This window comes from Paracoccus sp. TOH, from assembly GCF_030388245.1.
Taxonomy (GTDB): domain Bacteria; phylum Pseudomonadota; class Alphaproteobacteria; order Rhodobacterales; family Rhodobacteraceae; genus Paracoccus; species Paracoccus simplex.
This window is the reverse complement of record NZ_CP098361.1, coordinates 775,201-890,543: the sequence shown is the minus strand read 5'-3', so window position 1 is coordinate 890,543 and position 115,343 is coordinate 775,201. Positions and strand designations below refer to the sequence as shown.

Annotated in this window: 99 protein-coding genes, 4 tRNA genes and 2 pseudogenes (2 of these 105 only partly in view); 40 read left to right on the top strand and 65 right to left on the bottom strand. The window is 66.3% G+C overall.

From position 1 onward, the window contains the following. From NBE95_RS14980 to NBE95_RS14965, 4 genes are all read right to left on the bottom strand, one after another. Positions 1-991: the 5' portion of an anticodon nuclease gene (locus tag NBE95_RS14980; RefSeq protein WP_289895034.1), read on the bottom strand. The gene continues 137 nt to the left of window position 1, outside the view; the window shows 991 of its 1,128 coding nt (coding positions 1-991); its start codon is at positions 989-991; the stop codon falls past the left edge of the window. A 3-nt stretch (positions 992-994) separates the two neighbouring features. Continuing rightward, a complete protein-coding gene (locus NBE95_RS14975) occupies positions 995-2,287 on the bottom strand; it encodes a restriction endonuclease subunit S (protein WP_289895033.1) in 1,293 nt (430 codons plus the stop codon). Then, positions 2,274-5,240, bottom strand: a complete 2,967-nt coding sequence (locus NBE95_RS14970) for a type I restriction endonuclease subunit R (RefSeq protein ID WP_289895032.1) — start codon at positions 5,238-5,240, stop codon at positions 2,274-2,276. Before NBE95_RS14970 ends, NBE95_RS14975 begins: the two co-directional genes overlap by 14 nt. Before the next feature lie 572 nt (positions 5,241-5,812). Then, a complete protein-coding gene (locus NBE95_RS14965; protein WP_289895031.1) occupies positions 5,813-6,043 on the bottom strand; it encodes a helix-turn-helix transcriptional regulator in 231 nt (76 codons plus the stop codon). Positions 6,044-6,391: 348 nt separating this feature from the next. On the opposite strand from NBE95_RS14965, the gene NBE95_RS14960 reads away from it, so the two are divergent. The 6 genes from NBE95_RS14960 (at position 6,392) to NBE95_RS14935 (ending at position 9,466) form a co-directional block, all read left to right on the top strand. Further along, positions 6,392-6,691 (top strand): zinc ribbon domain-containing protein, encoded by a 300-nt coding sequence (locus NBE95_RS14960; RefSeq protein WP_232215667.1) that lies wholly within the window; start codon positions 6,392-6,394, stop codon positions 6,689-6,691. After that, the gene (locus tag NBE95_RS14955; RefSeq protein WP_289895030.1) at positions 6,688-6,870 is read left to right on the top strand and encodes a hypothetical protein; all 183 of its coding nucleotides are present in this window, start codon (positions 6,688-6,690) and stop codon (positions 6,868-6,870) included. Before NBE95_RS14960 ends, NBE95_RS14955 begins: the two co-directional genes overlap by 4 nt. Continuing rightward, complete coding sequence (locus NBE95_RS14950) at positions 6,867-7,376, top strand: hypothetical protein (RefSeq protein WP_289895029.1); 510 nt, start codon at positions 6,867-6,869, stop codon at positions 7,374-7,376. Before NBE95_RS14955 ends, NBE95_RS14950 begins: the two co-directional genes overlap by 4 nt. A gap of 71 nt (positions 7,377-7,447) precedes the next feature. Continuing rightward, a complete protein-coding gene (locus NBE95_RS14945; protein ID WP_289895028.1) occupies positions 7,448-7,651 on the top strand; it encodes a hypothetical protein in 204 nt (67 codons plus the stop codon). Positions 7,652-7,758: 107 nt separating this feature from the next. After that, positions 7,759-7,968, top strand: a complete 210-nt coding sequence (locus NBE95_RS14940) for a hypothetical protein (protein WP_011748680.1) — start codon at positions 7,759-7,761, stop codon at positions 7,966-7,968. Between the two features lie 325 nt (positions 7,969-8,293). Beyond that, complete coding sequence (locus tag NBE95_RS14935) at positions 8,294-9,466, top strand: ATP-binding protein (protein WP_289895027.1); 1,173 nt, start codon at positions 8,294-8,296, stop codon at positions 9,464-9,466. 225 nt (positions 9,467-9,691) lie between these two features. Here the strand turns inward: NBE95_RS14935 and NBE95_RS14930 are convergent, their stop codons facing one another. The 5 genes from NBE95_RS14930 to NBE95_RS14910 all read right to left on the bottom strand — a co-directional run bounded on the left by NBE95_RS14930 (position 9,692) and on the right by NBE95_RS14910 (position 12,956). After that, positions 9,692-9,988 carry a hypothetical protein gene (locus NBE95_RS14930; RefSeq protein ID WP_289895026.1) on the bottom strand — a complete coding sequence of 99 codons (297 nt, stop codon included), beginning with the start codon at positions 9,986-9,988 and terminating at the stop codon, positions 9,692-9,694. A 2-nt stretch (positions 9,989-9,990) separates the two neighbouring features. After that, positions 9,991-10,158, bottom strand: a complete 168-nt coding sequence (locus NBE95_RS14925; RefSeq protein WP_289895025.1) for a hypothetical protein — start codon at positions 10,156-10,158, stop codon at positions 9,991-9,993. Continuing rightward, positions 10,155-10,400 carry a type II toxin-antitoxin system ParD family antitoxin gene (locus tag NBE95_RS14920; protein ID WP_028712146.1) on the bottom strand — a complete coding sequence of 82 codons (246 nt, stop codon included), beginning with the start codon at positions 10,398-10,400 and terminating at the stop codon, positions 10,155-10,157. The genes NBE95_RS14925 and NBE95_RS14920 overlap by 4 nt, the downstream gene beginning before the upstream one ends. 104 nt (positions 10,401-10,504) lie before the next feature. Then, positions 10,505-11,866 carry a plasmid recombination protein gene (locus NBE95_RS14915; RefSeq protein ID WP_289895024.1) on the bottom strand — a complete coding sequence of 454 codons (1,362 nt, stop codon included), beginning with the start codon at positions 11,864-11,866 and terminating at the stop codon, positions 10,505-10,507. Next, positions 11,859-12,956 carry a helix-turn-helix domain-containing protein gene (locus NBE95_RS14910; RefSeq protein ID WP_289895023.1) on the bottom strand — a complete coding sequence of 366 codons (1,098 nt, stop codon included), beginning with the start codon at positions 12,954-12,956 and terminating at the stop codon, positions 11,859-11,861. Before NBE95_RS14910 ends, NBE95_RS14915 begins: the two co-directional genes overlap by 8 nt. Positions 12,957-13,412: 456 nt before the next feature. Here NBE95_RS14910 and NBE95_RS14905 point away from each other — a divergent pair. Further along, positions 13,413-13,487: transfer RNA gene (locus tag NBE95_RS14905), tRNA-Glu, on the top strand. A gap of 38 nt (positions 13,488-13,525) precedes the next feature. On the opposite strand, the gene NBE95_RS14900 is transcribed toward NBE95_RS14905, so the two are convergent. Further along, the gene (locus NBE95_RS14900; protein WP_289895022.1) at positions 13,526-14,740 is read right to left on the bottom strand and encodes a multidrug effflux MFS transporter; all 1,215 of its coding nucleotides are present in this window, start codon (positions 14,738-14,740) and stop codon (positions 13,526-13,528) included. Positions 14,741-14,841: 101 nt separating this feature from the next. On the opposite strand from NBE95_RS14900, the gene NBE95_RS14895 reads away from it, so the two are divergent. Next, positions 14,842-15,264, top strand: a complete 423-nt coding sequence (locus NBE95_RS14895) for a DUF1489 domain-containing protein (protein WP_289895021.1) — start codon at positions 14,842-14,844, stop codon at positions 15,262-15,264. Between the two features lie 42 nt (positions 15,265-15,306). Here the strand turns inward: NBE95_RS14895 and NBE95_RS14890 are convergent. Both NBE95_RS14890 and NBE95_RS14885 read right to left on the bottom strand, forming a co-directional pair. Beyond that, a tRNA-Gly gene (locus NBE95_RS14890) sits at positions 15,307-15,380 on the bottom strand. 101 nt (positions 15,381-15,481) lie between these two features. After that, positions 15,482-17,113, bottom strand: a complete 1,632-nt coding sequence (locus NBE95_RS14885) for an acyl-CoA synthetase (RefSeq protein WP_289895020.1) — start codon at positions 17,111-17,113, stop codon at positions 15,482-15,484. Between the two features lie 203 nt (positions 17,114-17,316). Between NBE95_RS14885 and NBE95_RS14880 the strand changes: the two genes are divergently transcribed. From NBE95_RS14880 to NBE95_RS14795, 18 genes are all read left to right on the top strand, one after another. Next, on the top strand, positions 17,317-18,657 hold the full coding sequence (locus NBE95_RS14880) for an efflux RND transporter periplasmic adaptor subunit (protein WP_289895019.1): 1,341 nt from the start codon (positions 17,317-17,319) through the stop codon (positions 18,655-18,657). A 36-nt stretch (positions 18,658-18,693) separates the two neighbouring features. Beyond that, a complete protein-coding gene (locus NBE95_RS14875; protein ID WP_289895018.1) occupies positions 18,694-21,816 on the top strand; it encodes an efflux RND transporter permease subunit in 3,123 nt (1,040 codons plus the stop codon). Between the two features lie 153 nt (positions 21,817-21,969). Next, the gene (locus NBE95_RS14870) at positions 21,970-23,373 is read left to right on the top strand and encodes a LapD/MoxY N-terminal periplasmic domain-containing protein (RefSeq protein ID WP_289895017.1); all 1,404 of its coding nucleotides are present in this window, start codon (positions 21,970-21,972) and stop codon (positions 23,371-23,373) included. Then, positions 23,370-23,699 carry a response regulator transcription factor gene (locus tag NBE95_RS14865; RefSeq protein WP_289895016.1) on the top strand — a complete coding sequence of 110 codons (330 nt, stop codon included), beginning with the start codon at positions 23,370-23,372 and terminating at the stop codon, positions 23,697-23,699. The genes NBE95_RS14870 and NBE95_RS14865 overlap by 4 nt, the downstream gene beginning before the upstream one ends. Positions 23,700-23,711: 12 nt before the next feature. Then, the gene (locus tag NBE95_RS14860) at positions 23,712-24,047 is read left to right on the top strand and encodes a response regulator transcription factor (protein WP_289895015.1); all 336 of its coding nucleotides are present in this window, start codon (positions 23,712-23,714) and stop codon (positions 24,045-24,047) included. Positions 24,048-24,050: 3 nt separating this feature from the next. Continuing rightward, positions 24,051-25,343 (top strand): helix-turn-helix transcriptional regulator, encoded by a 1,293-nt coding sequence (locus tag NBE95_RS14855; protein WP_289895014.1) that lies wholly within the window; start codon positions 24,051-24,053, stop codon positions 25,341-25,343. A 58-nt stretch (positions 25,344-25,401) separates the two neighbouring features. Continuing rightward, positions 25,402-25,758, top strand: coding sequence for a response regulator (locus NBE95_RS14850; RefSeq protein WP_289895013.1), 357 nt, complete (start codon positions 25,402-25,404; stop codon positions 25,756-25,758). Between the two features lie 5 nt (positions 25,759-25,763). Beyond that, entirely contained in the window at positions 25,764-26,009 is a 246-nt protein-coding gene (locus NBE95_RS14845; protein ID WP_289895012.1) for a hypothetical protein, read from the top strand. Then, positions 25,999-28,656 carry an ATP-binding protein gene (locus NBE95_RS14840; protein WP_289895011.1) on the top strand — a complete coding sequence of 886 codons (2,658 nt, stop codon included), beginning with the start codon at positions 25,999-26,001 and terminating at the stop codon, positions 28,654-28,656. The genes NBE95_RS14845 and NBE95_RS14840 overlap by 11 nt, the downstream gene beginning before the upstream one ends. Positions 28,657-28,715: 59 nt before the next feature. Next, positions 28,716-29,915, top strand: a complete 1,200-nt coding sequence (locus NBE95_RS14835; protein ID WP_289895010.1) for a FliM/FliN family flagellar motor C-terminal domain-containing protein — start codon at positions 28,716-28,718, stop codon at positions 29,913-29,915. Positions 29,916-30,111: 196 nt separating this feature from the next. After that, positions 30,112-30,330 (top strand): translation initiation factor IF-1, encoded by a 219-nt coding sequence (infA, locus tag NBE95_RS14830; RefSeq protein WP_010397442.1) that lies wholly within the window; start codon positions 30,112-30,114, stop codon positions 30,328-30,330. Between the two features lie 25 nt (positions 30,331-30,355). Beyond that, positions 30,356-30,982, top strand: a complete 627-nt coding sequence (locus tag NBE95_RS14825) for a nucleoside triphosphate pyrophosphatase (protein WP_289895009.1) — start codon at positions 30,356-30,358, stop codon at positions 30,980-30,982. Further along, complete coding sequence (locus NBE95_RS14820; protein WP_289895008.1) at positions 30,979-32,040, top strand: ribonuclease E/G; 1,062 nt, start codon at positions 30,979-30,981, stop codon at positions 32,038-32,040. Before NBE95_RS14825 ends, NBE95_RS14820 begins: the two co-directional genes overlap by 4 nt. Next, the gene (gene yacG, locus NBE95_RS14815) at positions 32,037-32,186 is read left to right on the top strand and encodes a DNA gyrase inhibitor YacG (RefSeq protein WP_289895007.1); all 150 of its coding nucleotides are present in this window, start codon (positions 32,037-32,039) and stop codon (positions 32,184-32,186) included. Before NBE95_RS14820 ends, yacG begins: the two co-directional genes overlap by 4 nt. Before the next feature lie 76 nt (positions 32,187-32,262). Next, a tRNA-Phe gene (locus NBE95_RS14810) sits at positions 32,263-32,338 on the top strand. A gap of 665 nt (positions 32,339-33,003) precedes the next feature. Next, positions 33,004-34,293, top strand: coding sequence for a crotonyl-CoA carboxylase/reductase (gene ccrA, locus NBE95_RS14805; protein WP_289895006.1), 1,290 nt, complete (start codon positions 33,004-33,006; stop codon positions 34,291-34,293). Between the two features lie 267 nt (positions 34,294-34,560). Next, entirely contained in the window at positions 34,561-35,922 is a 1,362-nt protein-coding gene (gene gdhA / locus NBE95_RS14800) for an NADP-specific glutamate dehydrogenase (protein ID WP_289895005.1), read from the top strand. 89 nt (positions 35,923-36,011) lie between these two features. Beyond that, a complete protein-coding gene (locus tag NBE95_RS14795) occupies positions 36,012-36,617 on the top strand; it encodes a gamma-glutamyl kinase (RefSeq protein WP_289895004.1) in 606 nt (201 codons plus the stop codon). Here the strand turns inward: NBE95_RS14795 and NBE95_RS14790 are convergent. Continuing rightward, complete coding sequence (locus tag NBE95_RS14790) at positions 36,605-37,057, bottom strand: type II toxin-antitoxin system RatA family toxin (RefSeq protein WP_019352157.1); 453 nt, start codon at positions 37,055-37,057, stop codon at positions 36,605-36,607. The two genes, NBE95_RS14795 and NBE95_RS14790, sit on opposite strands and share 13 nt — an antisense overlap. A 52-nt stretch (positions 37,058-37,109) precedes the next feature. Between NBE95_RS14790 and NBE95_RS14785 the strand changes: the two genes are divergently transcribed. Further along, positions 37,110-37,298: a hypothetical protein gene (locus NBE95_RS14785; protein WP_289895003.1), complete on the top strand. Its 189-nt coding sequence runs from the start codon at positions 37,110-37,112 to the stop codon at positions 37,296-37,298. 125 nt (positions 37,299-37,423) lie between these two features. Here the strand turns inward: NBE95_RS14785 and NBE95_RS14780 are convergent, their stop codons facing one another. After that, a complete protein-coding gene (locus NBE95_RS14780) occupies positions 37,424-38,275 on the bottom strand; it encodes a neutral zinc metallopeptidase (protein ID WP_289895944.1) in 852 nt (283 codons plus the stop codon). A gap of 139 nt (positions 38,276-38,414) precedes the next feature. Here NBE95_RS14780 and NBE95_RS14775 point away from each other — a divergent pair, with 139 nt between their 5' ends. The 4 genes from NBE95_RS14775 (at position 38,415) to NBE95_RS14760 (ending at position 43,523) form a co-directional block, all read left to right on the top strand. Then, positions 38,415-39,011, top strand: coding sequence for a DedA family protein (locus tag NBE95_RS14775; protein ID WP_289895002.1), 597 nt, complete (start codon positions 38,415-38,417; stop codon positions 39,009-39,011). A gap of 53 nt (positions 39,012-39,064) precedes the next feature. Further along, positions 39,065-39,559: a disulfide bond formation protein B gene (locus NBE95_RS14770; RefSeq protein WP_289895001.1), complete on the top strand. Its 495-nt coding sequence runs from the start codon at positions 39,065-39,067 to the stop codon at positions 39,557-39,559. A gap of 156 nt (positions 39,560-39,715) precedes the next feature. Further along, positions 39,716-42,397: a DNA gyrase subunit A gene (gene gyrA / locus NBE95_RS14765; protein WP_289895943.1), complete on the top strand. Its 2,682-nt coding sequence runs from the start codon at positions 39,716-39,718 to the stop codon at positions 42,395-42,397. Between the two features lie 55 nt (positions 42,398-42,452). Then, positions 42,453-43,523 (top strand): AI-2E family transporter, encoded by a 1,071-nt coding sequence (locus NBE95_RS14760; RefSeq protein ID WP_289895000.1) that lies wholly within the window; start codon positions 42,453-42,455, stop codon positions 43,521-43,523. Between the two features lie 12 nt (positions 43,524-43,535). On the opposite strand, the gene NBE95_RS14755 is transcribed toward NBE95_RS14760, so the two are convergent. Genes NBE95_RS14755 through NBE95_RS14745 form a run of 3 tightly spaced genes read right to left on the bottom strand, consistent with a single transcriptional unit; the run spans position 43,536 to position 48,224 of the window. After that, positions 43,536-46,022, bottom strand: a complete 2,487-nt coding sequence (locus NBE95_RS14755; protein ID WP_289894999.1) for a DUF3772 domain-containing protein — start codon at positions 46,020-46,022, stop codon at positions 43,536-43,538. 8 nt (positions 46,023-46,030) lie between these two features. Continuing rightward, a complete protein-coding gene (locus tag NBE95_RS14750; protein ID WP_289894998.1) occupies positions 46,031-47,062 on the bottom strand; it encodes a cysteine synthase A in 1,032 nt (343 codons plus the stop codon). Between the two features lie 34 nt (positions 47,063-47,096). Further along, positions 47,097-48,224 (bottom strand): NUDIX domain-containing protein, encoded by a 1,128-nt coding sequence (locus NBE95_RS14745; RefSeq protein ID WP_289894997.1) that lies wholly within the window; start codon positions 48,222-48,224, stop codon positions 47,097-47,099. A gap of 137 nt (positions 48,225-48,361) precedes the next feature. On the opposite strand from NBE95_RS14745, the gene NBE95_RS14740 reads away from it, so the two are divergent. Then, positions 48,362-48,451: transfer RNA gene (locus tag NBE95_RS14740), tRNA-Ser, on the top strand. A gap of 1,002 nt (positions 48,452-49,453) precedes the next feature. On the opposite strand, the pseudogene NBE95_RS14735 reads toward NBE95_RS14740, so the two are convergent. The 4 genes and pseudogenes from NBE95_RS14735 to NBE95_RS14720 all read right to left on the bottom strand — a co-directional run. Then, positions 49,454-49,534, bottom strand: a pseudogene (locus NBE95_RS14735) (IS5/IS1182 family transposase); the annotation flags it as partial. Positions 49,535-49,802: 268 nt separating this feature from the next. Beyond that, the gene (locus NBE95_RS14730; RefSeq protein ID WP_289894996.1) at positions 49,803-51,026 is read right to left on the bottom strand and encodes an MFS transporter; all 1,224 of its coding nucleotides are present in this window, start codon (positions 51,024-51,026) and stop codon (positions 49,803-49,805) included. A gap of 1 nt (position 51,027) precedes the next feature. Continuing rightward, the gene (locus tag NBE95_RS14725) at positions 51,028-51,996 is read right to left on the bottom strand and encodes a zinc-binding alcohol dehydrogenase family protein (protein ID WP_289894995.1); all 969 of its coding nucleotides are present in this window, start codon (positions 51,994-51,996) and stop codon (positions 51,028-51,030) included. Further along, positions 51,993-53,513 carry an FAD-dependent oxidoreductase gene (locus NBE95_RS14720; protein WP_289894994.1) on the bottom strand — a complete coding sequence of 507 codons (1,521 nt, stop codon included), beginning with the start codon at positions 53,511-53,513 and terminating at the stop codon, positions 51,993-51,995. Before NBE95_RS14720 ends, NBE95_RS14725 begins: the two co-directional genes overlap by 4 nt. Before the next feature lie 44 nt (positions 53,514-53,557). Between NBE95_RS14720 and NBE95_RS14715 the strand changes: the two genes are divergently transcribed. After that, positions 53,558-54,061, top strand: a complete 504-nt coding sequence (locus tag NBE95_RS14715) for a MarR family winged helix-turn-helix transcriptional regulator (protein WP_289894993.1) — start codon at positions 53,558-53,560, stop codon at positions 54,059-54,061. 424 nt (positions 54,062-54,485) lie between these two features. Here the strand turns inward: NBE95_RS14715 and NBE95_RS14710 are convergent, their stop codons facing one another. The 15 genes from NBE95_RS14710 to NBE95_RS14640 form a co-directional block, all read right to left on the bottom strand. Further along, the gene (locus tag NBE95_RS14710) at positions 54,486-55,457 is read right to left on the bottom strand and encodes a GTP-binding protein (RefSeq protein ID WP_289894992.1); all 972 of its coding nucleotides are present in this window, start codon (positions 55,455-55,457) and stop codon (positions 54,486-54,488) included. After that, positions 55,450-55,767 carry a hypothetical protein gene (locus NBE95_RS14705; protein WP_289894991.1) on the bottom strand — a complete coding sequence of 106 codons (318 nt, stop codon included), beginning with the start codon at positions 55,765-55,767 and terminating at the stop codon, positions 55,450-55,452. Before NBE95_RS14705 ends, NBE95_RS14710 begins: the two co-directional genes overlap by 8 nt. A 28-nt stretch (positions 55,768-55,795) precedes the next feature. Continuing rightward, positions 55,796-56,698: a polysaccharide deacetylase gene (locus NBE95_RS14700; protein ID WP_289894990.1), complete on the bottom strand. Its 903-nt coding sequence runs from the start codon at positions 56,696-56,698 to the stop codon at positions 55,796-55,798. A 71-nt stretch (positions 56,699-56,769) separates the two neighbouring features. Continuing rightward, positions 56,770-58,095: an amidase gene (locus NBE95_RS14695; protein WP_289894989.1), complete on the bottom strand. Its 1,326-nt coding sequence runs from the start codon at positions 58,093-58,095 to the stop codon at positions 56,770-56,772. Between the two features lie 32 nt (positions 58,096-58,127). Continuing rightward, the gene (locus NBE95_RS14690; protein WP_019351594.1) at positions 58,128-59,231 is read right to left on the bottom strand and encodes an ABC transporter ATP-binding protein; all 1,104 of its coding nucleotides are present in this window, start codon (positions 59,229-59,231) and stop codon (positions 58,128-58,130) included. Positions 59,232-59,303: 72 nt separating this feature from the next. After that, positions 59,304-60,527: an extracellular solute-binding protein gene (locus NBE95_RS14685; protein ID WP_289894988.1), complete on the bottom strand. Its 1,224-nt coding sequence runs from the start codon at positions 60,525-60,527 to the stop codon at positions 59,304-59,306. 51 nt (positions 60,528-60,578) lie between these two features. After that, positions 60,579-61,334, bottom strand: a complete 756-nt coding sequence (locus NBE95_RS14680) for an SDR family NAD(P)-dependent oxidoreductase (RefSeq protein WP_289894987.1) — start codon at positions 61,332-61,334, stop codon at positions 60,579-60,581. Next, positions 61,331-62,062, bottom strand: a complete 732-nt coding sequence (locus NBE95_RS14675; RefSeq protein ID WP_289894986.1) for an SDR family oxidoreductase — start codon at positions 62,060-62,062, stop codon at positions 61,331-61,333. Before NBE95_RS14675 ends, NBE95_RS14680 begins: the two co-directional genes overlap by 4 nt. Further along, on the bottom strand, positions 62,059-62,910 hold the full coding sequence (locus NBE95_RS14670) for an ABC transporter permease (protein WP_289894985.1): 852 nt from the start codon (positions 62,908-62,910) through the stop codon (positions 62,059-62,061). Before NBE95_RS14670 ends, NBE95_RS14675 begins: the two co-directional genes overlap by 4 nt. 3 nt (positions 62,911-62,913) lie before the next feature. Continuing rightward, entirely contained in the window at positions 62,914-63,747 is an 834-nt protein-coding gene (locus NBE95_RS14665) for an ABC transporter permease (RefSeq protein WP_289894984.1), read from the bottom strand. A 35-nt stretch (positions 63,748-63,782) separates the two neighbouring features. Further along, positions 63,783-64,949 (bottom strand): ABC transporter ATP-binding protein, encoded by a 1,167-nt coding sequence (locus NBE95_RS14660; RefSeq protein WP_289894983.1) that lies wholly within the window; start codon positions 64,947-64,949, stop codon positions 63,783-63,785. A 164-nt stretch (positions 64,950-65,113) separates the two neighbouring features. Next, complete coding sequence (locus NBE95_RS14655) at positions 65,114-66,097, bottom strand: GntR family transcriptional regulator (protein ID WP_019351368.1); 984 nt, start codon at positions 66,095-66,097, stop codon at positions 65,114-65,116. Next, a complete protein-coding gene (locus NBE95_RS14650; protein WP_289894982.1) occupies positions 66,094-67,248 on the bottom strand; it encodes a signal peptide prediction in 1,155 nt (384 codons plus the stop codon). Before NBE95_RS14650 ends, NBE95_RS14655 begins: the two co-directional genes overlap by 4 nt. A 141-nt stretch (positions 67,249-67,389) precedes the next feature. After that, the gene (locus NBE95_RS14645; RefSeq protein ID WP_289894981.1) at positions 67,390-67,545 is read right to left on the bottom strand and encodes a hypothetical protein; all 156 of its coding nucleotides are present in this window, start codon (positions 67,543-67,545) and stop codon (positions 67,390-67,392) included. A 204-nt stretch (positions 67,546-67,749) separates the two neighbouring features. Continuing rightward, on the bottom strand, positions 67,750-68,715 hold the full coding sequence (locus NBE95_RS14640; protein WP_289894980.1) for a LysR substrate-binding domain-containing protein: 966 nt from the start codon (positions 68,713-68,715) through the stop codon (positions 67,750-67,752). A 113-nt stretch (positions 68,716-68,828) separates the two neighbouring features. On the opposite strand from NBE95_RS14640, the gene NBE95_RS14635 reads away from it, so the two are divergent. Then, a complete protein-coding gene (locus NBE95_RS14635) occupies positions 68,829-70,802 on the top strand; it encodes an FAD-dependent oxidoreductase (RefSeq protein WP_289894979.1) in 1,974 nt (657 codons plus the stop codon). A 24-nt stretch (positions 70,803-70,826) separates the two neighbouring features. Here NBE95_RS14635 and NBE95_RS14630 read toward each other — a convergent pair whose 3' ends face one another. From NBE95_RS14630 to NBE95_RS14595, 8 genes are all read right to left on the bottom strand, one after another. Then, positions 70,827-72,287: an NAD-dependent succinate-semialdehyde dehydrogenase gene (locus NBE95_RS14630; RefSeq protein WP_289894978.1), complete on the bottom strand. Its 1,461-nt coding sequence runs from the start codon at positions 72,285-72,287 to the stop codon at positions 70,827-70,829. Beyond that, the gene (locus tag NBE95_RS14625) at positions 72,284-73,336 is read right to left on the bottom strand and encodes a tartrate dehydrogenase (protein WP_289894977.1); all 1,053 of its coding nucleotides are present in this window, start codon (positions 73,334-73,336) and stop codon (positions 72,284-72,286) included. Before NBE95_RS14625 ends, NBE95_RS14630 begins: the two co-directional genes overlap by 4 nt. Before the next feature lie 11 nt (positions 73,337-73,347). Then, positions 73,348-74,811 (bottom strand): aldehyde dehydrogenase family protein, encoded by a 1,464-nt coding sequence (locus NBE95_RS14620; RefSeq protein WP_289894976.1) that lies wholly within the window; start codon positions 74,809-74,811, stop codon positions 73,348-73,350. Positions 74,812-74,926: 115 nt separating this feature from the next. After that, complete coding sequence (locus NBE95_RS14615; protein WP_289894975.1) at positions 74,927-76,252, bottom strand: FAD/NAD(P)-binding oxidoreductase; 1,326 nt, start codon at positions 76,250-76,252, stop codon at positions 74,927-74,929. Beyond that, the gene (locus NBE95_RS14610; RefSeq protein WP_289894974.1) at positions 76,249-76,548 is read right to left on the bottom strand and encodes a (2Fe-2S)-binding protein; all 300 of its coding nucleotides are present in this window, start codon (positions 76,546-76,548) and stop codon (positions 76,249-76,251) included. The genes NBE95_RS14615 and NBE95_RS14610 overlap by 4 nt, the downstream gene beginning before the upstream one ends. Next, the gene (locus NBE95_RS14605) at positions 76,545-78,512 is read right to left on the bottom strand and encodes a hydantoinase B/oxoprolinase family protein (protein WP_289894973.1); all 1,968 of its coding nucleotides are present in this window, start codon (positions 78,510-78,512) and stop codon (positions 76,545-76,547) included. The genes NBE95_RS14610 and NBE95_RS14605 overlap by 4 nt, the downstream gene beginning before the upstream one ends. 7 nt (positions 78,513-78,519) lie before the next feature. Further along, positions 78,520-80,553 carry a hydantoinase/oxoprolinase family protein gene (locus NBE95_RS14600; protein ID WP_289894972.1) on the bottom strand — a complete coding sequence of 678 codons (2,034 nt, stop codon included), beginning with the start codon at positions 80,551-80,553 and terminating at the stop codon, positions 78,520-78,522. A 76-nt stretch (positions 80,554-80,629) separates the two neighbouring features. Continuing rightward, on the bottom strand, positions 80,630-81,511 hold the full coding sequence (locus NBE95_RS14595; protein WP_289894971.1) for a LysR family transcriptional regulator: 882 nt from the start codon (positions 81,509-81,511) through the stop codon (positions 80,630-80,632). Between the two features lie 100 nt (positions 81,512-81,611). On the opposite strand from NBE95_RS14595, the gene NBE95_RS14590 reads away from it, so the two are divergent. Beyond that, positions 81,612-82,706 carry an FAD-binding oxidoreductase gene (locus NBE95_RS14590; protein WP_289894970.1) on the top strand — a complete coding sequence of 365 codons (1,095 nt, stop codon included), beginning with the start codon at positions 81,612-81,614 and terminating at the stop codon, positions 82,704-82,706. 2 nt (positions 82,707-82,708) lie between these two features. Here the strand turns inward: NBE95_RS14590 and NBE95_RS14585 are convergent, their stop codons facing one another. Beyond that, positions 82,709-84,034, bottom strand: a complete 1,326-nt coding sequence (locus tag NBE95_RS14585; RefSeq protein ID WP_289894969.1) for an FAD-binding oxidoreductase — start codon at positions 84,032-84,034, stop codon at positions 82,709-82,711. Between the two features lie 155 nt (positions 84,035-84,189). Here NBE95_RS14585 and NBE95_RS14580 point away from each other — a divergent pair, with 155 nt between their 5' ends. Continuing rightward, on the top strand, positions 84,190-84,684 hold the full coding sequence (locus tag NBE95_RS14580) for an Lrp/AsnC family transcriptional regulator (RefSeq protein ID WP_197029447.1): 495 nt from the start codon (positions 84,190-84,192) through the stop codon (positions 84,682-84,684). 102 nt (positions 84,685-84,786) lie between these two features. Here NBE95_RS14580 and NBE95_RS14575 read toward each other — a convergent pair whose 3' ends face one another. From NBE95_RS14575 to NBE95_RS14530, 10 genes are all read right to left on the bottom strand, one after another. Next, complete coding sequence (locus NBE95_RS14575) at positions 84,787-86,442, bottom strand: ABC transporter ATP-binding protein (RefSeq protein ID WP_289894968.1); 1,656 nt, start codon at positions 86,440-86,442, stop codon at positions 84,787-84,789. Beyond that, positions 86,442-87,290, bottom strand: a complete 849-nt coding sequence (locus NBE95_RS14570) for an ABC transporter permease (protein WP_288951308.1) — start codon at positions 87,288-87,290, stop codon at positions 86,442-86,444. Before NBE95_RS14570 ends, NBE95_RS14575 begins: the two co-directional genes overlap by 1 nt. After that, complete coding sequence (locus NBE95_RS14565; RefSeq protein ID WP_289894967.1) at positions 87,290-88,249, bottom strand: ABC transporter permease; 960 nt, start codon at positions 88,247-88,249, stop codon at positions 87,290-87,292. Before NBE95_RS14565 ends, NBE95_RS14570 begins: the two co-directional genes overlap by 1 nt. Positions 88,250-88,312: 63 nt before the next feature. Further along, complete coding sequence (locus tag NBE95_RS14560) at positions 88,313-89,926, bottom strand: ABC transporter substrate-binding protein (RefSeq protein ID WP_289894966.1); 1,614 nt, start codon at positions 89,924-89,926, stop codon at positions 88,313-88,315. A 55-nt stretch (positions 89,927-89,981) separates the two neighbouring features. Continuing rightward, complete coding sequence (locus NBE95_RS14555; protein WP_289894965.1) at positions 89,982-90,713, bottom strand: HAD-IA family hydrolase; 732 nt, start codon at positions 90,711-90,713, stop codon at positions 89,982-89,984. 179 nt (positions 90,714-90,892) lie between these two features. Then, the gene (locus NBE95_RS14550; RefSeq protein WP_289894964.1) at positions 90,893-91,804 is read right to left on the bottom strand and encodes a glyoxylate/hydroxypyruvate reductase A; all 912 of its coding nucleotides are present in this window, start codon (positions 91,802-91,804) and stop codon (positions 90,893-90,895) included. After that, on the bottom strand, positions 91,804-93,177 hold the full coding sequence (locus tag NBE95_RS14545) for an aspartate aminotransferase family protein (RefSeq protein ID WP_289894963.1): 1,374 nt from the start codon (positions 93,175-93,177) through the stop codon (positions 91,804-91,806). Before NBE95_RS14545 ends, NBE95_RS14550 begins: the two co-directional genes overlap by 1 nt. A gap of 14 nt (positions 93,178-93,191) precedes the next feature. Next, positions 93,192-93,995, bottom strand: coding sequence for a GNAT family N-acetyltransferase (locus NBE95_RS14540; RefSeq protein WP_289894962.1), 804 nt, complete (start codon positions 93,993-93,995; stop codon positions 93,192-93,194). Positions 93,996-94,110: 115 nt separating this feature from the next. Beyond that, positions 94,111-95,217 carry an acetylornithine deacetylase gene (gene argE / locus NBE95_RS14535; RefSeq protein WP_289894961.1) on the bottom strand — a complete coding sequence of 369 codons (1,107 nt, stop codon included), beginning with the start codon at positions 95,215-95,217 and terminating at the stop codon, positions 94,111-94,113. Further along, entirely contained in the window at positions 95,201-95,563 is a 363-nt protein-coding gene (locus NBE95_RS14530; protein ID WP_289894959.1) for a cupin domain-containing protein, read from the bottom strand. The genes argE and NBE95_RS14530 overlap by 17 nt, the downstream gene beginning before the upstream one ends. A gap of 161 nt (positions 95,564-95,724) precedes the next feature. Here NBE95_RS14530 and NBE95_RS14525 point away from each other — a divergent pair, with 161 nt between their 5' ends. Next, positions 95,725-96,423: a haloacid dehalogenase type II gene (locus tag NBE95_RS14525; RefSeq protein WP_289894957.1), complete on the top strand. Its 699-nt coding sequence runs from the start codon at positions 95,725-95,727 to the stop codon at positions 96,421-96,423. Then, positions 96,420-97,703, top strand: coding sequence for an FAD-binding oxidoreductase (locus NBE95_RS14520; protein ID WP_289894956.1), 1,284 nt, complete (start codon positions 96,420-96,422; stop codon positions 97,701-97,703). Before NBE95_RS14525 ends, NBE95_RS14520 begins: the two co-directional genes overlap by 4 nt. 19 nt (positions 97,704-97,722) lie before the next feature. Here NBE95_RS14520 and NBE95_RS14515 read toward each other — a convergent pair whose 3' ends face one another. The 8 genes and pseudogenes from NBE95_RS14515 to NBE95_RS14480 all read right to left on the bottom strand — a co-directional run bounded on the left by NBE95_RS14515 (position 97,723) and on the right by NBE95_RS14480 (position 110,166). After that, positions 97,723-98,634: a GNAT family N-acetyltransferase gene (locus NBE95_RS14515; RefSeq protein WP_289894955.1), complete on the bottom strand. Its 912-nt coding sequence runs from the start codon at positions 98,632-98,634 to the stop codon at positions 97,723-97,725. Between the two features lie 278 nt (positions 98,635-98,912). Continuing rightward, positions 98,913-99,272: pseudogene (locus tag NBE95_RS14510) on the bottom strand (IS5 family transposase); the annotation flags it as partial. A 103-nt stretch (positions 99,273-99,375) separates the two neighbouring features. Beyond that, positions 99,376-102,426 (bottom strand): glycosyltransferase, encoded by a 3,051-nt coding sequence (locus NBE95_RS14505; RefSeq protein WP_289894954.1) that lies wholly within the window; start codon positions 102,424-102,426, stop codon positions 99,376-99,378. A 64-nt stretch (positions 102,427-102,490) separates the two neighbouring features. Further along, a complete protein-coding gene (locus NBE95_RS14500; protein WP_289894953.1) occupies positions 102,491-103,294 on the bottom strand; it encodes a Stf0 family sulfotransferase in 804 nt (267 codons plus the stop codon). Positions 103,295-103,323: 29 nt separating this feature from the next. Next, positions 103,324-106,014 carry a tetratricopeptide repeat protein gene (locus NBE95_RS14495; protein WP_289894952.1) on the bottom strand — a complete coding sequence of 897 codons (2,691 nt, stop codon included), beginning with the start codon at positions 106,012-106,014 and terminating at the stop codon, positions 103,324-103,326. A gap of 18 nt (positions 106,015-106,032) precedes the next feature. Next, entirely contained in the window at positions 106,033-108,564 is a 2,532-nt protein-coding gene (locus tag NBE95_RS14490; RefSeq protein ID WP_289894951.1) for a glycosyltransferase, read from the bottom strand. A gap of 82 nt (positions 108,565-108,646) precedes the next feature. Beyond that, positions 108,647-109,621, bottom strand: coding sequence for a Hint domain-containing protein (locus tag NBE95_RS14485; protein ID WP_289894950.1), 975 nt, complete (start codon positions 109,619-109,621; stop codon positions 108,647-108,649). Positions 109,622-109,665: 44 nt separating this feature from the next. Further along, positions 109,666-110,166, bottom strand: a complete 501-nt coding sequence (locus NBE95_RS14480; protein ID WP_289894949.1) for a toxin-activating lysine-acyltransferase — start codon at positions 110,164-110,166, stop codon at positions 109,666-109,668. A 660-nt stretch (positions 110,167-110,826) separates the two neighbouring features. Between NBE95_RS14480 and NBE95_RS14475 the strand changes: the two genes are divergently transcribed. Continuing rightward, on the top strand, positions 110,827-111,147 hold the full coding sequence (locus tag NBE95_RS14475; protein ID WP_289894948.1) for a hypothetical protein: 321 nt from the start codon (positions 110,827-110,829) through the stop codon (positions 111,145-111,147). A 284-nt stretch (positions 111,148-111,431) separates the two neighbouring features. Next, entirely contained in the window at positions 111,432-112,442 is a 1,011-nt protein-coding gene (locus NBE95_RS14470; RefSeq protein WP_019352176.1) for a helix-turn-helix domain-containing protein, read from the top strand. Positions 112,443-113,031: 589 nt separating this feature from the next. Here the strand turns inward: NBE95_RS14470 and NBE95_RS14465 are convergent. After that, entirely contained in the window at positions 113,032-114,489 is a 1,458-nt protein-coding gene (locus NBE95_RS14465; protein ID WP_289894947.1) for an aldehyde dehydrogenase family protein, read from the bottom strand. Further along, positions 114,486-115,343, bottom strand: the 3' portion of a protein-coding gene (locus NBE95_RS14460) for an FAD-dependent oxidoreductase (RefSeq protein WP_289894946.1). 549 nt of this gene lie beyond the right edge of the window; the window shows 858 of its 1,407 coding nt (coding positions 550-1,407); its start codon lies off the right edge, out of view — the gene reads right to left on this strand; the stop codon is at positions 114,486-114,488. Before NBE95_RS14460 ends, NBE95_RS14465 begins: the two co-directional genes overlap by 4 nt.

Here is a 115,343-nt window from a genome sequence, read left to right as displayed (position 1 = left end):
AACTGCCATGACTAAAAAGTTGGATATAGCGGAAGTGCAACGTGCCGTCCTCATCATCCGGGTCGCGCTTCATCACGTCGCCGAAATGGCTGAACCCGTGAAAAGTGGCCGTTTTCTCCATGATGCTGCGCAGGACGGTAAAGTGATAGGTGTAGAGCCTGCCGGAGAGCGCGGCCTCAGTGAGTTCCTTCATCATCGCGACGTGGTAGAAGCGCGGCGTCTGACCCGTGTTGCGCAACTGCCAACCGTTCCCGTCGCGGCTCAGGAAGAACTGCCACGGATTGCTCAGCTCATTGCACAGAACGTTGAAGAACAGCGTGTGATGAGAGGAGACAACCGCTTTGAGCCGATCCTGCGCTTTCAGCATCCGCGCTAGATGAGCGGCGACGGCGATGGCGTTGTTTTCGTCGAGCGAGGAAATCGGATCGTCGATGTAGAGGTATTTCACCCAGTCATAGGGTTCCTGACCGTCGATGGCGAGCTGCGCTACCGCTAGAAAGAAGCACCAGATGAAGATGTTTTCTTCGCCGCGCGAGATCTTGATAGGCAGGGGCACGTCCTCGCCGGCCGCATCCCTCGCGGTCTCGCGCCAGAACAAGACTGTACCCTCATCATAGTCGATCTGGAAATCGAAGGTGCAGTAGCGGCGCAGGACGGGGCGGATGCGGTTCTCCATCTCCAGCTCGGCAAGGCCGACGAAGAAGGCGGATGCTGTATTCATCCGCAACACGCGGTCGTGGTCGTTTTGCAGGTCGTTATCCCAGCTGAAGAGATCCTCGGTAAAGGCGTTGAAATAGAGCGTATCGCGGGCCGTGACCACGCCGGCTTCGTCGCGTGCCTTACCGAGCTCCTTGAACGCCATCGACAGCCGCGTTTTGCCGGTGCCGTTATGGGCAAAAACAAGGGTGCATTTCTTGTTCTTCCCCTCGATTTCTTGCCGCAGGTGGGCAGCAAGCGCCTCGATTGTGTCGAAGGACTGCGCATCCGCCATTGCTCAACCTGCCTCCTGCGGGAAAAGCTGCTGCATCAGGCCGCGCTTGTGGGCTTTCAGCGCCTTGATCTTCTTGTTCTGCGCGCGGATTAGCTCGTCGAGCGAGGTGAGGCAACCGGCAATCTTCTGTTGCTCCAACTTAGTAGGACAAGGGATCTCGAAGTCCCGAATATGATCAAGGTCTCCGCGGGGCATCTTTACGCCCTTCGCACCGTCCATGACGTGAGCAATGAAGCGATCCGACATCAACAGATGACCCAGAAATGTTCGGACGATACTGTCCCCGGGACGTGCGACCAAAACATCATTTGATGCTCCGCCTATCCGGTCAGCGATCCAGACCTTTCGCAAATAAGGGCGAATGTTCGACACCAGGATATCGCCTTCACGGTATGCAACGGCGCTTGCCAAAGGGGGGGGCTCGGGAGTTGCCGACAACCCCCCAAAATCGGGGAGCAGGTTCACGGTGCTGACGTAATGACCCAAGGGGATATGTTCGCGCCCAACGCGTTCCCGAATAAACTGCACTATGCCTTTATCTCCCAAGCGCGCCGCCTTCCACGCCCCCGCGTCGCGGAATTCCGAGAAGCGCAGGCGGGGGATAGTCTCGCCGGGGGCGGGGAAAAGGCGCTGCATCAAAGCCGTCTTGTAATCCTTCAGCGCCGCCAGCCGCTCACCTTCCGCCCGGATCAGTTCGTCGAGCGAGGACAGGCAATCAGCGATCTTTTGTTGTTCGCGCTCATCCTTCGGGTATGCCAGCTTTACTTCCGCAAGCTGCGACTTGGAGATGCCGAGAACTTTTGCACCCTGGGCGCGTTCCTGTATCTGGGTTCTGATCCCACTGGACGCGAACAGGTAAGCCCCAAACCCTGAGATCAACCTTCTCTCGATCTGTCTAGCCAATATCGTGTGCAGACCGGCAACCAGCTTTTCCCCATCGGTATCAATGATTTCAATCGCTCTACCGACGTCCACGATGTCCTCCGAAGCATCGGCGAACACGATATCACCCGGTTCGCAATAGGCATCTTCGGCACGTTTCACCGCAAGTTCGTCGTGGAGGAAGGGAACAGCCTCTTCGCCTAGGCGAAACGTGCTGTTAAGCCCTTTGTGGATATCGCCGTAATGGATGTTTCTGACACTGCCGGCCTCATAGTTGAGCCGATCCCTTGGCCAAGAGTTGGTGGGCTTAAACCGATAGACGTCCCCCAACCGCTTCACCTCCCACGGCCCGGCATCGTGGAATTCGGGGAAGCGCAGGCGGGGGGCAGGGCCTTTGGCTTCAGTACTCTTCATAAACTTCCAGCCCCGAAATCTCGCGCCCTTCGGCCTTGCGGCGCAGAAGGGGGATGACGTCATCCATCAGTGCAAGCTCAGCTCGCGCCCGCGCCTTCCAGCCAAGACCTCGGGGGCGGAACAGATCGGTCAAGGTGTCGGGATCAAAGATGTAGCGATCAAGAGTCAGATCGACGAAGCGCTGCAGTGCCTCGGCGGACAGGTCGTGCTTCCCGGCGATGCTGGCAAGCTCGGCCGCCTGACGCCCGGCCTTGAAGCGTTCGTAGCCCTTGCGGACTTCCTCCTCGCTCAGCCCCTCGCCCTCCTTCAGCGTGGCGACATAGGCCTCGAGGTCGTCTCGTTCCTCCATCAGGCGGGCGGAAGAGGCGAGCAGGCGCATGAGTTCTTCGCGAGTCATCCTCTGCCGCTTCGGCACGGCCTGGCTGAAACGGACGATGAGACACATGATGTAGTCGTAATCGATCAGCGCACTGTCAAAGAGCACGAACTCAAAATCGATTTGTTCGGCAGGATTTTCGGGGTCATCCCGCGTGCGGCTTTCCTGCTGCAGGCGCCTGGCCGTTTCCAAATACTGGGCAGAAAAGGCGCGCAGATCGTCGCGGGGGATCAAGGATTCGATCTGGGCCTTCTGCTCTGGGGTCTGGTCGGTGTACTGGTCAAGTTGGGTGGTGAGCCGCTTGATCTCTTTGAAGCGCTCGATAAAGCCCGCGCGCGCCTCATCGCCTTTGAGGTTGCTCACCTCCTCGGGGCGGGGTTGAAGCCCGTGCGCAGCCATGAAGTCCTTCAGCTTTCGCGTGGCATCCTCGAGCTTCCCGATCACCTTTGGCGCAGGATCGACCAGCCAGACTTCCTTGGCCCGGTCTGGCGCCTCGCCCGAAAAGAGCGCAATGGCCTCGTCCACCGCATCACGCTGAGCGCGGAAGTCAAGCACATTGCCGTAAGGCTTGGAATCGTTCAGCATCCGGTTGGTGCGCGAAAAGGCCTGGATGAGGCCGTGATATTTCAGGTTTTTGTCAACATAGAGCGTGTTGAGATAGGCCGAATCGAAGCCCGTCAGCAGCATGTCCACCACGATGGTGATGTCGATTTTCTTCGCGTGCGGCAGGTCTCTGTTGGGATATTTCTGGCCTTTGATTCGCTGCTGCACATCCTGATAATAGCTGTCGAAATTCGCCAGATCGTGATTGGTGCCATAGCGGGCGTTATAGTCGGCGACGATCTCTGCCAGCGCCGCTTTCTTGCGACCGGGCTCCTTCTTGTTATCCTCCAGCTCCTGAGGCAGGTCCTCCTGCAGTTGGGCAACGTCGCGGTCGCCTTCTGCCGGCGGCGAGAAGACGCAGGCAATATTGAGCGGCATGAAGTCCTCATCCTGCACGGCGCGCTCGGCCTGAGCCTCCCGAAAGAGGCGAAAGTAGTCAATGGCGTCGTCAATCGAGGCCGTCGCGAAGAGCGCGTTGAACTTGCGCTGGTTGGTGGCCAAGTCGTGCTTGGCCAGGATCGCATCGACCACGGCACGCCTTGCCAGCGTCTCGCCGGGTTTGATGGGAGCGCCGTCGGGCTTGAAGTAGTCCACATGGAAGCGCAGCACGTTGCCGTCGTCGATGGCGTGGGTGATGGTGTAGGCGTGGAGCTCCTTTTCAAAGACCTCCTTTGTCGTCATCAGACGCGCTTCCTGATCCTCGATCCGGACGGCGGTGGCATTCTGCTCGAAGATCGGCGTGCCGGTGAAGCCGAAGAGCTGAGCGTTCGGGAAGAATTCACGGATCGCCTTGTGGTTTTCGCCGAACTGGGAGCGGTGGCATTCATCGAAGATGAAAACGATGCGCTTGTCACGCAACGGCTCAAGGCGCTCACGATATTGCCGCTTATTCGTTCCGTCCAGCGCGAGACCCAGCTTCTGGATCGTGGTGACGATCACCTTGTTCCTATAGTCGTCGGACAGTAGCCGCTGCACCAGAGTTTCGGTGTTTGTGTTCTCCTCGACGCAACCGGGCTGGAAGCGGTTGAACTCGTCGCGCGTCTGTTTGTCGAGATCCTTCCGGTCGACCACGAAGAGGCATTTCTCGATGTCAGAATTGTCCTTGAGCAGAGTCGATGCCTTGAACGAGGTCAGCGTCTTCCCCGAGCCGGTGGTGTGCCAGATGTAGCCATTTCCTCGGTTCTCGTCGATACAGTCGATGATCGCCTTGACCGCATAGACCTGATAGGGGCGCATCATCATGAGCTTTCGCTCGTTCTGAATGAGCACCATGTAGCGATTGATCATCTCGGCCAAGGTGCACTTAGCCAAGAACTGGTCAGCAAATTCCGATAGATGCTCAACCTTCTTGTTGTCGCGAGTGGCCCAGCGATAGATCGGTAGGAACCGCTCCTCGACATTGAAGGAGAAATGCTCGTTGTTGTTGTTGGCAAAATACCAGGTCTGGCTGCGATTGCTGATGATGAATAGCTGCATGAAACACAGCAGGCTGTTCCCGTAGCCATTACCCGGATCGTTGCGATAATCGACAATCTGCTGCATCGCCTTGCGCGGCGAGACCTGCAGCGATTTTAGTTCGATCTGCACTAGCGGCAAGCCATTGAGGAGCAGGATCACATCGTACCGGTGATGGCTGCTCCGCGTGTTCATCCGCAGTTGACCAACGACCTCAAAGCTGTTCTTGCACCAGTCCTTCAGGTTTACGAGTTGGTAATGCAGTGGCGTGCCATCTTCGCGCTCGAAAGTATTCCAGTGCCGCAACCGCTCCGCAGTGGCGAACACGTCTGGCGTCACGATTTCTTCGAGCAGCCGCTCAAACTCGCTGTCGGTCAACCTGACCCGGTTCAGGGATTCGAATTTTTCGCGGAAGTTTCGCTCAAGCCCCTCTTGATCACGAATGTCATCGCGATGCGAATACTTAAGCTCTGCGAGCTTTCTAATGAACTCCTGCTCGATCTCTGTTTCTTTAGTCATTCATTCCGCCGGATCTTGCAGCCGCACTGTCACGCATGCGGCGGGGTAGGTCGTCCCTGAACTAGCCTCTGCTTCCAAACGTGTCGAGATACCAACGCCACCATTCGACCCGAAAAGCTACAGAAACCACCCCGTAGCAGATCGGCGACAGACCTCAGGAAGGCAGACAAAGCTTGCTGCTTCAATGCGATATTCTCAAGGTTTTTCGTTAGTTTGACCAGTTTCTGTCAGGAAAGGCAATGATGCACTGGGGCAGCGGCCAAGGTCGTCTGCGCCGTCACTCTGCGCCATGCGGCCGGATCCGTGCAGATCTGCCCGATCTCAACCGGCCGTCATATTGTCACCACCACCATACCCGTGCTGTTCCAGCAGCTCTCGCACGAGAACGGGGAATGCCTTGTCCTCTCGCTCCCCTTGATCATCAATCGCGTAAGATAGCTGAGCGGAGTTCTGACCTTCAGCGTGCAATCGACGTCATGTCCCGGGTGCGCTTCGAGGTGGTGGAGCCAAACTGTCAGGTTCCCCTGCCCCTCTGCCTTCGGAAGTTCATCCCCACGCATGTCGCAACTACCTCAGGGGAGTCCTCGTTTCTCCCGGAACAGTTCTGCGGCTGGCACCCCGAGCGCGTCGGCGATCCTGAGGATGGTCTTGAGGCCCGGATTGCGTTCTCCGCGTTCAATGCCTCCGATGTACGTTCGGTCAAGCTCCACGGTCAGCGCAAAGCCTTCTTGCGAGTGGCCCTGCGCCTTGCGCAGCTCCCGTACCCGCCTCCCGAAGTCCTCGACCGTAAACTTGCGCTCCATGCCCATGTAGCACAATAAAAGGGGTTTAATCGTCCACGGACTAATCGTATCATTCTGGCGACCGTCAGTTTTCTTTGAACCTTTAGCGATCTTCCAACACTTCGATGATCAAAGCGCACAGCACGTTCGATGAGCCGATCATGGTTCAACTTTTGTCAGATCTGGCTCCACTGCCGGCTGGGAGTGGCAGATGTAGCGCTGTTGCTCTGGTCCATGACCACGAACAAATGACGGCCAGTCGGGCCGAACACCCGGTTATCCATCCTCCATCCGCCGAGATCGGACCCGACCCAGTCCAGCATTCTAAACGTCCAGGAGCCCGCCATGCCCCACCAATGTCCGCATTGCATGACCGAGATTCACGCCGAAGCCTCCACCTGCCCCGCCTGCGGGGCGATCCGCGGTGTGTGGGGCCGCTCGGTCGAAAGCTGGCGCCAGGCATCGACCTTCATGCTCGGCGTGGCCGCATTCTTCGTCTTGGCCGGCATAGTCTTTGGTACCTGGGTTGCATCGGTCGATGACCAAACGACGGCATTCGACGGCCTGATCGCCTTCCTCTTCCTGTCGCCCTTCATGCTGTTCGCCGGCGGCGTCGGCCTGTTCCTGCGCTACGTGATCCCCCGCATGCAGGAGGGCTGGTATCGATGAAGGCCGCGAAGCGGAAACCGATCGCCGGCCCGAAGCGCACCTCGATCTGCCTCAGCGCCGAAGCGCACAAGTCCCTGCGGATCGAGGCGCTGCGGCGCGACATCACCATGAGCCAGTTGATCGCACAGGCGCTGGCCGATGCCGGCATCGACATTCCCCCGGAGGATCTGGAATCATGAAGCACCTGTTCACCGCCGCCCTGATCGCCCTCGCCAGCCCGGCCATCGCCGCCGGCTGGTTTTTCGAGGCCTCCGTCGAGGGCGGCGCCGAATACTGGACCTTCACCAACGAGACCGGCGAGGTCAGCCCGCGCCGGGTGCGCGGCAACGAGATCTGGATCACCCGCACCGACCAGATGAACGACCTCGACGCCAACGGCACCTGCGACTTCAACAACTGCCGCGTCAGCGTGACGCTGGACGGCCGCAATGCCGAGGCGGGCGAACGGGTCAGCATCCGGTTCTCGAATGGCGAGAAGCTGGATTTCGTGGCAGACGGTGGCGACATCCTGCTGAGCAATTTCGACACGGCCGGCATGGGCGCGACCAACCTCTTCGTCCACAATGTGCGGCAGGCGGAATGGGTCGAGATCGGCTTCGGCGGCAAGCGCCACCGCTTCAGCCTCGCCGGATCGGCGGCGGCGCTGGACGCGATCCGGCCATGGATGACAGGAGGCGAGCGGTGACCTCCCACGGGACCATGCACGCAACCAACGGATATCGGCGTAACGGGCCTGACTACCTGAACAGCCCGGACATGGTTGCGTTCACCATCGGTCGGGTCGTGATGGCAAAGATGACGGCCGGCCGCCCCCTCAGCTGGAATACGCTGCGGGCGCGGCTGATACATATCGCTGAGGGAGATACCGCCGATCTGCCGGCGGGCGTGAATGCGGAGATGGCATTGGCGGCCCTGCGATATCTTCCCGCGCTGCCCGAGGTTTCCCGGTTCAAGGGCTGAGGGCAGGAACCTCACGCCCTGAACTGGGTTCCCGCCCAGGAAATGGGCGAGGCACGGGCCACCGCCTCAGCCTCGTCGGATCAGCGGCCAATGACAGGAGACAAATAATGCCCCCGCAACCGTTCAAAGGCGAACTGCCCGCATCGATCTTCCAGCCGGATGAGGTCAAGGCACGCAACTGGTGGGCCGCGCTGACCGAGCCGGAGCAGGAAGAGCGCATCTACGACCTCACCCAGGTGCTGGAATTCTACGGCATCGACCTGCCCGACAGCGATGAGCGCTGGATGATGGCCTGCTGGGAAAACGAATTCGCCTGACCCCGTCCCTACGGCCCGCCGTGATGCGAGCGGGCCGGGGTCAGGCTGCGCGCAAACCACATTCCGACCGCCCCCACGAGGCTGGGGCGGAATGGGGTTTGCGGCCGCCCATCGGGCGGCACCCTTCAAGCTGCCGCCGGTCAAGATATCCCACGTTTCCAAGCCGGCTTGACTGTGCTTGCGCTATTGTTGGTCGTCATGCACAAGCCCGAAGACATGCAGCGTGCCTTCCGGCAGCTAGGCTCATTGAAGTAACCCCCGCAGAAATGGGAACATCACCCCGATCAACCTTGCAAATCAGGAATAAATATCCATAATTGCAAGGATGTTGATCGAGCGCCGTATCACCGCAACCGTGAAGTCCCTGCTGGACGACAGCCCTGCCGTTGCCCTGCTGGGGCCGCGCCAGGTCGGCAAGACCACTTTGGCGCAGGAGCTGGGGGAAGAGCGGCCGTCGCTCTATCTCGACCTCGAATCCAGCGCCGACCGGGCCAGGCTCTCGGACCCGGAACTCTACCTTTCGGCGCATGAGGACAAGCTGGTCATCCTCGATGAGGTCCAGCGCGTGCCGGACCTGTTCCAGAACCTGCGCGGCCTGATCGACCGGGGCCGGCGCAAGGGGCTGCGGGCGGGGCGGTTCCTGCTGCTCGGCTCGGCTTCCATAGACCTGCTGCGGCAATCCGGCGAGACGCTGGCGGGCCGGATCGCCTATGCCGAACTCGCCCCCCTCGATGCGCTGGAGGTTCCCGCTGCCGATCTGGACCGGCTCTGGCTGCGCGGCGGCTTTCCCGACAGCTTCCTCGCCCGCGACGATCAGGTCAGCCTGCGCTGGCGGCGCGACTTCATCCGCACCTATCTGGAGCGCGACATTCCCGCGCTCGGCCCCCGCATCGCGGCCGAGACGCTGCGCCGCTTCTGGACCATGCTGGCGCATCGGCAATCCGGCCTGTCGAACGCCGCCGAGTTGGCCCGCGCGCTCGGGGTCGATGCCAAGACCGTCGCTTCCTATCTCGACCTGCTGGTCGATCTGATGCTGGTGCGCCGCCTGGAGCCCTGGCACGCGAATATCGGCAAGCGGCTGGTCAAGTCGCCCCGCATCTATGTGCGCGACACCGGCATCCTGCACGCCCTTCTGGGGCTGACGACGCTGGACGACGTTCTCGGCCACCCCATCGCGGGCGCCAGTTGGGAAGGTCTGATCATCGAGACCGCCCATGCCCTGATGCCAGAAGGGACGCAGGCCCAGTTCTACCGCAGCGGTGCGGGCGCCGAGGTTGATCTGGTGCTGACCCTGCCGGGCGGCGCGGTCTGGGCCGTCGAGGTCAAGCGCAACCTGGCGCCCAAGGTCGAGCGCGGCTTTCACTCGGCCTGCGAAGACCTGCAACCGGCGCGGCGGATCGTGGTCTATCCGGGGGATGAGGCTTTCCCGCTGCCGAACGGCATCGAGGTCATGCCGCTGCACCAGTTCGGGCAGGATCTGCTGGCGCTTCATCCGTAATTGGTTGCGGCCGCCCATCGGGCGACATCAGGGGGAATCTATCTTCTTCATGGGCGGAGAAAGCTGGGTACCGGGGCGCAGCGCCTGGTCCGACATTTTGCGGGTGGTGCTTTGCACCGGGCCCCGCAAAATAATAGTCGGTCACTAATATTTGGCGAAATCGCAAAAAAGTAGCCCACTCTGGGCTATGCGTTGGACGAGAATGCTGCCCGCATCCGCCTCGGGTCAGATGCCCCCGGACAGGTCGTCCAGAAAGGCCTGTTCATCAGGCATACGGCGAAAGCCGGCGGCCCGGACACGCGCCTGAAGGGCTGCAACTGGTCCGCCGGAGTCGATCAGAGACAGCAGGTCGTAGAACCGGCGTTCTCTCGGCCCCATCGCACGCAGATCGGCGGCCATCGCCCGTGCATAGAGCCCGTGGCAGGCACGGGCATCGAGACTTGTCGCCTCGGTCCTGCCGACCGCGAGCCGCGCCAGGACCGGATAATCGCTGAGCAGATAAGTCATCTCCAGGCTCTCCATGCTCACAAGCGTATATGCCAATATTGCAATCCGCTCATCGGCACATGGCCCGTCACAGATGCCGTGCGCGACCTCGGCCCCGAGGCCACCTGTCCCCATTCGCATTCCGTATAATTGCAGATCTCCTCCAGATCGACCGTTGCCGCGACGGTGAAGGCCAGCGCCTTCATGCGTTGCGACCGGCCATCTTGCGGGCAATGAACCGGTCGAGGTCGAAGCCTTCCGCCCGGCCGGAGTCCTCTCCGGCGATCAGGGCGTCCTGAAGGGCCTTTACCTTGGCCTCGTGCTCCTCCAGAAGCCGCAGCCCCGCCCGCACCACGTCGCTGGCCGAGCCATAACGGCCGCCCTTCACCTGCGCGTCGATGAAGCTGACGAAGTGATCGCCGAGCGAAACCGATGTGTTGCGGGACATGCGGGCCTCCTGCGCGTCTATACCGGATATCACCAAGAAATCGTATCAGCCGAAATTGCCGGCTCTCCGCCGCCGGATGGGCATATTGGCATAAGCGCATGCTGTCATATGCTCCGTTGCGATGAAGCGTCTGGCCGAAGATCGTGCGGGTTGGCCAGCGCTTGCACCGCCCGCGCCTGATCCAGCCGCGCCCTCGCCTTGCCGGTGAAGGACTGCCATGCCGGGGAGGCTTCGATGACCCCGGCCAGGGTCGAGGCCGTGTAAGTCGTGCCGAATGCCTGCTTCGCCCCATGGGCCACATAGGCCACGGTTTCCGGCCATTTCAGCCAGCGCGGGCTGGTATCGGCGAGGCGATTGACCCAGCCCGCGACCCCGCGCAGGAAACCGGAGAGCCCTTCGAGCAACCCCGGTCCTACCGGTGGCTGGCGCAGCGCTTCCAATCCGTCGCTGAGCACCGGCGCCAGCGCGAGGGACATCTCGCGGTTGCGATCCGCGTCGTGGTTCGTCCAGCTGCCCATCTGTCCGGGGGTCTCCAGCCACCCCAGCAGCACCGGGTCGGGATCGACCTGCCGGATCGCGGCGATCAGCCCACCGGCAGCGATGGCATGCACCGTCTCGGCCTCCTGAAGCCGGCTGGCGACCGTGTCATGCATGACCAGGTCGCGGCGGCGCTCTTCCTCGTCGGCAAGGCGACGGGCTTCTGCGGCACGTTCCACGGCAATCTCTGCGTCCTTCTGCGCCTTCAGCCGCTCCTGTTCGGCCTTCCACGCTGCCCGGTCCAGACGGCGGCGGCGCGGCCCCGTCCGGGCTTGGCCATGCTTCGCGCCGACCTCGGCATGATAGCGGTCCTGCCAGCCACGCATCGCCTGCTTGTAGCTGCGCGATGGCGAGCCGGACCAGCCGTGATCCTTGTGCTGGTCCTGCTCGCGATGCCCCTCATGACAGCGCTTGGCGTCCATGCGCATATTACCATCTGCACATATGGGCACCGCCAGCACATGCACATGCGGGTGGGCTTCATCGAGATGCTCGACGATGCTCAGCACCTCGGCCCCGTTGCGCGCTGCATCGTCCTTGGCGAAGGCGATCACGTCCCTGCGCCAGCGCAGGTAATCGGCCTCGTTCATGTCCTCGACCGGATCGGGAAAGCTGAACACGCTGCCAATCATCACATGCGTGTCCGAACGGATGCCCCGCAGCGCCTCCTTCCGCTCCGGCTGCTCCTTGCGCAGCCGACGCAGCAACTTGTTCTGTTCGGCAATGCGCTGCTCGATCAGCGCGACCACCTCCGAGGGCCGGATGCCTTCGAGGATAGTGGGCGGCTGCGGATTCCCGACATGCGGGCAGGCCCCGTCCAGCCGTTCGGCCTCATCTGCAATGTCGCTGACCGACCGGCTCTTGCTGTTACCCTTGCGCGAATAGGTCTGCTTGTGCGCAAAGATGGATTTCCCAAAGCGGTCAGACATGGCCAGTCTCCCGGCTGAAGGCCGTCAGCTCACCCAGCAGCGCATTGACCACGGCACCCTGTCGCCCCTCTTTCCGCACCATGCCGACAAAGGCCGCGGCGGCATCCCTGACCCGGAAATCATCATGGCGGCAGGCATTCCGATCCGCGATCAGCAGGCAGAGCGCCGTCCGGGCCTCGCCAAGAGCGTCACAGCTCTGCCGCCATTCCCGCGTGGAGATGCCGATGTTCATCGCAAGGTCACGCGCCGCCATCGCGAAACATCGCTCATCCGGGGCATGACCCGAGCCACAACCGGCAGCATAGAACGCCAAGTATTCCCTGAACCGCTCCGATGCCAGCAGCCAGACCTGCGCCGACGTGGTGCGGATCGGCGGTCGTGCTGCCCTGTTCTCAGCCCTACAGATTTTATCGATCTGTTCAGGATTGGTATTGGGTAGGGTGGAAATGTCGCACTGGTGGGACATTTCACCCCCACCGGCGTCGGCCGAAAAATCGGCCAGCACCGCCTCCAGCGCCGCCGCGACCTGCTTGAGCCGCTGAAAACTCTGGACCGTGGAAGGCCGGTGGTTCGGCAGGACGGCATCGGCAGCAAGCTCTGCCTCATCACAGCCAAGCCCACGGATGCGCTCGAACAGCTTGTTGATCTGCTTGCGCAGCGCCTTGGCCTCGACCTGCTCCTGCATAGCCCGCTGCGCCAGCGCCTGAATCTCCCGTGCGCGCTCGATCAGCGGCGCCAGATTGATGCCGAATTCGTGCCGGATCACGCCGTGAAGCCGATGACCGCTGCGGCGGCTGCGATTGGTGCTGGATTTGTGGATCAGCCTCCGCTCGATCAGTTCGGCTTCGATCCGGGTGATCTGCCGGCGCTCCATGCTCAGCGAGGCCGCGATTTCCGTGACCGAAGCCCAGAAGGCGCAGATTCGGCCCTTGGCAAAGTCGCCATCCGTGGTGAGCCCGATGGCATGGCGCAGGTAGCCCACGGCGCCCTTGCTAAGCCCGAGCGGCCGGCGCGCGGTTTCGACCAGGCGCAACAACTGCCAGCGGGTCAGATCGGCCGGCAAACCGGCATGCGTGAGGTGCTGCATCATGTCCGCACCTCCGCTTTTCTGCACGCAAGACCTCTTACGGCAGTTGATTCGAAGGAAGCGCTAATAGTATAATAGTCAAGAAGGCTGGACGCTTTCGAATGAGCTTTGACCCCGGTTTCGGTTGCCGCCGAGCCGGGGTTTCCTTTTCTCTCCCTGAGAACGTGTCCCTTTTCGACACATAACCCATTGTTCTCCAAACACCCGAAAACGCCGCGCGTGTCCCAGAAGAGCCCCTGATTTCTATAGGTTTTCTGACAATCCGCAGGTTCCCCTACGGGCTGCCACTTCTTCCAGATCACGATCGCATCAACGGGCTTTCCCCGCCATGGTTTCACCTCTCGGTGGCTACGCCCGGAGTTTAGCGTTTTACCTGCAGCTGATTACGATTGTCCCCTTGCAGCGGCCGGCAAGCTGTCCTAAACGCCTCGCATCCGCGGCCAAAGCGCCGGCAGGAATGGCCCGTTCGTCTATCGGTTAGGACGTCAGGTTTTCAACCTGAAAAGAGGGGTTCGACTCCCCTACGGGCTGCCATTCCCCCCATGATCCCCCGAAGCGGCGCCGCAGCGCCGTCAGACCTCATGCACCCGGCGCATCAGCAGCGCGGCCAGCCCCGAACAGACCAGCGTCGCCAGCACGATGGGCCGTGCCGTCCCGTCGAAAAGCAGGCCGACCGGCGCCGCGATCAGCACCGCGCCGAAGGTCGAGACCGCCCCGATCACCGACGCCGCCATCCCGGCCACATGCCCCATGCGCTGCAGCGCCATGGCATACAGGTTGCCGAAGGTCACCCCGGCCATGAAGAACACGCTGACCGCCCAGAAGAAGAAGGCCGGGAAGCGCAACGCCTCGGGCAGCAGGTCGCCCAGGACCAGCACCGTCATCACGCCCGAAACCACCACCTGCATGCGATAGGCCATCACCACGATCCGCCGCATCCCCAGCCGGACGACATAGCGCGCGTTCAGCACCGTGCCGCTGCCCGACAGCAGCGCCATGGCCGCGAACCACAGCGGAAAGTCCTGGCCCTTGCCATAGGTGTCGACGAAAAGCTGCTGGGCCGAGCTGAGCAGCGCGAACATCTGCCCGAAGCCCAGCGTCATCACCAGCGTCACCAGCTGCACCTGACGGTTGCCCAGCACCTCGGCGGCAGAGGCCGCCAGATTGCGCAGGCTCAGCCGCTGCCGCCTCTCGGGCGGCAATGTCTCGGGCCGGCGCAGGTGCATCCACAGGCTGCCGACCAGCGCCAGCACCACGAAGGAGCCGAACACGCCGCGCCAGCCGACGAAATGGATCACCACCGCGCCGATCGACGGCGCCACCGCCGGCACCAGGATGAAGATCATCATCACGAAGCTGGTGATCCGCGCCATGTCGCGCCCCTGGTACAGGTCGCGCACCATGGCCAGCGCCACGATCCGCGGCGCCGCCGCCCCCAGCCCCTGCACGAACCGCGCGGCAAGAAGATGTTCCAGCGTATCGGCAAAGATCGCCGCCACCGCCGCCGCGGCGTAAAGCGCGAAACCGGCGACGATCACCGACTTGCGGCCCAGCGAATCCGACACCGGCCCCGCCACCAGCAGCCCCAGCCCCATGCCGCCGACAAAGGCGGTCAGCACCAGCTGGGCGCGGTTCACGTCCTCGGAGGTCAGGGCGGCCGCGATCTCGGGCAGCGCCGGCAGCATCGAGTCTATCGAGAAGGCAATGACGGCGAAAATCAGCGCCAGCATTGCGATGAATTCCGGCAGGGGTTGCCTGCGGACCTGTCGGGCAATGGGATCGGTCATGATGAATTCCAGCTGTTCGCCGCCCCGGGCCTAACCCCGCATGGCTGGCGGTTCAAGGCCCGGCCGGTTGCGCATGCCGGCGGCTGGGCTATATCTGGCGCATGGGCGCATCGCTGAATCTCATGAAACTCTGTGTCGGCTGCGACGATCCGGCCGAGCTTGCCGCCTGGCAGCAGAACCGCTTCCAGGGCGGCCCGGCCCGGCATGTCACCCGCATGTGGCCCAAGCGCGAGGCCGAGCTGCTGGACGGCGGCTCGATCTACTGGGTGTTCAAGGGGGTGATGCAAGCCCGCCAGCGCATCCTGGACCTGCAGGAGGTGACCGGCGAAGACGGCATCCGCCGCTGCGCCCTGATCCTCGAGCCGGCGCTGGTGCGGGTGGCGGCGGTGCCGCGCCGTCCCTTCCAGGGATGGCGCTACCTGCCGGCCGCGGACGCGCCGCCCGACCTGCCGGCGGGACGCGGGGCCGAACCGAACCTGCCGCCCGAGATCGCCCGCGCCTTGGCCGAGATGGGCCTGCGCTGACCGACCGCAACCGGATCGGGATCGCCAAGAGCAAGGAGAGGCTGGAGCGGGTAGCGGGAATCGAACCCGCGCTAAGAGCTTGGGAAGCTCCTGTGATACCATTTCACCATACCCGCGCAGGCGACCGGATAGCATTGCCGCCGCCCGGTTCGCAAGAGCAATCTGCCGCTTTCCGGTTTCCCGATACCCAGGAAACCGCGCCGGGTCAGCCGCCGGGTCAGCCCAGGGCGCGCGCCCGGTCGCGCAGCAGGAATTTCTGGATCTTGCCGGTCGAGGTCTTGGGCAATTCGCCGAACACCACCGTCTTGGGCACCTTGTAGCGCGCCATGTTGAGCCGGCAGAAGGCGATGACCTCCTCCTCGTTCAGCGCCCGCCCCGGCTTCAGCGCCACGAAGGCGCAGGGGGTTTCGCCCCATGTCTCGTCCGGGCGCGCGACCACGGCGGCCTCCATCACGTCGGGATGCTTGTAGAGCACGTCCTCGACCTCGATCGAGGAGATGTTCTCGCCGCCCGAGATGATGATGTCCTTGGAGCGGTCCTTGAGCTCGATATAGCCGTCCGGGTGCATGACCCCCAGATCACCCGAGGCGAACCAGCCGCCGCGGAAGCTCCGCTCGGTGGCCGAGGGGTTTTTCAGATAGCCCTTCATGACGATATTGCCGCGCATGAAGATCTCGCCCATGGTCCGGCCGTCGGCCGGGACCGGCTCCAGCGTCGCGGGATCGGCGACCATCAGCCCGCCCAGCGCCGGGTTGCGCACCCCCTGGCGCGATTTCAGCCGCGCCCGCTGCTCGGCCTCCAGCGCGTCCCAGTCGCCCTTCCAGGCGCAGACCACCGAGGGGCCATAGGTCTCGGTCAGGCCATAGACATGGGTGATCTCGATGCCCATCGCCTCGACGGCGGCGATGACGGATGCGGGCGGCGGCGCGCCGGCGACCATGGCCTTGACCGGATGGTCGAAATCCTTCAATTCGTCCGGCGCATTGGCCAGCATGTTCATCACGATGGGCGCGCCGCAGAAATGCGTCACCCTCTCGTCGCGGATCAGGCGGTAGATCGGCTCGGCCCGGACGGCGCGCAGGCAGACGCAGACGCCGGCATTGGCGGCGATGGTCCAGGGAAAGCACCAGCCGTTGCAATGGAACATCGGCAAGGTCCAGAGATAGCGGGCGTGATGCGGCATCCCCCATGAGGTGATGTTGGCCAGCGCGTTCAGCGCCGCGCCGCGGTGGTGATAGACCACGCCCTTGGGATCGCCGGTGGTGCCGGAGGTGTAGTTCAGCGAGATGGCGTTCCATTCGCTGTCCGGCAGGTGCCAGTCGAAATCCGGATCGCCCTCGGCCAGCAACTCGTCATAGGTCAGCCGCCCGGCCCGGCCGCCGCCCGGGAAGCTGGGGTCGAGGATGTCCACCACCAGGATCTCGCGGCCGCGGGCGATCTTGACGGCGCGGTCGGCCAGTTCCGCGAATTCGGGATCGACCAGCAGCACGCGGGCCTCGCCATGCATCAGGATGAAGGCCACCGCCTCGGCATCGAGCCGGGTGTTGATGGCGTTGAGCACCGCCCCGGTCATCGGCACGCTGAAATGGCTCTCGAACATCTCGGGAATGTTGGCGGCCAGGATCGCCACGGTGTCGCCCTGGCCGATGCCGCGCCGCGACAGTGCCCCGGCGATGCGGCGGCAGCGCGCGTAGGTCTCGGCCCAGTTGCGGCGCACCCCCTCGTGCACCACGGCCAACGCCTCGGGATAGACCTGCGCCGTGCGCTCGATGAAGCGCAGCGGCGACAACTGCTCGAAATTGGCCGCGCAGGCGTCGAGGCCCTGGCTATAGATGTCGTAACTCGGCACGATGCTCGCTCCCCCCGTTGCCTCCGGCGCGTGACGCGCCCTCGCGCCGGAGCCTAGCCCAGCCGCGCGGCGGATTGCCATGGGGATCGCGCGGGATGGGCGCATGCGCCGCAGCGGATCGCGGCCAAGGCGATTGGGGATTGATCATCGTCATCTAAACTGTTCGTTATATTCCCGTCAGCAGACTGCCCGGAGCTAGAACGATGTCAGCGCTTGCGCGCCGCATGGCGATTTTCCTGATCCTGCCGCTTTCGGCGGGCCTTATCCCCGTCGCAGCCATGGCCCAGGACCCGTCGCAGATGCCGCCGCCGGCGGTCACGGTGGTGACGGTCCATGCCCGGGACGTGCCACTGACCACCACCCTGCCCGGCCGGGTGACCGCCTCGGCCGAGGCCGAGGTGCGCCCGCAGGTCAATGGCATCGTCACCGAGCGGCTGTTCGACGAGGGCAGCCATGTCAAGGTCGGCGACCCGCTGTTCCGCATCGACGCCACCACCTACCAGGCCGCCGTGGCCCAGGCCGAGGCCGCCGTGGCCCAGGCCCGCGCCCAGGCCGAGAACGCCCGGCGCGAGGCCGAGCGGGTCGGCGCGCTGCGCGATCGCCGCGTCGCCAGCGAAAGCACCACCGACAACGCCATCGCCGCGCGCGACGCCGCCGAGGCGGCGGTCAAGGTCGCCGAGGCGCAACTGCTGACCACGAAGATCGAACTGGAGCGCACCACCATCCGCGCCGAGCTGGACGGCGAGATCGGCCTGGCGCAGACCAGCCAGGGCGCGCTGGTCACCGCCAGCCAGCAGACGCCGCTGGCGGTGATCCGCAAGCTCGACCCCGTGCATGTCGACGTGACCCAATCGGCGGCCGAGGTCATCCGCTTCCGCCGGACCGTGGCGGCGCAGAACGAGGGCGCCGGACATGCCGAGCAGAAGGTGACGCTGCGACTGGCCGACGGCACCGAGTTCGACCAGGAGGGCACGCTGACCGCAGCCGAGCCCTATGTGAACGAGACCACCGGCGTGGTGACGCTGCGCCTGGCCTTCGCCAATCCCGACCGCATCCTGCTGCCCGGCATGTATGTGCAGGCGGTGGTGCAGCAGGCGACCGCCCGCAACGTGGTGCTGGCACCGCAGGAGGGCGTGACCCGCGACCGCCGCGGCCAGCCCATCGCCCTGGTGGTCAATGCCGAAAACGTGGTCGAGCAGCGCCAGCTGACCGTGCTGCAGGATATGGGCAACCAGTGGATCGTCAGCGAGGGGCTGGCGGATGGCGACCGCATCGTGGTCGAGGGGCTGCAGAAGATCGGTGCCGGCATGACCGTCGCCCCCGAGGAACGCAAGGCGCCCGCGCCCGAGGACGCGCAGGCGGCCGGGGGCGAACAACCCGCCGCCGGGGCCGAGGCCGAGGTGGCGCCGGATGGCGATCGGGGCGCGGCAGAAGCCAAGGCCCGGACCGAGGCCGAACCGCCCGCCGAAGCCGGCGAAGCCGAAACACCCGAAACCGCACCCGGCCAGACCGCACCCGCCGAAACCGCAGCACCGGCGAACTGATCCGGACACCGCGAGGGAACAGCACAGGAACCGCACATGGCCCGCTTCTTCATCGACCGTCCGGTTTTCGCCTGGGTGATCTCGATCCTGATCATGGGTCTGGGGCTCATGTCGATCTTCAGCCTGCCGGTGGCGCAATATCCGCAGATCGCGCCGCCCACGGTCACCATCCGCGCGACCTATCCCGGCGCTTCGGCCGACACGGTGGCCAATACCGTCACCCAGGTCATCGAACAGCAAATGACCGGCCTTGACGGGCTGCGCTATTTCTCGTCCAGCTCGACCTCGGCCGGAACCTCGACCACGGACCTGACCTTCGAAACCGGCACCGATCCCGACATCGCCCAGGTGCAGGTGCAGAACAAGCTGGCGCAGGCCACCGCGCTTCTGCCCGAGCCGGTACAGCGCCAGGGCATCACCGTCGAGAAATCCGCCTCGGGCTTCCTGATGGTGATAGGCCTGACTTCGACCGACGACCGCTACGAGCAGGTGGACCTGGCCGACTACCTGATCTCGAACATCGTCAACGACCTTTCGCGGGTCGAGGGCGTGGGCTCGGTCCAGGTCTTCGGCGCGCAATACGCCATGCGGATCTGGCTCGATCCCTCGAAACTGGCGGCCTATGAGCTGACGCCCTCGGACGTGGTGGCGGCGGTCTCCTCGGAAAATGCGCAGATCTCGGCCGGGGCCTTCGGCAGCCGCCCGGCGCCGACGGGGCAGATGCTGAACGCCACCATCACCGCGCAGTCGCTGCTGTCCACCCCCGAGGATTTCGAGCAGATCGTGCTGCGCGCCGAGGCCGACGGCGGGCTGATCCTGCTCAAGGACGTGGCGCGGGTCGAGATCGGCGCCGAAGATTACATGACCGATGCCCGTTACAACGGCCAGCCGGCCTCGGGCCTGGCGATCAGCCTGGCCTCGGGCGCGAACGCGCTGGACACCGCGGACCGGGTCAAGGCGCGGATGGAGGAATTCGCCCGCTTCTTCCCCGAGGGCATGGAGTACGTCATCCCCTTCGACACCACGCCCTTCGTGCTGATCTCGATCGAGGAGGTGGTGAAGACCCTGGTCGAGGCCATCGTGCTGGTGTTCTTCGTCATGCTGCTGTTCCTGCAGAACTGGCGCGCGACACTGATCCCGACGCTGGCGGTGCCGGTGGTCATCCTGGGGACATTCGGCATTCTCGCCGCGCTAGGCTTCACCATCAACACCCTGACCATGCTGGCCATGGTGCTGGCCATCGGCCTGCTGGTCGACGACGCCATCGTCGTGGTCGAGAACGTCGAGCGCATCATGGAGGAGGAGGGGCTGGAGCCGCGCGAGGCCACGCGCAAATCCATGGGCCAGATCACCGGCGCGCTGATCGGCATCGCGCTGGTGCTGTCGGCGGTCTTCGTGCCGATGGCCTTCTTCGGCGGCTCGACCGGGGTGATCTACAAGCAGTTCGCCATCACCATCGCCAGCGCCATGGGCCTTTCCGTGGTGGTGGCGTTGACGCTGACCCCGGCGCTTTGCGCCACGCTCTTGCGCAACGAGCACGGCCACAAGACCCGGGGGATCTTCGGCCTGTTCAACCGCGGCTTCGACCGGACCATGCATGGTTACGGCTCCTGGGTGGGCTGGATCATCCGCCGGCCGCTGCGCATGATGCTGGTCTATCTGTGCATCGGCGCCGCCATGGTGCTGCTGTTCCTGCGCACCCCCACCGGCTTTCTGCCGGACGAGGACCAGGGCATCATGTTCGTGCTGGTCCAGGGCCCGACCGGCGCCACCACCGAGCGCACCCAGGCAGTCATCAACCAGGTCGGCGAGTATTTCCAGCAGAACGAGGGAGAGAACGTCGACAGCTTCTTCGGCGTCACCGGATTCAGCTTCGCCGGCTCGGGGCAGAACATGGGCATTGCCTTCCTGCGGCTGAAGGACTGGAAGGACCGTCCGCGGCCCGACCAGTCGGTGCAGGCCATCGCCGGGCGGGCCTTCCCGGCGCTGATGGGCATCCGCGACGCCATGGTGTTCCCGATCGTGCCGCCCTCGGTGATCGAGCTCGGCAACGTCTCGGGCTTCGACTTCTACCTGCAGGCCCGCGCCGGACAGACGCATGAGCAGCTTCTGGACGCGCGCAACCAGCTTCTGGGCATGGTCGGCCAGGACGGCCGCATCGCCCAGGCCCGGCCGAACGGCCTTGAGGACGCGGCGCAATACAACCTGGACATCGACTGGCGCAAGGCCGGCGCCATGGGGGTCTCGGCGACCGATGTCGGCAGCCTGCTCTCGGTCGCCTGGGCCGGGAACTACGTGAACGACTTCATCGACCGCGGCCGCATCAAGAAGGTCTATGTGCAGGGCGAGTCCACCTCGCGCGCCGTGCCGACCGATATCGACAAGTGGCGGGTCAGGAACAGCTCGGGCGGGCTGGTGCCCTTCTCGAACTTCGCCGAGGGCCGCTGGAGCTACGGGCCTCAGGGCATGTCCCGCTATAACGGCGTGCCGGCGATGCAGATCCAAGGCAACCCCGCGCCCGGCGTCTCGTCCGGCCAGGGCATGGATGCCATCGAGGAACTGGCGGGGCAGCTTCCGGCGGGCTTCGACGTGGCCTGGACCGGGCTGTCGCTCGAGGAGCAGCGGGCCGGCAACCAGACGACGCTGCTTTACGGCCTGTCGCTGGCGGTGGTGTTCCTGTGCCTGGCGGCGCTTTACGAAAGCTGGTCGATCCCCTTCGCGGTCATGCTGGCGATGCCCATCGGCGTGCTGGGCGCGCTGGTCGGGGCCTGGCTGGGCGGCTTCGACAATGGCGTGTTCTTCCAGGTCGGCCTGCTGACGGTGATCGGCCTGACCGGCAAGAACGCCATCCTGATCGTCGAATTCGCCCGCGAGCAGGCCGAGCAGGGCAAGCCGCTGTTCGAGGCGGTGACCGAGGCGGCGCGGCAGCGCTTCCGGCCGATCATGATGACCTCGGTCGCCTTCTCGCTCGGCGTGCTGCCGCTGGTGCTGTCGGCCGGGGCCGGCGCCAACGGCCGCAACACCATCGGCGCCACGGTGCTGGGCGGCACCGTCTCGGCCACGGTGCTGGGCGTGCTGTTCGTTCCGCTGTTCTTCGTGCTGGTGCGCCGGGCACTCGGCCGACCCGAACCCGCCGAACCGGCCGCGGCCAAGAGCTGAGCCGCAAGCCAGAAGGCCGTCAGGGCCGGGGCGCATCGCCGCTTCGGTCCCGGATCCTTGCGCCGCCCCCTCATCCACGCAGCCGGCTTGCCCGGCGCCCATCCCCGGCCTAGTCTTTCGCCCGAGGAGGCCGCGTTCGCGGCGGGGAGGGAGATGGACGCAACGGGCCATATCGCGACCGGGCGGCAGGCACCCGAGATGCGGGCGCGGCCGCATGGCGTGGCGCTGCGGCTGCTGGCGCTTGGCGGCTCGGCGCTGGCCTGGCTGGCGATGGTCGCCATCGTCGCCTCGGTCCTGGTGCTCAACGCCCGCGATTCGGTGCGGCACGAGACGCGGGCGGCCTTCCAGCTTGCCAATGCCTTCGCCACGCTGCGGTTGCCGACCTCTTTCGCGCGGCGCGACATGATGGCCGAGGCGGCCAGCATCGCCGCCGACATCGAAACACAGCGCCATGTCTCGGCCGAACTGCGCGACGCGGCCGGCCGGCCGGTGCCGCTGCGCCTGCCGCCGCAACCGCTGCCCGACAGCGCGCCGGGCTGGTTCACGGCGCTGATCCGGCCGGAACCGCTCAGCGACCTGATCCCGATCGCGCAATATCCCAATGTGCTGGGCGTGCTGGAGATCCGCGCCGATCCCCGGGACGAGATCGCCGAGGCCTGGACCGATTTCCGCCGCATCCTGCCGCTGCTGGCGGCGACCGCGCTGACGGCCATCGGCGTCACCATGGCGATCACCGGCCTGGTGCTGCGCCGGCTGGGGCTGCTGGGCGCGGCGCTGGAGCGGATGCGCACCGGCGATCTGGACCATCCCGCGCCGCAGACCGGGCTGACCGAGCTGGCGGCGCTCAGCGACGGGGTGAACGCGCTGGCTGCGCATCTGGCGGCCCAGCGCGCCGAGAACCGGCGCCTGCAGGCCCGGATGATGACGCTGGCCGAGGCCGAGCGCGCCCGCATCGCCAGCGACCTGCACGACGGCATCGGGCCGCAGCTTTTCGCCTTGCAGGCTGCCGTGGGCCAGGCCGAGGACCGGGCGCGGAGCCAGACCGACCCGGCACTGTCTGCCGCCCTCGCCGCCGTCTCGCGCCATGCCGAGGCGATCCGGCAAAGCGCCCGCGCCGCCATCGACGACCTGCGCCTGACCCCCACCGAGGATGCGGACCTGGCCGAGATGCTGCAGGAACTGCTGATCGAATTTTCCGATATCGCCCCGCAGGTCGGGATCACGCTCGACGCCGCCCCCGGCCTGGCCGAGCCGGACGAGGCGGGGCAGATCGCGCTTTACCGTTTCGTCCGCGAAAGCGTGCTCAACGCCCTCCGCCATGCCGCGCCGCAAACCATCCGCGTCGGGCTGACGCAGCGCGAGGGCGCGCTGGTCGCCTCGGTCAGCGACGACGGCAGCGGGCCCATGCCAGCAGGACGCCGCGGGCTGGGCCAGTCCGGCATGCGCGACCGGGCCAGCGCGCTTGGCGGCCGATACCTGCCGCCGCGCCGCGAGGGGCCATGGACCCTGACCGAATTCCACCTGCCCCGCCCGCCAGACCAAGGACCAGCCCGATGACCGCAACCGCCACCTCCGTTCCCGCCACCGCGCTGCGCGTGCTGATCGTCGACGACCATCCGGTGGTGGCCGAGGGTTGGGAGTGGATCACCCGCGGCCGGCTGGATTGCCAGGTCGTCGCCGCGGCCACGCCCTCGCAGGGCTGGCGGGCCTGGCGGCGCGAGGCGCCGGACGTGATCGTCGTGGACCTGACCATGGGCGAGGCGCGGCATGCCGGCCTGCGGCTGATCGAACGGCTGCGCGCGGCCGGCGCCATGCTGCCGATCCTGGTCTTCACCATGCATCGCAGCCCCATCGTTGCGCGCCGGGCGCTGCAGGCAGGCTGAAACGGCATCATCATGAAGGATTCGCCCTCGGCCGAGATCTGCGAGGCACTGCGGCAGGTCGCCGCGGGCGGCGATTACGTGCCGGCCGATCTGGCGCGCAAGATCGCGCTGATGGAACGACCGGGGGCAGCGCCGGCCCGCCCGCGCCTGACCCCGCGCGAGACCGACATCCTGCGCTCGATCGCCGAAGGACTGTCCTATCGCGAGATCGCCGAGCGCGCCGGCATCAGCTACAAGACCGTCTCCAACGTCAGCCAGACGCTCAAGGACAAGCTGGGCGCGCAAAGCCTTGGCGACCTGGTGGTCAAGGCGGTGCGCCATCTGGACGAAGAACGCGACGGGATCTGAGCCATGGCCCGCTCGCCCTCATCCCACCGCTCGCCCGCTGCACGGCCGCTGATCGGCACCCGCATCCGCGAGCGCCGGCTGTCGCTGGGCCGGCGCCAGACCGAGGTGGCGCGGCGGGCCGAGATCTCGGCCGCCTATCTGAACCTGATCGAGCACAACCGCCGGCCGGTCGGCGATGCGCTGCTGACCCGGCTGGCCGAGGCGCTGGAGATCGACGCGACCGAACTCGCCTCGGATCGCGAGGAAACGCTGGTCAGCGCCCTGCGCGAGGCGGCGGCGCGGGCCTCGGACCAGTCCGGTATCGCGGTCGAGCTGGACCAGATCGCGGAATTCGCCGCGCGGTTTCCCGGCTGGGCCTCGGTGCTGGCCGGGGCGACGCGGCGCGCCGACGCGCTGGAACGGCGGCTGGTCGCGCTGTCCGACCGCATGACCCGCGATCCCTATCTGGTGACGACGTTGCACGAGGTTCAATCGGCGGTGACGGCGCTGCGCTCGACCGCCTCGATCCTGGCCGAGACGCCCGAAATCGAGCCGGAATGGCGCGACCGTTTCCATGCCAACCTGGATAGCGACAGCCAGCGCCTGTCGCGCACCGCGCAATCGCTGGTGGCCTATCTGGACAGTTTCGAGGACGAGGCGGTGCCCATGTCGCCGCAGGAGGAGGTCGAGGCCTGGATCGCCGCCGGCCAGCCCGAGCCGGCCGAGGCCGACGAGCTGGCCTCGGACGCGGCCAAGGCCATGGCGCGCGAGGTGCTGGCGATGCAGGCCCGCGACCGGGCGGCGTTGCCCGATGCCGCGCTGTCCTCGGCGGTGGCCGAGGCGGGGGCGCGCGGCGACGACCCGGCGGAGATCGCGGCCCGGCTGGGCCGGCCGCTGGACCTGGTGCTGCGCCGGCTGGGCATGCTGCGCCCCGGCCCCTGGGCGCAGGCCGGGCTGATCGTCTGCGACGGTTCCGGCGCCACGTCGTTTCGCCACGCCGCGCCGGGCTTCGAGCTGCCGCGGCCCGGCGAGGGCTGCGCGCTCTGGCCGCTGTTCGAGGCGCTGGCCCAGCCGCAACTGCCGGTGGCGCGGCTGCTTGCAACCAGCGGCGGGCTGCGCTTCGCCTCCTGGGCGGTGGCCGAGCGGCTGCTGCCCATGGGCTTCGGCGGGCCGGCGCTGAGCCGGGCGCAGATGCTGATCCGCCCGGCCGGCCCGCAGGACAGCCGCCCGCCGCTGGGTGTCGGCCCCGCCTGCCGCATCTGCCCCCGCCCCGGCTGCGCCGCGCGCCATGAACCTTCGATCCTGGGGCCGGTCTGATTTTGACAACCGATCCGCCTGCCGCCATCATCCGCGAAAAGCCCAGGGAGTGCCGCCGGTGACCGTCGACGTGCTGCTGATCGAGGACGAGCCCAGCATCGCCGAGGCGGTCCGCTTCATCCTGTCGCGCGAGGGCTGGCGCTGCGAGCAATGGCCCGAGGGCTGCGGCGCCGTCCAGCGCATCCGGGCGCTGGCGCCACGGCTGGTGATCCTGGACCTGATGCTGCCCGGCCGCAGCGGCGCCGAGATCCTGGCCGAGCTGCGCGGCGATCCGCAACTGCGGAGGCTGCCGGTGCTGCTGCTCAGCGCGCGCGGCCAGGCCAACCTGCCCGAAGGCGCCGACCGCACCCTGCCCAAGCCCTTCGCCAATGACGACCTGCGCGCCGTGGTGCGCGAATTGCTGGACGCCGCATGAGGCTGATGGCGCGACGCCTGTTCCTGGGCCGGGACGCCTATCGCCGGCGGCGCCTGGCCGATGCGACGCGGGTGGTGCCGGTGCTGTTCGCGCTTCTGGCGGTGCTGCCGCCGATTTGGCTGCCGCATCATTTCAGCTATGCCCGCGGCGCGGTCTGGCTGGCCGTCAGCTGGGCACTGACCATCGCCGTCACCGCCGCGCTGCATCGCGCGCTCGGCCGCGCGGGGGCGGAGGACGAGGATGACGCCTGAAACGCTGGGCGCCGCATCGGTCGCCTATGTCGCGCTGATGTTCCTGCTGGCCCATGCCGCCGACCGCGCCGCCGCGGCCGGCCGCTGGCGCTGGATGGACCGGCCGGCGATCTACACGCTGTCGCTGTCGGTCTATTGCTCGGCCTGGACCTTCTACGGCGCGGTCGGCTACGCCACCCGCTCGGGGCTGGAATTCCTGACCATCTATCTGGGCCCCGGCATCGTCTTCGCTGGCGCCTGGTGGGGATTGCGGCGGCTGGTGCGCGTCGCCCGGCTGCATCGCGTCACCTCGATCGCCGACCTGATCTCCAGCCGCTTCGGCAAATCCGCCGGTCTGGCGGCGCTGGTCACGCTGATCGGCGTGGTGGCGGCGACACCCTATATCGCACTGCAATTGCAGTCGGTCTCGATGGCGCTTTCGGCCTTCGCCAGCGACCAGCACGCCCTGCCTCGCAACGTCGCGCTTTGGGTGGCGGTGGGGCTTGCGGCCTTCGCCATCCTGTTCGGCACCCGCAACCTCGCCGCCGACGAGCGGCACCATGGCGTCGTCATGGCCATCGCGGTCGAGGCGGTGGTCAAACTTGCCGCCTTCGTCGCCGTCGGCGGCTATGTGCTTTGGGGCATCGCCGACGGGCCCGGCGACGTGCTGGCCCGCATCGACCGCATGGCGATCTCGGCCGGGGGCGAGGGCTGGCTGATCCGCCCCGAGCGCTGGTTCGCGCTGATCATGCTGTCAGGGGCGGCGGTGATGGTGCTGCCGCGCATGTTCCACGTCCTGGTGGTCGAGGCCAGCGACGAGGACCGCCTGCGCCAGGCCGGCTGGGCCTTTCCGGCCTATCTGGCCGCCATGTCCTTCCTGGTCCTGCCCATCGCCGTGGTGGGGGCGGATATGCTGCCCAAGGGCTCGAATCCCGATCTTTACGTCCTGGCCCTGCCTTTGTCGCAGGGCCGCGAGGCGCTGGCGACGCTGGTGTTCCTGGGCGGCTTTTCCTCGGCCATGTCCATGGTCGTGGTCAGCGCCATCGCGCTTTCGACGATGATGGCCAACCACTGGCTGGTGCCGCTGTGGCTGTGGCTGCGCCAGGCGGCGCTGTCCGAGCCGGCCCAGGCGCCCGAGGATCTGGGCGCGCTGATGCTGAACGCCCGCCGCCTGGCCATCGTCGCGGTGATCGGCGCCGGTTGGTTCTATCACCACATGTCGGGCGGCACCTCGGCGCTGGCGGCGATGGGAACCGTGGCCTTTTCCGGCATGGCGCAGGTGCTGCCGGCAATGATCGCCGGGCTGCTCTGGCGCGGCGCCACCCGCCGCGGCGCCATCGCCGGCATCCTCGCCGGCGCCGGGATCTGGAGCGGGATGATCTTCCTGCCCTCGCTGGGCCTGGTTTCGCAGCCGGCCCTGCCGGCCGACATCGACCCCTTCGCCGGCGCGGTGCTGCTGGCCCTGTCGGTCAACCTGCTGATGCTGATCCTGGTCTCGCTGCTGGATTTCCCCGACCCGACCGAACGGATGCAGGCCCTGTCCTTCGTCCATGCCATCGCCCCCGATGCCGCGCCGAAAAAGGCCGCTCCGGCGGTGCAGGCCGAGGCGCTGCTGACGCTGGCCGGCCGCATCTGGGGCGGCGAAACCGCGCTGGAGATGTTCCGCCGGGCCGCCGACGACCAGGGCAAGACCGGCTATCTGCCCGATCTGACCCCGCGCCTGCTGGCGGATTTCGAGCGCCGGCTGGCCGGCACCGTCGGGGCGGCCACCGCCTCGGCGCTGATGACCCGGGTCGGCGGGCGCGGCGGGGTCACGGTCGCCGACCTGATGGCGGTGGCGGGCGAGGCCAGCCGCGCCCGCGAGGACAACCGGAGGCTTGAAAGCACCTCGGCCGAGCTGGCCCGGACCGCGGCCATGCTGCAGGAAAGCAACGAGAAACTGACCGCGCTCTCGGCGCAGAAGGACGCCTTCCTGGGCCAGATCAGTCATGAGCTGCGCACCCCCATGACCTCGATCCGGGCCTTTTCCGAGATCCTGATGGAGCCCGACCTGCCCGCCGAGGATCGCGCCCGCTTCGCCGGCATCATCCATGACGAGGCCGGCCGCATGACCCGGCTGCTGGACGATTTGCTCGACATCTCGGTGCTCGAGGCCGGCAAGGCGCGGCTCAAGCCCGAGGTCTTCAACCTGCACGACCTGATCGAACGGGCGCTCGTCTCGGCCGGCGCCAGCGCCGGTGGGCGGGATTTCGCGATTCGCCGCAATGCCATCGCCGAGCACCTGCCGGTGATCACCGATCCCGACCGGCTGTTGCAGGTGCTGATCAACGTGATCGCCAATGCCCGCAAGTATTGCGATTCCGAGACGCCGGTGATCCGCATCGAAACCCGCCGCACGCCCGAGGGCGGAACCGAGATCGACATCGGCGACAACGGCTCGGGCATCGGCGCGGAAAACCGGGCGCTGATCTTCGAGAAATTCGCCCGGCTGAACGATCCGGCCCGGGCCGGCGGCGCCGGGCTGGGTCTGGCGATCTGCAAGGAAATCATGGAGTTCCTGGACGGCTCCATCGCCTATCTGCCCGGCCAGGGCGGCGCCTGCTTCCGCATCGCGCTGCCGCCACGGCCCCGCCGTCGGGCGGATATTGCCGAAAATGCCCGGGGTTAAATCTTTTCGCAACCAGTCCATGCCATGCTGCCCCAGAGAAGGTATTGATTCGGTCTGGTATGGATAACGCAGCAACGGCACGGGCGGCCCGCACCGATATCGGCGGGACGGAACCGGGCACCATCGCCGCCGCGGCCCCGGCTTCGGTCCTGCGCCGCTGGATCGCCGCCAGGGAAAGGGCGCGGGTGCTGCCGGATACCGCCGGCAGTCGGGTCACGCCGGAATTCCGCATCGAACGCGCGGTGGCCACCGCGCTTGGCCGCGCCGCCGAAAAGCAGGCCCGGCTGCCGGTTTTCGTGGAACATGTCGAACTGGCGGGCATGACCTTGCCGGAACTGCCGGAATTCCTGCCCGAACGCGCATTGCTTGCCATTGTCGAGGGCCGGCGGGACGCGATCGGCGTGGTGGCGATCTGCCCCGCCTTGCTGACCTCGCTGATCGAGATGCAGGCCATCGGCCGGGTCACCGCGCGCCCGGCGCAACCACGCAAGCCCACCCGCACCGACGCGACCCTGGCGGCGGATTTCGTCAATGCGCTGCTGGCCGAACTGGCGCGGGAATGTGTCAGCGGGGGCGAGGGGGTGCCGGATTTCGGCACCTTCCGCTATGCCACCTATATGGACGATCCCCGGCCGCTGACTCTGATGCTCGAAGACGCCCCGATGTCCCGTCTGACCCTGCGCTTTCGCATCGGCGCGGGCGGTCAGCGCGACGCGGTGCTGATGATCGCGCTTCCGGCCGAGACGGGGCCCGGGTTGCCTCGTGCCGACAGCGCCAAAGGGGCCGAGGCGACCCTGCCGGCATCGGCCCCGCCCCCCGCCGCCCCGGCCTCGCTGGCCGGAATCGTGCGGGACACGCCGATCCGGCTGGCCGGGATTCTGTGCCGCCGCAAGATCAGCCTGCAACAGTTGCGCAATCTCGGGCCGGGCTCGCTGATTCCGCTGCCGCAGAACGTGCTGGACGAAGCGCGGATCGAAACCCCGCTCGGCCAGCTTCTGGCCCGCGGCCGCCTGGGCGAGGCGGACGGTTTCCACGCCATCCGGCTGCGGGATCTGGCCCGGGAAGCGGCACATGCGCCGGAAATCCGCCAAGCCGCCTGGGAAACGGACGGCCTTGCGCTTCCGGGTCAGCCGGCAGCCGCGGCGACGCAGCGCATGGCGACCCCGCCCGAACCGCCCCTCTCGGACCGCGACGATCCCGACGCCTTCCGCCCGGACGGGCCGGACCCGGCCGCGCCGCCGTTCCGCGCGACCGGCTAAGACAACCGCCGCGGCAAAGGCCATGCTTCGGCGGGACATGCTCCGGTCATGCAGCTTTTACGCGACTTTTCCCGATTTCGAGCCGTGGAGCGGCATCCCCTGCCACCCCCGGTCCAGATTCCCCTTGAAAAATGTGCCGTCTGGACGCATGTAGCTTGCGCCCGCCAAGGCGCGGGTCACCCCCACAGGAGAAGACATGGCCAAGGAAGAAATGCTCGAATTTCCCGGCGTCGTGAAGGAACTCCTGCCCAATGCGACATTCCGGGTCGAGCTAGAGAACGGCCATGAGATCATCGCACATATGGCAGGAAAGATGCGCAAGAACCGCATCCGGGTCCTTGCCGGCGACAAGGTTCAGGTGGAAATGAACACCTACGACCTGACGAAGGGGCGGATCAATTACCGCTTCAAGTAAGCCCGCGGACGCTGTTGTCCCCGGCATGACGACGGCGGTTTCGGCAGCGGATGCGCCTGCGGCGCGGCTCGACGGCCGACCGGAACTGGTGCTCGGCTCAGCAAGCCCCCGTCGCCTGGAATTGCTGGCCCAGATCGGCATCGTCCCCGACCGCGTCCTGCCGGCCGAGATCGACGAGACCCCGCATCGGGACGAAAAGCCACGCGACTATGTCCGCCGCATCGCGCGCGAAAAGACCGCCGCCCTGCTCGGCTGCACGGATGGTGCCGTCCTCTGCGCCGACACCGCGGTCGTCGCCGGCCGCCGGATCCTGGGCAAACCGGCGGACGCGGCAGAAGCCCGGCATTTTCTGGACCTGCTTTCGGGACGGCGGCATCGCGTCCTGACCATGGTGGCGCTGGCTCATCAGGGCCGCTTGCGCGAGCGCCTGGTCGAGACGACCATCCGCTTCCGCCCGCTCTCGCCGGCGCAGATCGACCGCTATCTGGCTTCGGCAGAGTGGCAGGGCAAGGCCGGCGGCTATGCGATCCAAGGCCGCGCCTCGGCCTTCGTGACCTGGATGCAGGGATCATACAGCGCCGTCGTCGGCCTGCCTCTGGCCGAGACCGCGACCATGCTTGCCGCCATCGGAATTCGGGAACGGGTGGAATGAAGGGCCGACAAATCGTTCTGGGCCGGCTTTTCGGCCGCGACGCCGCCGCGCTGATGCAAGATGGCCAGCTCGAGGATCTGATCGTCGATCCGGCCGGCGTCACGCCGCTGGCCCCCGGCGCCATCTGCCGGGCCAAGGTCGACCGCCTCGTGAAGGGCCAGGGCGGCGTGTTCCTGCGCCTGCCCGAGGGCGCGCGCGGTTTCCTGCGCGACCGCTCCGGCCTGCGCGAGGGACAATCGTTGCTGATCCAGATCAGCGGCTGCGCCGAGGACGGCAAGGCGATTCCGGTCTCGGCCAGACTGAATTTCCGCGGTCGGCATGTGATCGTCACGCCCGGCATCCAGGGGGTGAACGTCTCGCGCCGCATCCGCGACGCCGCGCTGCGCGACACGCTCGTCCAGCTGGGCGAAAGCGCCCTGGAGGGCCAGGCCGAACCGCCCGGCATCGTTTTCCGCAGCGTCTCGGCCTCCGCTGCGGAAGCCGAGGTCATGACAGAGCTGCGTCAGCTTCTGGACCTGGCCGGCGCCGTTCTCGCCGATCAGGAAGGCCTGCCGGAACTGCTGCTCGACGCGCCGGAACCGGCCGAACAGGCCTGGCAGGACTGGGCCGATCCGCCACCCGACGCGATCGAGGATCACCCCGATGCCTTCGAGATGAGCGGCGCCGAGGCGGCGGCGCACCGATTGCTTGGACCGCGCGTTGAGCTGGGCGGCGGCGCCTGGGCCGAGATCGAGGCTCTGCGGGCGCTGGTCGCCATCGACGTGAATACCGGCAGCGACCATTCGCCTGCCGCCGGACTGAAGGCCAACATCGCCCTGGCGCGCGATCTGCCGCGGCAGCTGCGTCTGCGCGGGCTCGGCGGCCAGATCGTGGTGGATTTCGCGCCGATGCCCAAGCGCGACCGCGGCACGCTCGAACAGGTGCTGCGCGCCGCCTTCCGCACAGAGACCGCCGAAACCGTGTTGATCGGCTGGACTGCCATGGGTCTTTACGAGATCAGCCGCAAGCGCGACCGCATTGCGCTGTCGCGGCTGGCCGAGCCGGAGCAGGACCGATGAAATGCCCCATCTGCGGCAAGCCCGCCTCTGACCGCTACCGTCCCTTCTGTTCCCGGCGCTGCGCCGATGTCGACCTGGCGCGGTGGTTCCGCGGCGATTACCGCATCCCGGGCGAACCGGTTCCGCGCGACGGCGAGGAGGAGTGAAATTTTCACTTTTGGCTCTGGACAGCCGGCTTCGGCTGCCATAACAACGCGCCATTCCAAAGCGAGACGCTGCGGAGCCCGGATAGCTCAGTTGGTAGAGCAGCGGATTGAAAATCCGCGTGTCGGCGGTTCAAATCCGTCTCCGGGCACCATTTATCAGCATTATTCACTGTTTTCCTTGCTGTTTACCAGCTAGGCCCAGGCACTTTCGGTCGCATTGATCGAAGATGTTGCCGTGCCCCGGCGCTGTCGCGGGCCAGCTTTGGCAGAACATCGCACGAGCTTCGGCACGAAAATTTCGGCGTGGCTGTCAGTAGCGGTTTCGGCTGCGATGTCTCCGCCGCAGACCAGCACGGACTGGAGGTCACAGCCTTGTCGCAGCCGGCATGAAGCCGCCCGACCAGGACGATCCGGCCAGGGCTGTCATCGACCCCGGGTTGCTGGGTTTGGACCCGAGGTCAGCCGGCCAATTCACCGAGAGCTTCGAATCGCGGCTGGCGGGCTATGCTGTCGGCGCTGGCCGGTCCGGGTGGAGTGCACCGTCCGGCCGCATCAGGGCCCATCGGGCCGGTTTTTTTCCGCAGCCTGTCAATGCCCACCTAGCCGATTTTCCGGCGGGTCAGCTGGCTTGGCGGCCTGGCACGAGCCCTGCCGCATCGCGGCACGACGGAAATAGAGGCGACAGAAAATTACAATTTCTGCTCAATGGATGTTGCATTATTGCGTGTAGATTCGTAAAACCAGCCACACAACCCGCGCTGATTCTGCGCCGCGGCGGAGGCCTCGGTTCAAGGAAGCGGCAAGAAAGGACTCTGAGATGGCCCTGGACCAACCGACCCCGATCGCGCCCTATGACGCACCGGAAAAGGACCTTTACGAGATCGGCGAGATGCCGCCCCTGGGCTATGTGCCCAAGCAGATGTACGCTTGGGCCATCCGCCGCGAACGCCATGGCGAACCCGACAAGGCCATGCAGATCGAGGTGGTCGAGACCCCGCCGATCGACAGCAACGAGGTGCTGGTGCTGGTGATGGCGGCCGGCGTCAACTACAACGGCATCTGGGCCGGCCTCGGCGTGCCGATCAGCCCCTTCGACGGCCACGGCGCCCCTTATCACATCGCGGGCTCCGACGCCTCGGGCATCGTCTGGGCGGTGGGCGACAAGGTCAAGAACTGGAAGGTCGGGGATGAGGTCGTCATCCATTGCAACCAGGACGACGGCAACGACGAGGAATGCAACGGCGGCGACCCGATGTATTCGCCCAGCCAGCGCATCTGGGGCTACGAAACGCCGGATGGCAGCTTCGCCCAGTTCACCCGGGTGCAGGCCCAGCAGCTGATGAAGCGGCCGCGCCACCTGACCTGGGAGGAATCGGCCTGCTACACGCTGACGCTGGCCACCGCCTATCGCATGCTGTTCGGGCACGAGCCGCATGAACTGAAGCCGGGCATGAACGTGCTGGTCTGGGGCGCCTCGGGCGGCTTGGGCAGCTTCGCCATCCAGCTGATCAACGCGGCGGGCGCGAACGCCATCGGCGTCATCAGCGACGAGGACAAGCGCGAATTCGTCATGTCGCTGGGCGCCAAGGGCGTGATCAACCGCAAGGACTTCAAGTGCTGGGGGCAGCTGCCCACGGTGAACACCCCCGAATACAAGGAGTGGTTCGCCGAGGCGCGCAAGTTCGGCAAGGCGATCTGGGACATCACCGGCAAGGGCAACAACGTGGATATCGTCTTCGAGCATCCCGGCGAGGCGACCTTCCCGGTCTCGACCCTGGTCTGCAAGAAGGGCGGCATGGTGGTGATCTGCGCCGGCACCTCGGGCTTCAACTGCACCTTCGACGTGCGCTACATGTGGATGCACCAGAAGCGCCTGCAAGGCAGCCATTTCGCGCATCTGAAGCAGGCGAGCGCCGCGAACAAGCTGATGCTGGAACGCCGCATCGACCCTTGCATGTCCGAGGTCTTCCCCTGGGCGGAGATCCCGCAGGCGCATCTGAAAATGCTGCGCAACCAGCACAAGCCCGGCAACATGGCGGTGCTGGTGCAGTCGCCGGTCACCGGCCTGCGCACCTTTGAGGACGCGCTGGAGACGGGGCGCCGCTGACCCCGGCCCCCGGCGCATATGGGCCGCCCGGCGCGAGGAGGCGTCGGGCGGTCCTTTCGTCTGCGCAAAGGCCGGAAAAGCCTGCTGCTCTGTCAACAGGCAGAATAAAATTGCCTTAGCACTTGATGTTCTTGGATTTCCGGCAGCGCCAGCAAAGCATTCCGCCGAAAACATCGGCATTTTGCCCAAATATTACCCTGACCCCATTCAAAATGCCTGAACCTTGGGCTAAGGAGCCCTCCGACCCCAAGGGAAGGATTCCGCGACATGCCGCAGATCGATGACAAGCTGGCCCCCATCTATGAGGAAGTGGTCCGCCGCAACGCCGGCGAGCCCGAGTTTCATCAGGCCGTCCGCGAAGTGCTGGAAAGCCTGGGCCGGGTGGTCGCCAAGCGCCCGGACTATCTCGAAGACGCGCTGATCGAGCGCATCTGCGAGCCCGAGCGCCAGATCATCTTCCGCGTGCCGTGGACCGATGACAAGGGCCGGGTGCAGATCAATCGCGGCTTCCGGGTGCAGTTCTCCTCGGCCATGGGCCCTTACAAGGGTGGGCTGCGCTTCCACCCTTCGGTGAATGTCGGGATCATCAAGTTCCTCGGCTTCGAGCAGATCTTCAAGAACGCGCTGACCGGCCTGCCCATCGGCGGCGGCAAGGGCGGCTCGGACTTCGATCCCAAGGGGCGCTCGGACGGCGAGATCATGCGCTTCTGCCAAAGCTTCATGACAGAGCTTTACCGCCATCTGGGCGAATATACCGACGTGCCGGCGGGCGATATCGGCGTCGGCGCGCGCGAGATCGGTTACATGTTCGGCCAGTACAAGCGCCTGACCAACCGCTACGAGGCCGGCGTGCTGACCGGCAAGGGGCTGTTCTATGGCGGCTCGCTGGCCCGGAAAGAGGCGACCGGCTACGGCAACACCTATTTCACCCAGGCCATGCTGCAGACCGGCGGCAGCGATTTCGACGGCAAGCGCGTCGTCGTCTCGGGCTCGGGCAATGTCGCCGTCTACACCATCGAGAAGGTGCAGGAATTCGGCGGCAAGGTGCTGGCCTGCTCGGACAGCTCGGGCTATGTCGTGGACGAGGGCGGCATCGACCTTGATCTCCTCAAGGAAATCAAGGAGGTGCGGCGCGGCCGCATCTCGCAATACCTGCGGATGAAGGGCGAGGGCAACGGCGCCTATTTCGTGAAGTCCGGCGAAGGCTCGATCTGGGACGTGGCCTGCGACGTCGCCATGCCCTCGGCCACCCAGAACGAGCTGACCGGCAAGGATGCCAAGAAGCTGGTGGCGAACGGCGTGACGGCAGTCGGCGAGGGCGCGAACATGCCCTGCACGCCCGAGGCGATCCGCGCCTTCCAGCAGGCCGGCGTCAAGTTCGGCCCCGGCAAGGCGGCGAATGCCGGCGGCGTCGCCACCTCGGCGCTGGAGATGCAGCAGAACGCCTCGCGCGACCGCTGGTCCTTCGAGAAGACCGAGGCGAAGCTGGCCGAGATCATGCGCGACATCCATGACAGCTGCTACAGCACCGCCGAGGAATTCGGCGCCCCCGGCGATTACGTGATCGGCGCCAATATCGCCGGCTTCATCCGCGTCGCCGAGCCGATGCGCGCCTTCGGCGTGATCTGAGCCCTGCGCGGGCCGGCGATCCCGGCCCGCCTTGCCAGTCCCGAACCGGACCGCTAAGGCGCGGGGATGGTTTTCACGGGTCGTCCTGCATGCTGATCTTCGTCAAGCCCCGCATCGTGCTGCTGTCGGTTCCCAAGACCGGCACCACCGCGCTGGAAGAAGCGCTTTCGCCGCAGGCCGAGATCGCCTTTCGCGCGCGGGCCGAGATCAAGCACCTGAACCTGCGGCAGTATCTCAACCGCATCCGGCCGCTGCTGTCCCCGCTGGGCGGGCCGGAGTTCCAGACCGTGGCGGTGGTGCGCGAGCCGCTGGACTGGCTGCGCAGCTGGTATCGCTTCCGCGCCCGCGATCGCCTGATCGGCCATGCCAACAGCACCGCCCATGTCAGCTTCGAAACCTTCGTCCGGGACTACCTGCGCCCCGGCGACCGGCCCGATTATGCCCGGCTGGGCCGACAGTCGGAATTCCTGACCGACAACGCGGGCGGCATCGCCGTCGACCATGTCTTCCGCTACGAGGCGATGCCGGCGCTGGTCGCCTTCCTGTCGGAACGGCTGGGCAGCGCCGTCGACCTGCCGCGCCGCAACGTCTCGCCGCAGGCCGCGACCGACCTTGCGCCCGAGACCGAGACGCGGCTGCGCGCGGAACTGGCGCCGGAATACGCGATCTGGCAGGCGGCGCGTCAGGCGCCGTAAAGCGCGCGGGCCCGATCCTCGAAGGCGCGGACGATGCGCGACATGGCCTCGCCGAACACCACGCCGATCACCTTGCCCAGAATGGCGTTTCGGAACTCGAAATCCACGAAGAACTCGACCCTGCAGCCGCCTTCCGGCAGGTCGGCGAAGCTCCAGCCGCTGCGCAGATACTTGAACGGCCCGTCGAGATATTCGGTGTCGATCCGCTTCGTCTCGGGCCACAGCGTCACGCGCGAGCCGAAGCGCTCGCGGAAGACCTTGAAGCTGATGACCAGGTCCGCCTCGACCACCTCGCTGCCCGAAGCGCCGGGCCGGCGCGAACGGATGCGGGCGGCGGTGTTCCAGGGCAGGAACTGGGGATAGCTTTCAATATCCGCCACCAACGCATACATCTGGTCGGCGGTATAGGGCAGGATGCGGCTGTCGCTGTGCTGGGGCAAGGAATCGTCCGGGGCCGTTCGTTTCGGGCAGCACTAGCAAAGGAAAGGGGCGATGAACAACCTCATCTGGCTGATCCGGGCTTCGCGCTGGGCCCGCAACCCGCCGAAGGCCCGCACCGTCAAGCTGGTGCTGGCGGTGATCGCGCTGGGTCTGCTGCTGGCCGGGCTCGAGCATTTCGGATTCTGGCCGGACTGGGCGACCATGGACCGGCCGCGCGGTCTGCACCTGCAGCGCCCGTAAGACCGCCCGCCGCCCCTTCACCGTTTCCCAAATACCCCCGCAACCGCGCCATCAGGCGCAGCGGCCAGGCTGCTTCGTTCCGCACGCACTCATGCGGCCGCGCCATCCGCGCCGTCGCGGCCGGCCTAGATCCCGGCCGCCTTGAACGTGTCGCATTGCCCCATCTGCCCCGAGGAAAAGCCGCGCTTGAACCAGGTCTGCCGCTCGGCGGCCGAGCCATGGGTGAAGGCGTCCGGCATCGGCGCACGGCCGGCCTTTTCCATCAGCGTGTCGTCACCCACCGCGGCGGCGGCATTGATCGCCTCGTCGATGTCGCCATCGTCGATGCTGTTGAACTGCTGGCTGGCATGGCGAGCCCAGACGCCGGCGAAGCAGTCAGCCTGCAGCTCGGTCAGCACCGAGATGCGGTTCGCCGTCACCTGGTCGCTTTGCTGACGGGCCTGCATGGTCTGGCCCAGGATCCCCAGCAGGTTCTGCACATGGTGCCCGACCTCATGCGCGATGACATAGGCAAAGGCGAAATCGCCGCCCGCGCCCATTCGCCCGCTCATGGTGCGGAAGAAATCGGTGTCCAGATAGACGGCGCGGTCGTTCGGGCAATAGAACGGCCCCATGGCCGATTGCGCCGTGCCGCAGGCCGAGCTGTCGATGCCGGAAAACATCACCAGCGTCGGATCGGCGTAATCCACCCCGGCCTGCTCGGGCAGGACGCCGGCCCAGACCTCCTCGGTATCGGCCAGCACCACCGAGACGAACTGGCCGATCTCCTGCTCTTCCTGGGTCAGCTCGCGCGGCTGGCCCTGCTGCTGGCCGCCATTGTCGATGGTCCCGACCAGGGGCGAGATATCGATGCCGAAGAAATAGCCCACCGCCAGCACCACCAGCACGCCGACGATCCCCATGCCGCCCGCACCCGCCCGGCCGATGCCGCGCCGGTCCTCGACGTTCCTGCTGCCGCGTCTGCCCCGCCATTCCATCGCCACCTCCCCCGCCGGCAACCGCGTCGGCCCGGCCCTCATGCCAGATTTATCCAAAGCCCGGCCCGGCGCAACACCGACGGAGGCTTGACAGTTCCGGTCCCAGCCCGCAGCACGGGCCGAAACGATGGGGGCAGGCATGTTCGACTGGGTGGTTTCGACGATCGAAAGCTGGGGCTATCTCGGCGTGCTGATGCTGATGGTGGCCGAGAACGTCTTTCCGCCCATCCCGTCCGAGGTGATCATGCCGCTGGCCGGCTTCCTGGCCGGCAGCGGCCGCTTGTCGCTGACCATGACCATTCTCGTCGGCACGCTGGGCTCGGTGCTGGGCACGCTGATGTGGTATTACATCGGCCTCTGGTTCGGCGAGGAGCGGCTGAAACGCTTCGCCGCCCGCCATGGCCGGCTGCTGACGCTCTCGCCCTCGGATATCGACGCGGCGCATGACTGGTTCCAGCGTCACGGCGCCATGGCGGTTTTCTTCGGCCGCATGATCCCGGCGATCCGCACGCTGATCTCAGTTCCCGCCGGACTGGCGCGCATGCCGATGTGGAAATTCCTGCTCTATACCGTGATCGGCAGCGCGCTCTGGACCGGGGTGCTGACCTTCGCCGGGCTGCTGCTGCATGAAAACTACGCGCTGGTCGCGGATTGGGTCGATCCGCTGTCCAAGCTGGTGGTGATCGCCGTGGTGGCGATCTATCTTTACCGCGTCGTCACCTGGAAGCCGCATTGAGTTCACGCGATTGGCACTTGCCGGCCGCCGCACGCGGCCCTAACCGGAGGCCCATGAACGGATTTTCGAGCAAGCACATCGCCGTGACCGCCGCCGCGGGCTCCGCCGCGCTGCTGGCCGCGGCGCTGATCTTCCAGAGCCTCGGCTATGCGCCCTGCGAGCTCTGCATCCTGCAACGCTGGCCGCATCTGGCCGCCGCCGTCATCGGCGGGCTGATCTGGTTCTTCGGCTGGAAGCGCTGGCTGGCGGCGCTGGGACTGATCGCGGCGCTTTGCGCCACCGGCCTTGCCATCTATCACGCCGGCGTCGAACTGAAGCTGTGGCTGGGGCCGCAGCATTGCTCGGGCGGCGTGTCGGGGCTGGCCACCATGTCCACGCAGGATCTGATGGCGGCGCTGGAACAGGCCCCAGTGGTCCGCTGCGACGAGGTGGCCTGGAGCCTGTTCGGCATCTCGATGGCGGGCTGGAACGCCATCCTGTCGGCCGGGCTTGCGGCGCTGTGGCTCGCCTCGGTCCGCGGCCGCCGGCGCGAGGCCGGGCTGGCCTGAGGACGGATTTCCCGCCACGCCCCGGCCCGTCAAGATTGCACCCAAGGCGGGTATGGGATAGACCCATGCCCAACAAGATCTTGAGGTTTCCCCGTGGCTGACATCCCTGAAAACGACGACGATACCCCCGAGAACGGCGGATCGGAGCGCGCCGTGATGCATCACGACGGCCCGGTGATCGACATCTCGCACGAGATGCGTTCCTCCTATCTCGACTATGCCATGTCGGTCATCGTCAGCCGGGCGATTCCCGACCTGCGCGACGGGCTGAAGCCGGTGCATCGCCGCGTGCTCTTCGCCATGCACGAGACCGGCAACACCCATGACAAGCCGTATCGCAAATCGGCCCGCCCGGTCGGCGACACCATGGGTAAATATCACCCGCATGGCGACGTCCCGATCTACGACGCGCTGGTGCGGATGGCGCAGCCCTTCTCGATGTCGCTGCCGCTGCTGGACGGCCAGGGCAACTTCGGCAGCATGGACGGCGACAACCCGGCGGCCATGCGCTACACCGAGGTGCGGATGGACAAGCCCTCGGCCTATCTGCTGATGGATATCGACAAGGACACCGTCGATTTCCAGGACAACTATGACGGCAAGGACCGCGAGCCGACCGTCCTGCCGGCCCGCTTCCCGAACATGCTGGTCAACGGCGCCGGCGGCATCGCCGTCGGCATGGCCACCAATATTCCGCCGCACAACCTGGGCGAGGTGGTGGACGCCACGCTGGCGCTGATCGACAACCCGGACCTGCCGACCGAGCGGCTGCTGGAGATCGTGCCTGGCCCGGATTTCCCGACCGGCGGCATCATCCTGGGCCGCTCGGGCGCCCGCAAGGCCTATCTGGAAGGGCGCGGCAGCATCATCGTGCGCGCCAAGACCCGAATCGAGGAGACCCGCGCCGGCCGCCAGGCGATCATCCTGGACGAGATCCCCTATCAGGTGAACAAGGCCAGCCTGATCGAGAAGATCGCCGAGCTTGCCAAGGAAAAGCGCATCGAGGGCATCGCCCATGTGCAGGACGAATCCGACCGCGTCGGCGTGCGGGTGGTGATCGAGCTGAAGCGCGACGCCACCGCCGAGGTGGTGCTGAACCAGCTGTTCCGCTTTACCCCCATGCAGACCAGCTTCGGCGCCAACATGCTGGCGTTGAACGGCGGCCGGCCCGAACAGTTGACGCTGCGCGACTTCCTGACGCATTTCATCGCCTTCCGCGAGGAGGTCGTCGCCCGCCGCACCGCCTATGAGTTGCGCAAGGCACGCGAACGCGCGCATGTGCTCTGCGGCCTCGCCGTGGCGGTCTCGAACGTGGACGAGGTGGTGGCGACGATCCGCAGCTCGGCCGACGCCGCCGAGGCGCGGGCGCGGCTGATGGAGCGGCGCTGGCCGGCGCATGAGATCGTCGAATACCTGCGGCTGATCGACGACCCGCTGCACCCGGTCAACGAGGACGGCACCTACAACCTGTCCGAGACCCAGGCCCGCGCCATCCTGGAACTGCGCCTGCAGCGCCTGACCCAACTGGGCGTGCAAGAGGTCACCGACGAGCTCAAGACGCTGGCCGATGCCATCCGCGAATTCCTGGCCATCCTCGCCTCGCGCGAACGGATCATGGGCATCATCTCGAACGAGCTGACCGAGGTGAGAACCCAGTTCGCCGTGCCGCGCCGGACCGAGATCACCGATTGGGCCGGCGATCTGGATGACGAGGACCTGATCGAGCGCGAGGACATGGTGGTCACCATCACCTCGGGCGGCTATATCAAGCGCACCGCGCTGGCCGAGTTCCGGTCGCAGCGCCGCGGCGGCAAGGGCCTGTCCGGCATGGCGACCAAAGAGGACGACGTGGTGACGACCCTGTTCGTCGCCAACACCCATACCGAGCTGCTGTTCTTCACCACCGACGGCATGGTCTATCGGATGAAGACCTGGCGGCTGCCCCTGGGCGGGCGCACCGCCAAGGGCAAGGCCATCGTCAACATCCTGCCGATCCATCCCGGCGTTTCCATCGCCGCGCTGATGCCGGTCGATGCGCCGCAAAGCGAATGGGACGACTACCAGGTGGTCTTTGCCACCTCGGAAGGCGACGTGCGCCGCAACGCGCTCTCGGATTTCGCCAATGTCATGCGCAACGGCAAGATCGCCATGAAGCTGCCTGAAGGGGTCGAGCTGATCGGCGCCCGCATGGCGACCGGGAATGACGACGTGATGCTGGTCACCGCCGCCGGCCGGGCGATCCGCTTCCCGACCACCGACGTGCGGGTGTTCAAGGGCCGCGATTCGACCGGGGTGCGCGGCATCCGGCTGGTGAACGACGGCGACAAGGTGGTCAGCATGTCGGTGATCCGGCATTTCGAGGCCGGGTCCGAGGAACGCGCCGCCTATCTGAAGATGCGCCGCGCCGTGGCCGGCGCGCTGGATGACGGCGCCGAGGAGGACGAGGACGAGGATGCCGTGGCCGAAACCGCGATCTCGCAGGAGCGCTATGCCGAGATGTCGGCGGCCGAGGAGCTGATCCTGACCATCACCGCCAAGGGTGCCGGCAAGATCAGCTCCAGCTTCGACTATCCGTTGCGCGGCCGCGGCGGCCAGGGCGTCATGGCCATGGACAAGGCGATGCGCGGCGGACCGCTGGTCGCCAGCTTCCCGGTCGAGGGCGACGACCAGATCATGCTGGCGACCTCGACCGGCCAGTCGATCCGGGTGCCGGTGGACGGCATCAGCTTCCGCTCGCGCTCGGCCGGCGGGGTGCGGGTCTTCCACACCGCGCCCGGCGAGGAAGTGGTTTCTGTTGCCCGCATCGCCGAGAATGGCGAGGATGAGGCCGAGGAATGAACCGCCGGGGCACCCTGCCCCGGCCGCGCCTTGCCGGCAAACCAAGGGGATGTGATTGAACAGGCATGACTCGCAGCTGAGCGAGCGGTTGCGGACCGGCTTCCTGGGCGTCATCGCCTTCGGCCTGATCCTGTTCCTGCTGGTTCAGGCCCGTTTCATCCTGATCTGTCTGGCCTTCGCCATCATCATCTTCTCGCTGACCAGCGATGCGATCTCGGCCTTTGCGCGGCTCAAGGTGCCGAACTGGCTGGCGACGACGCTGGCGCTGATCGCCATCGCCGTCGGCCTGCTCTGGGCGGCAACGGCGGTAGTGGCGCAGGTGAACGAGGTGGTCTCGACCGCCATCGCCTATGCCGACCGGGCGCAGGCGGTGCTGTCCAGCCTCAGCCAGCGCTGGGGCCCCGGCGCGCAAGAGGCCATCGCCACCTTCACGGGCAATATCGACGTCGCCGGCTGGCTGCGCTCGGCCGCGGCGCAGGCCTCGAACCTGATCTCGGGCTCGGTGCTGATCCTGACCTTCGTCGGCTTCATGTTCAGCGAGCGGATCTGGTTCCCGGTCAAGATCGAGCGGTTGACCGGCGACCCCGACCGCGCCCGGCAGGTGCTGGGCACGGTGCATGTCATCATGCGCCGGGTGAACCGCTATCTGGTGGTCAAGGCCGGGATCAGCGCCGTCACCGCCGCGCTGATCTGGGCGATCTTCCGGCTGGCCGGGCTGGAGCTGGCCGGGGCGATCGCCATGCTGACCTTCATTCTGAATTTCATCCCGACGCTGGGCTCGATCATCGCCACGGTCATCGCCATCGTCCTGGTTCTGGCGCAGACCGGCGATCCGACGCTGACGCTGACCTTGGGCGGTTTGATCACGGCGGTGCAGTTCGTGGTCGGCAATGTCTTCGACCCGATGCTGCTGGGCCAGACGCTGCGGCTGTCCTCGTTCGGGATCGTGTTGTCGCTGGCCTTCTGGGGCGTGGTCTGGGGCATCGCCGGCACCTTTCTGGCGGTGCCGATCATGGTGGCGGTGATGATCGTCTGCGCGCAGATCCCCTGGTTGCGCCCGGTCGCCATCCTGTTGTCGCAGGAGGGCCTGCCAGAGCAGGAACCGTCCAGCGGGCTGCGCCGCTAGCCGCCGCTTGCCTCAGGCCTGATGCGGCGGCACGGGCCGGGGGGCGGCCTCGGGCGCGGTTTCGTCCTCGCCCTCACCCTCACCCACGGTCTTGTCCTCGCCCTCGCTCTTGTGCAGGAAGATGTCCTGCGCGATGCGCACACTGCCGGGCAGCACGATCCCCGCCGCCGCGAAGCGCTCAAGGATCTGGTGGTTGATCTCGGACACCACCGAGGCGCCGCCGTTGATGTCCGACAGCATGGCGCGCAATTCGAAATTCTGGCCGGTCGGGGCAATGCTGCGCAGCAGCACCGCGGGGGCGGGGTTGACCAGCACCGTCGGCTGATCCTCGGCGATTTCGCGCAGCAGATCGCTGACCAGCCGGCTGTCGGTCGCCACGGTTACCGTCACCGGCACGATGATCCGCCCGACCAGGCTGCCGCGCGTCCAGTTGGTCACCGGCTGGGTGATCAGGTTCGAGTTCGGAACGATCACCTGGGTGCGGTCGAAGGTCTCGATCTGGGTGGCGCGCACCGCCATCTTGCGCACCGTGCCCTGCTGGCCGCCGACCTCGATCCAGTCGCCGACCGCGATCGGCCGCTCGACCAGCAGGATAATGCCCGAGACGAAATTCGACACCACCTGCTGCATGCCGAAACCGATGCCGACCGACAGCGCACCAGCCACGAATGCCAGCGAGGTCAGGTCGATCCCCGCCGAGGTGACGGCAAAGACCGCCGCCAGCGCCACCCCGACATAGCCGATCATCGACGAGACCGCATTCTGCCCGCCCGCATCCATCCGGGTCTTGGGCAGGATCGAGCTGCGGAAGGCGCCCTGCACGAAACTGGTCAGCGAATAGCCGACCGCGAAGACGATCAGGAAGGTCAGGATGGCCATGGGCGACAGCCGCACGCCGCCGAAGGCAAAGCCCTGCTGCGCCTTGGTCCAGGCCTCGGCCAGGTCGCTGACCCGCGCGCCCCAGATCAGCGCGAACAGCGGCAGCGACAGCAAGATCAGCGCGAAGCCGACCAGCACCGGCATCAGCGCGTCCCGCGCCGACTGGTCGCCGCCCTTGGCCATGGCATAGAAATCGGCGATGAAATCCTGCAGGATGATCAGCAGCCCGACCAGCGCCAGCGTCAGAACCGCGGCCCAAAGCAGCGCATTCCCCGCCGTCACATAGCCCGCCGCCGCCAGAACCGGCGTCACCAGCGCCAGAAGCCGGCCGGCCATGGCCAGAAAGTTCACCACGCGGATGCGGTAATCCGGCGTCTCGGAAGCCTCGTTCGGGCGCAGGCCGCGCAGCACGTTGCAAAGCTGGAACAAGCAGAAGGCGCCGAACAGCACCAGCAGGAGGTGCCAGACCCCGGCCGAGGCCTCGCTGAGCCTTTCGGGGACGGTGCCGGTGTCGTTCTGGCTGTGAAAGCCGGACAGCGGCAGGATGGTGCGGGCGAAAAGCTGGTGCAGCGCCAGGGCCGAGGCCAGCAGCGTGGCGCGGAACTGCGCCTTGGCGCGGCGCTCGGCGCTCATCGGCAGGGGCGGCTGCACGCCGGTGTCGGGGGCCGGGAACAGCCCGCGCGCCAGCCAGATGCCGCCGAAGAAGGACAGCCCCGCCGCCGGCACCGAGCGCAAGAGCGGCAGGCCCCAGTCGTCGAACAGGTCGGTCGCGCCCAAGGCCGCCGCGAACAGGATCACCCCGATCAGCGGAATGGCGATCTGGCCCAGCGAGACCCCGAAGATCAGCGCCGCCCGCGACCGCTCGCTGGCCCGCGCCGACAGCCGCGACGGCAACGAGTCGATCCAGTGCCGACCGCGCGACAGCAGCAGCAGCGCCACCAGCAGGAAGCCCGCGATGGCCGGCAGCCGCGCGGTGAAGCCAGACATGCCGCCGGTGCTGTCCCAGCGGTCGCGCGCCTCGGCATAGATCTTGCCTGCGACCTGGCCGGCCTCGGCCATGGCCGGCGGCCAGTTCGCCGGATTCAGCGGCGAGGGCGTCTTGCGGATCAGCGCAAAGGTCTGGCGGGCGCGCAGCGTCTGGTCGATCTGGGTGACGATGCCATCGGCGCGGCCATGCGATTCCACCGCCTGCAGCCCCGGCGCCTGCAGGGTCGAGAGCTGTTCGTTCAACTCCTTGCGACGGGCGGCGATGTCTTCGGATTCCGTCTGCCCTTCGGTCGGCGCCGGGCCAAGTGCGGCGATCTGGTCCTTGAGCGTGGCGATGCGGGTGGCGTTGATGCCCTGCGCCTCCTTGAAGCGCTCGCGCCATTTCACCACCTCGTCGCGGATGGTCTGCAGCCGCGCATCATTGGCCGAGCCGGATTCCAGGATCTGCTCGGCCTGTTCGGCCAACTTGTTCCAGGCGTCGTAATCCGGTGCCTGCGGATCCTGGGCCAGGGCCGGCCGCGCCAGCCCCAGCGACAAGGCCAGCAGCAGCACGACGGCGACCGTCGCGAAGCGGGACAGCAGGGCATGGCGGGGCGCGCGGCGGGCCTGGGGCCGGGACGGGGCAGAAGGCATGGGCCGGTTCAGTCCTCGTAGACTTCGGGCAGATCGGCAGGCTTGCGGGCCAGCCATTCCGGCACCGGCAGGCCCTTGGCCCGCAGGAATTCCGGGTTGAAAAGCTTGGTCTGGTAACGCGTGCCATAATCGCAAAGCACCGTCACGATGGTGTGACCGGGGCCCATGTCCTTGGCCATGCGGATGGCGCCGGCCACGTTCACCCCCGACGAGCCGCCCAGGCAAAGCCCTTCCCGCTCCAGCAGGTCGAAGATCACCGGCAGCGCCTCGGCATCCGGGATGCGATAGGCGAAATCCGGCGTGAAGCCTTCCAGGTTGGCGGTGATCCGACCCTGGCCGATGCCCTCGGTGATCGACGAGCCGGGGCTGTCGAAGACGCCCTCGGTATAGAAGCTGTAAAGCGCCGCGCCCTCCGGGTCGGCCAGGCCGATCTTGACGCCCTTGGGTTGCAGCGCCATGGCGACCCCCGCCAGCGTCCCGCCCGAGCCGACCGCGCAGACGAAGCCGTCCACCCGGCCGCCGGTCTGTTCCCAGATCTCGGGGCCGGTGGTCTCCAGATGCGCCTGCCGGTTGGCGACATTGTCGAACTGGTTGGCCCAGATGGCGCCGTTCGGCTCGGTCCGCGCCAGTTCCTCGGCCAGGCGGCCGGAATAGCGCACGTAATTGTTGGGGTTCTTGTAGGGCTGCGCGGGCACCTCGACCAGCTCGGCGCCGGCCAGCCGCAGCATATCCTTTTTTTCCTGGCTCTGCGTCTCGGGAATGACGATGACCGAGCGGAAGCCCATCGAGGCGCCGACCAGTGCCAGGCCGATGCCGGTATTGCCGGCCGTGCCCTCGACGATGGTGCCGCCGGGCTTCAGCTCGCCCCGTTCCACCGCGTCCTTGATGATGTAGAGCGCGGCCCGGTCCTTGACCGATTGGCCCGGATTCATGAACTCGGCCTTGCCCAGGATCTCGCAGCCGGTTTCTTCCGAGGCCCGGCGCAGCCGGATCAGAGGGGTGTTTCCGATGGCAGAGGCAAGATCGGGGCAGATGCGCATGGGCTTGGCCTTTCGCAGGATGTTCCCGCCCGGTTTACACGCCGCCGGTCGACGGCGGCAACCCCGGACGGTCCAACCGGCCCGGATCCGCCGCGCCGGGCATCGCCGCGTCCAGGCTCTGCCGGATCTCGGCATGTCGCAGCTCCAGCCACAACGCCAGGTTCAACAGCGGGCCGTTGCGGATCTCGCCCGCCAGCGCCATCCGCGTCAGCTCGGCCCGCGGGATCAGGTGCGAGCGGATGTCCTCGTCCTCGGTCGCGAGCCCGCCGAGGCCGGCGCTGTCGTCGGGCAGATCGGCGATGCCGACATAAAGATAGAGGTATTCCGCCATCGCCCCGGGGCTGGGATAGTTGTGCGGTGCCGGGATCAGCCGCGTCAGAGCGATGCCCGTCTCCTCGACCGCCTCGCGCCGGGCGGCCTGTTCCGGGGTCTCGCCGGCATCGACGCGGCCGGCCACCGTCTCGTAGAGCCAGGGCTGGGCATCGCCGCGCGCCAGCGGCCCGGCGCGCAGCTGGTCGATCAGCATGACCCGGTCGCGCACCGGATCCCAGGGCAGCACCACCGTCGCATCGCCCGAGACGAAGACGGCGCGCAACAGCGGCGGGGTCCAATCGCCGTCGTTGCGGCGCTGGCTCAGCCGGATCTCCTCCATCGAGAAATACGCGGAATAGGGCTCCTCGACCGAATCGATGCGGGTACGAGGCGAGCCGGCCGGCCCGACATGCGGCAGGCCGGGATTTTCGCCCGCGGCACGCTGGCGCGAGGCGACCCAGGTGGCGATCATCGGCAAGCGCCGGCGCAGATCCCCGGCAGGGCGCGATGCAGGCAGGCGCAGCAGCCATGCCGCCAGCGCCGCGGCCAGCGCCGGCTGCCATTCGTCCGCCTCCGCGGCGGGTTCGCCCAGGCCCAGCAGCGCCCGGCCATCATGGTCCTGCGGCTCCAGGCCGAAGATCTCGGCATAGCGGCGCAGCGCCGGGGTCCAGCCGGTCTGCCAGACCGGCAGCATCCGGTCGCCGGCCAGCAACCGCGGCCAGCCCTGCGGGGCGATGCCCGCCATCCCGCCGCCCTGCAGCGCGCCCAGGACCGGCGCGGCCTCGACGGCCTGCGGGGCGAGTTGGGCGCGCATCAGCGGATGGGCGATGGGCCCGATCAGCAGGGGCATGACGGCGCCCCCTGCCCCCGGTTTTGCGCGCCTGCTGCCATGATCCACCTCGCAAGAAAATTTTCGCGGTTTTCGCGCGAAGCCCCTTGCGCTTCAACCCCCGCCCGTCTAAATCCCCGCCACCACCCAGAAAGCGCGGAGAGGTGCCGGAGTGGTCGAACGGGGCGGTCTCGAAAACCGTTGAGCCTTCACGGGTTCCGTGGGTTCGAATCCCACCCTCTCCGCCAACTTTATTGATATTTATATGAAAAATCGCCATTGTGGCGTTATACCCGCCATCATACCCGCCTTTATGTTTGCGGTTGAATGCTACTGATTGCGATCTTGAGCGATGCGGATGGGCCACGCCCTGGGATGGATTAGAGCCAGCCTTTGCCCCGCACGCGCGATCTGTCGTTGGGAGCCAAGGCGGAATCGATGAGGGCGAGGCGCGACAGATCACCGGACAGCGTCGTTGCGGCGTCGAGATCAAGGTAGCCGATCGTCGTCAAGGATTGCCGAAGACGCGCCACACGCTCGCGCGCCTTTCGACGGGGAGCTTCGAGTACCTCGTCGAGCTGCTGCCGTCGGCCGTCGTATTGATCTTTGGGTAGGTCGCTCTCGTTCAGTCGGTCAAGAAGGCGCTGCGCAGCGAGCACCGCTGTCTCCTTGAGCCGCGCGTCGAGCGCGAGAGCCGCATCCGGTGGGATCAGCTCGGGTCGAGCGAGCGCGGCGGCAAGGCGATGATCGCGTAACGCACGCTCAGTTTCAAAGACGGGACCGTCATCCTCGGTCCGGTCCTGACAGCCGCCGGGCAGTCGCAGTAGCGGGGCTTCGAACAGGTCGTGCACGCGCGGCGTGACCGAAAGTGCCGTCCGACCTTCGATGAGTTTCCGCAAATCATCGAGCTTCTCGGCCAGAACGAGACCAGACGCTTCGGCAAGTCTGCCTTCGCCTTCGGCCGGCCCCCAAACGCCAGTGTCCAGGGCCTTGCGTACGGAGCCGAGTGCGCGCAGCAGCCGCTCTCGGCTGTGATCCTGCGTCTGCCGAGCATCCTGGCGCCGCGCTTCAAGCCAGTCGGAGAGCTGATCGCAGGCCTCCTGAATCCCTCGACAAAACCAATCGAGCACCATGCCTTCGATCCGGTCCCGCCTTGTGCGGCCGCTGCGCCGTTCGGCTTCGGAAACGAAAGCCTCCTGCGCGTTCCTATCGTGGGCGAGTCTGTCGATCAGATCCTTCGCAAGCGCCTCATTCGGGTGCCGGACGGCACGAATGAAGCCCTCGAAGAAGGCCCACTCATCGTCGGATATCAGATTGCGCGCCAAGATCATCTCCTACGCAGAGATGGGCTTGAATCATGGGTCGCCGACCAGCGGAATCCCTGTTGTCAACACGACCTAGGGTCAGGACCCGCGTGAAAACCTTGGAAGAAGACCTTGGTGTGTCATCCCATTCGAACACCATGCACGGGACGTCCGACTGACCGGAGCCGGACGCCATTTCGTTGAGCGGGTGGCGGCAGGCATCGACCAATTCGATCATGCCGTAAAGACGGCCCATGGCTGCATTGGGAGAGTCTGACCGGCTACGCATCGGCGTTCATGCTTTCATTCCTCGCAGTTTCCTTGCCGCGATAAAAGCTCCGATGATGGCGATTGCCACCGCCGCCCCGATCCATGCTTCATAAAGCCCTAAACCGAGAATGAAGCCCGCCACAACCGGAGAGGTGATATCCGTCACAGCGACCAATGCCTGTCCTGTTCCCATGACGACGCCTTGCCGCTCGGAAGGGACATGGACTGACAGCGCCGCAAGATATGTGGGCTTCGCTAGAGCATCCCCTGTGCTGATGCAGAGCACGGCAAAGGCGAGGACGGGAATGGTGCTCGCCAGCCCGGCGCTAACGAAACCAGTGCAAATGAGGGCGAAGATCAGGACTATCAGCCGGCGCTCCGAGAAGAGCTTGCCGAGCCATCCGAGCAGGAAAAGCTGGACGAATATGTTGATCACACCGTCCGCCGCTATGATGTAGCTGAACTCGCGCGGCCCAAGAGCGTGGCCGTTCCACACAAATCTGTCGGCAAGGAAAATTGGGAGCTGCGAAGTATACATTCCATATGCGAAGAAGTGGCACAGCATCACGACAATGAGCACCCGTATCACTGGTGAGCTGGTTATTGCCCGGAATGAGATTTTCGCTTGGTCGGCCTCGCCCTTAGCCTGCTCCACCACCTTGCCGCCTTTCAGGCCGAAGGTTGTGACGACGACACCGGAAACGGACAGTGCCAGGGCCATGTAGATTGGCGCGGTCAAAGAGATTTCGGACAGAATGCTTGAAAGACCCGCGCCGACGATCGCCCCAAGGCCAAGCCCGGCATGTACGACGCCAATCGCCTGGCGTCGGGTGGTCGGCGAGCTGTTGTCCGCCGCATACGCGGCGGCGGCCGAGAAGTTGCCGGCCGTGAAACCAAACAGGAAACGTGCCAGCAGGACGGTGAAAATGCTTTGCGCGAGGGCGAGCAGTAGCAGGCTGACAACTGCGACGGTCTGGCTGGCTAGAAGAACCCGCTTTCGCCCGAAACGGTCGGAAAGTTGGCCGAGCAGAGGCGATGCGGCAGACTGGCTCAACGCTTCCGTGGCAAGCACCAGGCCGAATACCAGAGGGCTCGCCCCCATCTCACGCAAATAGAACGGCAGAACGGGCAGAACCGCACCGATACCGGCGGCATAGAGGCTGACAATAGCGAATAGAGGTAACATCAACCTCCAGTCGAGGCTCTCCCTCTCGCCAGTAACGCCTTCCGGTAAGGAAACACTGGTCATTTCACGTCCTTCCCGCATTCATGGCAAACACGGTGCGGCAAGTGCTGTTGTCCAGCGGCCATGCCTGATCGAAGTCAGCAAACGGCACCGGCTTGAAGGCGACCGTCAGATTGCTGGGGACGGTCGCGCGCAGGACCTCGCCCGTGATTTCGACCAGGCGAGGGACGGGCACGCTGCCATGGCCGCTGCCCATCAGTTCGATGGCCGAGGCACGCAGGACGGAGCTCGGTAGGGTAATGTCCGATGCGGACACCGATCCCACCTGAACGAAACGCATGGGCACTGCGTCCCGGCCTGCCTTGGCGGCAGCGATCAGCAGGCACTCGGCGCTATGGCCCCAAAGGTAGTCGATCACGATATCGACGCCTTGGGCGAACTCGTGCATGAAGCGATGTTCAAGCTGCTCTGCATCCTCGCCAAGCTGGATCGTTACATCAGCACCGAGCGATTTTGCTTCGCCAAGCGCCTTGACGTTGCGGCCGGTGGCTATGATGCGGCCCGCGCCGAGTAGCTTGGCGATCTGGATCGCAAGCCGTCCCGATGTGCCAGTGGCACCATTGATCAGCACCGTTTCGCCTGGTTTGAGCTGGGCGCGTTCGGTCAGCGCAACCCAGCAGGACATGCCGGGGTTGGCGATGGCGGCGGCGGTGAAGTCGTCAAGATCATCCGGCACTGGCACGCAAAGCCGTGCGTCTGCCACAGTGTAATCCGCCATGCTTCCAAAGGGTGGGCGCGGCAGGGCGAAATAGACCCGGCCGCCGTCTTCCAGCCGTCCCACGCCGTCGATGCCGACCACGAAGGGAAATTGCTCATCAGTGCTGTAATGTTCGCCCGACGCACGAGCTTTAACGACATGGCTGATCGCAGCGGCGTTTACTTGGATCAGTTTTTCGCCAGCGGACGCCACGGGGGCGGAAAGCTCGCCCAGCGCAGGGAGCCGCCGGGCCATAGAAACAATCGCGGCCCTCATTTCGGGTCTCCTTCGAGTTGAACCAGACCCATGTGGCCGAGATACCGTTCGAGCTTCGCCGTCCTCTCTGTGCCCAGGATCAGAATCGCGCCGACATAGCCGTCCGGACGGATCAGCACGCACTCGCCCGATGCCAGTTGATAGGCATCGCGGACATGCCCCCCGGCGTCGATGACATCGCCTTGCACGCCGATGCAGTGGACATGCATCCCTGGACGGGTCGCGACCATCTCCGTTCCGGCGTGATCAACAAGCAGCGTCCAATGCGGACCCTGGAACAGTTGGAACAGTCGCGAGGGTTGGCCCGCCGCCCCCCTGATCGGGGCATCCGGCGCGCGGTCCCCGGCGCGCAAGGTCCCGCTGCGCTCAGTCAGTTGCCTAGAGAGCGGCGAATCTGGATAGCCGATATCAAGCTGGCGCACCTCGCGGCCTCGCCGCGCCCCGCCCTGTCTCTGCGCATCGAGAAGCCGGGTCGAAAGGCCGAGCACCGATTCCGCGACTGGACGCCGCTCGGCCTCATAGGTGTCGAGCAGTTCATCGTCAGCGCCGCTGAGCGCAGCCCCGAGCTTCCAGCCCAGGTTATAGGCGTCCTGTACACCGGTATTCAGGCCCTGTCCGCCCGTTGGCGGATGGATGTGGGCCGCATCGCCGACGAGGAACACCCGATTGATCCGGTAAAGATCGGCAAGCCGAGCGTTCATCGCATAGGCCGAAGCCCAGGCGACCGAATGCACCTGAATATCGTTGCGGCCTGTCCGCTCACTGATTAACCGGCCGAGACCTGCGGCCGAGAGGTCAATTTCACCGTCCAGCGGAATTGGGGCCTGAATCTGGAAAAGATCGGTTCCCGCGAGCGGGCAAATCGCGACCATGCGTTCCATGTCACCATCGTTGAACTGGTGCCATGCATCACGGTCCAGGCCGGTCAGGCTGGCATCCGCCACGATTGCGCGCACGCCCAACGTCTTGCCCAGAAAATCCACGCCAAGCGTGTGGCGCACGAAGCTGCGTCCACCGTCCGCCCCAACCAGATAGCGGACGCGAATGGTTTCCTCGCCATCCGGTCGCGCGAGGCGAGCCGTCACTGCGTTCCCGCCCTGCTCGAACCCGACCAGCTCGCACCCGAACTCGACCTCATGGCCCAGCTCGGCCAACCGCTCCCGCATGATTCGCTCTGTCAGGTATTGCGGAATCATCAGCGCGATATGGTAGGGCTCCGCTGGCGTCGGATCGGATCGCTCGCCGAACTCCTTCTCGACGTAGCTGCCGTCATCCCGATACTCGCGCATCGGCGGATAGATTCCGCCGGCGGCGACAATCTTGTCGAGAATGCCAAGGTCTTCGAAAACTTCCTGCGTCCTGGGCTGGATTCCCTTTCCGCGTGACCCACGGAAAGGTTCCCGTTGCTTCTCGATCAGCCGGAAAGACACCCCGCGCCGCGCAAGATCGATCGCCAATGTCAGGCCAGCCGCGCCCGCGCCGCAGATGAGCGCATCTGCTTCGAATTCGTTTGCCATGTCTGCCTCATTATGTGTAGTATGCACATAATAGGAGGCTCAGAATGCCGTCAAGAACAAATGTGAAAAATACACATATTGAGAGTCGCCAGATTCGCGAACTCCATGGGGCGCTGATCGATATCGTCAGCCTCATGAACCGGCCGCAGCGGGACGAAGACCTTGTGCGCGAAGCCGGGATTTCGCTTGATCGTGCATTATTCCCCCTGCTGGTGGGGATCGAACGGCTTGGGCCAGTCGGCATAGTCGAACTCGCTGAGCGCGCTGGCCGCGACTACACAACTGTCAGCCGTCAGGTCGCGAAGCTCGAAAGCCTTGGCCTGGCCGAGCGCAGGCAGAGCGCGGCCGACCGTCGCGTGAATGAGGCAATGGTCACGCCGAAGGGTAAGGCGATGACCGACAAGATCGACACTGCGCGCGAGAGGAACGTTCGCGCCATTTTCGAAACATGGGATGCACGCGAGGTTGATGAACTTGTGCGGCTAATGCGCAAATTTGCCGACGCCGTGAGGGAAGAACCGACAATTCCGCCACGTCTTGAGGAATGAGAATGACGCCACACGGCTTTTACCGCGCCTAAATAGTCGGCTCTGAACAATTGCAGTGCGCTGCACATGCCAGCTCGCGTCCAGATCAAGCTGCCTAAACGCGAGCCATGGAGTGCAACGGCGTCCCCTTACATAGACTGGGCAATGACAGAAGCCTTCCCCCCTGATTGACGTGATCGAGAGCTGGGGCTTAACGGACGGGGGCGAGCACGATACGGCTGCTCAGCGCGCAGTGGTTCAGTCCACGCTCCCTCTTTCTCCCTTGGCTGCGGAATTGGGTGATGACATCCCATTCTGACTTTTGTCTCAGCAGCTTATCGCGAGTTTTCAGGGTCCGTTTGGAAGGCTATAGAGTAGACGCAGTGCTCATCGGTCTCCCGCACGTTCCGCCGCTCACTCCTGATCTTATTAAGCCTGTGACGGATCAAAGCCCCAAAAAGCGGTGTAGTGATCGCTCCAGATCTGCGGGCTGATAGCCGCGACCGATGAAAACGATGACATCGTCGTTCCGTTCATCCGCCTGTTCCGGCAGGATTTCCGGAGATTGCACGACTTTGCGAACGGTCTGCAGCAGCAGCCGGCCCGCCGGGGTTCTGATGACGCCCTTCACCCGCACCAGATCCTCGCCACGGGCATGCAACAGCGCCGAAAGCCACAGCGTAAAGGCCGCCCAGTCCAGCTCATCGGGGATCGCGACCTGCGTCGGCACGATCGGCCCGCGCGCATCGTCGAGGCCGATGGCGGGCAGTTCGGCGGGTTGCAGTTCCACAGCCAGGGGGGGAAGAAACACGACTTCACCCAGACTCGCCGCAGAAACCGCGGCGTGACCGTTCAACCGGGACAAGGTCGCACGCAGCCTAGCCAGCGCCTGGAGATCGGCAGCATCAGCCTTGGTCAGGATCAGCCGATCCGCAGCCTCCACCTGACGGCGGCCCAGCGGCTCGGTCGCCAACTGCGCCAAGGCGTGCAGGGCATCGACGGCCACGATGGTTTCGGCCAGCAATATATGGCTGATAAGAACAGGATCGTTCTGGATCGCGGCCACGATGGCGCCGGGATCCGCCAGACCGCTGGTTTCCAGCACCACATGCTGCAGACGTGGCCGACCGGCGGACACGCTGCTGCGCTCATCGCACAGCCCGCGCAGGGCCGAGATCAGATCTGCCCGACCCACGCAGCAGCAGCAGCCACCCGCCAGCAGCGTAATGGCATCGGCCCGCTGCAACAGCGCATCATCCACGGGGGTCTCGGCCGCCTCGTTCACGATCACATGCACGCTTTGACCGAAGGCTCCGATGTGCAACTGGTGGCGGAGCCAGGTGGTTTTCCCCGAACCCAGATAGCCGCCGAGAATCGTCAGCCGCAGCCGGGAGTCGCCCGTATCGCCTTCAGCCATCCCCGAGATACCGCGGGTCCAGAGGGTCGATCGGCCGGCCGGCCATGCGCTCGGCCTCTTTCCAGACCTCTTCCAGATTGTGGACGATGGTCTGCGCGCCTGACAGTGTACCGATCTGGATGCCAGGCACCGCCCCGCCATCATGTGCCGTCAGCCCGTAAGGCCGGAGCACGTTTCGCAAGACATCGGCGCGATGAAATCGTGCGCGCAACCGATCACCGGCCGAGGCGGCACCGGCCTCGGTCCAGTGACCAGGAGCGGCAGGGTTACCACAGGCGTTGCACATGATGTCCTCCGGCAGAATTGACACCGGGGCCGTGGCCCCGGTGCGGGTTGCATCAGATCACTTCAGGCCGCTTGCCACCGTCAAATGGGAAGCGCTTGCGGAAATCGGCGGCGATATCCTCGAACGGCATCCATTCGACGCCCGAGTGGCGCGAGATATATTCGATCAGCCGCTCCAGCATCAGCAGAACCTGCGGGCGTCCTGCAACATCCGGGTGAATGGTGAAGGCGAACACGGCGTAGTCCATCTCACGATATACCCAGTCGAACTGGTCGCGCCACAACTCCTCGATGTCGCGCGGATTCACGAAACCGTGGCTGTTGGGCGATTTTTTCATGAACATCATGGGCGGCAGGTCGTCAACATACCAGTTGGCGGCGATATCGACCAGGTCGATCTCCTTGCCGTGCTTTAGCGGATGCATCCAATCCTTCGCAGATTTGGAGTAATCGATGGTATTCCAGCTGTCGCCGACGCGGGCGTAGAAAGGCTGGAAGTCGCGATAACCCTGCGAATGATCGTAGCTGAAGCCGTATTTCTTCAGCAGCGCGGCCGTCGAGTTAGACATTTCCCACCAGGGCGCGACATAACCACGGGGCGACTGGCCGGTCAGACCCTTGATCAGTTCGATCGACTTGACCAGAACATCCTCTTCCTGCGTGGGTGTCATGGCGATGGGGTTTTCATGCAGATAGCCATGCGCACCGATCTCATGCCCTTCCCTTACGATCATCTCCATCTCTTTGGGGAAAGTCTCGAGCGAGTGGCCGGGGATGAAGAACGAGGTTTTCAGGCCGTATCTCTTGAACAGCCGCAGCAGACGCGGCACACCCACTTCCGTAGCGAAGATGCCGCGCTGGATATCGGACGGGCTGTCGCCACCGCCGTAAGAGCCGATCCAACCCGCCACCGAGTCGATGTCGGTGCCGAACCCGCATATGATTTTCTTGGTCATCCGTCTGTCCTCCTTGCTTCCGGAATAGGTTCAGGGCGGCCCCCTCCGGTTGGCCCGTCCTGCAGATCGTGTCAGCCGCGGATCGCGGCCTCGAGGGTCAGGCTCGCAGCCAGAAGGGCATGGTCGCGACCATGGCCGGCATTGAGCAAAAGCCCGGTCGGCATGCCGTCCGCATCGACCCCGTTGGGAATCGACACTCCGCACCAATCGAGGAAGTTGCCAAGAGAGGTGTTCCGAAGGGTGCGGAAATTATGGTGAAAAAACAAATCAATGTCCGCTTCCAGCGGTGCGATCGGCATTGCCACGCCCGCTGTGGTGGGACAGAGCAGGATCGCATCGCCCAAACGCTCGGCCGCAATGCCGATCAGGCGACGGCGGGCGTCGTGCAGGCGGATCAGGTCCACCGCCGTCATCTTTTCACCCATGCGGATGCGACGCACCACGCGCGGGTCCATACGCGCGGCATCAGGACCGGCAAGGCGCGCGCCATGGGTATCCATCGCCTCGGCGGCGGCAAGCGGGGCAAAGCGGGCCATCACCTCAACCGTCTCGCGCAGTTCGGGCATAGCAATGTGGCGCACGCGGGCGCCTGTGGCCGCAATCCGCGCCAGGCTGGCCTCGAAGGCCGCGGCCACGCCGGGGTCCAGATCGTCCAGCATCACGACATCGGGCACCACGAGATTCAGCGCCGCCGGGTCTGCGCCACGCAGATCCGCGTCGGCGTGCCCACGCAGCACCGCATCGGCCAGAACGCAATCCTCGACCGTCCGGGCCAGTGGTCCCAGCGTATCGAGGCTGCGCGACAGCGGAAACGTCCCCGCCATAGGAAAACGCCCGGTCGAGGTCTTGTAACCCACCACGCCGTTGAAGGCCGCCGGAATGCGCACCGATCCACCGGTATCCGTGCCGATCGACAAGGGCACGATGCCCGCGGCCACCACTGCCCCGCTGCCCGAAGAAGACCCGCCGGGAGAGCGGTGCACCGCCCTGTCGCAAGGGTTGCGCGGGGTGCCGAAATGCGGATTGATGCCGATGCCGGAAAAGGCGAACTCGGTCATGTTCACCGCGCCCACGGTGACAAGCCCCGCTCGCATCCCGGCGTGAACCAGTGCCGCATCCCGCGTCGCGGGTGCAGCGTCCAGCAGCACGGCAGAGCCAGCCGTCGTCGCAGTGCCCTTGAGATCGAACAGGTCTTTCCATGCCAGAGGAACACCGTCAAGGCAGCTGGCCGGCAGGCCGGCTCGTAGTCTTTCGCGCGCCGCGCGGGCCTCTGCCTCGGCGCGGGGCCGGGTAAGACGGATGAAGAGCGCATCATCACCATAGGCCTCGATGCGGTCATAGACCTCGGCCACGAGATCCAGGGGATCGCATCGCCCGGCCCGCAGATCCTCAGCCAATTGCTTTGCCGTAGAGCCGGTCATCGCCACACCTATTGCGCGATCAGGGTGGCGTCAGCAGGGTGCCAGGCCACAAAGGCCGGACTGTCCGCCGACAGGGTGTCACGATACTTGTCGGCATGGCCTTCCAGCGACACGGCCTCGCCGTTGGGCAGAGTCATGCCGATCTGCAGGATATGCCCCACCAGCTGCAGCCGGTTGATCGTACAGGGAATGACGTTCGCGCCGTAGATCGCGCGGATCTCGGCCTCCGGCATCCTGCCCGGCAGAACGTGGATCGCTTCGGCCGGCAGGACGATCGACGCGCCGGTGCCATGGGCGATGGCATGGGGCGGCGCTTCAGCCTGCAGAATGCCGAACGGTGTCTCGATCATTGTCCCGGCACCGCCCACCTGCCGGACCTGACCGGAAATGAGTGTGTTCGAGCCGATGAAGCGGGCCACAAAAATGCTTTGCGGACGGGTGTACAGCTCTCGCGGCGGGCTGATCTGCTCGACCTTCCCGCCATTCATCACGACGATCCGGTCTGACAGAGCCAAAGCCTCGGACTGGGCATGGGTCACAAATACGAAGGTGATGCCCAATTCCCGCTGCAGCAGCTTCAGTTCGTTCTGGATCGATTTGCGCAGATTGGCGTCCAGCGCCCCAAGCGGCTCATCCAGCAGAAGGATGTCGGGTTCTATCACCAGAGAGCGCGCCAGCGCGATCCGTTGCCGCTGGCCGCCCGACAGCCGGGTGGGCCGCACCTCGGCCACTTCAGTCAGACCCAGCTTGTCCAGGATCCGCTCGACCTTGCGCCGTGCCTCGGCAACGGCAAGTTTCTTGACCTCCAGCCCGAACATCACGTTCTGCCGCACGGTCATGTGCGGAAACAGCGCATAGTTCTGGAAAATCATCGAGGTCGGCCGCATTTCCGGCGGCAGGTCGTTCACGCGCCGGCCCGCGATGAGCAAATCGCCGGAGGTGATCGATTCAAACCCGGCGATCATGCGCAATGTGGTGGACTTGCCGCAGCCGGACGGACCGACAAACGCGATGAATTCGCCCTTTTCCACATCAAGGTCGAAGTCGATCACGGCGGGCGTGCCGTTGGCATAAACCTTGCCGATATGCGAAAGCTGCAGGTCGTAGGCCACTGGGTATTCCTTGAATTGCGGTTCAATATGTGGCCGGGGCTTGCAGCACCCCCGGCCGTGGATCTGGCAGGATTAGGCCGAGAGGAACTCGTCCCACTTCTGGATCAGCAGGTCATATTCGTCCGGCCATTGGTGCCAGTAGGCGACGTTGGCAGCGCGGGTAGCCAGAGACCCGCCATCGCGCAAATCGCCTTCCTTGATGCCGCGCTCTTCCGCGCCGACCCACGGCGCCCCCTCGTACCAGAAGGCATATTTCTCTGGCGCCATGATGTTCCTGACCTTGTCATTGGGCGAGTAATAGCCCTGCTCGGACACGGCGACCGCGGGGGCGCCCGACAGCCAGTAATCGGCATAGGCCACGACGGCATCGAAATTGGGCGAGGATTTCAGCGCCGAAACGCCAACCGCCCAGCCACGGTAGCCATTCTTCATTGTGGCATAAGAGCATTTCACGCCCTGCGCCTTGACCGCCATGACCGCCGGCTGCCAGGCATCGGCCAGGATCATCTCGCCAGAGGCGAGAAGGTTCACCAGCTCACCAAAATCGCCCCAAAGCGCGCGGAACTGACCTTCTTTCTTCTTCGATATCAGAAACTTCGCGGCCTCCTCGATCGCCGCCGGATCCGGATTTCCGGGGTTCTTCACCGCAAGCAGGCCCAGTTCGTTCATGGCCATGATCGCCTGGCCAAAGGCAATCAACGGGTCCACGTTCAGGCCGGTCTTGCCTTTGAACTTCGGATCGAAAAGCGATGACCACAGGGCAGCCTCTTCGGGATCGACCATGTCCGGGCGGAAGCCGATCGAGTCAAAGTTATAGACCGACGGCACCATGTAAAGCTGGCTCTGGCTTTCGTCGGTCCAGATCTGACCGGTGATCTGGGCGCGGGGTTCCCATTTGTCGCTGGGCTTCAGGAAAGATTCGCCGATGCCCGCCCAGTTGTTAAGCGAAGACACCGGGATCGGTGCTGCCAGGTCGGTCTGTACGATCGAGGGCAGACGCTCGGCGATGATTTCCCAGCAGTCATAAGCAGTCGAGCCGGACAGCAGCTCGGTCTGGGTGTTGGGAAAGATGTCCGCCTTGCCCGCCACTGACCTTACGCCAGAAGCAGCCTTGAAATCGTTCAGGATCCGCTCCTGAACAGTCACCGATAGACCGACTGTGCGCAGCTCCTGCGAGGCCAGATCGGCCGCATAGGCCTGCTGGGAACCAAGGAACGGCATGCCAGCGGCCGCGAACGCCACGGAACCGGCCGTTCCCTGCAAGAAGCCACGCCGCGACAGCGACTTGTTACGCATGTGTATCACCCACCATGTTGAGTACGTTGATTGTTTTTGCATCGCCCAAGGTCAGTAGCGGCCGACGAGCAATCCTCCGTCCACCACGACAACCTGTCCGGTCATGTAGCGGGCGCCCTCGGATGCCAGGAACACAACAACATCGGCGATGTCTTCCGGCTCGCCGAGGCGGCCCATCGGAATGAATTCGCCCGCTTTCTCCGCGGCTTCCGGGCCAAGCGAGTTTTCCCTGGACAGAAGTTGCGCGGTGCGTATGTAGCCCGGCGCCACCCCGTTGACGCGGATGCCGTCGCGCGCCAGTTCGACGGCAAGACCGCGTACCAGGCCGACCACGCCCGACTTGGCCGCGGAGTAATGCACATGCTCGTCCCAACCATAGGCCACACCCATGATTGACGACAGCGCGACGATCGCGCCCTTGCCCCTGGCCTTCATGCCAGGCAGCGTCGGGCGGATGACGCGGAAGATGCCCTTCAGGTCGATGTCGAAGGTATGGTCCCACTTCTCATCGGTCAGGGCCGGCAGGGGCACCTTGTGGGCGATGCCGGCATTGGCGACGATCACGTCGATGCCGCCGCGCTCTGCCTCGATCCGGGCCACGAGCACATCGGCGGCTTCGGTCGAGCGCACATCAAGATGGTGATATTCGGCACTGCCATCCGAGGCGCGGATCGCGTCCACGCAGGACCGGCCTTCAGCGTCCAGCACATCGGTCACGACGACATGGTGGCCGGCCGCCGCAAAAGCCATGGCCGCGGCCCGGCCGATGCCAATGCCGGCACCCGTGATCAAAACTGTCTTCGTCATAGCATCACGTCTCCGGAATTGGGGCCCAGCGTCTGGCCGACAAACAACGACCCGGCTGGCGAACACAGGAAGGCAACGGCGGCGGCCACTTCCGCGGGCTCGCCAAAGCGGCCCAGCGGCAGTTCCGCGGCCTTGGCGCGTCGCCAGTCCTCGGACAGGCCGCGCACCAGCGGCGTATTGATCGGGCCGGGCGCCACGGCGTTCACCCGCACCCCGCTGGCGGAAACTTCGCGGGCCAGCGCCTTGGTCATACCGATTATTCCGGCCTTGGCGGCACTATAATGCGCCAGCTCCACCCCGCCGATTTGTCCTAGCTGAGAGGCCATGTTGACGATCACCCCGGCCTTGCGCGCCAGCATCCCGCCGATCACCGCTTTGCTGCACAGGAAGGTGCCGCGCAGATGGACGGCAATCATCCGATCGAAATCGGCTGGCGCCAGATCGGTGAAACGGGACTGGTGCACATGCCCAGCGTTGTTCACCAGGTGGGTGACGGTACCGAAGGCGGCCCCGGTCCGGGCCACGAGGGCGGCAACGTCCGCCTCATCAGACACGTCCCCGGCGCACGCCGCCGCACGCGGACCGATCTCAGCGGCAACCGCTGCCGCGGCTTCGGCCCGATAGTCGTTGACCATCACATTGAAGCCATCTCGGGCCAGTCTGACAGCGATTTCCCGGCCAATGCCCGAGCCTGCGCCGGTCACGATGACGGTTTGAGCGTCGCTCATGCCACTTCCTCCTGCATCGCAATCTTCTTGGCGCGGCGCACGGAGAGGCCCATCAGGATGCCATAGACCGACAGAAGCGCAAACGAGAACAGCGTCGTCAGCACGCCGAAAGCAAAGATGTTGGGATGGATCTCGACCGAGAAGGTACCGTAAATCGCCAGCGGCAGAGTCTGATCGCGCCCTGAAGCGAACAGCGTGCGTGGGAACTCGTCGAGGCTGAGGGTGAATGCGAACAGCATCGCGGACAGGACGCCCGGGAAGATCAGTGGGAACGTGACCTTGCGAAAGGTCGTCCAGGGGTCGACGCCGAGCGACCAGGCTGCCTCCTCCACGGAACCGTCAAAGCGGTTGAGCACCGCCAGCATCACCAGGAAGGCAAAGGGGAACGTATAGGCCACATGGGTCGCAAATGCGGTGGTGTACCAGTGCCGCTCTATCCCGACCACGTTGTTGGCCAGAAGCGAGGTGCCCAGCCCGGTCAGCACACCCGGCACCATCATGCCCAGCACGATCAGGTAGAATACGGCGCCTGACCCCTTGAATTTGCGCCGGAACGCCTGCGCGGACATCACGCCCAGAACGGTCGAGACCACCATGGTCATCAGAGCCAGCATCAGCGAGCGCACCAATGCTTCGCCAAAGGGCAGCGGCGCCACGCGCGACGGCGGGGTCAGGCCGAAGATGTGCTTGTACCAATAGGACGACCATTCGATGATCGGGAACTGCGGCCCGCCCTCGGGGCCCTGCTGGAACGACAGGATCGTCAGAACGACGAACGGGCCATAGAGGAACAGTACGAAAAGGACGACATAGAGTCCGAGAACGGGTTTGAATACACGCGATTCCATGGTTCACAGCTCCCGCTTCAGGTCGACGATGCGCAGGAAGCCGGCGATCACGATACCCATGACCACGGTCAGGATCACACCCACCACCGAAGCCATCGCCCATTTCAACGAGCCGACCTGCGTTACGATGATATTGCCCAGCAGGTTCACCTTGCGGCCCGACAGCGCGCCCGAGGTGGCGAATTCGCCCAGAACCATGACCGAGACAAAGATTGCGCCGACGACGACCCCTGGCAACGAAAGGGGAAAGATGATCTTCCAGAAGATCCGGCCAAAACCCGCGCCAAGATCACGCGCGGCCTCGATGACGTTTCGGTCGATGCGCGAAAGCATGAAGGCAATCGGGCCGACCATGAAGACACAGTAGATCTGGGTCATGCCGATGACGACGGACAGTTCGGTGAACAGCAGAACTTCGATGGGCTGGCTGATAATGCCCAGCTTCATCAGCACGATGTTGATGGCACCCTCTTTGCCAAGCATCGGCCGCCAGGCAAGAACGCGGATCAGAAACGATGTCCAGAACGGGATGACGCAGACCACCAGCAGGATCGTCGACAGCGCCTTGGACTTGATGAACAAGCCCACGAACAGCGCCGTTGGATAGCCGACCAGGAAAGTACAGGCCAGAACGATCAGCCAGATGCGCACCGTCGTCCACAGTGAGCCGACATAGGTGTCGGAAATGAAGAACTGCTTCCAGCTGTCCAGCGTCGGATCGGGCGAAATGTTGAAAGTCGTCTGCGTCCAGAAGGAAACATAGACGATCATCAAGATAGGCAGCACAAGAAACAGCATCATCCAGATGATGCCGGGCGCCAAAAGCCAGCGCGTCACATCGGCCTGGCGTTTCTGGATCGTGGTAGAGCTGGTCATGAGCGTGCCTCACGGCCAAAGGCGATGGCCTGTTCGGGGTTCCATGTCAGCAGGTAGTCCTGCCGGATCTCGAAGGTCTGCGGGGCGCCCAGGCTGAGATGGTGCTCCATTTCGATCACCTCGCCATCCGCCGTCTCGAAAAAGTTGACGATCGACGAGCCGAGATATTCCGAGGTCAGGAACTTGGCCCTGATCCCGGGCCCGTCCGCCCCCGCCCCAACCGGAAGCACGTTGATCCGGTCATAGCGCACGGCGTAGATATCGCGGTCGGCATGGACGGCCTGGCCGGCAGGCGCGACACCGAATACGCCAGAGAACACGCCACCCGACAGCCGCCCGTCGAAAAGGTTGAAGCGGTTGAGGAAATGCGCCACGTCCGGCGACGCCGGACGATCATAGACATCGTTGGGCTTGCCGGTCTGGATGATGCGGCCACGGTTCAGCACCACCACGCGGTCGCCCATCGCCAACGCCTCGGTCTCGCTGCCCGTCACATGCAGGAAGGTCACACCCAGCCGCTCGCGGATCGCGCGCAGCTCGTTGCGCATCCGGCCACGCAGGTTGGCATCAAGCGCGCCCAGCGGTTCATCCAGCAGCACCAGCCGGGGGTGCATGGTCAGCGTCCGGGCCAAAGCCACCCGCTGGCGCTGCCCGCCGGAAATCTGGTCTACGCCTCGCCCCTCCATGCCCGAAAGGCCAACCAGATCAATCATCTCAAGACTGCGCCGCTCGATTTCGGACGGGCTGAGACCCGACTTGCCATGCGTCAGGCCGAAGGCGACATTCTGTATGACCGTCAGATGCGGGAACAGCGCAAAGTTCTGGAAAACGAACCCGATGCCGCGCTCATGGGCCGGAACATGGGTAATGTCGCGCCCCTCAAAATATACCCTGCCCGCCTCGGGGGCCTCGAACCCCGCAATGACGCGCAGCAGTGTCGTTTTTCCTGAACCCGACGGGCCGAGGAGAGAGATATATTCATTCGCACCCGCTTCCAGCGTCGCATTGTCGAGAGCAACCAGATCGCCATAGCGCTTGGTCACGCCCTCAAGCCTGAAGACTGCCGTGTCCACCATCACCTCACCTGAAACTCCGGGATACCTGCCAAAGCGGTGCCCGGTTGTTATTCCCTTGATGGTCGAGCCAAGCGGCTGCGGCTCCATCAAAACGTACTTTGTATGAAATAGTTGCTTATCTTACCTGTCAACGACAAAAAACTTCCGAAATGTCGCCATTTCGATAATTTTTCGCCGCGTTGCAGCGGGAAAGCGGACGTGAGCGAGTGATTCTGCGGATCTAATAACGATTATTGAACACAATATCCGCTTTACAATGGACTCAGGTAAGGGGCGAAATCGCCCGCATCGCTGATCACGGCCACGATTTTCATCCGCGCCAGATAGCGCCGCGCCGCGATCAGCATCTGATCCTTCAGATATTCACATGCAGAATCAATCGGATGCCTGGAGATAAGGTCGAACAGCGTCTGGTACTGCTCGATCGTTTCCTCATCCCGCGGCAAGCCCAGCTGGATCAACGCCCTGTCAACCGCTGACAGAAGCAGGCGGTTGCCCCGGATCATCTCCACCAGCGTCGTGTTTGGCGCCTGCGCGATACAATGTTCCAGCAGCGCATCGCCCAGATACTGCGGCGTGATGGAAGCATCGGTGCCGATCCGCTCCAGCAGCACATCCACTTCGGCATAGCGGATGTTTGCCGCAGCCAACCGCAGCGCCGCAGGTTCGATGATGCCGCGCAGTTCGAATTTCTCGCTGACGATTCGCGCGGTCAACGGCCCCGCAATCCAGTGCGAGGTCGTGCTTTTGCGTATCAGGCCACGTTCGTGCAGGCGCGCCAGAACATCGCGCGCAACGGTCCGGCTGACGCCCAAGCACTCGGCCAGCTCCGACTCGATGATGCGGAATTCACCAAATATCTGGCAAGAAGCGATCTCTTCCTCGACCTGGTCGTATACGTGACGCCAGGTGCCGCGAGTCTGCAGGGCATCCTCGACCTCCGACGGGATGCTGATCGACAAGTCGCGGATATCGCCGCGCAGCGGCTGAAGCGCGGGCCCCGCCTGCCCCACCAGATAGCCGCGGCCTTCGAAACGGTGCACCAGGCCTTCGTCCAGCAACCTGCGCAGCGCAGCCTGCACTGGCACCCGGCTGGTGCGCATCATCGCGGCAATGGGCGCCTCCAGCAGCACAAAGCCATCCGGCAGCACGCCGGTCCGAATATTGTCGCGCAGGACACGCGTGATCAGTTCATAACGCGGCTCCTGCGCCAGGGGGTTGGCCGCGCGGATCATGCCGATGCCCCATCGTTCACGCGGCGGACAAACCGCTCCCAAGCGCGGGCGGCGTAATTGTATTCGTCCATCACCGTGTTCCAGATCGCAATGTGGCGGGTGCGGTCCAGATAGGATCCGCCGGCCCGCCGGTCGCCCGCCCGCACCACCACGTCGCCATATGGATCGCAGAGATCGCAGGCCGCCGTCTTGCCCTCATACCAATAGGCCCATTCTTCCGGGGTCAGATGGTCGCGGGCACAGGTTGGATTGGCGATGTAATAGCCCTGCCGCGCCATCACCGCTCCGGCATGGCCCGACAGCCACCAGTTCAGATATTCATAGGCCATGTCCAGTTCGGCCCCGTGCAAGTGTCGCGACAGGCTGCCGCCGCCATGCCAGGCGCGATAGCCCTCGACCGGGACTGCGTCCAGGAATCTCCTGCCGGCCTTGCCCAGCTTGCCGTAGACCGGTGCCCACATGCTTTGAACGGAAACGCGGCCGGCCTCGACCAAAGCCGCGGCGCCGTCACCGTCGCGCCAGGTGCCGCAGAAGAACCCGTCCTGACGCTTGCGTTCCAGAACGCGCATCAGGGCGTTGATCTCGTCGATGGTCATGTTGCCGATATCGGCGAACTGGATTTCGCCGATGGCCTCGACCGCCAGCGCGATGTCGAAAAAGCCGATCGCCGGCTCGTCCACCAAGGCGATGCGCCCCCTGGCGCGACCGTCCAGCAGCCAGGCCCAACTGGGCCTTACATCCGGCCCATGCCCGAAAACCTGCGGATCATACCCGAAGCTGTCCATATTGTGGACAGTGGGCAGCATGCTGATATAGCGCGAGGGTCTCGGCCCCAGAAAGCCGCCGGGCTGGATATAGAGCTTCTTGACGGGAGCGTCTCCCAGGCCACGCTCGGCATAGCGGCTGCTGGTTCCCAGCTTGGCCAGATTGGAAAGATTATCCCATTCGCGGATCCGCGCGGTGTCGATGGGCTGCAAGGCCCCCCAGAACCAGACAATGTCAAGGTTGTGAAAGCACTGTTCGTAAACGTCATAGCTGTCCGGCTCCATCGCGGCGAATCGCTGACACGACGGGAAATCCCGGAGCGCGAAATGGATGTCGAATCCCAGATCGATTTCGGCCTGCACCCGGACCGGCTCAAGCAAGGTCACCGACGTTCCAAGCACGCGCAGCCGCCGACGAGGCACCACGGGGGGGGAAGGAAGCGGAACAGGCATTGCGTCGGACATGGACCCTCGGGCGACTGGGGGCGCGGGCAATCGCTTGCCGGCGCGGATTCTGTTCGGCGCCCCTCAGTCCCCTGCGTCGCGGATCGCAGCCAGAAGGGCCTGCCGATCATGCCGCGCCTGCGGCGCTTCTACCATGCCCAGCTTCACGAAACCTGTGGGCAAACGCGGCAGCAGCCCGGCGATCAAATCCATGCCGGCGGGAATCACCGTCCCGACCATGAAATCGCCCCCTTCCGACACCGCGACGCGGCGCCGTGGTCTTGTAGAGGTTCGGGCTGGTCCTGCGGCCGTGGCCATCGGTGGACAGGACCGGCGTGACCGCATTGCGCGTCTCGCAACATGCCCCGCCGTCGCGACAGGCGCACGCCATGCCATCGGCGCCGGGATGAGCCCGGACAGCCAGGCCAACTCGGCCAGCGGCCGCTATCGGTGCTGCCGCGCTTTTTCCGGCGTGGCGGGCTCTGCCGGACACGTCCCGACGGTGCCCGGCCCGATTGCCGCCAGATCCTCGGCCATCCTGCCTGCCAACCATTCGCAGATTTGCGGAACCACCGGCGGCAAAGGCTTCGACCGGGGCGCGATCAGCGAATGATGCCGACCCGTGCGCAAGGTCTTGGCCGATGCTGCGACCATCCTTCCCTCGCGCAATGCGCGCGAGACGACGCTGATCCAGCCCAGCGCGATGCCCTCGCCCCGCTCGGCCGCCTGCAAAACCACGGAATAGTCGGAAAAGCGGTGCCACTGTCCCGATCGGACGAAACCGGGGCCCAGCAGCCTTTGCCAATGGGCCCCGTGCGCGTCATCGAGGTTCAGGAAGACATGGCCTGACGGATCGTCCGTCAACGGTCCCCGCTCGGTCAGATAATCGGGGCTGCAGACGGGCAGGATGACCTCGGGCGCGAAGGACCAGACATGATAGCGCGGGTCATCGTCGCGCACGATCCGGGTGGCGATATCCGCATGGGCGGGCGGCTCGCCCAGCATTCCCTGGGCCAGATCCAGACGCAGCTCGATGCCTGGAAAGGCGGCTTTGAAGCTGCCCAGCCGGGGCAGCAGCCAATGGGTCGCAAAGGAACTGGAAAAGGACAGCGTCACCCGGGTCCGGGCAAAGCGGTCCTGCGCCTCGGCAACGGCCGCGGCGATGCCGGAAAAGCCTTGGGAGACGGCGTCGAAGATGCGTCGCCCATCCGCGGTCAAGGCAATGCCCGTCGGGCTGCGGTCGAACAGGCGCAGGCGCAGTTCGGCTTCAAGCTGGGCGATGGCACGGCTGACCGAGGGTTGGGTCACGTTGAATTCGCGCGCCGCGGCCGAGAAGCTGCCGGTGCGCGCCGCGGCTTCGAAAACGAACAGCGCGCGCGTGGCTGCGCCCAGTCGGAGCGGAGGGGTCATGCCTGCAGCGTATACCCCCTGTCAGGATTATCAAGCTTCCTGCAACGCCCGTCCTCGCGCAGGTTGGAAGGACAGCTTGCGCCCCGACGTGGCGCCGCAGACAGGACCACAGCATGCCGATGATCGCCGCCGAGACCCGATCAACCGACCCGCTTCTTCGCCCCTTCCGCCTGCGGGGACTGCAACTGCGCAACCGCATCGTCAGCACCAGCCATGCCTCGATGCTGGACGATGGCGGAATGCCGGGCGAACGCTACCAGGCCTATCACGAGGAAAAGGCCAGGGGCGGCATCGGCATGACGATGATCGGCGGCTCTGCCATGATCTCGGGCGATTCCAGTTGGGGCGGGGGGCAGCTGAATCTGGCGGATGACGCGGTCATCCCGCATCTGGCGGCGATGGCAGGGCGGATCCATGGCCAGGGCGCGGCGATCATGTGCCAGATCTCGCATCTGGGGCGGCGGGCCACGGCGCTTGGCGGGGCCTGGCTGCCGGCCATTGCGCCCTCGCGGGTGCGCGAGACCCGGACCCGCAGCTTCCCGAAAGAGATGGACCGCGCCGATATCGACCGGGTGATCGCGGATTTCGCCGGCGCCGCCCGGCGCTGCCAGGAGGCAGGACTGGACGGGGTCGAGACGCTGACCGGCGGGCACCTGATCGGCCAGTTCCTGTCGCCGCGCACCAACCGTCGCAGCGACGGCTTTGGCGGGTCGCCTGCCAACCGCGCCCGCTTCGCGCTGATGGTGCACGAAGCGATCCGCCGTGCCGTGGGCGACGATTTCGTGGTGGGCATCCGTTATGTCGTCGATGAAGGGGGATCGGACGGGCTGACCGCCGACGACGCTCTGACCATCGCCCGGATGATCCAGGCCGAGGGGCATGTGGACCTGTTCGACTGCATCTATGGCCGGATGGACAGCGACCTGCTGCTGACCGAGGACAACATGCCCGGCATGTTCCAGCCCTCGGCCCCCTATCTGGCGCATATCCGCGCCTTCCGGCAGGCGGTGTCGCTGCCGGTCCTGCACGCGGGCGGCATCCGCGACGTGGCCACCGCGCGCCATGTGCTGCGCGACGGGATCGCGGATCTGGTCGGCATGACGCGCGCCCATATCGCCGACCCGCATCTGGTCGCCAAGATCGCGGCGGGGGACGAGGATCGCATCCGCCCTTGCGTCGGCGCCTCCTATTGCCTGTATCGCAAGGCGCATTGCGTCCATAACCCCGCGACCGCGCGCGAAACCACCCTGGGCCATGCCATTTCCCGGTCCCCCGCGCCACGCCGCGCCATTGTCGTGGGCGGTGGCCCGGCGGGGATGGAGGCCGCGCGCGTGCTGGCCGAACGCGGCCACCGCGTCACCTTGATCGAAGCAGCGGCGCGCCTTGGCGGGCAGATCCTGGTGGCGGCCAAGGCACCGGGGCGCCGCGACCTGCTGGGCATCATCGACTGGCGGCGCAGCGAACTGGAGCGGCTGGGGGTGGATGTCCGCCTGAACACCTGGGCCGAAGCGGCCGACATCCTGGCCGAGGCCCCCGACATCGTCGTCGTGGCGACCGGCGGCCTTCCCGACCTGGACTGGCTGGAGGGGGCCGAGCATTGCCACAGCACCTGGGATCTGCTGACCGGCGCGGTCGCGGCCCAGGGCGAGGTGCTGGTCTATGACGGCACCGGGCGGCAGGCCGCGCCGTCCTGCGCGCTGAAGCTGGCCGATGCCGGGCGGCCCGTCACCCTTGCCACCCCCGATGCGGTCCCTGCGGCCGAGATGCCCTATCAGGACGCGACCAGCTTTCGCAAACGCTTCTACCAGGCGGGCATCGCCACCCTGACCGATCACGCCCTGATCCGGGTCGAGCGCCAGGGCAATGGCTTGCGCGCCACCTTGCGCAACGAAATGACCGGGGCGGAACGCCACCTGGATGCCGCGCAGGTGGTCGTCGAACACGGCACGCTGCCGATGGACGCCCTGTTCAGCGAATTGCGTCAGTCAGGCGAAGGCTTCGCGCTGCACCGGATCGGCGATGCGGTTGCCAGCCGCGACCTGCATGCCTCGATCCTGGATGCCTATCGGCTATGTCTGGAACTGTGACAGGGTTTTGAAAGGCGGCGGGCCTTACAGCCCGCCGAAATGGAACGCCTTGGTTTCCAGATATTCCTCGATCCCGTCCTGCGCTCCCTCGCGGCCAAGGCCCGATGCCTTGACGCCGCCGAAGGGGGTTTCGGCATGGCTGACCGCGCCGGTGTTCAGGCCGACAAGGCCGAACTCCAGCGCTTCGCCCACGCGGAAGGCGCGCGTGATGTCGCGGGTGAAGAAATAGGCGGCCAGGCCGAAGGGCGTGCCGTTGGCGATGGCAAGCGCCTCCTCCTCGGTCTCGAAGCGGAAGATCGGGGCGACCGGGCCGAAGGTTTCCTCGGCGGCCAGCTGCATCTCGGTCGTGGCGCCGACCAGAACCACCGGATCGGCATAGGCATCGGGCAGATCGCGCGCGGCGGTGGCGCGGGTCGCGCCCCTGGACAGCGCGTCCTCGACATGGGCGCGGATCTTGGCGATCGCGGCGGCGTTGATCATCGGGCCGATGGTCGTGCCCTCGGCCGTGCCGGGGCCGACCTGCAGCGCATCGACGCGCTTCGCCAGGGCCGCGACAAAGGCGTCGTGGATGCCCGATTGCACCAGGATGCGGTTCGCGCAGACGCAGGTCTGTCCGCCGTTGCGGAATTTCGACAGCATCGCGCCTTCCACCGCCGCGTCCAGGTCGGCGTCGTCGAAGACGATAAAGGGCGCGTTGCCGCCCAGCTCCAGCGACATGCGCTTCAGCGTCGGCGCGCATTGTTCCGCCAGCAGCGCGCCGACGCGGGTCGAGCCGGTGAAGGACAGCTTGCGCACCACCGGACTGGCGGTCAGCGTGGCGCCGATCGCCTCGGGGCGGCCGGTCAGGATGTTGATGACGCCCGCGGGAATGCCCGCGCGTTCGGCCAGCACCCCAAGCGCCAGCGCCGAATAGGGGGTGAAGTCCGAAGGTTTCACCACCATCGTGCAGCCCGCCGCCAGGCCAGGGGCGACCTTGCGGGTGATCATGGCGATGGGAAAGTTCCAGGGCGTGATGATCGCGCAGACGCCCACCGGCTCTTTCATGGCAAAGACCTTCTTGCCCGGCACCGGCGAGGGGATGATCTTGCCGTTGATCCGCCGCGCTTCCTCGGCGAACCAGCGCAGGAACGAGGCACCATAAACCACCTCGCCCCGCGCCTCGGCCAGGGGCTTGCCCTGTTCTGCGGTCAGGATCTGCGCCAGGTCGTCGGCATGGTCCAGCATCAGCTGATACCAGGCCATCAGCAGGTCGGCGCGTTCGGCATGGGTGCGCTTGCGCCAGCCCAGCATGGCGCGTTCCGCGGCGGCGATGGCCCGCGCGGTTTCCTCCGCCGTGCAGTCGGGCATGGTGCCCATGGCGCGGCCGGTGGCGGGGTTCGTCACCTCCATGTCGGGACGGGCGATCCACCGGCCGTCGATCAGCGCGGCCTGGCGGAACAGGCCGGGATCGTTCAGCTGCGGGCCGAAATCGGGCATCTGATTCATGCTTGTTCCTCCAGCGCGGCCAGGACGGCTGCGGTAATGGCATCGGTGCCGTGCAAGCCGGGGCGGATGCCGATGCCCCGGGCGGTGGTGGTTTCGATGGCGGCCAGCACCGCATCGGCGGCGGGCTTCTCGCCCAGGTGCTCCAGCATCATCGCCCCCGACCAGATGGCGGCGATGGGATTGGCGAGGTTCCTGCCCGCGATGTCGGGGGCCGATCCATGCACCGGCTCGAACATCGACGGGCCGCTGCGGTCGGGGCAGATATTGGCCGAGGCCGCGAAGCCCAGGCCGCCCTGGATCGCCGCGCCCAGGTCGGTCAGGATGTCGCCGAACAGGTTCGAGGCGACGATCACGTCCAAATCCTGCGGCGCCATCACCATCTTCGCGGCCATGGCGTCGATATGCATGGGGCTGACGGTCACGTCGGGATATTCGGCGGCGATCTGGCGCGTCACCTCGTCCCAGAACACCATCGAATATTTCTGCGCATTGGATTTCGTGACCGAGGTCAGGTGCCCGCGCCGCGCCCGCGCCTGTTCGAAGCCGAAGCGGATGATGCGTTCGACCCCCTTGCGGGTGAAGATCGCGGTTTCCGTGGCGACCTCGTTGTCGCGGCCCTGGTGGACGCGACCGCCGGCGCCGGAATATTCGCCCTCGGTGTTCTCGCGGATGCAGAGGATGTCGAAGCCTTCCGCCCTCAGCGGACCTTCCACGCCGGGCAGCAGCCGGTGCGGGCGGATGTTGGCATATTGGTCGAAGGCCTTGCGGATCGGCAGCAGCAACCCGTGCAGCGACACCGAATCCGGCACCGTGGCGGGCCAGCCGACCGCGCCCAGGTAGATCGCGTCGAAGGGGCACAGCTGCTCGATTCCGTCCTCGGGCATCATGCGGCCCGTTTCCAGATAGGTCTCGCAGGACCAGTCGAAGCGGGTCGGTTCCAGCGTGAAGCCGCAGCGCGCGGCGGCGGCGTCCAGCACCTGCATCGCGGCGTCGGTCACATCCACGCCGATGCCGTCGCCGGGGATCAGCGCGATCTTGTGGGCGGTCATGGTCTTCTCCTTCAGATGTCGATCAGCACCGATTTCGTGCGGCGGTTCGCGGCGAATGCCTCGCGCCCCAGATCCTTGCCCAGCCCCGAGGCCTTCCAGCCGCCGGTCGGCAGGATATGGTCGCGCGACCGGCCATAGCGGTTGACCCAGACCGTCCCCGCCTCAAGCCGCCGGGTCAGGCGCAGGGCGCGGGACAGGTCGCGGGTGAACAGCCCGGCGCAAAGCCCATAGGTAGGGTGCTGGGCCAGGGCCAGCCCCTCCTCCTCGGTATCGAAGGTCTGGAAGGTGGCGACCGGGCCGAAGATTTCCTCGGTCACGGCGGGATTGTCGGCCGAAACGCCGCCGATCAGGGTCGGCCGGTAGAAGCTGCCCTCGTGATCGAAGCGGGCGCCGCCGCACAGGATCTCACCCCCCGTCGCCCGCGCCGCCTGCACGATGCCGTCGATCCGCCGCAGCTGCGGGTCCGAGATGATGGGCGAAAAGCCGGGGCTTTCCGCCCAGGTCGGCGCAGGGCGCGGCTTGGCAAAGCGCTCCGCCAGCCGCGCGGCCAGCGCATCGGCGATGCCGCGCTGCACGATGATGCGCGATCCGGCGATGCAGAACTGGCCGGCATTGGGCAGGATGCCGCGTTCCAGGCAGGTGGCGGTCAGGTCGATATCGGCATCGTCAAAGACCAGCATCGGGCTTTTGCCGCCCAGTTCCAGGGTCATCGGCTTGATGCCGGTGCGCGCGATATTCTCCATGATCGCGGCGCCTGCACGGGTCGAGCCGGTGAAGCTGACCTTGTCGATACCGGGATGCCCGGTGATCGCCGCCCCGGTGACCGGCCCGTCGCCCAGGACGACATTGACCAGCCCCGCAGGAATGCCTGCGCGCACCGACAGCTCGGCCATGTAGAGCGTGGACCAGGGCGTCATCTCGGACGGTTTCAGCACCACGGCGTTGCCGGCGGCCAAGGCCGGCGCCAGCTTCCAGCCCGCCATCGAGATCGGGAAGTTCCAGGGCGCGATGGCGCCGACCACGCCATAAGGCTCGGCGGCGATGAAACCCAGGCTGCCCGCGCCCGTGGGCACCAGCGCGCCGCCTTCCTTGTCGGCGAATTCGGCGAAGAAGCGGATCTGTTCTGCCGTGACCGGCACGTCGCCAGCGGCCACATGCGCGACGGGGCGGGAGGAGCAGACCGCCTCCAGCCGGGCGAGCACCGGCGCCTCGGCCTCGATCAGATCGGCCCAGGCATGCAGCGCGCGCAGACGGTCGCGGGGATGCAGGGTCGCCCATCCCGACGCGGCAAGCGCCCGCCGCGCCGCCGTCACCGCGCGGTCCACCATGGCCGCATCTGCCACCGGGATATGGCCGATCACCCGGCCGCTGGAGGGTGCGCGCACCTCAAGCCGCGCCTGGTCCTCGACATAGGCGCCGTCGATGAAATGGCCTGCGGGCAGGGTCAGGGACAGGGGATCGAAGGCAAAGGTCATGGCATCCTCGGCTGTTGGGGCAAGGGTGGCGCGGAGCGGCCGGCGAAAGCTGCCGAAGGGGCGCGTCGGGCAGCAGAAACCACCGTGCCGCACCGAGGCACGGAAGATTATGCCGTCAGTCCTCCAGCAACGCGCCGACAGGCACCGGCCGCACCGGGGGCTGGCCGCGCAACCGGCCCACCTGCTGCGGAGCAAGACCGGCGTGGCGGGCGATCAGCGCGGCGGCGGCAAGCTGGCAATAGCGGCCCTGGCAGCGACCCATGCCGATACGGCCCAGGGACTTCACGCGATTGGCCTCGGCCCCACCCAGGCCTGCGGCATCGCGCATCTGTCCCAGGGTGATGCCCTCGCAGCGGCACTGGACAGCTGCATCGGGCAGCGCGTCCAGTTGGCCCGAAGGCCACGGGAAAGCCCGCGCCATCGCGGCGGCGAAGCGGTGCAGCCGCCGGGCGCGGCGCAGCAGCGCGCGCGTGCCGGGCGTGGCGATCCCCAGGTCGTTCAGGCAGGCATCGGCGGCCAGCCTGCCCGCGACCTCGGCGCCATCCGCGCCCAGGATGCGCAGCCCGTCGCCCGCCAGATAGAGGCCCGTCGCCGCCCGGCCCATCTCGTCCGCGACCGGCAGCCATTGCGCCCAGATGTCGGACCATTCGAAGGACGCGCCCGCCAGATCGGCCAGTTGGGTTTCCGCCCGCAGGTGCCAGCCAAGCGCCACCGCGTCGCAGGGCGTGACCTGCGCCCGGCCCTTGGCATCGCGCCAATGGACCGCATCCGTGGCGATCCGCTCCAGCCGGACGCCGGCGTGATACAGCCGCCCAAGCCGCGCCCGCATCGCCAGCCCCCGCGCCGTCACCGCCGGGCGCGCCAAAGCCATGCCGATGCCGCCTTGCGCCTGCCCGGCAAGCGAGGAGGTGTCCAGCACCGCCGCGACCCCTGCCCCTGCCGCCAGCAGCTGCGTCGCCACCAGGGTCAGCAGCGGCCCCGATCCCGCCAGCACGATTTGCCGCCCGATGGCCACGCCCTGCGCCTTCAGCGCGATCTGCGCCGCGCCCAGGGAATAGACCCCGGCACGCTGCCAGCCATCCACCGGGACCAGCCGGTCGGTCGCGCCAGTCGCCAGGATCAGCCGGTCAAACGGGATCGCCTGCGCCCCGACATGCGCCACCCCGTCGCGGATCGCATGGACCGAGGACTGCGGGCGATGATCCACCTGCCCCGCCGCCACCAATCCGTCGAACAGCGCGTGCAGCGCCCGCGCCTTCCCGGCCTCGGAGCCATAGAGCTTTTCCGGGGGGCGGGTGAACCCCTCGGGCGGGCGGCGATAGATCTGGCCGCCGGCCCGCGCGGCTTCGTCCACCACGACCGGGCGCAGACCCGCGCGAACCAGCCGTTCCGCCGCGCGGATGCCCGCAGGCCCAGCGCCGACGATCAGCACCCGCGTCATGCCGGCCACCCCCGGGGCGCTTCGGAGAGCAGCCGCATCCCCGCCGCAAGCGGCGTCGAGCAGGCGCGCAGGCGCGCGCCGTCCTCGGCCCAGATCCAGCAGTCCTGGCAGGCGCCCATCAGGCAGAAGCCCGCCCGCCGTTCCGGCCCGAACTCGGCCGGGCGCAGCGACCCCGCGCCGGTCAGGATCGCGGTCAGCACCGTGTCGCCCATCAGCCCGGTCATGTCCCGCCCGTCGAAACGGAAGGCGACCGGCGCACGCCCGGTTTCCGCCAGCCGGACCAGTTGCCCGCTCATTCCGCGGCCTGCGCAAGGGCCGGGCGCGGCAGGTCGGGGAAGCGCGCGCAGACGGCGTCGAAGGCGCGGCGGACGGCCTCGGGGCCATCGCCCTCCATGCGGCGGAAGATCTCGGTCTTGGCGAAGAAGCGCCAGTGGATCGGCAGCGCCGCCAGGATCGCCGTCAGCGCGTCATAGGCGGCGTTGGTCCAGCGCGCCTCGAAGCCGTCGCGTTCGGGGCCGAAATGGAAATGCCCCTTGTGTTCCGTCGCCTGCGCCCGCAGCGCCGCCGTGGCATCGGCATCGCCGACGACCACGCCGTAATCGCGCCGCGCCGCATCGGCCGAGACATAGCCCCGCGCCACATCCTGCTCGACCCGCCAGACCTCGCGCGCGAAGGGGTTGCCGCGCCCGCCGCCGCCGGCGGAACGGATCATCAGCACATCGCCGGGGCCAAGGATCGCGGTATCGGCAGAGCCGGTGCGCCGTTCCTCGGGCGTTCCGGGGTTCAGGACCATCTCGGCCAGGCCCGCCGCCTTGCCGCCCAGGATCCCCCAGGGGCGAAAGACGCTGCGGTCGCGGTTGCGCGCGGTGATGCGGCTGTCCGGGGCGAAGACGCGGAAGGCCATTTCGGTGGCCAGCCCGCCCCGCCAGCGACCGGCCCCGCCGCTGTCCTGCGCCAGGCCATAGCGGACGAATTCCACCGGCACCTCGGTCTCGGTGATCTCGATGGGGGTGTTCTTCAAATAGGCCGCATCCGCGCCCGAACCGTTGGTGCCGTCGCGCCAGGGCATGCCGCCGCCGCCGCCCACCACCGGGTTCACGGCGGCGATGACGGTCTTCTGCGTGCGTTCGTCCCGCGTCATCACGTTGATGATGCAGTTGTTTCCGGCGGGCGCGGCGGGCATCCGGTCGGGAATGGCCTGCGAGAACGCGCCGAAGATCACCGAGCGCAACCGCGCGCAGGTCAGCGACCGCATCCCCACCGCGGCCGGGGCGACCGGGTTCAGCACCGTGCCTTCCGGCGCGATGCAGGTGAAGGGCCGCGTCAGCCCGGCATTCAGCAGGATGCGCGGGTTCAGCGTATAGAGGACATAATAGATCCCCACCAGCAGGATGGTATGTCGCGGATCCCCGCCCGAGGGCACGTTCAGCGAACTGCCAAGCTGGGGGTCCGATCCGGTGAAGTCCAGCACCGCGCTGTCGCCGCAGATCTTCAGCACCAGGTTCAGCCGGCAGGGATTGGCCTGGTCGCTATCCTCGTCGGCGTAATCGGCGAAGTGGTAATCGCCGTCCGGGATGGCGCGCAGGATGGCGCGGGCCTGCGCCTCGGCCTGGTCCTTCAGCGCCGCGACGCCCCGGACGAAGCCCTGCTTGCCGAAGCGGGCGATCATCTGATGCACCTTGCGCTCGCCGGTGTTCAGCGCCCCGACCAGCGCCTTGATGTCGCCGATGTTTAGCGCGGGCTTGCGGACATTGGTCTGCATGATGCGCAGGATCTGCTCGTCGAAGACGCCTTCGTTGACCAGCTTCATCGGCGGAAAGCGGATGCCTTCCTGGTGGATCTCGGTCAGCGACCGGGACAGCGAGGCGGGCACCGCGCCGCCCATGTCGGTATTGTGGATGTGCCCGCCGGTCCAGGCGACGATCTCGCCCTCCGCGAAGACCGGCTTCCACAGGTGGGTGTCGGGGGCATGGGTCGCGACATGGCCGGAATAGGGGTCGTTGGTGAAAGCCACGTCGCCCGGGCGATAGTCGTCCACCATGGCGATGGCCCGGCCATAGGTCAGGCCCGGATACCAGGTCGCGCCCAGGTCCATCGGCACGGCGAAGGTGTCGCCGCCCTTGTCCATCAGCATGACGGTGAAATCCTGGGTTTCCTTGACGAAGGCGGAATGGGCGGTGCGGTGCAGCGTATGGGCCATGTTCTCGGCCGCCGCGCGGGCGTGGTTGGCCAGGACCTGAAGCGTCATCTTGTCGAACATGGCCTTATTACTCCGCAAAGCTCAGGTGGATGTTCAGGTGGTCGTCCACCCGTGCCGTCGCGCCTTCGGGGATGGCGAAGGTGGTGTCTTCCTGCGCGACGATGGCGGGGCCGTGGAAACGCGCCCCCCCCGTCAGGTCCGCGCGGTCATAGAGCGGGACGTCCTGCCAGGCCCCCAGATGCACCGGCACATGGCGCGACGGTCGGGCCGGGGCGGGATCGCCCATTGCCACGGGAAATTCCGGCTTCGGCCCGGCGCCGATGGCGGACAGGCGCAGGTTCACGATCTCGATCCGGCCTTCGGGGTCGTCGAAATCGTAAAGATGCAGATGCGTGGCGTGGAAGGCCTGCGCGATGCGGGCGGGATCGGTCAGCCAGGCGGGTTCCAGATCGACCTCGATCTCGTAGCTTTGGCCGGCATAGCGCATGTCGGCGGACAGGCGCAGATCGGCAGCGCCGTGATGGCCCTGGGCGGCCAGCCAGGCGCGACCGTCATCGGTCAGCGCCCGGAACGGCGCGGTCAGATCCGCACCCAGATCGGCAAAGACCGTGCGGATGAAGTCGCCGCGCAGATCGGCCACCAGACCGCCAAGCGCAGAGACCACGCCCGGACGGCGCGGAGCGATGACGCGCGCGATCCCCAGTTCGCGCGCCAGGAACGCCCCCAGCATCGGCCCGCCGCCACCAAAGGGCATCAGCGCGAAATCCCGCAGATCGACGCCGGCGCGCGAGGACAGCTTCTCGACCTCGACGAACATCTCGGAAATCGCGATGTCGAGGATCGCCTGCGCGGTTTCCTCGGGGCTGCGGCCAAGCTGCTCGGCCAAGGCAGCAACGGCCTGCCGGGCCAGCGCCACATCCATCTGCAACTGGCCATAAGCCATCTGGCTGTGGCCCAGCCAGCCGCAGACCGCCATCGCATCCGTCACCGTGGCCTGTGTCCCGCCGCGTGCATAGCAAGCCGGACCGGGGTTCGATCCCGCCGATTCCGGCCCGACGCGCAGCACCCCCTGCGCGTCCACGCTGGCGATAGAGCCGCCGCCGATGCCGATGGAGCTGACCGAGACCGAAGGGATGTGCAACGGAAACTCGCCGATCAGCTCGTCCGATCCGAACTGCACCTGCCCGTCCACGATCAGCGCGAAATCGGCCGAGGTGCCGCCGATGTCCAGCGTCAGGATGCGCTCCTCGCCGGCCTGGCGGGCCAGCCAGCTTGCGCCGATCACGCCGGATGCCGTGCCCGACAGCAGCATCGACACGCAGTCGCGCCGCCCCTCGGCCGCGGTCATCAGCCCGCCGTTCGACTTGGTCAGCATGGCGCGGGCCGGAACCCCCTGCCCCGCCAGCCGCGATTCCAGCGCCGTCAGATAGCCCGCGACGCGCGGATGGACATAGCCGTTCAGGATCGCGGTCGAGCTGCGCTCGTATTCGCGGATCACCGGCCAGACCTCTGCCGAGGTGAAGACGAACAGATCGGGCGCCTGCGCTTCGATCTGCGCCTTGACGGCGGCCTCCTGCGAACCGTCGCGCCAGGAATGCAGCAGCGCCACGATCACCCCCTCGGCGCCTGCGGCCTTCGCGCGGGCCACGGCATCGGCGATGGCGACCTTATCGGGGGCGACGGTCTGGCGGCCGTCGGCGCGCATCCGGGCTGGGATGCCGAAGATCATATCGCGCGAGACCAGCGGATCGGGGCGGTGGCAGAACAGCGAATACATCTCGGGCATCCGCAACCGGGCGAGCTCGATCACATCCTCGAAGCCCGCATTGGTGATCAGCGCCAGACGCGCGCCCTTGCGCTGGATGATGGTGTTGATGCCGACCGTGGTGCCGTGCACGAAGCGGCTGACCGTTGCCGGATCCAGCCCCTCGCGTTCAGCCAGCAGCCGAAGCCCTTCCAGCAATTCGGCGCCGGGATCGTCGGGCGTGGTCAGCACCTTCAACGATGCGACGCGGCCCGAACTCGCCTCCAGCGCGCAGAAATCCATGAAAGTGCCGCCGATATCGACGCCGATCTTCCAGTCCGCTCCGGTCCCGTCCATTCCGCCACTCCGTCATTGGTCACGGGGGATGGAACCAGAAGCGGCGATCCGCGTCCAAGACGCAAAGCGGCACGGCCTATAAGTCGGACTTATGCTTTCGGATCGTGTCCCGCATCAGGCTTTCCGCGCGCGACAGCACGCGGCCCTTCAGTGTCAGCAGCGACAGGGGCAGCGCCACCTCGTCCAGCAGCGGGCATTGGCGGATGCCCGCGAACTGCGCCCAGGGCAGCAGCGAATCGACGACCGCAATTCCCAGTCCCGCCTGCACGAAGCCGACGGCGGTGATCGACATGTCGATTTCCAGGATCGGCTCGAACCGCAGGCCCTGGGCGCGGGCCGCCTGGGACAATTCATGATGTGGGCGGGTCGCCGCGCGATAGGAGATCAATGCCTGATCCTGCAGATCGGCAAGTCTCAGCCCGTCGCGGTCCACGAACGGATGGTCCGGCGGCAAAAGACAGGTAAACCGCGTGCCCCCCAGCGGCTCGACGTCGATATCGGGCGGCATCGTGTCGTCCAGCGCCAGCGCCAGCATGGCATCCCCTGCGCGCAGCATGGTGATCAGCGAGGCGACCGGGGCGACATGGGCGCGCACCAGGATGTCGGGATGCGCCTTGCGATAGGCGGCCAGCACCCCCGGCAGGAAAGACATCGCGGGCGGGGGCGAGGCGGCAATGCGCACCAGTCCTGCCCGCCCCTGCCGCAGGTCGGCGGTCTTGCGGCGCAGCCCTTCCAGCCCGCCGAACAGCCGCTCGGCATCGGGCAGCAGTTCCAGCGCCTCGGGCGTGGGATGCAGGCGCCCCTTTTCGCGGGTGAACAGCGCGAAACCCAACTCGTCCTCGGCATGCAGCAGCACCTGGCTGAGAGCGGGTTGCGAGATGTTCAACATCCGCGCCGCGGCGGTGATCGAGCCTGCGCGCATCACCGCCACGAACACCTCAAGCTGCCTGGCCCGCATCACCACTCCATAGGGTCGACTTATGGCTTACCCAAGAACCCGTCCTTGACCCTTCATGACCCAAGGCGTTCCCTTGGGCAAGGTTTTCGGGGGAACGCGGATGTCGGTGATCGTTCTGGGTGGCGGCTTGATGGGCAGCGCAACGGCGTTCTTCCTGGCGCGCCGGGGCATCGCCGCGACCCTGATCGACACCGGCCGCATCGGCGCCGGGGCGACCGTCGCATCTTTCGGCAACATCCGGCGCAGCGGCCGCTACCTGCCACAATTACCGCTGGCGCATCGCTCGCTTGCCCTGTGGGGCCAACTGGAGGCGCTGCTGGGCCGCGATGTGGAATTCCGCGCGACGGGCCATCTGCGGCTGATCTTCGACCCCGAGGGCCTGGCCCTGATGCGCCGCTTTGCCGAAGACGCCCGGCCCTGGGGGTTGGAGCTCGAGGAGCTTGGCCCGGACCAGATCCGGCAGCGCTTTCCCGGGCTTGGGCCGGAGGCCATCGCCGCGTCGTTCTCGCCCCGCGACGGGTCGGCCAACCCGCGGCTGATCGCGCCGGCCTTTGCCGATGCCGCGGTGCGGGCAGGCGTGCAGGTGGTGGACCAGGCGCAGGTGCTGTCCGTCAAGCCCGGCTTTACCGTCGAAACCGCGCGCGGGACGTTCCATGCCGATCGGTTGGTCAACTGCGCGGGCCATCACGGCGCGGCTCTGGCGGCGCAGTTCGGCGAACCCGTGCCGATCGAGGTTCGCGGTCCGCAGATGGCGGTGACCGAGCCCCTGCCGCACCGCATCCAGCCGGTCGTCGGGGTCTGGTCCGCCGAGCACGGCGCCTATCTGCGGCAGGTGGAACGCGGCAACGTGGTCTTTGGCGGCGCGGTGGACCGGATGACGGTCGGCGCGGATGGCCGCGCCCATGCCGACCCCGCCCGCCTGCCCGCGCAATTGCGCGCCGTGGTGCGCCTGTGCCCGGCCCTGCGCCATGTCGCCGTGATCCGGCAATGGTCGGGGGCCGAGGGTTATGTCCGCGACGGCCTGCCTGTCATGGGCGGCTCGGGCACCACGCCGGGGCTGTTCCATGCCTTCGGGTTCTGCGGCCACGGCTTCCAGCTGGGCCCCGGCGTGGGCGATGCGATGGCGGAACTGGTCGCAACGGACCGCTGCGAAACGCCGCTGGAGGATTTCCACATCGGGCGTTTTGCGGCATGAGCTTAGAACTTCGCCACCTTGCCCCATTGGCTGCCCTTGAAGCGGTCCAGCCGGTATTGCGCGATCTCGGTGATCGGCGTCCGGCCCAGGATCATGTCGGCCACCAGATGCCCGACCCCCGGCCCGATCCCGAAGCCGTGACCCGACAGGCCCGCCGCCAGGACCAGGCCCGGCAGGCCGCAATCCGCGTCGATGACCGGCACCCCGTCGGGCGTGCTGTCGATGAACCCTGCCCAACTGGCCTGCACGGGGATGTTCCGCAGCGCGGGCAGCAGGCGGCGCGCGCGGGCCAGCGTTTCCCTGACCAGGGCCTTGGACGGATGCGGGTCGAGAATCCGCACCCGCTCCATGGGCGTTTCGCGATCCAGCGACCAGCGGCCGAGCGTCTCGAACTCTGCCGCCCATCCCTGCAGCCCGCCGGGGCGCAGGGCACGCCAGCGTTTCGCGAACATCGGCAGGAAATGCCTGGCGCCGGCGATCATCCGCGGCGTCGGATCCACATTGGCCCGGCCCGAGATCGCCAGCGTATAGCCGCCGTCGGCCCGGCGCGTGGCCGATACGGCAGTGGTGTGCAAGGCATCGGGCAGCCCTTCGGCCCCCGGCATCACCGACAGGATGGAACTGCGTACCGAGGCTTGCGGGAAGCCGATCCCCAACTGGCGCAGAAAACTGCCGGCCCAGGCCCCGCCGGCCATCACCACCGTGCCGGTGCGGATCGTGCCGCGCTCGGTCACGACGCCCGCGACGCGGCCGGCCTCGCGCTCCAGCCCGCGGGCGGCGCAGGACTGAATCACATGGCCGCCATGCTTGACGATGCCCTGCGCGATCAGCGGCGCGGCGCTGGCGGGGTCGGCAATACCGTCCGTGGGCGACCAGACGCCGCCCAGCCAGGATTTTCCGGTGGCGCGGCCGCGCTCGGCGGCCTCGGGGGCCGACAGCATCCGCGTGTCGATTCCCTCGCCTTGCGCAAAGCGGCCCCAGGCGGCCCAGCCTTCCAGTTCGGCGGGGTCATCGGTCAGATACAAGAGCCCGCAGCGGCGAAAGCCGATGCCGGGGCCCAGGTCGGCGGTCATCTGGTCCCACAGGTCCAAGCTACGCGTGGACAAGGGCAATTCCCGGGCGTCGCGGTTCTGCTGCCGGCACCAGCCCCAGTTGCGGCTGGACTGTTCCGCGCCGATCCGGCCCTTTTCCAGCAGCACCACGCTTTGCCCGGCGCGGGCCAGCCAATAGGCGGTCGAGACCCCGACAATACCGCCGCCGATCACGACGCAATCGGCGCGGGCGGGCAGGTCTCCGGCGGTCTCGATGGGCAAAAGCGGTGCGGGCATGGGCTTCTCCGGTCGTGTCCCCGCAGGCTAGCGGCGGGTGACCAGCCGCTTGTGCCGCATCTCGCGGCAGCGGCGGCATTTCCTGTCGAATTGCCGCCAGTTGGCAGCGAGGTCGAATTGCAGCAGAAGGAACCCGGAACGGGAAGGAAGATCGAATGACACCGCCGCTGAAACTGGACCGTATCGATGTGAAGATCCTTGCCGAGCTGCAGAAGAACGGCCGCATCACCAATGTCGAACTGGCCGATCTGGTGGCGCTGTCACCCTCGCCCTGCCTGATGCGGGTCAAGAAGCTGCAGCAGGCCGGGTACATCACCGGCTATAGCGCCCAGATCAACGTGGCGAAGCTGGGCGAAACGCTGACCGTCTTTACCGAGTTCACCCTGAAGAACCACCGCCCGCCAGACTTCGCGCGTTTCCAGGAGGCGCTGGAAAAGATCGACAGCTGCATCGAATGCCACCTGGTGTCGGGCGGATACGACTATCTGGCGAAATTCGTGACCTCGGGGATCGTGGACTACCAGAACATCATCGAATCGCTGATCGACCGCGACGTGGGCGTGGACAAGTATTTCAGCTTCGTGGTGATCAAGACGCCCTTCGTCAAGACGCAGATCCCGCTGACCAGGCTGTTCGCGGAACGGTCCTGACGCCGGACCACAGCGGCCGGCGCCGGCCGGGCCTTGGCGGCCCGGCTGTATCCGTGGATGGGACAGCGCGCGTGGCAAGGCGTTGGCCCTTGCCGGTCGGCGCTACCTTCCGGCGAACTGCGCCATCAGGGCGGGATCCTGTTCCAGCCCCTTCAGCCAGCCGGTATCCAGCTGGGGGATCGAGCCGATCAGCAGCCGCGAATAGGGATGCGCGGCCTCGGTCGACATGCGCGCCGCGGGCAGCGCCTCGACGACGCGGCCCTTCAGCATCACCAGAACCTCGTCGCAGATCGCCTCGACCGTGGACAGGTCGTGGCTGATGAACATGTAGGACAGGCTCAGCTCGCGCTGCAGCTCCTTCAGCAGGTCCAGGATCGCCGCCGCGACGACGGTGTCCAGCGCCGAGGTGATCTCGTCGCAGAGGATCAGTTCGGGTTCGGCGGCCAGGGCGCGGGCCAGGTTCACCCGCTGCTTCTGCCCGCCCGACAATTCCGACGGCAGGCGATGGCGCAGGTGGCCGGGCAGGCGCACCATGTCCAGAAGCTCGATCACCCGGGCATTGCGCGCGGCCCCGGCCATGCCGTGATAGAAGGTCAGGGGCCGGGCCAGGATCGTCTCGATCGACTGCGCCGGGTTCAGCGCGGTGTCGGCCAGCTGGAAGACGATCTGGACGCGGCGCAATTCGTCCTTGCTGCGCTGTTGCAGCGAGGGCGCCAGTTCCTTGCCGTCCAGCAGCAGGTTGCCGCGATAGGCGGGCAGGATGCCGGCGATGGCGCGGGCCAGCGTCGACTTACCCGACCCGGATTCCCCGATCACGCCCAGGTTGCGGCCGCGTTCCAGCCGGAAGCTGACATCCTGCAGGATCTTCGCCGCCGGCACGCCGTCGCGGATCACGCCATAGCCCGCGCAGAGGTCTTGCACCGCAAGGATCGGCTCGGCCGCGTCGGGCCGGGCCACCGGGACATGCGGCACCGGCTCGAAGGCCTCCAGAAGCTGGCGGGTATAGGGGTGCTTCGGCGCGTGCAGGATCTGCTCGGTCGGGCCTTCCTCCTGCACCACGCCGTTCTTCAGCACGATGATGCGGTCGGCGATCTGGGCCACCACGGCCAGGTCGTGGCTGACATAGACCCCTGCCATGGCGCCCTTGTCCATGACCGACTTGAAGGCGCGCAGCACCTCGATCTGGGTGGTCACGTCCAGCGCGGTCGTCGGCTCGTCGAAGATCACCAGCGCCGGATCCCCGATCAGCGCCATGGCCGCCGACAGGCGCTGCAACTGCCCGCCCGAGACCTGATGCGGATAGCGGCTGCCGATGGTGTCGGGATCGGGCAGCGCCAGGGCGCGGAACAGCTGCCGCGCCCGGGCCTCGGCCTGCTCGCGCGGCATCAGCTTGTGGATGGCGGTGATCTCGACCACCTGATCCATGATGCGCTTGGCCGGGTTGAAGGCCGCGGCCGCCGATTGCGGGACATAGGACACCTCGGTCCCGCGCATGGCGGCGCGCTGGCGTTCGGGCATCGCCGTCACGTCGCGGCGGCCCACGCGGATGCTGCCGCCCTGGATGGCGCAGCCGGGCCGCGCATGGCCCATCAGCGACAGGGCGATGGTGGTCTTGCCCGACCCGCTTTCGCCGATCAGGGCCACGATCTCGCCCGCGGCGATGTCGAAGCTGACACCCTTAATGATCTCGACCTCGCGGCCCGAGTCGGTCCTGGCGCCGATCTTCAGGTCGCGCACGGAAACAAGCGGCTGATCCATCATTCGCTCCTGTCGCGGATGCGGGTGGGCAGGTTGTCGATGAACATGTTGACCGAAATGGTCAGCGAGGCGATGGCGATCGAGGGAAAGATCACCGCCGGCGCCCCGAGGCTGAGGCCCTCGATGTTCTCGCGCACCAGCGCGCCCCAGTCGGCATTGGGCGGCTGCACGCCAAGGCCCAGGAAAGACAGGCCCGACAGCACCAGCACGATGAAGACGAAGCGCAGGCCCAGGTCGGCCAGAACGGGGCCCAGGATGTTGGGAAAGATCTCGCGCAGGATGATGTGGCCGAAGCCCTCGCCCCGGGCGCGGGCCACGGTGACGAAATCCATGGTGTTGACATTGACCGCCAGCGCGCGGGCAAAGCGATAGGAGCCGGGCAGATACATCGCCGCCAGCGTCACGATCAGGATCGGGATCGAGGATCCGACCGCAGCCACCACGACCAGGCCGAACAGCAGGTGCGGAATGCCGTTGAAGGCGTCCAGGAAGCGCGACAGCAGCGTGTCGAACCAGCCGCCGACCACGGCGGCGATCATGCCCAGCAGCACGCCGCCCGCGCAGGCCAGGATCACCGCGGCCAGCGCGATGCCGACGGTATAGCGCGTGCCCATGATGATGCGGGACAGGATGTCGCGGCCCAGATAGTCGCTGCCCATCCAGAACTGGCTGCTCATCGGGCCGAAATAGTCGAAATCGACCATGTCGCCGGGGGGATAGGGCGCGATCCAGGGGCCGATGATGGCGATCACCGCCCAGAACAGGATCACGGCCAGACCGATGCGGCCCACCCAGTTGAAGGAATATCCCAGCCGGGCCGGGGTCGGAAGGCGCAAAGCAAGGGACATCAACGGCGCAACCTCGGGTTGGAGAGAATGGCGATCATGTCGGCCAGCGTGATCAGCAGCAGGTAGCTGATGCAGAAGATCATCGCGCAGCTCTGGATCAGCGGCAGGTCCCGGGTGGACACGGCGTCGACCATCAGCTTGGCCACGCCCGGATAATTGAAGACGGTCTCGACGATGATCACGCCGCCGACCAGATAGGACAGCGACAGCGCCACCGCGTTCGCAATGGGGCCAAGCGCGTTCGGCAGGGCATGGCCCAGCACCATCCGCGTGCGCGACGCGCCCTTCAGCAGCGCCATTTCCACATAGGGAGTGTTGATCGTCTCGATCACCGCGGCCCGCGTCATGCGGATCATCTGGGCCGAGACGACGAAGGACAGCGAGATCACGGGCATCGCATAGGCACGCAGCATGTCGCCCAGGGAATCCACCTCCACGCCGAAGGACAGCGCGGGCAGCCAGTCCAGCCAGACGGCGAAGACCAGCACCGCCAGCGTCGCCACCATGAATTCGGGCACCGAGATGACGGAAATCGTCAGCACCGAGACCAGACGGTCCAGCCAGGATCCGCGCCACATGGCGGCGGCGATGCCCAGGGTCAGCGCCACGGGCACGCAGACCAGCGTGACGATGCCCGCCAGGCGCAGCGTGTTCATCAGCCGCCCCGACAACAGGTCGGCCACGGCCATCTTGTTGACATAGGACATCCCCAGATCACCCGTGGCAAGCCCGCCCAGCCAGGACAGGAAGCGCCAGATCGCCGGCTCGTCCAGGCCCATGGCGGTGCGCAGGCCGGCCACGGCCTCGGGGGTTGCGGCCTGACCCAGCAGCACCTCGGCCACGTCGCCGGGCAGCAGTTCGGTCGCGAAGAAGACCGCGAAGGACACGATCAGCAGCGTGATGAGCGCGATGCCCAGGCGCTGGCCGACCAGGATCCAGGTGGTTGCGGAACGCAGCATGTCGCACCTCCATCAAGGGGATGCCCCTGCGCGCATTGCGCAAGGGCGCGGGGCGTGGGGATATCAGCCCTCCAGCCAGACATATTCGGCGAAGGCATAGCCCATCTGGCCGCCCAAGGGATTGGGGCGCATGCCCTTCATCTTCGACGAATGTGCGTCGACGTTGGAAATATAGGCGGGAATGATGGTGCCTGCCTCGGCCGCGATCATTTCCTGCATCTCCCAATAGATCGCCTTGCGCTTCTCCTCGTCCAGCAAGCCGCGCGCCTCGACCAGCATGGCGTCGAACTTCTCGGACTTGTAGTGGCTTTCGTTCCAGGGCGCGTCGGATGCGTAGAGCAGCGAGAACAGGATGTCCGGCGTCGGGCGCGGGTTGATGTTGCCGAAATGGATCGGTGCCTTCAGCCAGTAGTTCGACCAGTATCCGTCGGACGGCACCCGCTCGATCTTGAAGGGCATGCCGGCCTGGGCGCCGGCCTGCTGGACGACCATGGCATAGTCGATGGCCGAATTCGCCGCGTCCGAGGTGACAATCGGGATCGCCTGGCCCAGCACCCCGGCCTTTTCGAACAGCGCCTTGGCGCGCTCGGGGTCGAATGCGCGCGGCTTCAGGTTCGGGTTGTGATAGCGGTCCATGGCCGAGACGGGCTGGTCGTTGGCAACCTCGCCCAAACCGCGCAGCACGCCGTTCACGATGGCGTCGCGGTTCATCAGGTATTTCATGCCCTCGACGAAATCGGCCTTGTCGCCCGGCGCCATGTCCAGACGGATGTTGAGGTTGGTATAGTTGCCAGCCGTCGAGATCGCGCTGACCACATGGTCCTGCCCTTCGATCATGCGCATGGAGCGCGGGTTGATCGCGGCGGCCAGGTGGATGTCGCCCGACAGCACGGCGTTGACGCGGGCATTGTTGTCCGAGATGGCGAAATATTCGAAACTGTCCAGATAGGGCCCGGTGCCCTTGAAGTAGTTCGGGTTGCGGGTGCCGACGGACCGCACGCCGGGTTCGAAGGTTTCGCAGAGGAAGGCGCCGGTGCCGTTGGCCTTGCTGAAATCGCTGGTGCCTTCGGCCAGGATCATGAAATGGTGCAGCGACAGGATGGTGGGCAGGTCGGCATTGGCCGCCGCCAGCACGATGCTGACGGTGCGGTCGTCCACGGCGGTGATCTCGGCCATCTGTTCGGCAATGGCGGCGGCCTTGGACCCCACGGCCGGATCCTGATGGCGCTTGAGCGACCAGACCACGTCCGACGCCGTCAAGGTCTTGCCGTCATGGAAGGTCACGTCGGGCTTCAGCTTGATCTGCCAGGTCTTGCCGTCCGTCGTCTCGATGGACTCGGCCAGCTCCATCTTCACCTCGCTGCCCTCCTCGAGGAAGGTCAGCCGGTTATAGAAGGCGCAGCAGCGGGTATAGTCGGTGGACAGGGACGCCTTGGCCGGGTCCAGCGTGTCGGCGGTCGAGGCCGACCAGCCCGCGGCCTTCAAATGCCCGCCCGTGACCGGGGTTTGCGCGACAGCCTGACCGGCGCGCAGCAGCAGCGATCCACCCGCGGACAGCGCCACGCCCGACGCCATCAGCATCTTGAGCAGGTCCCGGCGCGAAGCGCCACGGCGGATTGCGGCCTCGACCATCGCGTCGTCGCGGCCCGTCCAGTTGTTCGGCTTGAGGTCTTTCATGTCGTCATCCCTGTTGCTTGCCCGGCGGCTCTCATGTCCGCTCGGGCGGGTGGAGTCAGTTGTCGAAGGCCTTGTCGGCGGCCTCGGCCAGGTCGAGCAGTGCGTGGAAATGGTAGTCGGGTTCGGTGAATTCCGCCGGTTCGATGGTCCCGCCATAGCCGTTCTGGGCATGGCGGCGCTGGATCCAGGCATTGGTCATGCCCAAGGCGCGCGAGATGCCGATGTCGTGGTGCTGGCTTTGCGCGGTATGCAGGATGTCGTCCTTGGTCCCGCCATTCTTGCCGACGAAGTCGAACACCTGCTGGAAAAAGGCCGGATCGGGCTTTTCGGTGCCGGTATCGTCGGTGGTGAAGCTGGCCCAGAAGGGATTGCCCAGCTTTTCTTCGTATTTCTCGAAAGCCCAGCGGCGGGCATTGGTCATGGCGATCAGCTTGTAGCGCGCCTTCAGCCGGGCCATCGCCTGGACGCTGTCCGCAAAGGGCTGCGCCTCGCCCACGGCGTCGATCATGAACCGGCGGTTTTCCGGCGTGTCGGGCAGACCGGTCGCGGCCGCGATCTGACCGTAGCAACGACCCAGGTCGTCCGGGAAGCGCAGCGCGTCCGGCTGATAGCGGGCGTTGCGGTAAACGGCCAGCGCCTCCTCGCCGTCGATGGTCATGCCGGCATCGGCTGCGATCGTCGCCAGCGCGCCGGTAATCGCGCCCTCGAAGTCGATCAGCGTGCCGACCACGTCGAAGGTGACATAGGAAAAACGGTCCAAGGGTCTTGCCGCCGTCAGGGTGGCCATGGGGTGAACTTCCTTTCGCAGGTGCCGCGGGCCGCGGCGGTCAGATCGGCGGACGCGCGGGTCGTCACATCCCGTCACATCCAGATTTGCGCCATTCGGGGGCTGCAAAACGCCGAAACGGGCGGTCGGCGCAGCAGATTCTTTCGTATTGGGCTGGGGCGCGGCATATCGCCAGCGCCCTAGTATCCCCGGTTGCGGTCCACCAGGCCCGGCACCGGCAGCCCGTCGCGGTTGGCGCGGATGACGGCCAGGGCATGGCGGGCGCCTTCCTCGGCATCGGTATGGGCGGCGATATGCGGGGTGATCAGCACGCGCGGATCGCGCCAGGCCCAGTGATCCGCCGGCAAAGGCTCGGGATCGGTTACGTCCAGCATGGCGGCAGAAAGCCGCCCGCCGTCCAGCGCCCGGCGCAGCGCCGCCATGTCCAGCTGTGCGCCGCGCCCGGCATGGACCAGTCCCGCGCCCTGCGGCAGCCGGTCGAAGAAGCCGCTGCCCATCAGGCCGCGGGTTTCGTCCGTCAGCGGCAGCAGGCAGACCAGGATATCGACCCCGGCCAGAAAGGCGTCCAGCCGATTCGCGCCGAAGATCTCGATCCCCTCGACCGGCAGGCCCGAGCGGCTGTATCCCGAAACGGCAAAGTCCAGGGCTTGCAGGCTTGCGGCGGCCAGACGCCCGATCCGGCCCATGCCCATGATGCCCACCCGCCGCGTGCACGCCAGCCGCGCCGGGCGGGGCTGCCATTCGCCGCGCGCGGCATGATCCAGATAGAACGGCAGGTCCCGGTGCAGCGCCAGCGTGGCCATGACCACCCAGTCGCGCACCATGGCCTCGATCCCCGGCGCGATGGTGCGCGACAGCGCCACGCCATCCGGCAAGGCCGGGAAATGGTCTGTGCCCGCGCCGACGCAGATCACCGTGCGCAGGTTCGGATAGCGCGCCAGATCGGCGGGCGGCATCCAGCAGGCCAGATGCGTGACCTGCGCGGGGTCGGTCACGCTGGCCGCGTCGGGGATGAAGCCCTCGCCCGCCTCGGCGAAGATGCGTCCCCAGACGGCGCCGCGTTCGGGGGTGGAATGCAGCAGCAGCGCCATCAGCGCAGGGCCGCGCGGATTTCCGGGTCTTCCAGCGTCAGATCCAGCACCTTGCGGGTCCGTTCGACGATCTGGTCGATCTGGTCCGCCGTGCAGCACAGGGGTGGCGCATAGCCGAAGATGCCCTGCGCAAAGGACCGCACGATCAGCCCCTGGTCCCAGGCCCGGTCGAACAGCCGCGTGGCCGGCTGGACCTCGGGCGGCAGAGGGGTCTTGGCATCCTTGTCCACGACCAATTCGACCGCCGCCAGCATCCCCCTGCCCCGCACATCGCCGACCAGCGGGTGATCGCGCAGGCTTTCCAGCCCGGCCTGCAACCGCGCGCCTGCGCGGCGGCCGTTTTCCAGCAACCCGCCTTCGTAGAGCGCCAGCACCTCCAGCGCCACGGCGGCGCTGACCGGATGCGCGGAATAGGTGAAGCCATGGCCCACGGCCTTGGCCCCCGCGCCATCGGCGATGGTTTCATAGACATAGTCGCGCATGAAGACCGCGCCCATCGGCACATAGCCCGAGGTCAGCCCCTTGGCCGTGGTCATCAGGTCGGGAACGATGCCCTCGTCCTCGCAGGCGAACAGCGGGCCGGTGCGGCCAAAGCCGGTGATGACCTCGTCGGCGACGAACAGCACGCCGTATTCGGCACACAGATCGCGCATCGCCTTGATCCAGCCCTTGGGCGGCACCAGCACGCCGCCCGAGCCCTGGATCGGCTCGACATAGAAGGCGGCGACGCGGTCGGGACCAAGCGATTCGATCTTCGCCCGCAGTTCCGCGACCGAGGCGTCGGTCACGGCCTGCGCATCGCGGCCCGCCGGGTTGCGATACAGGTCATGCGACGAAATCTTGTGCTGCCAGTCATAGGGCACCCCGAAACCGTCATGAAAGCCCGGCAGCGCCGTCAGCCCCGCCCCCATGGTGGTCGAGCCGTGATAGCCGTTGGCGACCGAGATGAACTGGTCGCGGCCCGACTGGCCCTTGGCATGCCAGTAATAGCGGATGAAGCGGATGGTGCTGTCCACCGCGTCCGATCCGCCCAGCGTGAAATAGACATGGTTCAGATCGCCCGGGGCGCGTTCGGCCAGGGCGGCGGCCAGGCGGATCGGCGCCTCGGCGCCCAGGTCGAAATAGCCGGTGGCATAGGGCAGCTTGCGCATCTGCTCGGCGGCGGCCTCGACGATGCTTTCGTGGCCATAGCCCGCGTTCACGCACCACAGGCCCGCGAAACCGTCGATCAGGGTACGCCCCTCGCTGTCGGTGACGGTCGCGCCCTGCCCGCCGATCAGGATGCGCACGCCGCGCTGTTCGTGCCCGCGAAAGGACGAAACCGGGTGGATCAGGTGCCGGCGGTCGAGCTCGGCCAGGGAATTGCTCAGCATGGGGGTCTCCGGGTTCAGCCCAGGGCTTGCGAGATCAGGGCCTGGGTCGTGGGTGCGGGGGTGCGCGGGTTGCGGGTCATGGCGGTGCCACCGCCGGCATGGGCCAGGCCCAGCGTCGCCGCGAAGCCGCCAAGGCCCTGTTCCGCGCGCAGATCGACACGCAGGAAGCTGCCTTCGCAGCGGCGCGCGGCCTCGGCCAGCAAGGCGCGGGCGGTGGCGGCGTCGGGGGCGACAACCGGCCCGACCACGCGGCCGCGCCCGAAATCGCGCAGCAGGGCAAAGCCGGTGTCGCAGATCAGAACCGCGCCGGCGGCGGCGATGTCGCGCAAAAGGGATGCGCGGTCCATGCCGCTGGCGGCGCGGTCGGCATCGGCGAGGCGGTCGATATCGGCGGGACGGCCGGTGGCGACGGGCCGTTCCGGCGCGGTTGCGATGGCAAGGCCCTGATGCTGAACGATCTGGCCGCTGGCCCGGAAGCCGAGTTTTTCGTAAAGCGGCAGCCCGTCCGTGGTGGCGATCAGGCGCATTTCGCGGTCGCCGGCCAGGGCGATGATCGCCTCCATCAGCGCACGGCCCAGGCCACGCCCGCGCATCGCCGCATCGACGATGATCATGTTCAGCGTGGCGACCGCGCCGAAGGGCGAACACAGCGCGGTGCCGACCACGCGGCCTTCGTCCAGCGCCACGACGCCTTGCGACGTTGACAGCGTCAGCGCCCAGTCCTCGGCCCGGTGGGGCCAGCCGGCCTGCTGCGACAGGCGCAGCGCCTGCGGCAGATGGGCGGGGGTAAAGGCAGTAAGAGCAGTGGTCGTGGTCATGCGGTTTGTCCTTGTTGGCACCATCCTGCCACGGGCGCGCCCGCAGGATTGCCGATCTGGCAAGGGCGCGCGGCATGTCCTGCGGATGGCAGGACTGCCGCCGCAGAAAATGCTGTCACACGCAAAGCCGCTGTCCCAGACGACGGATCAGGGCGCAGGTCTCCTGCAGCTCGGCTTGGGTCAGGTATTCCTCGGGGCGGTGCGCGCGGGCGATGTCGCCGGGGCCGCAGATGATCGCGGGGATCCCGGCCTGCTGGTAAAGCCCGGCCTCGGTGCCATAGCTGACCGCGCCCAGGGGCGTCGCGCCCGTCAGCTCGGCCAACAGCCGCGCCAGCGGGTGGTCGCCGTCAAGCGCAAGCGCCGGATAGGAGGACAGCCAGTCCACGGCCAGCCCCTCTGCCGCCGCGACCACCGGCGCCAGGACCGCCCGGGGATCGACGCCGTGGATCGCCCGGGCCTCGATCTGCGCCTCGGCGCGGTCGGGGATGATGTTGACGGCCTGTCCGCCCGCGACGGTGCCGATCTGCAGGCTGGACCAGGGCGGCGCGAAGCGCGGATCCTGCGGCCCGGATCGCAGCGCCACGGCCAGCGCGGCGGCGGCGTTCAGCGCCGGCAGCAGCGCGTGGATCGCGTTCGCGCCCAGGTCGGGGCGCGAGGAATGCCCCGCCACCCCCGTCGCCACCAGCCGCAGCGCCGCCTTGCCCTTGTGCGCCAGCACCGGCACCAGGCCGGACGGCTCGCCGATGATCGCCCCCAGCGGCGGCGCGCAAAGCCCGGGCAGGGCCGCCAGCAGATGCGGCACGCCCCGGCAGCCCGCCTCCTCGTCATAGGAAAGCGCGATATGGACCGGCGCCGACAGCGGCATCGCGACCAGTTCGGGCACCATCGCCAGGGCGGCGGCGACAAAGCCCTTCATGTCGCAGGCCCCGCGCCCGATCAGCCGGTCGCCGTCGCGGCGCAAGACGAAGGGATCGGCCCGCCAATCCGGTTCGCCCGCCGGCACCACGTCCAGATGGCCCGACAGGACATAGCCGGGGCGCGAGGCATCGCCGATGCTGGCGAACAGGTTCCAGCGGTCGCCTTCGGGTCCGGGGACCAGCGCCGGCTCGATCCCGTGCCCGCGCAGGTAATCCGCCACGAAGCCGATGATGTCGCCGTTCGGGCCGCCCACGACGCTGGGAAACCCGACCAGCCGGGCCAGAAGATCAGTCGGCGAAGACATAGATCTTGCGCACGGTTTCGATGGTTTTCCAGGTGCCCTTGAAGCCCGGCTTCATCAGGAAGCTGTCGCCTGCGGTGAAGCGGCGCGTCTCGCCGCCGTCCTCGGTCAGATCGACCACCCCGGAGAGGATATGGCAGAACTCCAGCGCCTCGCCCTTGGTGGAACGGGTGGTGCCGGGCGTCGCTTCCCAGATGCCGGTGCGGATCTTCGACCAGTTGCCCAGGGGCACCTCGTCCAGGGCCCAGGTCTTGAAGGCGGGCGCGCCGTCGATCAGTTTCTCAGGGGCGACCACGTCCTCGCGCGGGGCAAAGGCGGGGGCGGTGTCGATGGGGGTCAGCAGGGTCATGGGGTTCCTTTCCGTTACGGCGCCAGCCTGGCCCGATCCGCACAGGGTCGGGCACCGTTGCCGGGTCATGGGCGGCAGGGCCTGCCGTCCATTGCCGGAATTTCGCAATCTCCTGCCGTCAGGCGCCCGACTGCCGCATGCGCTGTCGCAAGACCGCGCCAATGATGGATCAGACGGACCAACAGGAGGCCCCCATGGCGCTGCGCCCGAAATTCATTACCTTCGATTGCCACGGCACGATGATCTTCTTCGACATGGCAGGCGCCGCGCGCGACCATTACGGCGCGCAGCTTTCCGGTCCGCAGATGGAGAAATTCATCGCCAATTTCGCGGCCTACCGCCTGGACGAGGTGCTGGGCGCCTGGAAACCCTATGCCGAGGTCGTCCACAACGCGCTGGAACGCACCTGCAAGCGCAACGGCATCGCCTTCGATCCCGCGGTGGCCGAGGACATCTATGCCCGCGTGCCGACCTGGGGGCCGAACCTCGACGTGCCTGCGGGGCTTGGGCGCATCGCCGGAAAGATCCCGCTGGTCGCGCTGACCAATTCGATGAACGACCAGATCCCGCATAACATCGCCAGGCTGGGCGCGCCCATCGACCATGTCTTCACCGCCGAAAGCGCGGGCGCCTACAAGCCGCAGATGCGGGCCTTCGAATACATGTTCGACCAGCTTGGCTGCGGCCCCGAGGACGTGCTGCATGTGTCCTCGTCGTTCCGCTATGACCTGATGACCGCGCATGACCTGGGCATCCGCAACAAGGTCTGGGTCAATCGCGGCCATGAGCCGGCCAATCCCCATTACGGCTATATCGAGGTCAGGGACATCTCGGGCCTGGCCGAGGTGGTGGGGCTGTGACGAAATACGCATCCTATTGGCACGATGGCGTGCCCCCCTTTGCGGGCGCCGAGGCCGGCCCGGTCGAGGGCCGCTTCGACGTGGCCGTGATCGGCGGCGGCTTCACCGGGCTGAACGCCGCCCGCAGCCTGGCGAAAGCCGGGGTGCGCGTGGCGCTGCTCGAGGCCGAGCATGTCGGCTGGGGCGCGTCGGGCCGCAATGGCGGGCATCTGAACAACGGCATCGCGCATGGCTATGCCGATGCCAAGGCGCATCTGGGGGCAGAGCGCGCCCATGCCCTGTATCGCGCCTATGACCGATCCATCGACATGATCGAGCAGATCGTGGCCGAGGAAGGCATCGCCTGCGATTTCCGCCGCTCGGGCAAGCTGAAGCTGGCCTCCAAGCCCAGCCATGTCGCGAGCCTGCGCGCGAATTTCGACCTGATCCATGCCGAGGTCGATCCCGACACCCGCTGGCTGGACCGCGACCAGGTGCGAAGCGAGGTCGGGTCCGACAGCTTCCACGGCGGGATGCTTTATGAGAAATCCGCGATGATCCACATGGGCCGCTATGCGCAGGGGCTTGCCACGGCGGCGCATCGCCAAGGCACGCGGATCTGGGAAGGCGCGCCCGTGACCGGCCGGACAAAACTGGCCGATGGCTGGCAGGTGCAGACCCCGCGCGGCAGTCTGACCGCGGACCGGGTGATCGTGGCGACCGGCGCCTATGGCACGACGGCGCCCTTGCGGCATTTCCGGCGGCGCATCATCTCGGTCGGGTCGTTCATCATCGCCACGCGGCCCCTGTCGGATGCCGAGGTCGCCGCCACCCTGCCCGGCGACCGGACCTGCGTCACCTCGATGAATATCGGCAACTATTTCCGCCTGTCGCCCGACCGGCGGCTGATCTTTGGCGGGCGGGCACGGTTCTCGGCCCGGTCGGACCAGACCTCGGACGCGAAATCGGGCACGATCCTGCGCCGGTCGATGGCCGCGATCTTTCCGCATCTGGCGGATATTCCCGTCGATTATTGCTGGGGCGGGCTGGTGGACATGACCAAGGACCGCTTCCCCCGCGCCGGAGAGGTGGACGGCATGATCTACGGCATGGGCTATTCCGGCCATGGCGCGCAGATGTCCACGCTGGTCGGGCAGGTCCTGGCGGACATCGCCCTGGGCCGGCGCGGCACGAATCCGCTGGAGGGCCTCGCCTGGCCCGCGATCCCGGCGCATAGCGGCAAGCCCTGGTTCCTGCCGCTGGTGGGGTTGTGGTTCGGGCTGAAAGACCGGCTGTCCTGATCGCGCGGCGATGGGAACGCTACCCCAGCGAATGCGACGCCAAGGCGTAGATCACCGCCCCTTCCGTGGCACGACGGTGGGGGCCGATGCACATTTCCGTAACCGTGTCGAAGGCCAGCAGCCCGGCATCGGTCAAGAAGGACAAGATGCCCTCGCTGTCCATCGGCGTATCGAGGCGCGTGAAACGCCCCGCATTCGCCCGGATCAGCGGTGTGATCAGCGCTTTTGCCATGGCGTCCTCCTTAGCAACGACGGGACCGATCACCGTGCCTTTGCCGAAATCACGCTGCAGCGCAAAGCCGCAAACGGCACCGTCGCGCAGCGCGACTATGCCGGTCGACAGGGGCAGCAGCGCATCCAGCACCCGCGTTCGCTTCGCGCCATAGGCGATCGCGTCCAGTGACCGAAGGCTTGCTTCATCCTCTGCCCGCAGATCGCGGACCAGAATGCCGGGTGCGTCAACGGGCCCAATGTCCCGCGCAATGCCCTGCTGCTGGCGGATGATGCCCACCGGCCGGAACCCCGCCGCGGTATAAAGGCGATACCCCGAATGCGTCGCGCTGAGCCGCAGATCCCGGCCCGCGCAATCGGCCATCACCCGCTGCAACAGCCACTTGCCCGCCCCACGCGCCTGCAACCGCGGCACCGTGACCATCATCCCCAGCATGGCGAAATCGTCGCCCGTGGGGAAATACATGGCCGATCCAAGGGGTCGGCCGATCTCGTCAACCGCCAGGTAGCCCTGCCCCAGCGACAGGAACAGATCCAGGTCGCGGGGACGATGCGGCCACAGCACCCCCACCGTCAACTCGTGCAGCAATTGCCGCTGCGCCATGCGCAAGGGTTTGGCGCTGGCATCATAGGCGTCGATGCGCAAATGCGGCAGGAGGTTGCGATCACCTGTTGCCAAGCCCGCTTCGTTCTGACCCATGTTGCCCCGCTTCAAGACTGTCCCCGGGCAGTATGCCCGCTGTTCCCCGCCATTTGATGCCGTATCACGGGCTGCAGGACAAAGATCGTGCCGCCGGGCCCGATGGTCCGATCAGATGCACCTGTATCGCTCGTCCTGAAATCCTCTGGACCAGTGACCGGGAAACGCGCTGCTTAGCGGTCCGGTCTTGCCCCGTTTCACCGGACACTCAGCCGGTTGCGGCTTGCGCTGGCGATGCACTCGTGGGGCGATGCGTTAGGGTCCAGCCTCATTGATGGTCAAAGCCAGAACATGACGGTCGCAGCGAGGGCGACGGCGACGGCGGACAGGAATGTCTTGGCACATCTGTCGTATCTGGTAGCGACCCTGCGCCAGTCTTTTAGTCGCCCGAACATGATCTCGATCCGGTTGCGGCGTTTGTAGCGTCGTTTGTCGTGTCTGATGGGCTTTCCGCGTGACTTCCGGCCCGGGATACATGGCTTTATCCCCTTGTCTTTCAATGCATCTCGGAACCAGTTGGCATCATAGCCCCGGTCGGCCAACAACCATTCTGCCTTCGGCAAACTGCCCAGCAGCGCGACCGCACCGGTGTAGTCTCCGACTTGGCCGGCGGTCATGAAGAACGTCAGCGGCCGCCCCTCCTGTCGCCGTCAGCAAGCCCAGGCAAGGCAAGCCCCCGGGATAGGCCGCCGATGCCCGCCCGATGCCTGGGGCGGGCATCGGCCGGATCACAATGTATGATCACAATGTATAAGGAATCGCCGCCCGGTGCAGCGCCTCGTGCAAGGCGCTGGCCAAGGTGACCGGCACCGCGTCGCTCTGCACGGTCGCGCCATCCAGGGTGCCGCTGTTCAGATTGGCCAGCAGGGCCTGCGCCGGCATGGTAATGCAGATGCAATCCCCTTGCAGCGCGCGGTGGGCTTCCTGCCGGACGCCGCCCCAGGGCGGGGGTGCCTCTGGCTCCGGTGGCGGCGGCGCAACGACCCCGACCACGGGCAGGGCCGCCTGTCCCTGCGCCCGGCGGTAAAGGTTCAGGTAGCGGGCCGCCATCAAGCGGGTGGATTCGGCCAGTCCGGGACCATTCTGCCACGCCGCCAGCGCAAGATCGGCGCGATCCTGTTCGGCCGGGTCGAAGGCGATCCCGATCAATTGCCGATATAGCAGGCCGATATCGTCATGCGGCAGCACCCAACCCGCGCCACTGGCGCGGACGCGGCCCGCCACCGTGGGGAAATCGAAGACCAGAGCCGGGATACCCACCGACCACAATTCGGTCAGCGTGTGGCAATAGGTTTCGTCCCAGATCGAGAACACCGCCCCCAGGTGGATACCCAGGCCTCTGACACGGCTGGCGAAATCGTCACGGCTATAGGTTCCATGCCGGACCAGGCGCGGATCGTCGATCTGGGCCGAGGCATCGACCCGGCCCAGAACGTGGAACTCCAGCAGGCGGTCGCGGTCCATGTCGAGCAGCGCCTGGATCACGCCCAGTCCTTTCGCGGTGCCGATATTGCCCGGCACCAGGATGCGGACCGGCTGTCCGTGCCGGGGCACCTGGCGCAGCCGTAACAGCTCAGGGAAGTCGCGGCCATGCGGAATGATGGCGAAGGCCGCCGGGTCGATTCCGGGCAGCGCGGCCAGAATCCGCGCCCTGGCGCTGGCCGAGGTGGTCACGAAAGCGTCGCAACAGGCCAGCGCCCTGTCGAAACGTTCACGCCAAAAGCCGATCCAGGCCGCCCCGGCAGGGGGCATGGCATCGGGCTTCCACAGCTCGGGAACGACCTCGCCGGCCAGTTGGTCCAGATCGCCGCCATAGAACACCCCGTCGGCCTGCAGCAGCTTGACCGAGGGGCAGATCGTATAGAAATCGTGGAAGGAAAACACCACCCTACAACCGGTTTCCTTGGCAATGCGCGGCAGGTTCAGGCTGTGCCAGGCCAAGTGGCGGATATGCACGATGCCGAATTCGAAACGCCGCAGCCAGCCCGCGACCACTTCGTCATATTCGGTCGAGGCATGGCGGATCGGGTCGATCGCTTCGCCGAGATCGTGGCGGAGCATCTCGTGCAGCTTGCCGTCCTGCCAGCGCGACAGGACGAGATGCGTGGAATCGCAGCGCAACAGCCATGAATCGCGAACATCGTACAGGGCCGTCATCAGGTCGATATTGGTATGCGGTGTACCGCCGGTCTGGGTCGCCACCACATAAAGCGTCCGGGGCAGGGTCGCGCGCGGATCCTGGCAATCCTCTTGCGCGCGCCGCGCCTGCATCCGGGCCAGCGCCAGTTCGTCGCCATGCGCAAAGACCCGAATGGCCTTCTTGTATTCGGGATAGCGGCGGTCGATCACCGCGCGACCCGCCTTGATCAACTCGTCCTTGGCGCTGCCGAAGCTTTTCGAGCGGTCGTGAAAGACATAGGTGCGGTCGTCGACCAGATGCAGCCAGCCGGCGCGACCGGCCCGCATACAGAAGTCGTTTTCCTCGCCATAGCCGCGCGGGAATGCCTGGACGTCCAGGGCGCCGATCTCGTCCAGGCAGGCCCGGTGGATGAACATGCAAAAGCCGTTGCCGGTAGGAACCAGCGGGTAAAGGCCCAGCGCGCGGCGCCGGAAGGCGCGGGCAAAGGTGATTTCGTCGATCCCCGGCGGCAGGCCGTTGTCATTGCCCATGTCGGGCGCGGAAAAGGCACCGGCCCTGTCCGACATGGGCGTCACCGTGGCGACCCGCGCACGGGAACCGGCAGCGGTCAACAGGCCGCCGATCCAGTCCGGCGTCACCCGCGCATCGCTGTTGAGCAGGATCGGATGCTTGCGCCCGATCTCGGCGATGCCGCGGTTCACGGTGGCGGTGAAGCCCAGGTTGCGATCGTTGCGCAGCACCCGGATGTTGGGGCAGGCGCTGGCCTGATCCAGCAATCTCGCGATCCCGGGATCGGGCGAAGCGTCGTCGACAAACAGGATCTCGACCTCGGCGGGGGTATGGGCGCGCAGCCGTTCGATGCAGATCGCCACGTCCTCGGCGGCGTTGTAGACCGGCACGATCACCGCGCAATCCGCGGGCGCGATCCGCGCGGCGGGAGCGGGAAGATAGAGCTGTCCCTGCACCTCGACCGTCTTGCTGATCAGTCTGCCGTCCGGCAGCCGCAACGAGATCGCATGCGTCCCCTTGCCAAGCTGGCGCAGGGGCAACGACAGGCGCACACCACCGCGCCCCTCGGACAGGCCTGCGCGCAGGAGATCGTCGCGGAGCTGATCGTTCAGCACCTTGCAGAAGAAGACGCCGTCGATCAGCACCTCGATCCGCAGGATCTGGCCGATGTTGTTGCGGTTGGTCACCCAGCCGCGCAGATGGGTTTCGCCCAGCTTCTCGATCCGGCCGTCGCAATCCAGGGCGATAGGCTGGGACTCGGGTTCCGGCGCGGGCGGGGGCATCTGGATCGCGACCTGCCGCGTCATGAGGGTCTGCGTCCCGCCCGCGATCCGCAGCTCGATCAGCGCGGTCTGGTCGCTCGGCCAGGGCTGGCCCCGCGCGTCCGTCGCCGGCATGGGGCAGCGAAAACCGTATCGGCCATCGCCGAAACCCGCCGCCTCGACATCGGGCCGATGGTCGCCCGCCAGAACCGAGAAGCCGACACCCTGGCCGTTCGCCAGCAGGTCGACCTGCAGGGGCCCTTGATGGCTGGCGGCCCTGATCCAGCCCATGATGGCCCCGTCGTGGATGCCATCGATATGGCCGGAAAATTCGGGCGCGGCGGCGACCGTCTCGGACTTGCGAAAAGGCAGCTTTCTCATAATGCGGTTCATGATGAAATCCTGAAGGGAGAAGGTCGGGAGCCCGGGGAACCGGCGGTGGCCCTCAGGGCGCGCAAAGTGTAAGCCAGGGCGCGCGTTCATCATCGATCTCGGCAAGGTAAGCTGCGGCGTCGTCGTGGAATCGCTGGGCGAAATCCTGATTCTTGGCGGTGGCGATCTTTCGGTGCGCCGAGCCGGTGGACGCATCGCCGGGGGGAGCCACGCCGATGCCCTGGGCGATCCGCGCCACGGCCCCGGCCTCGCCCATGGCGGTCATGCCCTCATAGCTGATGCGGAGGGGCGCGATGCCGTGGCGGGCCAGCATCGCCTCGGTCTGCCGCTCCGCCATCAGGATATGGTCCAGCCAGTGCCGGATCGCCGCCGGATCATAGTCGAAGCTCCGGTCGCTCGCGGTGATCTCATCATTGCTGTTCAGCGCGGAATGCGACACCGAGGTCGCGACCATCTTGGCCAGCGACACGGCCTGCGCCACGATGTCCTTGCGGATCAGCCAGAAAACCGGCGCCTGCGGGAAATGCGCCAGGAAGGCCGCCTCATCGGCAAAGACCGCCTGCAACTGGTGATAGGTGATCTGGCAGCCATAGACACCATGGGTGTTTCGCCGCCGCTGCAGAAGCTCGACATATTCCGGCATGTTCCGGGCACCAAGCGCGCGGGTCATCCGGGGCATGAATTGCGGGTTGAAGCATTCGTCCGGACGGCTGAGACGACCGCTGCGTTCGCAGATATCGGTCAACCAGCTGCTGCCGCTGCGCGGGGTGAAGAAGATCACATAGCTCCGCCCGGCGCGCGGACGAACCCGGCGTTCGGCCTCAAGCTGGTTCGGGGGCAGGTTCTGGTCGAACAAGGCTGGTTCCGGGGGCGATGGGACGTCGGTCATGTTTGCGGCTCGGACAAAGGGGACAGGTTTGCGGCAAGGCGGGATAGCCCGCCCGCCGCGTCGCGGCGGTTCCAGTAGGATTTGCCCGCCTTGTAGGAAAGCGGGCTGTGAAATTGCACGGTGCGCCCAAGTTGCCAGCGCGGCAGCACGCGCAGCGAGGGCGCCAGGCCCGAGGCGGCGGTCGTCTGGATATGCCAGGCGACGGCGCGGGTCAGAAGGCCCGGGCCGGTCTTGCCCCAGACGGTTTCGTTATGGCGTTCCTCCAGCGCGCTTTTGGCGCAAAGCGCGGCCCACAGGATGGCGGGATGCCGGGGCGGGGCGACGATCAGATTGTTGCCGACCGCGCCTGTCGGTTCGCGGTAAAGCGTCAGGCAGGATGCCCCCTGGAGGAGGTCGGCGGCATCCCCGGTCAACCAGTCGTCGCAATCGGCATAGATGCCGCCGTGCAGCCCGATATGGCACAGGCGGAAGAAATCGCTTTCCTCGGTCGCGGAACCGGCCCGGCCAAAGGCGCGCAGCCAGTCCGGTCCCAGCCGCTCCGACAGGAATTCCCGGGCGCTGCGGCGGTCGAACAGCCGATGCGCAAAACCCTTTGCCCCTTGCCAGGTCGCGACCGCGTCGCGCACCTGCGGCGGCGGATTTCCCTGGCTCCAGAACTGGACGATGCTGCGGGGCACCGGCTGGGGCGATGCGGCTTCGGGCCGGCCGGGCCGGTCCATCCATTGGGCCAGCACCGCCATCGCCCGCAGCGTCAGGTCGGCCCCAGCGATGCCCGGCGCCGGAAGCTGCACCGCCTCGGCCAGCAGGAAGCCCTGCAGCGAGGGCGCCAGATGCGCCCGCGGATTGTCCCGCCACAGGCGTTGGCGCAGTTCCCCGAGTGCCGTCCCCTCGGCCATCGAAAGTGCGTTTGCGACATACCAGTCGGCATGGGGGACCATCGCGGCACCGCCCTCGGCCCATATGTTCGTGGCCCGGCGCAGCTGGTCCAGCTCGGCCCAGCCCTGCGCGATCACCCTGCGCCAGGCCGGGGGCATATCGGGCTGGCGCCGGGCGGCGGTCTCCAGAACCTGTCCGGCCACCGCATCCAAGCCCGCGCCGCAAAGGCTGGACAGGTAGTCCCGCAGCACGGCCGGATTGTCGGGATGGCGGCGCCAGATGAGCCCCAGATAGCGAGCCGCCAGCCGGATGCGGCCCTGTTGCCGCAGAAGGCCGGCGATCTGCAGCGCGGCCTCGGCGCGCGGCAGCGCCGGATGCCTGTCCCGAAGCGCCAGGGCCTTTGCCGGCGTATCGGTCAGCGCGGCCAGGTCCATAAGGATCCGGCTGCGATCCTCGGGCGGAACGCGATCCGCAAAATGGCGACCGATCCGCCGCCAATGCGGCAGCCCCGCGCGATAGCTCGCCTGCAGGATGGCTCGGGCAGTGTCCAGCCGCACGGTTTCCTTGCCGAAAAGCGCCCGAGCCACGGCGTCGAACGCGGCCCCCTGCCCCACCATGTCGGCCTTGCGGTAGACCTGCCAGAGCAGGTCCGCGGGCAGTTCGGGGGCGAGCGCGGCCAGCGCGTCCCTGTTGCGCCGCAGCAGGTCCGCCGCCCGGTCATCGGCGACATGGTGCAACCCCCTGCAGAGCAGCACGCCAAGAGGCAGCCGCTGTGCGGGCTGGGCCGCGCCCGCCAGCCGGTCCGAGACCTCTTGCAGCATCCGCGCCAGCTCATCGGTCCGACCCGCCAGGCGCAAGGCCTCGACGCGGGCAAGCAGGGCGTCCTGGTGATGCGGGTCAAGGGCAAGCAGCCGGTCCAGAACCTCAAGGCTGGCCTCGTGCTGCTGGCCATGGCGATGGGAATGCGCCAGGTTCAGCAGGATATGCGTATTCTCCGGATGCTGCCGGGCCAGCGCCGCAAGCAGCGTGATGCTGTCGCGAATGCGGCCAAGCTGGCGCAGCAGGCTGCCCTGCCGCAGCCGGATCGCCGGATTGTCGGCGGTGTTTTCAAGGAAGGCTTCGGCCTGCGCCAGCGCATCGTCATAGCGGCGCAGGCCGGTCAGAGCATTGATCCGCGCCAGCACCAGCCGCGCATCATCGGGCGCCCGCGCCAATGCCGTCTCGCAGGCAGCAAGGCAATCCAGGTGGGAGCCGCCTGCCTGGGCGACGAGCGCCAGCTCGGTCAGCACGTCGGACTGGTCGGGATGGCGGTGGCGCAGGGCCGCCACAAGCTCCTGCGCGCGGGCGATCTGCCCTGCCTGGCGCAGCAGGGCGCATCGGCGGAGCTGGAACGGCAGGTGATCCGGTGCTGCCTCGCAAGCCTGGTCGAGGAAGGCCAGCGCCTTCTGGGGGTGGCCCAGCCGCATGGCGGTTTCGACGCGGCCGCCCAGAGCGACGGTATTGCCGGGCTGGATGGCAAGGATATCGTCGCAAAAGCGGATGCTTTCGTCGTAATTCCCTGCCAGCCGGTGCGATAACGATAGCTCGTATCGGATCGTCCCATGCCGGGGAAAGCCTCGCAGCAACTCTTCCAGGCACAGGATGCTTTGCCCATACCGGCCGCGCTGGCGCAGTTCATGGGCCCGCCGCAGACCCGCCGCGACGGTTCCGGCCGCATCGGCGGGCAGCAAGGCGTCAGAGGAGGTGCCGGTCGGCGCCGTGGCCGCGCGGGGCGGGGATGCCGCCGGATCTGCCTTCGTTTCTGGACGCATTCTCCGCTCCAGCCGCGCTCAGGCCAGAAGGCGCTGGTCGGCGCACGCTTCGAGAGCGTCAAAGGACATCAGGATACGCGAGGCCAGTTGGCTGCCCCCGTGAAACGGGATGACGATGCCGTTCGGCGCCGCGCGCACGGCATCCCCCTGCGCGCCGATTCCGAAGGCCATGACCGGCAGCCGCGTCGCCAGCGCCTCGTGAACCGTATAGCAGAAGGTCTCGGGCCAGACGGAAGGGATCAGCCAATGCGTGATGCCGTAACGGCGGATCAGGACGCCCAGATCGTTCAGCGTATACGAGCCATGCACCTGGACCGAGTTCGGCAGCGCATAGCTGGGGTCGATATTGCCGATCAGAACCAACCGGGTGTCCTTCCCGGTCCTGAAGATTTCCCCGGCCAGGTCCTGCAGGACGCGGGCGCCCTTTTGCAACCCGATATTGCCCAGGACACCGATCACGGCCGGCTTGTCCCGCGCAGGCGCGGCAAAGACCGGCATCGGCTGGCGCGGCTCGTGCGGGCGAACCACGATACGGTCGCGCAGATGCGGCCAGGCCGAAGCGACATGCATGGCGCTGTTGGCCGAGAAGACCACGATCTGCGAGCGGTCGGCCAGCTTGCGCCAGGCCGCCTGCCATACGGCAAGGGCGACGGGGCTGCCGTCGTGGCGGCGGGCCCGATGGGCGGCGTCCTCGCGCGCGGGCGTGACCGGGCCGCGATAGCTGCCGTCGCTGTCCAGCAGCGTATAGCTGGGCGACAGGGGCAGGTAGTCGTGAAACAGGATCTGCGATTCGTCCTGCGGCTCGATCATGGACAGCAGGATCTCGGGGATCTCGACCGGGTCGGGATCGCCCACGCCGCAGGAATAGACCAGCCGCCGCCGGGGCAGGCAGGCCAGCAATTCGCGGATGATGCCGATGTCGTCGCTTTGTCCATGTCCGCGCCCCAGCGGCGTGACCAGTTCAAGCTGCCAACGCCGTGAGGTGCCGACCCGCAGCACGACCGAGGATCGCCCCTCTGCCAAATCCGCCGAGATCTGCCGCTCCAGCCAGATATCCGCGCCGCCCCCCAGGTTATGCGCCAGATAGACCGGCACCGGCCGCAGCGGATCGGCGCTGCCGATCCAGACAAGGCCCAAGGCCAGCCGGGCTGTGGACAAGGGATCGGCGGCAATGAACTGCTGTACCGACCGGTCGAAATCCGGGTAGCGTTCGCGAATGATCGCACCGTTCCGGCTGATCCGTTCCTGCTTGACCGCCGTGCCGAAACTGGCGCCACCGCGATGCTCGACGAAAAGCCCCGGCAGCGCCAGATGCACGCCGCCCATGCGGGCGATACGCTGGCACCAGTCCACCTCCTCGCCATAGCCCTTGCCGAAGGCGGTGTCGAAGAGCGGCAGCCGGGCCAGCCATTGCCGGCTCATCGCCATGCAGAAGCCGACGCCGGTCGGCAGAACGCAGGGCAACGCCTCGGGCGCGAAGCGCCGGGCGACGGCATCGATGGCATCCCCCTGCCCCTCGATCAGATTGCTGCGCTGGCAGATCACCGGCACCGACAGGATCTCGGCATCGTTGGACATCGGGGTGACGCTGGCGATGTTTTCGTTGTTCTGGAACGGCCGCAGGATCCGGCTGGCCCAGTCCGGCGGCACCAGCGCGTCCGAATTCAGGATGACCACCGGCCCTTCGTCCGGGCCGCCATGGAGCATCGCGTGCCGAAGCCCCCGGTTGACTGCGCCGACGAAGCCCAGGTTCTGGGCGCATGGGATCAGCTCGACCCAGCCGCGCCCGGACGCCCAGTCCTGCAGGAACGGCAAGACGCGCGGATCGGTCGAGCCGTCCTCGACCAGAATCAGCCGGCACGGCATGTCGGTGTTGTCCTCCACCCGCCGCAGACATTCGCGCAGCAGATCGAAGGCGTTGTAGACCGGCAGCACGATGGTCAACCGCTTGGGCCGCACCGCCTGGGGCGGAGCGTCGTCGCGCCGGAACAGCCGCGTCTCAAGCTGGGCCATGGCGGGGCGGGGCGACAAAAGCCGCAAGCGCGACTTGATCCGGCTGCGCCAGACTGGCGCGCGTGTCGCGCACCAGCAGGCGATCGCGGGCAGCGCCAGCGCCATGTCGCGGGCGAAGGCCAGCCCCACCTTGGCCACCGCCCGTCGCCGGACCGAAACCGGCAGGCTGAGGGCCGGAATGGCGGGCATATCGGGATCGGTCAGGAAAACCAGTCCCGGCGCGGCGCAGGCCGCGATGACGCGGCGGTCGGCGGGGACGGCAAGGTCAAAGCCGGTATGGTCCGCATGCCCCAGCGCCGCGCTGACATCGGGACGATGGATGCAGGGCATGGCCTCGACATCAAGCCCGGCCAGCAGAAGCCGCACCTTGCGCGCCAGAACCCAGCCAGCGACATGCAGCCGGCCGTTGCGGATCTGGACGACATCGACATGGCCGACGGCCTCCCCCAGGCTGTTCAGGATGGGGCCGGGCATTCCATCCAGTCGGATATGCGCGGTCTCATACCAGCGGTAAAGATGGGTCAAGCGCCGGATCATGGCGTCTCCGTCGAATTCTGGGCAGCACGGCGCAGCCGGTCATCCCAATGATGACCGGCTGTGGTTTCAGAGATTGTCGGACCTATGCGGCCTGGCCGAACTGCTCGATCAGGGCCTCGACACCCTCGCTGAAGGCGGGAATGTTCAGTTGCTCGCGCAGGCCGTCCGGCAGCTGGCGCCGGGACGAAATGCGCAGGCGCTTCATTTCCGGGATGATGCGGTCGCAGCCATAAAGGCTAAGATATTCATCGTAGTTGTCGAAGCCCTTGCGGCCGATGTAATCGACAAAGGTTTCAGCGCACAGCCCGTTGGCCAGGATCTCGTCATGGCTTTCGGTCTCGATATGGTAATAGGTGAACTCCTCGGGCATCTGCGCCAGATCGACGAAATGGATCGAGCCGCCGTTCACCATCGCCCCCGCATTCACCACCATGCCGTCGACGATCAGGCCGTGATCGGCCGAAAGCAGCAGGTCGCTGTGCGGCAGGCCGCGCCCCAGCGCCCCGGCCGAAACACGGACCGGCGCCGCCTTGTCGGACAGCAGCACATGGTTCGTGATCCGCTTGCGCCCCACCCATGTCACCGGCACGGACCGGCCGTCCGCCGTCTTGACCAGGTCGCCGATGGCCAGGCTCTCGACCGCCGTTTCGCCCGTGGGGGTCGCGATCATCGTGCCGTCAAGAAAACAGGTGATGACCAGCTTCAGCAGATCGGAATCGCTGTTCTGCCCGGCGTATTTTCCGACGAAGTAGACATCATAGTTCTGTCCGGCGAATTGCTGCAGCTCGGCGACAGTAAAGGCCCAGGTCATGTTTCCATTTTGCAGATTCACGGAAAGGTCGCCGAAGTAGATTCCGCCGCTGGGGTTCGGGATCTGGGCCGCGACATATTCGCCGCCATTCGTCGTCTGGTCCCCGTCCAGCGCGGGATTGTCCGAACGGCCCCAGTCGCCGGTGATCGTGATGATTTCATCGGGATCGGTGAACTGGTCGATGTCGATGGTATAGGTGTAGTTGTCGTAGTTTCCGGGGCTTTCCTCGGTGCCGTGGGTCAGCACAATCCCAGGCTGATTTGTCGTATCCGTAAGGTTGATACCCATATTTACGTCCTCTCAAGAGCAGTCGTTAAGATTTTTGCACCCCAGGAACGGTCCCGCAGCCGCGTCGATTCGACGACGCGCCGGACCTCGCCCGCACCACTCACCCGCAGGTAGCGGAAGCTTTTGATCCCCTCGGGGATATGCTCGATGAAAGCCCGGAAGGCGTTTGCCCCCGTGCCCTGTTCATATGGTGCGACGATCTCCATCAGCCACAAACGGGGACCGCTGCGCCATTGCGCCGGTCGCAGGGGCGCACCGGCCAGAAATTGCCGCTCGGCCTCGCCATTCAGATGCGCCCAGGTGCAGGCCGCCCTGGGAACCCCGTCATAATAAAAAATCCGCGCCTGTTTCAGGTCGATCGGGGGCTGCACAATGCGCCGGATGTCGCGCAGCGGCCAATCGAGGTGTCGCGACGAATGCATGTAGAGAAAGCTCAAGGCCCCATAGGCGGAAATGGCATCCTGGCTGGGGAACTCGGGTCGGATGTCATGCAGCAACGTCATAGGGCCTCGGTTGTCTTGATTCGCTTTTCAGCAGAAATTCTGGGATGAGCTTTGCGCGCCCTTGCGGCTACAGAGCGGAGAACCTGGAGTAAGATCGTTTCGGGCGCGACCGCGTGGTCGAATCCTGCCATTTTTGGGTGTCTTGCCTTCCTGGGTTTCCTGATTCTCGAAGTGCCGGCCGCCACTGCGTGGTCGCCAAGGACGGCGATTGCTGCATGGTTGCACAAACACCAACCACACCACTTTGGATTGCCTGACTATCCATATTGCGCAGACTATCAATTATTTACGCGACAAGATCGGTATCGCCCGGCCAATCGCCGCTGCGACACGTACCCCGGTTCAGTCGGTTTGACACTGGTCTGGCCAACTTATCATCATGGAAAAACAAGAAATTGGTAGAAACCATGCGGAATATGGATAGTGCAGCCGCACAAGGCCATCTAGTCCTGCGCGAGAACAGAACGACATGGTTCAGATGCGCTGAAGAGGCCGGCCCGAAAGCGATGGCATTATGGATGAGCGATTACAGGAATATCCTAGCCAGACGGATCTTCGGCAGGCGGGACTTGAAGGGCGGGTAGCCTATCGCGTACGAACGATTCCGCCTGTGGAGGCGCGGCTCGATGTGACGATTGTGAATGTTTCCTGGGTTGGAGAATGGCGGAAGTGATTTCAAATTTGCGTCTGATTCAGGCCACAAGCAGCCCGATTCCGTTCGCGCCGCGTACAGAAACGGACGCCCTTACGTCCGGTGGTCCGCCGATCGAAACCGCTAAGGAACCGGTCGCGGCGCCGATGTTGATGGCGCAGCGGCTGTCGAAGGATATACTTGGCCAGGCCGTGATGCCCGAAGCGCAGCTCATGCTGGAGATTGCGGCGGCCGGCCGCTATGGCGGCTCCAACCGTTTCATGGGTCAGATCGAAATTGCGGGCACGGATCTGCAGTTCCGGCAAACGACCGCCACGCAAGCGGCCTAGGCCGCCGAAACCATGCAGCAAGAGCACGCTTTCTGGCGCGGCCAGCGTGAGAACCGCAGTCTCAATATGCCCCCGGAACAGATCGGATGATCCGGATCGACGCCCAAGGACAGCCGGCGCTGCATGTCCGCAAGGCCGTTGGATAAAGCCACAATCTCGAAACAAAATCGAAAACATATTTGACATAATTTGACAATGAGTAATCCCAGAAGCATTCGCCTTTTTGAGGCTGGCAGCAGTTCGACCCGACGCGGATCGAAACCGCAACATGCGGGGACTGGCGCATGACCGAGGAAGAGGAAAGGCGGTTCTCTCCGACCCAATTCTTTTCAAGGACTTTCACCGATAGCGAGTCCCTGGCCGCAAGCATTCCCGGCGGAAAGGTCGATGTCGTTCCGACAGGATACCGGGATTTTCGTGGCACCGTCCGATTGGTCAACCTGGGCAAGGGCGTGTCGCTGCAGTCTGCGGGTGCCACCGCCCCGGTTACCCTTCGCACCGAGTTGATCGGCGGCGACACGCCGGCCACCACGTTTTTCTTTGTGCCCAACCCCGATCCGAAAGCCGCAGTCGATGGTATCCACCTGGCTGCGGATATGGTCTTTTCCCGCAGTTGCGGCGATATCTCCAGCCTGAGAACGGCCGGCCCCTTCGAGCTCCGCGCGGTGTGCATCCTGAACTCGGCCCTGCGCCGCGCCTCGGCAGCGCTGACCGGCCGGGAAAAGATGGCGGCTCTGGAGACCCCGGCCACGCTGAAAAGGGCCGGCGTGGCGCAATTGGCGAATTTGCATAGCCATTACGCCCTCATCACCCAAGCGGTCGATGCCGCAGGCTGGGAAATGATTGCAAGGCGCAAGGCGCTGACGGAATTCGCCAGCGACGCGATCTCCGCCGCGCTGGTCCGGCTGCTGGACACAGGCGACCTGCGGACCGACCATCTGGCCCATCGGCTGCAGACCGCCTCGATGCGCCGGATCGACCGCTTGATCGACGAGGATTCCGATCATCTCATCGGGCTTCAGGAATTATGCGAGAGGGCCGGTCTTTCGCTGCGGACGATTGAATCCATCATCCGCCGGCGCATGGACATGACCGCGCATTCCTATCTGAAGCGGCGCCGCCTGACCCGCGCGCGCAAGGCGCTGCTCAGCCCCGGCGAGGGGGTGACGGTCACCTCGGTCGCCATGGACCACGGTTTCACGCATCTGGGACGGTTCTCGATCTTCTATCGCCAGATGTACGGAGAATCCCCGTCCGAGACGCTGCGAAACGTGACCGGACGGCAAGAGGGTTGAGGCCATGGATCATTCGGCCACAGCGCCTCTGCGTCCCGGCGCGAAGCCAGGCCGCCATTCTGGTGACGGGGGAACGCCCCAACATCATTATCGCGGCCTTTGCGGCGCAGGCGGCAGCTACCCGATCGCGACACCGGAGACGAGAAAAGCCGAAAATGCAAGAAATTTGCGACTTTCGGATAGCGCGGCCCCACCTCACCTGCGATGCAGGCCTGGCAGAATGCCGGGTGACCAAGAACCATGCTCCCGGGTCTGAACTGCCTTGGTGAGCCCGCGTGTATCGCGGGTTTTGGGTATTCTGGTTAATAATTTTCGGGCGGAAGATGCGCCGGGCACTGGGCCGCCAGCCAGCCCGCGTCCGGCGCAACATCGCAGCTTGGCAACGGCGATCGGCCTTGGCAGCAGAACGGGCATGCCTGTCCTGGTGGATCTGGCGACCACGGAGAGCCAAGGTGATGCGGTTGGATCCTTGGCCGTACGCCCTTCACCATCGCGTTCAACTTCGCCACAGCAAGATAAAGCGAAAAGACCCCCCAACTTTGCACTGCCGTTCAGGGACGGCGCGAACGCCGTCCATCACCTTATCGCTTCAAATCTTCGCCGTGATGGTTTTGACAGCGTAATAGGCTCGCAGTGCTTCAAGGCCCTTTTCGCGCCCGAAACCGCTATTTTTCGTGCCACCGAATGGTGTCTCGACGCCTCCTGCAAAATACTGGTTGATATAGACCTGCCCTGCAGAAACCGAGCGGCCAAAGCGCATCGCCTTCGAGAAGTCAGCAGTATAGATGCCGGCGACCAGGCCGAACCGGGTACATTCGGCCAATTCGCAGGCATGCTCGAAATCATCGGCGATCTGGATGGTCAGCACCGGGCCAAAGATCTCCTCCTGCACGGCGGGCATGTCGGCCTTGGCAGCCTTGAGCAGCGTCGGCGCATAGAACCAGCCGCCCAAGCCTTCGGGATTGAGGATCTTGCCGCCTTCCAGAAGCCCTGCCCCCGCCTCGATGCTGGCAGTCACGATCTGGTCGATCTTCTGCAATTGCTGGAGCGACACGATCGGACCAAGCCCAGGGTCGTCGATCCCGCGGCCAATGCCGATCTGACGCACGCGCGCGCGCAGTTTTTCAATAAAGGCGTCGGCACAGCCGCGCTCGATCACCAGCCGGGAACCGGCCGAGCAGACCTGCCCGGCATTGGTGAAGATCGCTTTCAGCGTACCCTCAAGCGCCGCTTCCTGATCAGCATCGTCCAGAACCACCACGGGCGATTTCCCGCCCAGTTCCATCGTCACCGAGGCGACATGTTCGGCGGCGCTGCGCATGACACTGATGCCGGTGGCGACCGAACCGGTAAAGGTCACATGCGCGATGTCGGGATGGGCCACCAGCGGGGCGCCGGTGGTGGCGCCGGTGCCGCAGACGATGTTCACGACGCCATCAGGCACGCCGGCGTCCTTGAGAATGGTGCCCAACATCAGCGCGGTCAGCGGCGTCTGTTCAGCGGGCTTGACCACGGCCGTCGCGCCTGCGGCCAAGGCAGGCGCCAGGCCGCGCGTCGTGGTCACCAATGGGAAATTCCACGGAATGATGTGTGCGGTGACACCAACCGGCTCGTGTTGGGTGAAAGAGACGAAACCCTTGCCCAACGGGATCGTGTCGCCCTGCAGCTTGTCCGCCATTCCGGCGTAATATTCGAAATATCGGGCCGAGGTTTCGATATCGCCCTTGGCCTCGCGCATGGGCTTGCCACTGTCGAGAGATTCCACCGTTGCCAGCTCCTCGGCCCGCGAACGGATGGCTTGCGCCACCCGGAACAGGATCCGACCGCGCTCGGCCGGAGTGATCTCGGCCCAGGCACCCTTCAGGGCGGCCTTGGCGGATTTCACCGCCCGGTCGACCAAAGCGGCATCGGCAACCGGAACCTGCGCCAGCACCTCGCCGGTGGCCGGATCATAGGTCGGCACAGCCGCATCGTTTCCGGTCGGCACATGAGCGCCGTCGATGAAGGGCTTCAGGTCGATGTGACGATGCGGAGCAAGGTCTTTCATGGGGTTTCTCCTGTTTGGGGGATCTGTGGTTCGTCCGGCTCGGGGACCGGTCGAGCGTCGCGATCGGCGGCAATCTGGCCTAGCGGAATCGGACGAAGAGGTGGGCGCACTCTGGGCCGGGTCGCCAGATCGTCAGGCGCCAGGCCCAACAATGTGGGCGCGGCGGGCAAGCAGTTGCGACCTTGACAGCGGCCCATGCCCAGCCGCGTTGCCGTTTTCAAGGCATTCAGGTTGCCGGTCTGCAGTCGGGGATGCGATTGCAGCTCTGCCAGCTTCAGCGCTTCACAGCGGCAAACGATGGTGTCGGGCGTGGCGGCGTTCAGCGGCGACGCGAGCCGATAGGCCAGGTTCAAACTGCGACGGAACCGGTCCAGCCGTCCATGATCCCGACGCAAGGGTGCGGGCACGCCTTGTCCAAGGATTGCGTGCGCCGCGATCCGGCCTTCGATGATGGCAACCTTGACGCCACCGATTCCGGCGCCGTCGCCGATGGCATAGACACCTGCCACACTGGTCTCGAACGTCCCGCTCCGTTCGGGGACCGCGCCGTTGAGGCTTGGTTCAAACCGCATTCGGCAGCCGAACAACCGCGCGGGTTCTGATCCGGGCACCAGTCCGTAGCCTGTCACCAAAATATCTGCTTCGAGGGTTTGGCGCCGGTCGTCCGGACGGCCATCGGGCCCGATTCGAGCGACGGTCACGCTTTCCAGCGCCTCGCGACCCGAGACCTCTGCTACCATATGTCCGAAACGCATCGGCACGCCGGCGCGCAGCATCGCCGCACGATAAGCCAAAGCCTGACGCAGAATCCCGGGCGCGGCCCAAAGCCCCCTCATGCTGGCCGGCAAAAGCCG

Coding starts and splice junctions, on each gene's coding strand:
- NBE95_RS14975 (WP_289895033.1), bottom strand. CDS start 2,287: ATGAAGAGTACTGAAGCCAAAGGCCCTGCCCCCCGCCTGCGCTTCCCC.
- NBE95_RS14970 (WP_289895032.1), bottom strand. CDS start 5,240: ATGACTAAAGAAACAGAGATCGAGCAGGAGTTCATTAGAAAGCTCGCA.
- NBE95_RS14965 (WP_289895031.1), bottom strand. CDS start 6,043: ATGGAGCGCAAGTTTACGGTCGAGGACTTCGGGAGGCGGGTACGGGAG.
- NBE95_RS14960 (WP_232215667.1), top strand. CDS start 6,392: ATGACCGAGATTCACGCCGAAGCCTCCACCTGCCCCGCCTGCGGGGCG.
- NBE95_RS14955 (WP_289895030.1), top strand. CDS start 6,688: ATGAAGGCCGCGAAGCGGAAACCGATCGCCGGCCCGAAGCGCACCTCG.
- NBE95_RS14950 (WP_289895029.1), top strand. CDS start 6,867: ATGAAGCACCTGTTCACCGCCGCCCTGATCGCCCTCGCCAGCCCGGCC.
- NBE95_RS14945 (WP_289895028.1), top strand. CDS start 7,448: ATGGTTGCGTTCACCATCGGTCGGGTCGTGATGGCAAAGATGACGGCC.
- NBE95_RS14940 (WP_011748680.1), top strand. CDS start 7,759: ATGCCCCCGCAACCGTTCAAAGGCGAACTGCCCGCATCGATCTTCCAG.
- NBE95_RS14935 (WP_289895027.1), top strand. CDS start 8,294: ATGTTGATCGAGCGCCGTATCACCGCAACCGTGAAGTCCCTGCTGGAC.
- NBE95_RS14930 (WP_289895026.1), bottom strand. CDS start 9,988: ATGGAGAGCCTGGAGATGACTTATCTGCTCAGCGATTATCCGGTCCTG.
- NBE95_RS14925 (WP_289895025.1), bottom strand. CDS start 10,158: ATGAAGGCGCTGGCCTTCACCGTCGCGGCAACGGTCGATCTGGAGGAG.
- NBE95_RS14920 (WP_028712146.1), bottom strand. CDS start 10,400: ATGTCCCGCAACACATCGGTTTCGCTCGGCGATCACTTCGTCAGCTTC.
- NBE95_RS14915 (WP_289895024.1), bottom strand. CDS start 11,866: ATGTCTGACCGCTTTGGGAAATCCATCTTTGCGCACAAGCAGACCTAT.
- NBE95_RS14910 (WP_289895023.1), bottom strand. CDS start 12,956: ATGATGCAGCACCTCACGCATGCCGGTTTGCCGGCCGATCTGACCCGC.
- NBE95_RS14900 (WP_289895022.1), bottom strand. CDS start 14,740: ATGACCGATCCCATTGCCCGACAGGTCCGCAGGCAACCCCTGCCGGAA.
- NBE95_RS14895 (WP_289895021.1), top strand. CDS start 14,842: ATGGGCGCATCGCTGAATCTCATGAAACTCTGTGTCGGCTGCGACGAT.
- NBE95_RS14880 (WP_289895019.1), top strand. CDS start 17,317: ATGTCAGCGCTTGCGCGCCGCATGGCGATTTTCCTGATCCTGCCGCTT.
- NBE95_RS14875 (WP_289895018.1), top strand. CDS start 18,694: ATGGCCCGCTTCTTCATCGACCGTCCGGTTTTCGCCTGGGTGATCTCG.
- NBE95_RS14870 (WP_289895017.1), top strand. CDS start 21,970: ATGGACGCAACGGGCCATATCGCGACCGGGCGGCAGGCACCCGAGATG.
- NBE95_RS14865 (WP_289895016.1), top strand. CDS start 23,370: ATGACCGCAACCGCCACCTCCGTTCCCGCCACCGCGCTGCGCGTGCTG.
- NBE95_RS14860 (WP_289895015.1), top strand. CDS start 23,712: ATGAAGGATTCGCCCTCGGCCGAGATCTGCGAGGCACTGCGGCAGGTC.
- NBE95_RS14855 (WP_289895014.1), top strand. CDS start 24,051: ATGGCCCGCTCGCCCTCATCCCACCGCTCGCCCGCTGCACGGCCGCTG.
- NBE95_RS14845 (WP_289895012.1), top strand. CDS start 25,764: ATGGCGCGACGCCTGTTCCTGGGCCGGGACGCCTATCGCCGGCGGCGC.
- NBE95_RS14840 (WP_289895011.1), top strand. CDS start 25,999: ATGACGCCTGAAACGCTGGGCGCCGCATCGGTCGCCTATGTCGCGCTG.
- NBE95_RS14835 (WP_289895010.1), top strand. CDS start 28,716: ATGGATAACGCAGCAACGGCACGGGCGGCCCGCACCGATATCGGCGGG.
- infA (WP_010397442.1), top strand. CDS start 30,112: ATGGCCAAGGAAGAAATGCTCGAATTTCCCGGCGTCGTGAAGGAACTC.
- NBE95_RS14825 (WP_289895009.1), top strand. CDS start 30,356: ATGACGACGGCGGTTTCGGCAGCGGATGCGCCTGCGGCGCGGCTCGAC.
- NBE95_RS14820 (WP_289895008.1), top strand. CDS start 30,979: ATGAAGGGCCGACAAATCGTTCTGGGCCGGCTTTTCGGCCGCGACGCC.
- yacG (WP_289895007.1), top strand. CDS start 32,037: ATGAAATGCCCCATCTGCGGCAAGCCCGCCTCTGACCGCTACCGTCCC.
- ccrA (WP_289895006.1), top strand. CDS start 33,004: ATGGCCCTGGACCAACCGACCCCGATCGCGCCCTATGACGCACCGGAA.
- gdhA (WP_289895005.1), top strand. CDS start 34,561: ATGCCGCAGATCGATGACAAGCTGGCCCCCATCTATGAGGAAGTGGTC.
- NBE95_RS14795 (WP_289895004.1), top strand. CDS start 36,012: ATGCTGATCTTCGTCAAGCCCCGCATCGTGCTGCTGTCGGTTCCCAAG.
- NBE95_RS14785 (WP_289895003.1), top strand. CDS start 37,110: ATGAACAACCTCATCTGGCTGATCCGGGCTTCGCGCTGGGCCCGCAAC.
- NBE95_RS14780 (WP_289895944.1), bottom strand. CDS start 38,275: ATGGAATGGCGGGGCAGACGCGGCAGCAGGAACGTCGAGGACCGGCGC.
- NBE95_RS14775 (WP_289895002.1), top strand. CDS start 38,415: ATGTTCGACTGGGTGGTTTCGACGATCGAAAGCTGGGGCTATCTCGGC.
- NBE95_RS14770 (WP_289895001.1), top strand. CDS start 39,065: ATGAACGGATTTTCGAGCAAGCACATCGCCGTGACCGCCGCCGCGGGC.
- gyrA (WP_289895943.1), top strand. CDS start 39,716: ATGCATCACGACGGCCCGGTGATCGACATCTCGCACGAGATGCGTTCC.
- NBE95_RS14755 (WP_289894999.1), bottom strand. CDS start 46,022: ATGCCTTCTGCCCCGTCCCGGCCCCAGGCCCGCCGCGCGCCCCGCCAT.
- NBE95_RS14750 (WP_289894998.1), bottom strand. CDS start 47,062: ATGCGCATCTGCCCCGATCTTGCCTCTGCCATCGGAAACACCCCTCTG.
- NBE95_RS14745 (WP_289894997.1), bottom strand. CDS start 48,224: ATGCCCCTGCTGATCGGGCCCATCGCCCATCCGCTGATGCGCGCCCAA.
- NBE95_RS14730 (WP_289894996.1), bottom strand. CDS start 51,026: ATGACCAGTGTTTCCTTACCGGAAGGCGTTACTGGCGAGAGGGAGAGC.
- NBE95_RS14725 (WP_289894995.1), bottom strand. CDS start 51,996: ATGAGGGCCGCGATTGTTTCTATGGCCCGGCGGCTCCCTGCGCTGGGC.
- NBE95_RS14720 (WP_289894994.1), bottom strand. CDS start 53,513: ATGGCAAACGAATTCGAAGCAGATGCGCTCATCTGCGGCGCGGGCGCG.
- NBE95_RS14715 (WP_289894993.1), top strand. CDS start 53,558: ATGCCGTCAAGAACAAATGTGAAAAATACACATATTGAGAGTCGCCAG.
- NBE95_RS14710 (WP_289894992.1), bottom strand. CDS start 55,457: ATGGCTGAAGGCGATACGGGCGACTCCCGGCTGCGGCTGACGATTCTC.
- NBE95_RS14700 (WP_289894990.1), bottom strand. CDS start 56,698: ATGACCAAGAAAATCATATGCGGGTTCGGCACCGACATCGACTCGGTG.
- NBE95_RS14685 (WP_289894988.1), bottom strand. CDS start 60,527: ATGCGTAACAAGTCGCTGTCGCGGCGTGGCTTCTTGCAGGGAACGGCC.
- NBE95_RS14680 (WP_289894987.1), bottom strand. CDS start 61,334: ATGACGAAGACAGTTTTGATCACGGGTGCCGGCATTGGCATCGGCCGG.
- NBE95_RS14675 (WP_289894986.1), bottom strand. CDS start 62,062: ATGAGCGACGCTCAAACCGTCATCGTGACCGGCGCAGGCTCGGGCATT.
- NBE95_RS14670 (WP_289894985.1), bottom strand. CDS start 62,910: ATGGAATCGCGTGTATTCAAACCCGTTCTCGGACTCTATGTCGTCCTT.
- NBE95_RS14660 (WP_289894983.1), bottom strand. CDS start 64,949: ATGGAGCCGCAGCCGCTTGGCTCGACCATCAAGGGAATAACAACCGGG.
- NBE95_RS14655 (WP_019351368.1), bottom strand. CDS start 66,097: ATGATCCGCGCGGCCAACCCCCTGGCGCAGGAGCCGCGTTATGAACTG.
- NBE95_RS14645 (WP_289894981.1), bottom strand. CDS start 67,545: ATGGTCGGGACGGTGATTCCCGCCGGCATGGATTTGATCGCCGGGCTG.
- NBE95_RS14640 (WP_289894980.1), bottom strand. CDS start 68,715: ATGACCCCTCCGCTCCGACTGGGCGCAGCCACGCGCGCGCTGTTCGTT.
- NBE95_RS14635 (WP_289894979.1), top strand. CDS start 68,829: ATGCCGATGATCGCCGCCGAGACCCGATCAACCGACCCGCTTCTTCGC.
- NBE95_RS14630 (WP_289894978.1), bottom strand. CDS start 72,287: ATGAATCAGATGCCCGATTTCGGCCCGCAGCTGAACGATCCCGGCCTG.
- NBE95_RS14625 (WP_289894977.1), bottom strand. CDS start 73,336: ATGACCGCCCACAAGATCGCGCTGATCCCCGGCGACGGCATCGGCGTG.
- NBE95_RS14620 (WP_289894976.1), bottom strand. CDS start 74,811: ATGACCTTTGCCTTCGATCCCCTGTCCCTGACCCTGCCCGCAGGCCAT.
- NBE95_RS14615 (WP_289894975.1), bottom strand. CDS start 76,252: ATGACGCGGGTGCTGATCGTCGGCGCTGGGCCTGCGGGCATCCGCGCG.
- NBE95_RS14610 (WP_289894974.1), bottom strand. CDS start 76,548: ATGAGCGGGCAACTGGTCCGGCTGGCGGAAACCGGGCGTGCGCCGGTC.
- NBE95_RS14605 (WP_289894973.1), bottom strand. CDS start 78,512: ATGTTCGACAAGATGACGCTTCAGGTCCTGGCCAACCACGCCCGCGCG.
- NBE95_RS14600 (WP_289894972.1), bottom strand. CDS start 80,553: ATGGACGGGACCGGAGCGGACTGGAAGATCGGCGTCGATATCGGCGGC.
- NBE95_RS14595 (WP_289894971.1), bottom strand. CDS start 81,511: ATGCGGGCCAGGCAGCTTGAGGTGTTCGTGGCGGTGATGCGCGCAGGC.
- NBE95_RS14590 (WP_289894970.1), top strand. CDS start 81,612: ATGTCGGTGATCGTTCTGGGTGGCGGCTTGATGGGCAGCGCAACGGCG.
- NBE95_RS14585 (WP_289894969.1), bottom strand. CDS start 84,034: ATGCCCGCACCGCTTTTGCCCATCGAGACCGCCGGAGACCTGCCCGCC.
- NBE95_RS14580 (WP_197029447.1), top strand. CDS start 84,190: ATGACACCGCCGCTGAAACTGGACCGTATCGATGTGAAGATCCTTGCC.
- NBE95_RS14575 (WP_289894968.1), bottom strand. CDS start 86,442: ATGGATCAGCCGCTTGTTTCCGTGCGCGACCTGAAGATCGGCGCCAGG.
- NBE95_RS14570 (WP_288951308.1), bottom strand. CDS start 87,290: ATGTCCCTTGCTTTGCGCCTTCCGACCCCGGCCCGGCTGGGATATTCC.
- NBE95_RS14565 (WP_289894967.1), bottom strand. CDS start 88,249: ATGCTGCGTTCCGCAACCACCTGGATCCTGGTCGGCCAGCGCCTGGGC.
- NBE95_RS14560 (WP_289894966.1), bottom strand. CDS start 89,926: ATGAAAGACCTCAAGCCGAACAACTGGACGGGCCGCGACGACGCGATG.
- NBE95_RS14555 (WP_289894965.1), bottom strand. CDS start 90,713: ATGGCCACCCTGACGGCGGCAAGACCCTTGGACCGTTTTTCCTATGTC.
- NBE95_RS14550 (WP_289894964.1), bottom strand. CDS start 91,804: ATGGCGCTGCTGCTGCATTCCACCCCCGAACGCGGCGCCGTCTGGGGA.
- NBE95_RS14545 (WP_289894963.1), bottom strand. CDS start 93,177: ATGCTGAGCAATTCCCTGGCCGAGCTCGACCGCCGGCACCTGATCCAC.
- NBE95_RS14540 (WP_289894962.1), bottom strand. CDS start 93,995: ATGACCACGACCACTGCTCTTACTGCCTTTACCCCCGCCCATCTGCCG.
- argE (WP_289894961.1), bottom strand. CDS start 95,217: ATGTCTTCGCCGACTGATCTTCTGGCCCGGCTGGTCGGGTTTCCCAGC.
- NBE95_RS14530 (WP_289894959.1), bottom strand. CDS start 95,563: ATGACCCTGCTGACCCCCATCGACACCGCCCCCGCCTTTGCCCCGCGC.
- NBE95_RS14525 (WP_289894957.1), top strand. CDS start 95,725: ATGATGGATCAGACGGACCAACAGGAGGCCCCCATGGCGCTGCGCCCG.
- NBE95_RS14515 (WP_289894955.1), bottom strand. CDS start 98,634: ATGGGTCAGAACGAAGCGGGCTTGGCAACAGGTGATCGCAACCTCCTG.
- NBE95_RS14505 (WP_289894954.1), bottom strand. CDS start 102,426: ATGAGAAAGCTGCCTTTTCGCAAGTCCGAGACGGTCGCCGCCGCGCCC.
- NBE95_RS14495 (WP_289894952.1), bottom strand. CDS start 106,014: ATGCGTCCAGAAACGAAGGCAGATCCGGCGGCATCCCCGCCCCGCGCG.
- NBE95_RS14490 (WP_289894951.1), bottom strand. CDS start 108,564: ATGATCCGGCGCTTGACCCATCTTTACCGCTGGTATGAGACCGCGCAT.
- NBE95_RS14480 (WP_289894949.1), bottom strand. CDS start 110,166: ATGACGTTGCTGCATGACATCCGACCCGAGTTCCCCAGCCAGGATGCC.
- NBE95_RS14475 (WP_289894948.1), top strand. CDS start 110,827: ATGGCGGAAGTGATTTCAAATTTGCGTCTGATTCAGGCCACAAGCAGC.
- NBE95_RS14470 (WP_019352176.1), top strand. CDS start 111,432: ATGACCGAGGAAGAGGAAAGGCGGTTCTCTCCGACCCAATTCTTTTCA.
- NBE95_RS14465 (WP_289894947.1), bottom strand. CDS start 114,489: ATGAAAGACCTTGCTCCGCATCGTCACATCGACCTGAAGCCCTTCATC.